The sequence below is a fragment of the Streptomyces sp. NPDC044033 genome (assembly GCF_056434425.1).
The window spans coordinates 290,729-406,071 of the sequence record NZ_JBWKFF010000002.1 but is presented as its reverse complement, the minus strand read 5'-3'; the positions used below and the strand labels follow the sequence as shown (position 1 = coordinate 406,071).

Annotated in this window: 70 protein-coding genes (1 of these 70 cut by a window edge); 44 read left to right on the top strand and 26 right to left on the bottom strand. The window is 72.1% G+C overall.

The features are described from left to right. The 3 genes in view from rfbB to AC07AB_RS05375 are tightly spaced (at most 48 nt apart) and all read right to left on the bottom strand, a layout consistent with a single transcriptional unit that may run on beyond the window. A protein-coding gene (gene rfbB, locus AC07AB_RS05385; protein WP_478560369.1) for a dTDP-glucose 4,6-dehydratase crosses the window boundary here: on the bottom strand, positions 1–622 show its 5' portion. The gene continues 395 nt to the left of window position 1, outside the view; only the first 622 of its 1,017 coding nucleotides appear in the window; the start codon lies at positions 620–622; its stop codon lies beyond the left edge, outside the window. A gap of 48 nt (positions 623–670) precedes the next feature. Beyond that, positions 671–1,738: a glucose-1-phosphate thymidylyltransferase gene (locus tag AC07AB_RS05380; protein ID WP_478560366.1), complete on the bottom strand. Its 1,068-nt coding sequence runs from the start codon at positions 1,736–1,738 to the stop codon at positions 671–673. A 10-nt stretch (positions 1,739–1,748) separates the two neighbouring features. Beyond that, positions 1,749–5,453: an ABC transporter ATP-binding protein gene (locus AC07AB_RS05375; protein ID WP_478560363.1), complete on the bottom strand. Its 3,705-nt coding sequence runs from the start codon at positions 5,451–5,453 to the stop codon at positions 1,749–1,751. Between the two features lie 155 nt (positions 5,454–5,608). Between AC07AB_RS05375 and AC07AB_RS05370 the strand changes: the two genes are divergently transcribed. The 3 genes from AC07AB_RS05370 (at position 5,609) to AC07AB_RS05360 (ending at position 9,466) form a co-directional block, all read left to right on the top strand. Then, positions 5,609–6,766: a nucleotide disphospho-sugar-binding domain-containing protein gene (locus AC07AB_RS05370; protein ID WP_478561560.1), complete on the top strand. Its 1,158-nt coding sequence runs from the start codon at positions 5,609–5,611 to the stop codon at positions 6,764–6,766. 332 nt (positions 6,767–7,098) lie between these two features. Beyond that, complete coding sequence (gene fes, locus AC07AB_RS05365) at positions 7,099–8,331, top strand: enterochelin esterase (protein WP_478560360.1); 1,233 nt, start codon at positions 7,099–7,101, stop codon at positions 8,329–8,331. 163 nt (positions 8,332–8,494) lie between these two features. Then, positions 8,495–9,466 (top strand): ABC transporter substrate-binding protein, encoded by a 972-nt coding sequence (locus AC07AB_RS05360; protein ID WP_478560357.1) that lies wholly within the window; start codon positions 8,495–8,497, stop codon positions 9,464–9,466. Between the two features lie 223 nt (positions 9,467–9,689). Here AC07AB_RS05360 and AC07AB_RS05355 read toward each other — a convergent pair whose 3' ends face one another. Continuing rightward, positions 9,690–10,643: an FAD-dependent oxidoreductase gene (locus AC07AB_RS05355; protein WP_478560354.1), complete on the bottom strand. Its 954-nt coding sequence runs from the start codon at positions 10,641–10,643 to the stop codon at positions 9,690–9,692. 105 nt (positions 10,644–10,748) lie between these two features. On the opposite strand from AC07AB_RS05355, the gene AC07AB_RS05350 reads away from it, so the two are divergent. Continuing rightward, entirely contained in the window at positions 10,749–11,804 is a 1,056-nt protein-coding gene (locus tag AC07AB_RS05350; protein ID WP_478560351.1) for an oxidoreductase, read from the top strand. A gap of 226 nt (positions 11,805–12,030) precedes the next feature. After that, on the top strand, positions 12,031–13,668 hold the full coding sequence (locus AC07AB_RS05345) for an ABC-F family ATP-binding cassette domain-containing protein (protein ID WP_478560348.1): 1,638 nt from the start codon (positions 12,031–12,033) through the stop codon (positions 13,666–13,668). A gap of 284 nt (positions 13,669–13,952) precedes the next feature. On the opposite strand, the gene AC07AB_RS05340 is transcribed toward AC07AB_RS05345, so the two are convergent. From AC07AB_RS05340 to AC07AB_RS05330, 3 genes are all read right to left on the bottom strand, one after another. Further along, positions 13,953–16,409: a Tex family protein gene (locus tag AC07AB_RS05340; RefSeq protein WP_478560345.1), complete on the bottom strand. Its 2,457-nt coding sequence runs from the start codon at positions 16,407–16,409 to the stop codon at positions 13,953–13,955. 77 nt (positions 16,410–16,486) lie between these two features. Then, positions 16,487–17,350, bottom strand: coding sequence for an SCO6745 family protein (locus tag AC07AB_RS05335; protein ID WP_478560342.1), 864 nt, complete (start codon positions 17,348–17,350; stop codon positions 16,487–16,489). 89 nt (positions 17,351–17,439) lie between these two features. Continuing rightward, positions 17,440–18,234, bottom strand: a complete 795-nt coding sequence (locus AC07AB_RS05330; RefSeq protein ID WP_478560339.1) for an SDR family NAD(P)-dependent oxidoreductase — start codon at positions 18,232–18,234, stop codon at positions 17,440–17,442. A 109-nt stretch (positions 18,235–18,343) separates the two neighbouring features. Between AC07AB_RS05330 and AC07AB_RS05325 the strand changes: the two genes are divergently transcribed. Together AC07AB_RS05325 and AC07AB_RS05320 are read left to right on the top strand one after the other, a co-directional pair. Then, complete coding sequence (locus AC07AB_RS05325) at positions 18,344–19,312, top strand: GlxA family transcriptional regulator (RefSeq protein WP_478560336.1); 969 nt, start codon at positions 18,344–18,346, stop codon at positions 19,310–19,312. Positions 19,313–19,351: 39 nt separating this feature from the next. Next, positions 19,352–19,972, top strand: a complete 621-nt coding sequence (locus AC07AB_RS05320) for a DJ-1/PfpI family protein (protein ID WP_478560333.1) — start codon at positions 19,352–19,354, stop codon at positions 19,970–19,972. A gap of 96 nt (positions 19,973–20,068) precedes the next feature. Here the strand turns inward: AC07AB_RS05320 and AC07AB_RS05315 are convergent, their stop codons facing one another. After that, positions 20,069–22,120 carry an ATP-binding protein gene (locus AC07AB_RS05315; protein ID WP_478560330.1) on the bottom strand — a complete coding sequence of 684 codons (2,052 nt, stop codon included), beginning with the start codon at positions 22,118–22,120 and terminating at the stop codon, positions 20,069–20,071. Between the two features lie 191 nt (positions 22,121–22,311). After that, positions 22,312–23,073: an enoyl-CoA hydratase/isomerase family protein gene (locus AC07AB_RS05310; RefSeq protein WP_478560327.1), complete on the bottom strand. Its 762-nt coding sequence runs from the start codon at positions 23,071–23,073 to the stop codon at positions 22,312–22,314. A gap of 65 nt (positions 23,074–23,138) precedes the next feature. Here AC07AB_RS05310 and AC07AB_RS05305 point away from each other — a divergent pair, with 65 nt between their 5' ends. Further along, a complete protein-coding gene (locus AC07AB_RS05305; protein WP_478560324.1) occupies positions 23,139–23,807 on the top strand; it encodes an HdeD family acid-resistance protein in 669 nt (222 codons plus the stop codon). A 130-nt stretch (positions 23,808–23,937) separates the two neighbouring features. After that, the gene (locus AC07AB_RS05300) at positions 23,938–24,441 is read left to right on the top strand and encodes an ATP-binding protein (RefSeq protein ID WP_478560321.1); all 504 of its coding nucleotides are present in this window, start codon (positions 23,938–23,940) and stop codon (positions 24,439–24,441) included. On the opposite strand, the gene idi is transcribed toward AC07AB_RS05300, so the two are convergent. The 3 genes from idi to galE all read right to left on the bottom strand — a co-directional run bounded on the left by idi (position 24,416) and on the right by galE (position 27,145). Beyond that, a complete protein-coding gene (gene idi / locus AC07AB_RS05295; RefSeq protein ID WP_478560318.1) occupies positions 24,416–25,030 on the bottom strand; it encodes an isopentenyl-diphosphate Delta-isomerase in 615 nt (204 codons plus the stop codon). The two genes, AC07AB_RS05300 and idi, sit on opposite strands and share 26 nt — an antisense overlap. A 56-nt stretch (positions 25,031–25,086) precedes the next feature. Next, positions 25,087–26,025, bottom strand: a complete 939-nt coding sequence (locus AC07AB_RS05290) for a cation diffusion facilitator family transporter (protein WP_478560315.1) — start codon at positions 26,023–26,025, stop codon at positions 25,087–25,089. A gap of 136 nt (positions 26,026–26,161) precedes the next feature. Beyond that, positions 26,162–27,145 (bottom strand): UDP-glucose 4-epimerase GalE, encoded by a 984-nt coding sequence (gene galE / locus AC07AB_RS05285; protein ID WP_478560312.1) that lies wholly within the window; start codon positions 27,143–27,145, stop codon positions 26,162–26,164. Positions 27,146–27,435: 290 nt separating this feature from the next. On the opposite strand from galE, the gene AC07AB_RS05280 reads away from it, so the two are divergent. The 17 genes from AC07AB_RS05280 to AC07AB_RS05200 all read left to right on the top strand — a co-directional run bounded on the left by AC07AB_RS05280 (position 27,436) and on the right by AC07AB_RS05200 (position 47,980). Further along, on the top strand, positions 27,436–29,268 hold the full coding sequence (locus tag AC07AB_RS05280; protein ID WP_478561557.1) for a DUF5941 domain-containing protein: 1,833 nt from the start codon (positions 27,436–27,438) through the stop codon (positions 29,266–29,268). Further along, positions 29,265–30,017: a phosphocholine cytidylyltransferase family protein gene (locus tag AC07AB_RS05275; RefSeq protein WP_478560309.1), complete on the top strand. Its 753-nt coding sequence runs from the start codon at positions 29,265–29,267 to the stop codon at positions 30,015–30,017. Before AC07AB_RS05280 ends, AC07AB_RS05275 begins: the two co-directional genes overlap by 4 nt. Then, positions 30,005–31,066: an iron-containing alcohol dehydrogenase family protein gene (locus AC07AB_RS05270; RefSeq protein WP_478560306.1), complete on the top strand. Its 1,062-nt coding sequence runs from the start codon at positions 30,005–30,007 to the stop codon at positions 31,064–31,066. The genes AC07AB_RS05275 and AC07AB_RS05270 overlap by 13 nt, the downstream gene beginning before the upstream one ends. Then, a complete protein-coding gene (locus tag AC07AB_RS05265) occupies positions 31,044–31,823 on the top strand; it encodes a CDP-alcohol phosphatidyltransferase family protein (protein WP_478560303.1) in 780 nt (259 codons plus the stop codon). The genes AC07AB_RS05270 and AC07AB_RS05265 overlap by 23 nt, the downstream gene beginning before the upstream one ends. A 38-nt stretch (positions 31,824–31,861) precedes the next feature. Next, complete coding sequence (locus AC07AB_RS05260; protein ID WP_478561554.1) at positions 31,862–32,716, top strand: glycosyltransferase family 2 protein; 855 nt, start codon at positions 31,862–31,864, stop codon at positions 32,714–32,716. A 78-nt stretch (positions 32,717–32,794) separates the two neighbouring features. Continuing rightward, the gene (locus AC07AB_RS05255) at positions 32,795–33,733 is read left to right on the top strand and encodes an ABC transporter permease (RefSeq protein WP_478560300.1); all 939 of its coding nucleotides are present in this window, start codon (positions 32,795–32,797) and stop codon (positions 33,731–33,733) included. Positions 33,734–33,821: 88 nt separating this feature from the next. Then, positions 33,822–34,601: an ABC transporter ATP-binding protein gene (locus AC07AB_RS05250; RefSeq protein ID WP_478561552.1), complete on the top strand. Its 780-nt coding sequence runs from the start codon at positions 33,822–33,824 to the stop codon at positions 34,599–34,601. A 446-nt stretch (positions 34,602–35,047) separates the two neighbouring features. After that, complete coding sequence (gene hpnC / locus AC07AB_RS05245) at positions 35,048–35,914, top strand: squalene synthase HpnC (protein WP_478561549.1); 867 nt, start codon at positions 35,048–35,050, stop codon at positions 35,912–35,914. After that, positions 35,911–36,858, top strand: coding sequence for a presqualene diphosphate synthase HpnD (hpnD, locus tag AC07AB_RS05240; RefSeq protein WP_478560297.1), 948 nt, complete (start codon positions 35,911–35,913; stop codon positions 36,856–36,858). The genes hpnC and hpnD overlap by 4 nt, the downstream gene beginning before the upstream one ends. A 97-nt stretch (positions 36,859–36,955) precedes the next feature. After that, positions 36,956–38,536: a hydroxysqualene dehydroxylase HpnE gene (gene hpnE, locus AC07AB_RS05235; protein WP_478560295.1), complete on the top strand. Its 1,581-nt coding sequence runs from the start codon at positions 36,956–36,958 to the stop codon at positions 38,534–38,536. Then, complete coding sequence (locus AC07AB_RS05230) at positions 38,533–39,630, top strand: polyprenyl synthetase family protein (RefSeq protein WP_478560292.1); 1,098 nt, start codon at positions 38,533–38,535, stop codon at positions 39,628–39,630. The genes hpnE and AC07AB_RS05230 overlap by 4 nt, the downstream gene beginning before the upstream one ends. Positions 39,631–39,741: 111 nt before the next feature. Continuing rightward, positions 39,742–41,733 carry a squalene--hopene cyclase gene (gene shc, locus AC07AB_RS05225; RefSeq protein ID WP_478560289.1) on the top strand — a complete coding sequence of 664 codons (1,992 nt, stop codon included), beginning with the start codon at positions 39,742–39,744 and terminating at the stop codon, positions 41,731–41,733. Continuing rightward, the gene (locus tag AC07AB_RS05220) at positions 41,733–42,383 is read left to right on the top strand and encodes a phosphorylase family protein (RefSeq protein WP_478560286.1); all 651 of its coding nucleotides are present in this window, start codon (positions 41,733–41,735) and stop codon (positions 42,381–42,383) included. The genes shc and AC07AB_RS05220 overlap by 1 nt, the downstream gene beginning before the upstream one ends. Positions 42,384–42,388: 5 nt before the next feature. After that, positions 42,389–43,411 carry an adenosyl-hopene transferase HpnH gene (gene hpnH, locus AC07AB_RS05215; protein WP_478560283.1) on the top strand — a complete coding sequence of 341 codons (1,023 nt, stop codon included), beginning with the start codon at positions 42,389–42,391 and terminating at the stop codon, positions 43,409–43,411. A 4-nt stretch (positions 43,412–43,415) separates the two neighbouring features. Continuing rightward, entirely contained in the window at positions 43,416–44,582 is a 1,167-nt protein-coding gene (ispG, locus tag AC07AB_RS05210; protein ID WP_478560280.1) for a flavodoxin-dependent (E)-4-hydroxy-3-methylbut-2-enyl-diphosphate synthase, read from the top strand. A gap of 24 nt (positions 44,583–44,606) precedes the next feature. Next, the gene (dxs, locus tag AC07AB_RS05205) at positions 44,607–46,577 is read left to right on the top strand and encodes a 1-deoxy-D-xylulose-5-phosphate synthase (protein WP_478561546.1); all 1,971 of its coding nucleotides are present in this window, start codon (positions 44,607–44,609) and stop codon (positions 46,575–46,577) included. Then, on the top strand, positions 46,574–47,980 hold the full coding sequence (locus tag AC07AB_RS05200) for an aspartate aminotransferase family protein (RefSeq protein ID WP_478560277.1): 1,407 nt from the start codon (positions 46,574–46,576) through the stop codon (positions 47,978–47,980). Before dxs ends, AC07AB_RS05200 begins: the two co-directional genes overlap by 4 nt. A 40-nt stretch (positions 47,981–48,020) precedes the next feature. Here the strand turns inward: AC07AB_RS05200 and AC07AB_RS05195 are convergent, their stop codons facing one another. Continuing rightward, positions 48,021–49,466, bottom strand: coding sequence for an amidase (locus AC07AB_RS05195; protein WP_478560274.1), 1,446 nt, complete (start codon positions 49,464–49,466; stop codon positions 48,021–48,023). Between the two features lie 608 nt (positions 49,467–50,074). Between AC07AB_RS05195 and AC07AB_RS05190 the strand changes: the two genes are divergently transcribed. The 10 genes from AC07AB_RS05190 to AC07AB_RS05145 all read left to right on the top strand — a co-directional run bounded on the left by AC07AB_RS05190 (position 50,075) and on the right by AC07AB_RS05145 (position 91,425). Continuing rightward, the gene (locus tag AC07AB_RS05190; RefSeq protein ID WP_478560271.1) at positions 50,075–67,489 is read left to right on the top strand and encodes an amino acid adenylation domain-containing protein; all 17,415 of its coding nucleotides are present in this window, start codon (positions 50,075–50,077) and stop codon (positions 67,487–67,489) included. A gap of 12 nt (positions 67,490–67,501) precedes the next feature. After that, a complete protein-coding gene (locus AC07AB_RS05185; RefSeq protein ID WP_478560268.1) occupies positions 67,502–80,407 on the top strand; it encodes an amino acid adenylation domain-containing protein in 12,906 nt (4,301 codons plus the stop codon). A 178-nt stretch (positions 80,408–80,585) separates the two neighbouring features. Then, the gene (locus AC07AB_RS05180; RefSeq protein WP_478560265.1) at positions 80,586–81,809 is read left to right on the top strand and encodes a cytochrome P450; all 1,224 of its coding nucleotides are present in this window, start codon (positions 80,586–80,588) and stop codon (positions 81,807–81,809) included. Positions 81,810–81,985: 176 nt separating this feature from the next. Next, positions 81,986–83,149: a cytochrome P450 gene (locus AC07AB_RS05175; protein ID WP_478560262.1), complete on the top strand. Its 1,164-nt coding sequence runs from the start codon at positions 81,986–81,988 to the stop codon at positions 83,147–83,149. A 418-nt stretch (positions 83,150–83,567) separates the two neighbouring features. Continuing rightward, positions 83,568–84,941, top strand: coding sequence for an aminotransferase-like domain-containing protein (locus AC07AB_RS05170; protein WP_478560259.1), 1,374 nt, complete (start codon positions 83,568–83,570; stop codon positions 84,939–84,941). A gap of 149 nt (positions 84,942–85,090) precedes the next feature. Then, on the top strand, positions 85,091–86,311 hold the full coding sequence (dpgA, locus tag AC07AB_RS05165) for a 3,5-dihydroxyphenylacetyl-CoA synthase DpgA (RefSeq protein WP_478560256.1): 1,221 nt from the start codon (positions 85,091–85,093) through the stop codon (positions 86,309–86,311). 14 nt (positions 86,312–86,325) lie between these two features. After that, positions 86,326–86,985 carry an enoyl-CoA-hydratase DpgB gene (dpgB, locus tag AC07AB_RS05160; RefSeq protein WP_478560253.1) on the top strand — a complete coding sequence of 220 codons (660 nt, stop codon included), beginning with the start codon at positions 86,326–86,328 and terminating at the stop codon, positions 86,983–86,985. Next, a complete protein-coding gene (gene dpgC / locus AC07AB_RS05155; RefSeq protein WP_478560250.1) occupies positions 86,982–88,286 on the top strand; it encodes a (3,5-dihydroxyphenyl)acetyl-CoA 1,2-dioxygenase DpgC in 1,305 nt (434 codons plus the stop codon). Before dpgB ends, dpgC begins: the two co-directional genes overlap by 4 nt. A gap of 234 nt (positions 88,287–88,520) precedes the next feature. After that, the gene (locus AC07AB_RS05150; protein ID WP_478560247.1) at positions 88,521–89,330 is read left to right on the top strand and encodes an alpha/beta fold hydrolase; all 810 of its coding nucleotides are present in this window, start codon (positions 88,521–88,523) and stop codon (positions 89,328–89,330) included. Positions 89,331–89,472: 142 nt separating this feature from the next. Then, positions 89,473–91,425: an ABC transporter ATP-binding protein gene (locus tag AC07AB_RS05145; protein ID WP_478561543.1), complete on the top strand. Its 1,953-nt coding sequence runs from the start codon at positions 89,473–89,475 to the stop codon at positions 91,423–91,425. Between the two features lie 125 nt (positions 91,426–91,550). Here the strand turns inward: AC07AB_RS05145 and AC07AB_RS05140 are convergent, their stop codons facing one another. Continuing rightward, entirely contained in the window at positions 91,551–92,360 is an 810-nt protein-coding gene (locus AC07AB_RS05140) for a tyrosine-protein phosphatase (protein WP_478560244.1), read from the bottom strand. Positions 92,361–92,529: 169 nt separating this feature from the next. On the opposite strand from AC07AB_RS05140, the gene AC07AB_RS05135 reads away from it, so the two are divergent. Together AC07AB_RS05135 and AC07AB_RS05130 are read left to right on the top strand one after the other, a co-directional pair. Continuing rightward, a complete protein-coding gene (locus AC07AB_RS05135) occupies positions 92,530–94,635 on the top strand; it encodes an alpha-galactosidase (protein WP_478560241.1) in 2,106 nt (701 codons plus the stop codon). A gap of 76 nt (positions 94,636–94,711) precedes the next feature. Further along, on the top strand, positions 94,712–95,533 hold the full coding sequence (locus AC07AB_RS05130; RefSeq protein WP_478560238.1) for an SGNH/GDSL hydrolase family protein: 822 nt from the start codon (positions 94,712–94,714) through the stop codon (positions 95,531–95,533). A gap of 354 nt (positions 95,534–95,887) precedes the next feature. Here the strand turns inward: AC07AB_RS05130 and AC07AB_RS05125 are convergent, their stop codons facing one another. Then, positions 95,888–96,268, bottom strand: a complete 381-nt coding sequence (locus tag AC07AB_RS05125; RefSeq protein ID WP_478561541.1) for an ATP-binding protein — start codon at positions 96,266–96,268, stop codon at positions 95,888–95,890. A gap of 215 nt (positions 96,269–96,483) precedes the next feature. Between AC07AB_RS05125 and AC07AB_RS05120 the strand changes: the two genes are divergently transcribed. Genes AC07AB_RS05120 through AC07AB_RS05110 form a run of 3 tightly spaced genes read left to right on the top strand, consistent with a single transcriptional unit; the run spans position 96,484 to position 98,429 of the window. Beyond that, the gene (locus AC07AB_RS05120) at positions 96,484–97,350 is read left to right on the top strand and encodes a helix-turn-helix domain-containing protein (RefSeq protein ID WP_478560234.1); all 867 of its coding nucleotides are present in this window, start codon (positions 96,484–96,486) and stop codon (positions 97,348–97,350) included. A gap of 3 nt (positions 97,351–97,353) precedes the next feature. Then, the gene (locus AC07AB_RS05115) at positions 97,354–97,611 is read left to right on the top strand and encodes a DUF397 domain-containing protein (RefSeq protein WP_478560231.1); all 258 of its coding nucleotides are present in this window, start codon (positions 97,354–97,356) and stop codon (positions 97,609–97,611) included. An 11-nt stretch (positions 97,612–97,622) separates the two neighbouring features. After that, positions 97,623–98,429, top strand: a complete 807-nt coding sequence (locus AC07AB_RS05110) for an SAM-dependent methyltransferase (protein WP_478560228.1) — start codon at positions 97,623–97,625, stop codon at positions 98,427–98,429. Here the strand turns inward: AC07AB_RS05110 and AC07AB_RS05105 are convergent. The 8 genes from AC07AB_RS05105 to AC07AB_RS05070 all read right to left on the bottom strand — a co-directional run bounded on the left by AC07AB_RS05105 (position 98,402) and on the right by AC07AB_RS05070 (position 105,566). Beyond that, positions 98,402–99,295 (bottom strand): STM4011 family radical SAM protein, encoded by an 894-nt coding sequence (locus AC07AB_RS05105; RefSeq protein WP_478560225.1) that lies wholly within the window; start codon positions 99,293–99,295, stop codon positions 98,402–98,404. The two genes, AC07AB_RS05110 and AC07AB_RS05105, sit on opposite strands and share 28 nt — an antisense overlap. Positions 99,296–99,306: 11 nt before the next feature. Then, the gene (locus AC07AB_RS05100) at positions 99,307–100,884 is read right to left on the bottom strand and encodes an STM4012 family radical SAM protein (protein WP_478560222.1); all 1,578 of its coding nucleotides are present in this window, start codon (positions 100,882–100,884) and stop codon (positions 99,307–99,309) included. Between the two features lie 68 nt (positions 100,885–100,952). Then, on the bottom strand, positions 100,953–101,774 hold the full coding sequence (locus tag AC07AB_RS05095; RefSeq protein ID WP_478560219.1) for an STM4013/SEN3800 family hydrolase: 822 nt from the start codon (positions 101,772–101,774) through the stop codon (positions 100,953–100,955). A gap of 100 nt (positions 101,775–101,874) precedes the next feature. Next, positions 101,875–103,128, bottom strand: coding sequence for an STM4014 family protein (locus AC07AB_RS05090; RefSeq protein WP_478560216.1), 1,254 nt, complete (start codon positions 103,126–103,128; stop codon positions 101,875–101,877). Next, the gene (locus AC07AB_RS05085) at positions 103,125–104,084 is read right to left on the bottom strand and encodes an STM4015 family protein (RefSeq protein ID WP_478560213.1); all 960 of its coding nucleotides are present in this window, start codon (positions 104,082–104,084) and stop codon (positions 103,125–103,127) included. Before AC07AB_RS05085 ends, AC07AB_RS05090 begins: the two co-directional genes overlap by 4 nt. Before the next feature lie 105 nt (positions 104,085–104,189). Continuing rightward, entirely contained in the window at positions 104,190–104,333 is a 144-nt protein-coding gene (locus tag AC07AB_RS05080) for a hypothetical protein (protein WP_478560210.1), read from the bottom strand. A gap of 119 nt (positions 104,334–104,452) precedes the next feature. After that, positions 104,453–105,088, bottom strand: coding sequence for a hypothetical protein (locus tag AC07AB_RS05075; RefSeq protein WP_478560207.1), 636 nt, complete (start codon positions 105,086–105,088; stop codon positions 104,453–104,455). 223 nt (positions 105,089–105,311) lie between these two features. Further along, a complete protein-coding gene (locus tag AC07AB_RS05070) occupies positions 105,312–105,566 on the bottom strand; it encodes a hypothetical protein (protein ID WP_478560204.1) in 255 nt (84 codons plus the stop codon). 63 nt (positions 105,567–105,629) lie between these two features. Here AC07AB_RS05070 and AC07AB_RS05065 point away from each other — a divergent pair, with 63 nt between their 5' ends. Together AC07AB_RS05065 and AC07AB_RS05060 are read left to right on the top strand one after the other, a co-directional pair. Continuing rightward, complete coding sequence (locus tag AC07AB_RS05065; protein ID WP_478560201.1) at positions 105,630–106,277, top strand: alpha-ketoglutarate-dependent dioxygenase AlkB family protein; 648 nt, start codon at positions 105,630–105,632, stop codon at positions 106,275–106,277. Between the two features lie 264 nt (positions 106,278–106,541). Next, positions 106,542–107,777, top strand: a complete 1,236-nt coding sequence (locus AC07AB_RS05060) for an MBL fold metallo-hydrolase (RefSeq protein WP_478560198.1) — start codon at positions 106,542–106,544, stop codon at positions 107,775–107,777. Positions 107,778–107,950: 173 nt separating this feature from the next. On the opposite strand, the gene AC07AB_RS05055 is transcribed toward AC07AB_RS05060, so the two are convergent. Further along, on the bottom strand, positions 107,951–108,625 hold the full coding sequence (locus tag AC07AB_RS05055; RefSeq protein WP_478560195.1) for a transglycosylase SLT domain-containing protein: 675 nt from the start codon (positions 108,623–108,625) through the stop codon (positions 107,951–107,953). Positions 108,626–109,152: 527 nt separating this feature from the next. On the opposite strand from AC07AB_RS05055, the gene AC07AB_RS05050 reads away from it, so the two are divergent. Beyond that, positions 109,153–110,025, top strand: coding sequence for a chitosanase (locus tag AC07AB_RS05050; protein ID WP_478560192.1), 873 nt, complete (start codon positions 109,153–109,155; stop codon positions 110,023–110,025). Here the strand turns inward: AC07AB_RS05050 and AC07AB_RS05045 are convergent. Together AC07AB_RS05045 and AC07AB_RS05040 are read right to left on the bottom strand one after the other, a co-directional pair. Then, positions 110,015–113,047: a glycoside hydrolase family 2 TIM barrel-domain containing protein gene (locus AC07AB_RS05045; protein ID WP_478560189.1), complete on the bottom strand. Its 3,033-nt coding sequence runs from the start codon at positions 113,045–113,047 to the stop codon at positions 110,015–110,017. The two genes, AC07AB_RS05050 and AC07AB_RS05045, sit on opposite strands and share 11 nt — an antisense overlap. Positions 113,048–113,132: 85 nt before the next feature. After that, positions 113,133–115,133, bottom strand: coding sequence for a DUF2264 domain-containing protein (locus tag AC07AB_RS05040; RefSeq protein WP_478561538.1), 2,001 nt, complete (start codon positions 115,131–115,133; stop codon positions 113,133–113,135). Positions 115,134–115,343: the final 210 nt, after the last annotated feature.

Sequence of the window (115,343 nt, the reverse complement as noted above, 5' to 3'; positions counted from 1 at the left end):
CGTAGAGCGGGACGGTGCCGCCGTCCAGGAGCCGGGTCGTGAACAGCGGGATGACCTTCTCGGTGTACTGGTACGGGCCGTAGTTGTTGGAGCAGCGGGTCACGGACACATCGAGTCCGTGGGTGCGGTGGTGGGCGAGCGCGAGCAGATCGGAGCCCGCCTTCGACGCGGAATAGGGGGAGTTGGGTTCGAGCGGCTGGTCCTCGGCCCAGGACCCGGCGGAGATCGAGCCGTACACCTCGTCGGTGGAGACGTGCACGAAGCGCGCGATGCGGTGCCGCACCGCCGACTCCAGCAGCACCTGGGTGCCCAGCACATTGGTCGACGCGAACTCCAGCCCTCCCTCGATGGACCGGTCCACATGCGACTCGGCGGCGAAGTGCACGACCATGTCGTGGCGGGCGAGGAGGGAGTCGACGAGCTGCCCGTCGCGGATGTCGCCGTGGGTGAAGGTGAAGCGCGAATCACCTTCCACCGTACGGAGGTTGGCGCGGTTTCCGGCGTAGGTCAGGGAGTCCAGGGCGGTGACGGCGAGCGCTCCGCCGGGCCCCTCGGGGCCGAGCAGGGTGCGGACGAAGTGGGAGCCGATGAAGCCGGCCCCGCCGGTGACGAGGATTCTCATGGGTGTCCAGGAGGTGATGAGCGGTCAGGCGGTCGGGTCTGCGCGGCGTCAGGGGGTGATCTGGACCTGGCTGTGGTCGCCGAGGACGAGGCGGTGCGCGCGGGGCGCGCGGGCGGCGCCGGTCACCCGGACCGTACGGCCGATGAGGGAGCCCTCGATCCGGCCGACGCCCTCGATGTGGGAGCCGTCGAGCACGATGGAGAACTCCACCTCGCTGTCGCTGATCAGGCAGTCGTCGGCGACCGAGGTGGAGGGGCCGATATAGGAGTCGCGCACGACGCTGCCCGCGCCGATGACCGCGGGGCCCACGATCCGGGAGCGCACGACGCTGGCGCCGGCCTCGATCCGTACCCGGCCGACGAGTTCGCTGGCGCCGTCGACCGTGCCGAGCACGGCGGGCGGCATGGCTTCGAGAACGGTGCGATTGACCTCCAGCATATCGGTCACGTTGCCGGTGTCCTTCCAGTAGCCGCTGATGACGGTGGAGCGGACCGTGCGGCCGTCGTCGACGAGCCACTGGATGGCGTCGGTGATCTCCAGCTCGCCGCGCGGGGACGGGGTGATGGACCGTACGGCCTCGTGCACGGCCGGGGTGAAGAGGTAGACGCCGACCAGCGCGAGGTCGCTGCGCGGCGCGCTGGGCTTCTCCTCCAGCCGCACCACCGCGCCGTCGGGGTCGAGTTCGGCGACCCCGAAGGCACTGGGGTTGTCGACCTTGGTCAGCAGGATGCGGGCGTCGGGGCGTTCGGTGCGGAACTCCTCGACCAGCTCGGTGATGCCGCCCACGACGAAGTTGTCGCCGAGGTACATCACGAAGTCGTCGTCGCCGAGCCAGTCGCGGGCGATGAGCACGGCGTGCGCCAGACCCAGCGGGTGCGCCTGCGGCAGATAGCTGACGCGGGCCCCGAAGCGGGAGCCGCCGCCGACCGCTGCCCGGATCTCCGCCTCCGTGTCGCCCACGACGATGCCGATGTCGGTGATACCGGCGGCGACCAGCGATTCGATGCCGTAGAAGAGCACGGGTTTGTTGGCGACGGGGACGAGCTGCTTGGCCGCGGTGTGGGTGATGGGGCGCAGCCTGCTGCCGGTGCCTCCGGAGAGGACAAGTGCCTTCATGAGGGGGTCATCATCCTTGGGTGACGGGGGCGGACGCGGTGTCGGTCGCGGTGTTCGCGGTGTCTTCGGCGCCGGCCGCACCAACGCCGCCGGTGGTCGCCGTGTGGTGCTGCCACAGCCGGGCGTACGCGCCGCCCGCTGCCACCAGCGCGTCGTGCGTGCCCTGTTCGGCGACCCGGCCGTCGTCGAGGACGACGATCCGGTCCGCGCGGGCGGCCGTGGCGAGCCGGTGCGCGACCACGATGGTCGTACGGCCGGTGGCCAGGCGGTCCCCGGCGTCGAGCACGCTCTGCTCGGTGGCCGGGTCGAGCGCGGCCGTCGCCTCGTCGAGGAGGAGCAGCCCGGGGGCGACCAACTCGGCGCGGGCCAGCGCGATCAGCTGCCGCTGCCCGGCGGACAGGCTCGCGCCGCGCTCGCCGACCGGCTGCCGGAAGCCGTACGGCTGGGCGGCCACGGCGGGCAGCGCGCCCACCGCCCGCACCGCGGCCTCGACCTCGCCATCATCGGCGTCCGGACGCCCGTACCGCACGTTGGCGGCGATGTCGCCGGTGAAGAGGTGGGCCTCCTGCGGCACGACGCCCAGCAGCCGGCGGTACGCGGACGGCTCGTACTCCCTGATGTCCGCGCCGTCGACCAGGACCCGGCCCTCGCTCGCGTCGTAGAAGCGGGCGAGGAGCTTGACGACGGTGGACTTTCCCGCGCCCGTCGCGCCGACCAGCGCGACCGTCTCGCCGGACCGTACGCGCAGGCTGACGCCGTCGAGCGACGGCCGCTCCGCGCCCGGGTAGCGGTGGGTGACGTCGCACAGCTCGACCTCGCCGCGCAGCCGGTCCGGTACGGGAGCGGGGTCCTCGGCGGTCGGTACGGAGGCCGGTACGCGCAGCAGCTCCACGGTGCGGCGCAGCCCGACGGACGCCTGCTGGTAGCTGTCGAAGGCGAGGGACAGCTGCTGGACGGGGGCGAAGAACATGCCCAGGTAGAGCATGAAGGCCACGAGCACACCGGGGCTCAGCGAGCCGTCCGCGACCCAGCCCGCGCCCACCAGCAGCACCAGGGCCTTGGAGAGTTCGGCGGTGAGATTGATGCACGGGAAGTAGACGGCGGCGTAGCGCTGGGCCTTGAGCCGGGCGGTGCGGTAGCTCTCGGAGAGCTTCCCGAACGCCTCGGCGGTGTGCCCCTCGCGGTTCTGCGCCTGGGCGACGCGCAGCCCGGTGACGTTCTCCTGGAGGCTGGAGTTGACTTCGCCGATGCGCTGCCGGGCGTCGGTGTAGGCGGCCGAGGAGAGCCGCCAGAAGACGGCCGTGGCGATGGCGACCAGCGGCAGCAGGGCGAGCGCGGTGAGCGCGAGCGACACGTCGACGGCGAGCATCGCGAGGACGGCGGCGCACAGCGTGGCGAGCGACGCGACGGCGGTGAGCAGGTTGGTCTGGAGGAACGCGGAGAGCGCGTCGATGTCGTTGACCATCCACGTCATGATCTGGCCGCCGCGCTCGCGCTCGTAGAAGTCGAGCCCCAGCCGCTGGAGTTGGGCGAAGGTGCGGATCCGCAGCCCGTACAGGACCCGCTCCCCGGCCCGCCGGGTGACGCGCGCCTGGAGGCTGAGCGCCGCCCAGCCGCCCGCGACGACGAGGAGGGCGAACAGGGCGGTGGTGGCCAGCACCCGGCCGCTGCCCGCGCCGACGCCGGCGTCCAGGCCGTGCCGTACGAGCAGGGGCAGCGCGATGGTCGCCAGGGAGTCGGCGGCGACCAGGGCGAGGCCGAGGAGCAGGGCCGCGCGCACCGGTCGCAGCAGGCTGCGGAGTCTGAACTCCGGGTCAGGCGCGCGCAGTTCGCGCTCGTCGAGGAGGGGGTCGTCGGTGGGCTCGTCCGCCGGCCGCGGGGTGTCGTCGGCGGCGGGCTCCGGCCACAGCTCCGGGGTGATGCCGGAGGCAGCCGGGCGCTCGGTGGGGATGACGGGCGTGTCGATCGTGTCGCCGGGGCCCGCCAGCAGTTCGCGGAAGAGCGTGCAGCGCTCCATCAGTTCGGCCTGGGTGCCGGTGTCCACGACGCGCCCGCCGTCCAGGACGGCGATGCGGTCGGCGAGGGCGAGCGTGGAGCGGCGGTGGGCGATCAGCAGGGTCGTACGGTCGGTGGTGACGGCGCGCAGCGTCGCCTGGATGGCGGCTTCGGTGACGGCGTCGACCGCGGAGGTGGCGTCGTCGAGCACGAGGACCCGCGGGTCGGCGAGGAGCGCGCGGGCCAGGACGACGCGCTGGCGCTGGCCGCCGGAGAGGGTCAGCCCGCGCTCGCCGACCTCGGTGGCGTAGCCGTCGGGCAGCCGGGAGACGAAGCCGTGCGCCTCGGCGGCCTCGGCGGCGGCCCGTACCTGCTCGTCGGTGGCGTCCGGGCGGCCGTAGGCGATGTTGTCCCGGATCGAGCAGGAGAAGAGGAACGGCTCCTCGAAGACCACGCCGATCGTGGAGCGCAGGGAGGCGAGGGTGAGTTCGCGGGCGTCGGTGTTCGCACCGGGCGGGCCGACGCGGACGGAGCCGTGCTGGGGGTCGTAGAAGCGGGCCAGGAGCAGGGAGACGGTGGACTTGCCGGAGCCGGACGGTCCGACGAGCGCGAGCGTCTCGCCGGGCCGCACCGCGAGTGATGTCCCGTCCAGGACCGGGTCGCTGGGCGCGTACCCGAACCGTACGTCCCGCAGCTCGATCCCCACGGGGCCGGCCGGGACCTCGCGGGCGTCGGGCGCCTCGGTGATCTCGGGCTGGGCGTCGACGAGTTCGTAGACGCGCTCGGCGGCGGCGCGGGCCTGCTGCGCGGTGACGAGGAAGCTCGCGAAGAGGCGGGCGGGCCCGGCGAGCAGCGCGAGGTAGGCGGCGAAGGCGAGGAAGGTGCCGAGGTCGACGCTGCCGCGCAGGGCCAGCCAGCCGCCGAGCGCGAGCACCCCGACCTGGCCGAGCGCGGGGAGCGCGGACATGGTGGCGGTCGCGGTGGCCTGGATGCGGGAGACGCGCACCCGGCGGCCGAACAGGGCGCGGGCCGCCCGCGCGAGCCGGTCGGTCTCGCGCTCCTCCTGTCCGAACCCCTTGACGACCCGGACGCCGGTGACGGTCTCCTCGACGTGTTCGGCGATCTCGGCCGCGCCCGCCTGCGCGGCGCGCGTCGCCGGGACGAGCCGGGCGCGGCTGCGGGCGGCGACCCAGGCGGTGGCGGGCACGACGGTCAGCGCGACGAGCGTCAGCAGCGGGGAGAGCCAGAGCATCGCGCCGACGGCGACGAGGAAGAGCGCGCTGGTGCCCAGCGGGATGGGCAGCATGCCGAGCATCATCTGCACTTGCTGGAGGTCGCTGTTGGCACGTGAGACGACCTGGCCGGTGCGCAGGGCGTCCTGTTTGACCCCGTCGAGCCGCTGCACGGAGGAGAAGACCTCCGTGCGCAGCTGGTGCTGGACGCCCAGGGCGAGCTTGCCGGCGGCGTACCGGCGGGTGAACTCCGCGCCGAACTGGACCAGCGCGAGCGCGGCGAGCGCGACCGCCAGCCAGCCGATGCGGCCGGTGTTCCCGGCGACGGCGTCATTGACGCCGAGCCGGGCGAGGAGCGGGCCGATGGCCTCAAGTCCCGTTCCCAGAACGGAACTCAGTGCTACTGCGAGAAGAAGTCGAGGGTGGAGGCGGCACGCGGCGCCGAGCCTGCGTATCCAGCCGGGGGATGTTGTTGAGCTGCTGGGCACGTGATTAGCTTAGGCTTACCTAAGTAAAGGTCGCCACGTTCTCCGTGTGACCTCGGCCACACTCGCCCTGTGTGCACCGCTCTACGCCTCCGGACGTCATCACCCCTTCCCGGCAGGTCATATGACGGTGCGTCGGGGAGGAAAGCAGGTTGTCGATGCGTGTCCTGTTCGCCGGACCGCCCTTCTTCGGGCTCCTCTATCCGATGGTTCCGCTCGCCCAGGCGTTCCGCGCCGCGGGCCACGACGTCCTCGTGGGCACCTGCGGAGCGGCCGCCGGGCACGCCGCGCACGCCGGCCTCCCGGTCGTCGACTGCGCGCCGGGCATCGACCCCGACGCCCTGTACGCGGACATGGAGAAGCGTCGCGACCGCAAACCGCCGTCCCCGGGCGAGCACGGCGTGCCGCCCAAGGGGAAGGGGTTCTCCTTCTTCAGCGACGAAATGGCCGACACCATGGTCGACGTCGGCCGCCAGTGGCGCCCCGACCTCGTCGTGCACACCCCGAACGGCGTCGTCGGACAGCTGGTCGCAGCCCGGCTCGGCGTGCCGTCCGTCCTGCACGCCGTCGGCTTCGGCCACACCGGCCGGCACGTCGGCATGATGAACAACGCGCTCGCCGACGGCTACGCCCGCCACGGCCTCGACGGCCCCGCCCCGATCGCCGCCTGGCTGGACGTCACCCCGCCCAGCATGAGCGTCGCCGCCGAACCGCGGATGCGACCGATGCGCTACGTCCCCTACAACGGCGGCAGTTCCCTCCCGCACTGGCTCTTCGAGGACCGCAAACGCCCCCGGATCGCCGTCACCCTCGGCACGGTGCGCCCCGTCGTCGACGGCGTCTCGCCCCTCCAGTGGGTGATCGACGCGGCCCGCGCCACCGACGCCGAGTTCGTGCTCGCCCTCGGCGGCGCCGACCTCACCGCGCTCGGCCCGCTCCCCGAGAACGTACGCGCCGTGGACTGGATACCGCTCGGCGCGCTGCTCGCCGCCAGCGACGCCGTCGTCCACCACGGCGGCGCGGGCACCACCCTCACCGCCCTCGACTCGGGCCTCCCGCAGATCGTCCTCGGCGAGGGCGCCGACCGTCCGGCCAACGCGGCGGCCGTACGCACCCGGGGCTGCGGCCTGGTCCCCGGCTCCGACGGCCCCGACGGCCCCGGCCCGGACCGGGAGCTGATCCAGCGGCTCCTGGAGGACGACGCCCTGCGGGACGCCGCGCGCGAGACGGCGGAGGAGATGGCCGCCATGCCGAGCCCGTCCGAGACGGCCGCCCGGCTCGTGGAGCCGGCGCTGACGCAGGGCAGGCATCGATGACGGGCGGGTACGGCTGGACGTTCGGGGTGGGAGGCTCCGGCCCGGCGGGCCCGGGCCTGATGGGGCCGGACTCGGCCGGTCCCGGCGCGGCGGCGGCCGGTTCGTCCGGCCCCCTACCGGCCGGCGGATACGGGGCCGTCGCGTCTGCGGGCGCGTCGCCCGGCCCGGTCGAAGGCCGTGGTACGGGCGCGGGGCGCGGTGCGGGCGCGGGCCGCGGTGCGGGCGCGGGGGCGCCCCTCCCGGGTTCCTCGGCGGCGGCCGGGACCGGTGTCGCGGTCATGGCCGGACGGCCCGTCGCGGGCGCCGGCAAGCCGCCCCTCTCACCTCGGCCCGTGCCCGTGGAAACCGTCGAGAGCCCCCGGCTCGGGCGGCTCGCGCGGGAGATGGCGGCGGCCCGGTCCTGGAACGAGCGGGGCGCCGTGCTCGGCGGGTTCTGGGCCGAGGCGCAAGCGGCCGGCACGCCGATGACCGAGGCGATCGAAGGCGACCCCGAGCACCGGGCCGTCACCTTCCTGTGGCGCGGGGACACCGAGACCCGGCAGGTGCTGCTCCTCGTCAACCGGCTCCTGGACCGCTGCGACCTCGCGGCCAGCCTCATGCGCTGGCTGCCCGGCACCGACGTCTGGCACCTCACCTACCGGCTCCGCGCCGACCACCGCGGCTCGTACCGCATCGCCCCCGACACCACCGGGTTCGCACGGTCCGAACTGGACCGCCTCGCCGACACCGCCGTGCGCGACCCCCACAACCCCCGCACGGTGCCCACCCGTTGGCACGGTCGGCCCAGCTCCGCCTTCGAACTGCCCGCCGCCCCGGCCCGGCGGTGGGAGGCCCGGCGCGACCAGGTCGCCCGCGGGACCGTGCGCCGGCGCCGTGTCGCGAGCGCGGTACTGGGTTCGGAGCGCGAGGTGTGGGTGTACGCGCCGCCCGTACCCGGCGACGTCACGGACACGCTCGTCCTGCTCGACGGGGACATGTGGTTCGGTCAGATGGGCATCGAGGCCACCTTGGACAACCTCATCGCCGACGGCGCCATCCCGCCGTTGACCGTGCTCGCCCCGCACGCCGTCGACAACCCCACCCGCACAAGGGAGTTCGGCGGAAACCGGGCGTACGTCGACTTCCTCGCCGCCGAACTGCTGCCCTGGGCGGCGGACCGGCTGCCCGTGACGGACGACCCGGACCGTACCGTCATCGCGGGCCAGAGCCTCGGCGGGCTCACCGCGCTGTACACCGGGTACTCCGCGCCGTACCGCTTCGGGAAGGTGCTCGCCCAGTCCTCCTCGCTGTGGTGGCACCCGGCCGACGAACACGCCGGGCCCACGACGTGGATGACGCGCCGCTTCACCGAAGGCGCCCCGCGCGAGCTGCGGTTGCACCTCGATGTCGGGCTCCACGAGTGGGGAATGCTGGAACAGACCCGCGAGTTGCGCGCCGCCCTGCGCACCCGGGGCTACCACGTCAGCGGCTCGGACTTCAACGGCGGCCACGACTACGTCTGCTGGTCCGTGGCGCTCGCCGAGGGCCTCGTCAACCTGCTCGGCCGCCCCAAGGGCCGTCCCTGATCCCGGGCCTCCAGGACTTCCCGGTCCGCCTGGGCCCATCGACCGGCCGTGGACGGCCGGTACCCCAAGCCCCCCATATGCAAGCCCCCATATGCAGCCCCCGCATGCAGCCCCCCACGTGCAGCCCTCTACAGACGCCACGTACAGCCAAGGAGCAACACCCATGCAGTTCCGCAGAACCGCCGCCCTGCTCGTCGCCGCCATAGCGGGCAGCCTCGCCCTCACCGGCTGCGGCAGCGACTCGAAGGACGGGGCGCGGGCCAAGGCCGGCGGCTCCGACAAGCGCACCGTCACCGACGCCAACGGCAAGAAGGTCGAGGTGCCCGCCGCACCCAAGAAGGTGGTGACGCTCAGCGAGCCGACCCTAGACGCCGCGCTCGCCCTCGGGGTGCAGCCGATCGGCGCGACCAGCGGCCGCGGCCAGTCCGGCGTCGCCAGTTACCTCGCCGAGAAGGCCAAGTCCGCCAAGATCGTCGCCAATGTCGCCGAGCCGGACCTCGACAAGCTCTCCGCCATGCGGCCCGACCTCATCCTGCTCGACGAGACCGTCGGCGCCAAGCGCGTCCAGGACAAGCTCAAGGGCATCGCGCCCACCGTGCTCACCGCCAAGCTCAACGCCCCCTGGAAGGACGCCTTCACCGCCACCGCGGACGCCCTCGGAAGGAAGGCCGACGGCGAGAAGCTGCTGTCCGGGTTCGACACGCAGGTCAAGGACGTGAAGGCGAAGCTGGGCGGCAACGCCGGAACCGTCACCAGCGTCATCCGCTGGCAGAACGGCGCGCCCTCCGTCGTCGGCAAGGGCAAGGGCCACGTCGGCGACACCCTCGCGGCCCTCGGCCTGAACCGCCCCAAGGGACAGCAGGGCGAGAGCTCCGGCCACAGCGAGCCCGTGAGCCTGGAGCGGCTCGACTCCATCGACGGCGACTGGCTGTTCTTCGGGGCCCTCGGCGACAAGGCCACGGGAGAGAAGGGGCTCAAGGAGGCGGGCGGGGTGCCCAACTTCGACAAGCTGAAGGCTGTCGCGAAGCACCACGTCGTGGTGATCGACGGCTCGGCCTGGAACAGCTCCGGCGGCCCGCTCGCCGCACAGGCCGTGCTCGACGACGTGAAATCGGCCATGGCGAAGAAGGACTGACCCCGCGAAGGGCCCCCACGGGCGAAGCCGCGCCCGGCCGACCCGGCGACGTCATACGGGCGCCCGCGCCACGTCCCCTTCCGACTTCCGAGCGGAGGGGGTGGCCGGGCGTCCGGCGTCCGGCGTGCCGAGGGCCGTGGCGGGCGGCGCGAACCGGTCAGCGCGTGAAAGCCGTATGAGGCCGTTGTGCCACCGCGGCCCGCCGCCGCGGCCCGGCCGGGAGTCAGCCGCCCGCCAGCAGGGCGGCCTCCCGGGCGCAGCCCCAGGACACGGTGATGCCCGCGCCGCCGTGTCCGTAGTTGTGCACCAGCCGGGAACCGCCCGGCAACTCCTCTGCCTCCAGACGCACTTGGGCACGGGCGGGCCGTAGCCCCACCCGGTGCTCCACGACGCGCGCGTCCGCCAGCCCCGGATGGACGCGCGCGCAACGGGCCACTATCGCCGCGGCGGTCGCCGGGTCCGGCTCGCGGTCCCACACGTCCTCGCGGGCCGTGCCGCCGAGCACGACCCCGTACGGCTGCGGCAGCACGTACATCGTGTCCGCCGCCGAGTGGTCCGCGGCCACGAACCACTCGGCGATGCCCGGATTCTCGACGACCACGATCTGCCCCTGCACGGGGTGCACCCCGGGGTCCGGCACCAGGTCGCGCGCGCCCAGGCCCGTGCAGTTCACCACGGTCGGGGCGGACCGGCCGGCGTCCGCGAGCGAGGAGACCGCGCGGGCCGCGACCGTACCCCCCGACGCCTCCAACCGCCGCCGCAGATAGGCCAGATGGCTGCGCATGTCGATGATCGGAACCCGCGCCCGCAGCCCTCTCGCGTAGCCGTGCGGCAACTCCTCGGCCCGCGAGGGCCGCAGCCCCCGCACCTCGCGCGCCCAGGGCCCCAGCTCCGCGATGTCCAGCCCGCCCTGCACCCCGTCGACCAGTCTCACGCCCGTCTCGTCGGGGTCCGCGGCCAGCTCGCTCTGCACCTCCAGCGACCGCAGCGACCAGACGCCGACGGCCTCTTCGGGTTCGATCCGGTACGGCCACCACAGCCCGCCGGCCACCGCCGACGTGGTGTCCGCCGCCGCGTCCCGGCTCCACACCTCGACCCGGCGTCCGCTCTCCGCCAGCACGATGGCGGTGGTCAGACCGATGACCCCGCCGCCGATCACGATCGCATCGATAGTCATACCCGGACGCTATCCGCTGGGCGCCCGCGGAGCGCCCCACGGGTGCGGGATACGGAATGTGCGCTGCCGGGGGCAGACCGGTGCGTGCGTGGGAATACTCGGGGCATGGCAGCGGAGTACGTCACCTTCGGGCTGGCGCCGGCGACACGCACCGGAGGTGTGCTCGCCAACGGCGCCTACCAGCTCCACCGGGACTTCCTCGACTTCATCGTCGACGGCAGACCGCTGCTCCTGCGCCTCACCGACGTCGACGCGGTCTCGCCGCTCGCGTCCGACCTGGGGCCGTCGATCTTCACCAGCGAGGTGCGACGGCTGCTGCTGGAGGCCGAGGCGCCGCCGGCGGACGGCCGCTTCGTCATCTACGGCTGCCCCGAGTGCGAGGGGCTGGAGTGCGGCGCGGTCACGGCGGTCATCGAGCGCGACGGCCCCGACATCGTCTGGCGGGACTTCGCCTGGCAGACGGATACGACACCGGACCTGGAGCGCAACGGCTACGCGGGCGTCGGCCCGTTCCGCTTCCGCGGCGAGGAGTACCGCGAGGAGCTGGAACGGCTGCTCGCCGACGGCGGGCACGAGGCGCCCACGCGCCGCGTGCTGCTCGTCGGGCAGCGCGTCGCCCTCCTCGCCAAGCTCGCCGCCGCGCTGCGCGGCACCGGCATCGGGGCCGAGATCACCCGCGACGCGGCCGGCGCGCTCCCGGACGAGCTGCGCACGTACGGGGCCGTGGCCTTCGGCCAGGCGGTCGGCGAGGGCGAACGGGCCAACGTGCGCGCGGCCTTCGAGGCCGCCGGGTCCGACGCCGTCTTCGTGGAGGGCCTCGCGCCGATCGTCGGGCTGCTCGTCGCGCAGATCGAGGAGGCGTTGGACCGCGGCCCGCGCGAGCAGCGCCGACTGGTCCGGCTCACCGCGCACCGCAGCGGTCGGGCGGCGGAGGCGGACGTCGAGGTGGCCGCCCCCTGCCGGGTGCGGCTGCTCGGCTACCGCGTCGACCGCCTGCTCCGCCCCAGGGCGTACGACCTCTTCGACGGGCAGCTGGAACCCGGCCGCCACCGGATCGCCCTCGCCGCGGGGGCCGCGCGGCCCGGCTCCTTCGTCGTCGCCCGCACGAGCGGCAACGTCCTCGTGACGGCCGTCGCACCGTCCCCACAGGACGCCGACTGAACGGCGGACGCCCACTGACCTGCGGACACCCGGCGCCCGTCGACGACGGCCGACCGTACCGAGGGACGGGCTCGTACCGAGTAACGGCCCGTACGGGGCCAGGGCCCGCCCCGGCATCGCACACCGTGCGCTCCAGCGCGGTGCGGCACCGGCCACGGCGCCCCGCCCATGCCCGGGCGATATCCGTTTCGGCTGACGGCACGCACCGGATACAGTCATGTGCCTTATGAGTGCCACCCTCGTCGCCAAGGACCTCGCCGCCGGACACGGCGACCGCACCCTCTTCTCCGGGCTGAACCTCGTCGTCGCGCCCGGCGAGGTGATCGGGCTCGTCGGAGCCAACGGAGCGGGGAAGTCGACGCTGCTGCGGCTGTTCGCGGGGCTCGACGTGCCCGAGGAGGGCGAGCTGCGGCTGAGTCCGCCCGGCGCGACCGTAGGACATCTGCCGCAGGAGCCCGAGCGCAGGCCGGGGGAGACCGTACGGGGCTTCCTGGCCCGCCGCACCGGCGTGGCCGAGGCCCAGGCAGCGCTCGACGCCGCGACCGAGGCGCTCGTCGAGGGGGCGCCGGGCGCGGACGACGCCTACGCGACCGGGCTGGAGCGCTGGCTGTCGCTCGGCGCGGCCGACCTCGACGAACGGGCCGAGGAGACCGCCGGCTCCCTCGGGCTGAAGGTCGATCTCGACCGGCCGATGACCAGCCTCTCCGGCGGCCAGGCGGCGCGCGCCGGGCTCGCCTCCCTGCTGCTCAGCCGCTATGACGTCTTCCTGCTCGACGAGCCCACCAACGACCTCGACCTGGACGGCCTCGCCCGGCTCGAAGAGTTCGTCACGGGGCTGCGCGCCGGTACGGTCCTGGTCAGCCACGACCGCGAGTTCCTGACCCGCACTGTGCACAGGATCGTCGAGCTGGACCTCGCCCAGCAGCAGGTCAACGTCTTCGGCGGCGGCTACGCGGCCTATCTGGAGGAGCGCGAGCGCGCCCGGCGCCACGCGCGCGAGGAGTACGAGGAGTACGCCGACACCCGTGCCGGTCTCCAGGCCCGCGCCCGCACCCAGCGCAACTGGATGGAACACGGCGTCCGCAACGCCCGCCGCAAGGCCCCCGACAACGACAAGATCGCCCGTAAGACCCGCGTCGAGTCGACCGAGAAGCAGGCCGCGAAGGCCCGGCAGACCGAACGGCTGCTGGAGCGGCTGGATGTGGTCGAGGAGCCCCGCAAGGAGTGGGAGCTGCACATGGAGATCGCCGCCGCGCCCCGCTCGGGCGCGGTCGTGGCCACCCTGCGCGGCGCGGAAGTGCGCCGGGGGTCCTTCACCCTCGGCCCGCTCGACCTCCAGATCGACTGGGCCGACCGGGTGGCCATCACCGGCGCCAACGGCTCCGGGAAGTCGACGCTGCTGGCGGTGCTGCTCGGCCGGCTGCCGCTGGACGCGGGGGCGGCGGCGTTGGGGCCGGGGGTCGTCGTGGGCGAAGTGGACCAGGCCCGCGCGCTGTTCCACGGCCAGGAAGCCCTGCTGGACGCGTTCGAGGCGGCCGTTCCCGAGCTGGAGCCCGCCGAAGTCCGTACGCTGCTGGCCAAGTTCGGCCTGAAGTCCACGCATGTGCTGCGCTCCGCCGCCACCCTCTCGCCGGGTGAACGGACCCGCTCGGCGCTCGCCCTCCTCCAGGCGCGCGGGGTGAACCTGCTCGTCCTGGACGAGCCCACCAACCACCTGGACCTGCCGGCCATCGAGCAGTTGGAGTCGGCGCTGGCCTCGTACCAGGGCACGCTCCTGCTGGTCACCCACGACCGCCGCATGCTCGACGCGGTCCACACCACCCGCCGCATCGAGGTCGTGGAGGGCCGCGCCACCGAGCGCTGACGGACCGTCAGCACGGGTGCGTCCGGGCGGATTCGGGCTGTCCGGCGGGCACGGCGGTACGGGCGGCCGTACGTGCCCGCCGTCGCGCGGACCGTATGCGCGACATGCGCGACGGCCGGATGCGCCGTCGCCCCCGGAGCGCCGCCGCCACGCGGGCCATCCGCGCCGCCACGCACGTACCGTGACCGCGCGGGCCGTACGCTCCGGTGCCACAGACACCGGAGGGCCGGGCGCACGCGCCCGGCCCTCCACGCAACCCCGGCCCTTCGCGGGCCCGGCGCGGTTCAGCGCCCGCCGTTGTCCTTGCCGAGCAGACCGGCGCGCCGCAGCGCGTCGGCCATGGCGTCGTTGGCCGGCGCCGGGCCACGGCCGCTGCCCGAGCCGCCGCGTCCACCTGAGCCGCCGCGCCCGCCGCCGCTCTGGCGCGGCTGCGAGGACCGGTCGCGCTGACCGCCGACCTTCGGACGGCTGCCGGGGCCGGAGTTGGCGGAGCCCGAGCCGCCGGAGCCCGCACCGCCGCCCGCGCCCGCGCCGGAAGAGCGGCCGCCACCGGACGGCGCCCCCGCCTCGTCGTCGAGCCTGAGCGTCAGCGAGATCCGCTTGCGCGGGATGTCCACGTCCATGACCTTGACGCGCACGATGTCGCCCGGCTTCACCACGTCACGGGGGTCCTTCACAAACGTCTTGGACATCGCCGAGACATGCACCAGACCGTCCTGATGCACGCCGACGTCCACGAACGCCCCGAAGGCCGCCACGTTGGTGACGACGCCCTCCAGCGTCATCCCGGCCGCGAGGTCGCCGATCTTCTCGACGCCCTCCTTGAAGGTCGCCGTCTTGAAGGCGGGACGCGGGTCGCGCCCCGGCTTCTCCAGCTCCTTGAGGATGTCCGTAACCGTGGGCAGACCGAACGAGTCGTCCACGAACTCGGCGGGCCGCAGCGACCGCAGCACCGTCGTGTTGCCGATGAGGGCCGCCACCTCGCTGCCCGCCGACTTCACCATGCGCCGCACCACCGGATACGCCTCCGGGTGCACGCTGGACGCGTCCAGCGGGTCGTCGCCGCGGATGCGCAGGAAGCCCGCGCACTGCTCGTACGCCTTCGGGCCGAGCCGGGAGACGTCCTTGAGGGCGCGGCGGCTGCGGAAGGGGCCGTTGGTGTCGCGGTGGCTGACGATGTTCTCCGCCAGCCCCGCTCCGATCCCCGAGACGCGGGAGAGCAGCGGTGCGGACGCGGTGTTGACGTCCACGCCCACGCCGTTCACACAGTCTTCGACGACCGCGTCGAGGGAGCGCGAGAGCTTCACCTCGGACAGGTCGTGCTGGTACTGGCCGACGCCGATCGACTTGGGGTCGATCTTGACGAGCTCGGCGAGCGGGTCCTGGAGCCGCCGCGCGATCGACACGGCGCCGCGCAGCGACACGTCCATGTCCGGCAGCTCCTGCGAGGCGAAGGCCGAGGCCGAGTACACGGAGGCGCCGGCCTCGGAGACCATCACCTTGGTGAGCTTCAGCTCCGGGTGGGCCGCGATGAGGTCGGCGGCGAGCTTGTCGGTCTCGCGGGACGCGGTGCCGTTCCCGATCGAGACCAGCTCCACGTCGTGCTCGCGCGCGAGCGCGGCCAGCGTCGCCAGGGACGCGTCCCACTTCTGCTGCGGCACATGCGGGTAGATCACCGCGGTGGCGGCGACCTTGCCCGTGGCGTCGACCACGGCGACCTTCACGCCCGTACGGAAGCCGGGGTCCAGGCCCATCGTGGCGCGCGTGCCCGCCGGGGCGGCGAGCAGCAGGTCACGCAGGTTGGAGGCGAAGACCCGCACGGCCTCGTCCTCGGCGGCCTGGCGCAGCCGCAGCCGCAGGTCGATCCCGAGGTGCACCAGGATCCGGGTCCGCCAGGACCAGCGCACCGTGTCGGCGAGCCACTTGTCGGCGGGCCGGCCCCGGTCGGCGATGCCGAAGCGGCGCGCGATCGTCCGCTCGTACGCGCTCGGGACGCCGTCCTGCTGCCCTTCCTGCTCCTCCGGCTCCAGGGAGAGGTCGAGGACCTCCTCCTTCTCGCCCCGGAACATGGCCAGCACCCGGTGCGAGGGCAACTGGGTGAAAGGCTCGGAGAACTCGAAGTAGTCGGCGAACTTCGCGCCCGCCTCCTCCTTGCCCTCCCGCACCTTCGCGGCCACCTGCCCCCGCGACCACATGCGCTCGCGCAACTCGCCGATCAGGTCGGCGTCCTCGCCGAACCGCTCGGTGAGGATGGCGCGCGCGCCGTCCAGCGCCGCCGCCGTGTCCGCGACGCCCGCCTCGGCGTTCACGAACGCGGCCGCGGCGGCGGCCGGCTCCACGCCCGGATCGCCCAGCAGGCCGTCGGCCAGCGGCTCAAGACCCGCCTCCCGGGCGATCTGCGCCTTGGTGCGCCGCTTGGGCTTGAAGGGGAGGTAGACGTCCTCCAGCCGGGCCTTGGAGTCGGCGGCGAGGATCTGTGCTTCGAGCGCCTCGTCCAGCTTGCCCTGCGAGCGGACCGACTCCAGGATCGCGGTCCGCCGCTCCTCCAGCTCCCGCAGATACCGCAGCCGCTCCTCCAGGGAACGCAGCTGCGCGTCGTCGAGCATCTCGGTCGCTTCCTTGCGGTAGCGGGCGATGAACGGCACGGTCGAGCCGCCGTCGAGCAACTCGACCGCCGCCGTCACCTGCCGCTCCCGCACGCCGAGCTCCTCGGCGATCCTGCCTTCGATCGACGTCGTCACGATCACGCTCCGCTTTCTCTCTGAGCTGTGACCTGCATTGTGGCAGGTGCCCCCGACAGCGCGGAGCGGTGCGGTGGTCAGCCCCTGCCGAGCAGGTCCGCCGGGAAGGCGCCGGCGGTGGCGGCGGCCTTCGCGAAGCCGCCCGCCAACTCCGTGAGCCGGGCGACGCCGGCCGCCCCGAGGTGCTCGTAGGGGGCCGCGTCCAGCCGGTCCGTCTCGTCCTCCAGCTCCGCGCGCAGCGCGACGCCCGCCGGGGTCAACTCCCCGTCCGCGTCCAGCAGTCCGCGCTCGCGCAGCCGGTCCTGGCCCGCCGCCCAGTCGGCGTCCGTCCAGCCGCGGGTGGACAGCACCCACTCCGGGTTCATGCCGCGGCCGGACGCGGTGTGGCTGACGAGCGCCTCCAGCGGGTCGAGCCCGGCGCCGACCAGCGTCATCAGATGGCCGTCGCCGCGGTGCTCGCGCAGCAGCGTGGCGGCGTGCCAGTAGGCGAGGTGCGGGGCGTCCGGCACGGGCAGGTCGGCGTGGGCCGCGTACAGCGGGCGGGCGGCGCGGCTGCACGCCTCGGTCGCGCGCCGCGCCAGCTCGGCGGCCTCGGCCATCTCCGCCGAGGCGAGGGCCTCGTCGCCGAGCAGCCGGCGCAGCGTGGAGTCGACGGCGCGCAGCCGGGCGGCGAGCACGTCCTCGGGGGAGGCGGTGTCCCATACGCGCGGCACGTGACGGGCGATGAGTTCGTGGCTGAAGTTGAAGAAGGACGCGGTGATGACGCCCGCGCCGACCCGGCCGAAGGCCGCGCCGCGCCCCGCGAAGTACGCGGCTCGGGAGTCCTCGATGCCGAGCGCGGCGAGCTCCGCGGCGAGGTCCGGCGAGAAATAGATCATGGAGTGGAAGGTGTTGACGGGGCTGTAGCAGCGGCGTCCGGCGCGCTCCGGCAGAGAAGTCATACGGAGCAGGTTACCGACTGGTCGGTACGGGTGGAACGGCCCGGGCCCTCCTCTCCGCGGAGTGTGCCCGACACCGTCGCCGTTCCGCGCTACGGAGTGTTCGTAATGCCGCCGTCGACCCGCAGATTGATGCCGTTGACGTAGTCGGCGACAGGGCCGGCCAAATACGCCACCGCCGCCGCGACATCGTCCGGGCGCCCCAGCCGGCCCACCGGATTCGGCGCGTACCGCGATGTCACCTCCGGCTCCAGCCGGCCCCAGCCGTCGTCCTCGCCGCGGGCCCGGGCGCGCTCCTGGAACATCGACCGCAGCGACGGCGTCATGATCACGCCGGGGCTGACGCAGTTCGCGGTGACCCCGGTCCCGGCGAGGTGCCGCGCCAGGCTCGTCGTCATGTTCACCACCGCGGCCTTCGCGGCGGAGTACTCCACCATGTTGGGCAGCGGCGTCGTCACCGCCCTGCTCCCCACATTGATCACCCGCCCCCAGCCGCACTCGCGCATCGACGGCACCATCTCCCGGGTCATCCGCACCGCCGAGAGCACATTGCCGTCGAACGCCGCCGCCCAGTCGGCGGGCTCCGCGCTGTCCCAGTCGTGCTCGCTGAACGGCCCGGCGTTGTTGACCAGGATCCGCGCCCCGAAGGCGCGCGCCGCGGCCCCGATCCGCTCGGCCGCCCCCTCCTCGGCCAGGTCCCCGAGCACCACCTCGGCCCGCACGCCGCGCCGCGCGACCTCCTCGGCGGCCTTGGCCGCGGCCGCCGCGTCCCGCCCGTGCACCAGGACGTCGCACCCCTCGGCCGCCAGCCGCACCGCGATCGCCGTCCCGATGCCGCCGCTGCTGCCGGTCACCAGCGCCGCACAACCCGTGAGCTCCAAGTCCATGCGCGCAAAGCTAGCCCCACCAGCCCCTTCAGCAACAGGGGACGTCAATGGCAGAAAAGGTGGGGAACCCGTCATTGCGGCCATCGGGCGGCCCGCGCAGCATGGTGCCATGACGTCCCAGCACAGCGTGCTCATCGTCCTTTTCGACGGCGTACAGAGCCTCGACGTGACCGGCCCCTTGGAAGTCTTCGCGGGCGCCCGCGAAGCCGCGGACCGGCCCGCCGCGTACCGCATCCGCACCGCCTCCCTCGACGGCACGCCCGTACGCACCTCCAGCGGCCTCACGCTCACCCCCGACACCTCGCTGGACGGTGTCCGCACCCCGCACACCCTCCTCGTGCCGGGCGGCCAGGGCACCCGCGCCCCGGACCCCCGCCTCGTGGACTGGCTGCGCCGCCGCGCCCCGGCCGCCGACCGCATCGTCTCCGTGTGCACCGGCGCGCTGCTGCTCGCCGAGGCCGGCCTGCTCGACGGCCGCCGGGCCACCACCCACTGGTCGCAGTGCGCCGCGCTCGCCGAACGCTTCCCGGCCGTCCACGTCGACCCCGAACCCATCTTCGTGCGCGACGGCAAGGTCTCCACGTCCGCCGGCATCACCTCGGGCATCGACCTCGCGCTGGCCCTGGTCGAGGAGGACCTTGGCCGGGACGCCGCGCTCGCGATCGCCCGCCACCTCGTCGTCTTCCTGCGCCGCCCCGGCAACCAGACGCAGTTCAGCGCCCAGCTCGCCGCCCAGACCGCCCAGCGCCGCCCGCTGCGGGACGTACAGCAGTGGATCACGGAGCGTCCCGGCGCGGACCTGACCGTCGAGGCCCTCGCCCGGCGCGCGAACCTCTCGCCCCGCCACTTCGCCCGCGCCTTCCAGGCCGAGGTCGGCGTGGCCCCCGGCCGCTACGTCGACCAGGTCCGCCTGGAGGCCGCCCGCCGCCTGCTGGAGGACACCGCCGACGGCATCGAGGAGATCTCCCGCGCCTGCGGTTACGGCACCCCCGAGGCGATGCGCCGCGCCTTCCTGCGGGCCCTGGGCGCGGCGCCCGCCGAGTACCGCCGCCGGTTTAGCGCCCAGCCCGCCGCCTGAACCCCGCCCGAGACAACCACCTCAAGAGGAGAGCCGGACATGCAGACAGCCATCCTTCTTTACGAAGGCGTCACCGCCCTCGACGCCATCGGCCCGTACGAGACGCTCAGCCGCCTGCCGGACGCGCGGACCGTCTTCGTCGCCGAGCGGCCCGGCCTCGTACGCAACGACAGCGGCGGGCTCGGCCTCCTCGCCGAAGCGGCCCTCGACGACGTGCCCGCGCCGGACGTCATCGTCGTGCCCGGCGCCCACGACACGAGCGGCCCCCGCGAGTCCCCGGCCGTCCGCGACTGGCTGCGGACCGCGGACGCCACCAGCACCTGGACGACGTCCGTGTGCACCGGCTCCCTCATCCTCGCCGCGGCCGGGCTGCTCACGGGCCGCCGCGCCACCTCGCACTGGCTCGAACTGGAGCGGCTCGCCTCCTTCGGCGTGCGCGCCACGGGGGAGCGCGTGGTCACCGACGGCAAATACGTCACCGCCGCGGGCGTCTCCTCCGGCATCGACATGGGCCTGACCCTGGCCGGCCGGATCGCGGGCGACCGGGTCGCCCAGTCGATCCAGCTGCGCATCGAGTACGACCCGCAGCCCCCGTACGACGCGGGCTCACCGCAGAAGGCCCCGGCCGACATCGTCGCCGAACTGCGGGCCGCCGGCTGACGGCCGCCGGGGCGGCGGCGCCGCAGCGCGCGCGGGCACCACACGCCCACCCGGTGACGCATGTACGGGACCCCCGCCCGGCCCCCGCCTCCGTCCTCAGCCCTCCGTGGAGTCCAGCTCCTGACGCCACAGCAGGTCCGTCAGCCGCCCCACCCCCGCGGCCAGATGTCTGCGGTACGTCGTCATCGGCAGCCCCAGCAGCCCCGCCGCCCGCGCCTGGGAGCCCGCCGGGCGCAGGTACGTATGGTGCAGCGCCCGGAACGCCCGCCGGTCCGCGGCCGAGCCCTCCAGCACCGCCGCCGCCTCGTTGAACGCCTGCCGCAGCGCCGCCGCCCGCCGCCGGTCGTCCGCCCCCTCGCCGCACCGCGCGGCGACCAGCCGGGTGGCGAGCAGCGGCGAGTCCCGCAGCCCGTCCGGCCGGCCGAGCCCGCGCAGCACGGCCCGCACCGCGTCCGCGAACTCGTCCCGGGCCAGCACCCGCAGCGCCTCCGGGGGCCGGGGCGCCGCGACCGCCATCGGGTCCTTTGCCCGCTCCCGCTCGGTGAGCAGCTCCAGCCACGCGAGCGGCGGCGTGCGGCGCCAGTCGTGCGCGAACATCCCGTACGTCCGCCCGCCGCTGCGGAAGTCCGCCGCGGGCAGCCGGGCGAAGTCGGCGTACGCGCAGCCCGGCTCCCAGAACCCCGGGTCCGCGAAGGGCAGCAGCGTCACCGCGGGCCGGTGATCGGTCAGATAGTGCCGGGTCAGCCGCAGCGTGATCAGCGTCTGCACCGGGGAGACGTCCTGGTAGTCGTCGCGGCTCATCCAGAACCGCACCAGCAGCGCCGTCTCGCCGCCACGCAGCCGTCCGGCCAGCCACAGCCGAGCCGCCGTCACCGCCGGGTCCGAGGGCGCCCCCGGCAGCGGTCCGGCGCCCAGTTCCAGCAGCGTGTAGAAGCCCGCCGCCACCCCGTCGGGCCCGCACACCGTGTACGTCTCGCACACCGGATGCTCCGCCCAGGCCCGTACGAGCCGCGCCGACGGCGCCCCCTCGTGGATCGCGGCGATCGTGCACGCCTGCACCAGCTCGCCCTCCCGCGCGCGGACGACGGTGAGCCGGTCCAGCCGCGCCGGCTCGGCCGCGCCGCCCGTCACGGGGGACAACAGCGGCCCCATTACCGGGCTCTCCCGGTGCAGATACGCGAAGTCGGCCAGCGCGGAGCCCCGCCGTGCCGGGTCCCCGTCCGTGAAGACCCGCTGGTAGTACGCGCCGGCGCGGCGCCGCAGCGCCTGCCGCCGCTCGGGGCGCCGGCGCAGCTCCGCGTCGAGGGCGGCCCGTACGAGCTCGTGCGGGTGGACGCCGTGCGGCCCGTACTCCATGGCCGACAGCGCCCGCAGCCACTCGAAGTAGGGCCGGGCGTCGGACACCTCCAGCACCGCCGCGAGCAGCGGCTCGGTGGTGACCAGCACCTGCGCGGCGACCTCCAGCGCGGCCCGGTGCAGCGCGGTCGGCACCGCGTCCAGCAGGCTGGCCAGGAGCGCCTGGACGACCTCGGGGGACTCGGCGGGGTGCGCTCCGGTTGCGCCCTGCGCGGTGATGTCGGCGATCAGGGCGAGCGCCAGCGGATGGCCGCGGGCGAAGGCGAGGGCCGCGGCCCGGGTGTGCTCCGGCACACCGCGGCGGCGCAGCAGCTCCCCGCTGTCCGCCGCGTCGAGCGGCGTGAGCGGCATGGTGTGCAGCAGCCCCTGCCAGGCGGGGGCGAGCCGCCGGGGGAGCGGCGGGGCGTCGCGCGCGGCGAGGGCGACGAGGGTGCCGGCGGGCAGTTTCGGCAGCAGCCCCCGGTGCAGGGCGGATTCCTCGGCGACGAGTTCCTCGACGCTGTCGAGCAGCAGCAGCGCGCCGCTCTCGCGCGGCAGCGCCGCCGCCAGCTCCTCGCCGTAGGGGCGCAGCTCCCGCGCGTCGAGCTGGAGCACCGGCCGCCCCGCCCGCAGCCCGAGCTGGGCGAAGTGGTGCAGCAGCGCGGTCTTTCCGATGCCGCCGGGGCCGTACACGTAGATCACCGCGCCGTCTCCGGCGGTCAGCAGCGCGCGGAAGGCGGCGGTCTCCTGGCGGCGGCCGACGAAGCCCTGTTCGCGCGCCGTCGCGAGCCGGTCGCCCAACCGGTCGGTCACGGTTTCAGTATCGGGCCATGCCGGTACCGCCGGACCCGGTCCGGCGGCGGAACGACGGGTGAACGGGCCGGTTTCCGGACAACTTTCGGGCTCCGAGGGCCGCCCGCGACGCTCATCGGTTGATCCGGGCGCCTTCGTCCGCCGCCGCATGTTCCGAGGCCGCCGGGGCCGCGGCCCCGCGCGCCGACCGGTCAGGGCGCGGGCGTCCAGCCGAACTGCGGCGTCCGGCGTTCCAGAAAGGCGGCGGCCCCCTCGGCGGCGTCGCCGCTGTCGCGCGCCTGCTGGGCCCAGTGCGCGATCCGCCCGGCGTCGGCGGGACCGGCCGCGAACTCCTTCGCCGCCGACTGCGTCAGCCGCGAACGCGAGACGAGCACCCGCCCGAACTCCGCTACCCGCTTGCCCAGCTCCCCGACCGGCAGGACCTCGTCCACCAGGCCCGTGCGCAGCGCCCGCCCGGAGTCGATCAGCTCGGCGGAGAAGAGCAGGTACTTCGCGGCGGAGGGGCCGACGAGCGAGACCAGCCGTCGGGTCGAGGAGGCGGGGTAGACGATGCCCAGCTTCGCCGGGGTGACCCCGAAGAGCGCCTCCTCGTCCGCGAAGCGCAGGTCGCAGGCGGCGGCGAGCTGGCAGCCGCCGCCGACGCAGTAGCCCCGTACGGCCGCCACCGTCGGCTTCGGGAACGCGGCCAGGGCCTCCTCGGCCGTCACCGCCAGCCCCTTCGGCGCCTCGTCGCCCTCGGTGAGCGCGGTGATGTCCGCGCCCGCGCAGAAGGTGTCCCCGGCGCCGGTCAGCACCAGGGCCCGTACGTCCGTATCGGCGGCGCACCGCCCCAGCAGCGGCGGCAGCGCGCGCCACATCGCGGCGGTCATCGCGTTGCGCTTGGCGGGGTTGCTGATGGTGACGGTGGCTATGCCGTCGGCGACATCGAGACGCAGGTGGGGATCCGGCTCCATGCGCCGGATGCTATCCGGCCGGAGCGACCCTATGATCCGAGACAGGGGGCTACGAGGAGGCGCTGATGGCCGCACCCCGGATTCCCGAGAAGGACCTCGGCCGCAAGGAGAGCCGGAAGCTCAGCCGCAGCTTCGGCCGACTGGCGGTCCTCGGCGCGATCCTGGCCCTGGCGGGGCTGGTGGGCCTGGTCTACGTCGGCTTCGCGACGCTGACCTCGATGCTCCTCTTCGGCTGGCTGCTGCTGATCGGCGGCGTCGTGGGCCTGGCGCACGCCGTGATGTCCCGGGACGGCAACTTCTTCTGGCTCGGCGTGGTGGTCGCGGCGCTGAACATCGCGGCGGGCGTGGTCGTCATCCGGCACCCGGGCGACACGGCCGAGGCGCTGACGATGTTCGCCGCGCTGCTCTTCCTCACCGGCGGTGTCTTCCGCCTGGTGGGCAGCGTGGTGGTGCGCGGCCCGCAGTTCGGCTGGACGCTCGTGCAAGGCGCCTTCGGGCTGCTGCTGGGCATTCTGGTGCTGGCCGACTGGCCGCACAGCAGCCTGTACGTGCTGGGCACCTTCTTCTCCCTCGCGCTGCTCTTCGACGGGCTCGGCCTGATCGCGATCGGCGTGGGCGGGCGGCGCGTCGTGGGGCTGGTGGAGGAGGGGATCCGTGGCGCGGGCCCAGAATCTGATAGTCCGGATCCTTCCTTGAAAGGGAATCAAGGCGATCGGGATCAATCGCGGGGCTGACCAAGACCCGCGTTATCGATCAGAACTCGTCGATAGATGCTGACTTGTGTTCAGCGGGTGGGTATGGACCAACACATTCTCAACACTCGGGGGTGTGTGGTCGAGCCACGGCGATGGGTGGGTATCGGACATGGAAATCCTCGGGAGCGTGCCGCCCGACCCGGGGCAGGCCCCGCCTCGAAGGCCGATCGAGTACGAAGGGTCCTGGCGGTTCACGGCTCCCGCGCTCGACTCCTCGGTGCCCCAGGCCAGACACGCCGTCCGGGACCTGCTCGCCCACCAGCGCGTACCGGCCTCCGACGACCTGGTGCAGAATCTGCTGCTGATCGTCTCCGAGCTGGTCACCAACTCCGTGCGGCACGCCGCGCTGCTCTCGCCGGAGATCGCGGTGGAGGTCTCCATCGGGGCGAAATGGGTGCGCGTCGCCGTCGAGGACGAGCACCCCTACCGGCCCAAGGCGCTCGAAGCGGACGACGAGCGGATCGGCGGCCGCGGCCTGCTGCTGGTCAAGACGGTCACCTATGAGGCGGGCGGCGAGTGCGACGTGGAGCACACCGCGAGCGGCGGCAAGGTGATCTGGGCCGCCCTGCCGCTGCCCACGACGTCGGCTACCAACCTGCCTCCGGCCCGGTGATCTCCCGGATCACCGGGCGCGCGGTGTCCAGTACCGTCATGAACCAGGCCGAGAACGGTCCCCGCTCGCGCAGCGCGTCCAGCTCGGCCGGCGACACGAACGCCGTCTCGCCGATCTCCTCGGGGTCCGGCCGCAGCGGGTCCCGCACCAGCCCCGCGAAGAGGTGGTTGTACTCCTGCTCCACCAGGCCCGACGCGGGGTCCGGGTGGTTGTAGCGGACCGTGCCCGCCTCGCGCATCAGCGCGGGCGCCACACCCAGCTCCTCGCCGGTCCGGCGGGCTGCGGCGACGAAGGGCGGCTCGGCCGGGTAGGGGTGGCCGCAGCAGGTGTTCGACCAGACGCCGGGGGAGTGGTACTTGCCCAGCGCCCGGCGCTGGAGGAGCAGCCGCCCGCTGTCGTCGAAGAGGAAGACCGAGAAGGCGCGGTGCAGCCGGCCGGGGGCGATATGGGCGGAGAGCTTCTCCGCGGTGCCGATGGTCGTGCCGTGCTCGTCGACCAGCTCCAGCATGATCGGTTCGGTGGCACCGTTGGGGGCGGTGGGGACCGCAGCGGTGTCCGTGGCGCGGCCTTCGGCTGGTGTGATCGGCATGGACCATCCTCGTTGTCGGTCTTCGGCCATCAAGTCTGCCGTACGCGGTACCGGCGTCAGTGACAGAGCCTCGCTTCGTGCTCCGCATGTCCGCTCGGCTCCAACTGGAACGTGCAGTGCTCCACGTCGAAGTGGGTGCCCAGACAGCCCTGGAGGTCGTGCAGCATCCTTCCGTGCCCCGTGGCGTCCAGGATTCGCCGGTCCACCACCACATGCGCGGAGAGCACCGGCATCCCGGACGTGATCGTCCAGACATGCAGATCGTGCACGCCCTCCACACCGGGCAAGGCGGCGATGTGCGACCGTACCGCGGCCATGTCGACATTCTTCGGCGCGGCCTCCAGCAGCACGTCGAGCGCCTCGCGGAGCAGTTTGACCGTACGCGGCACGATCATCAGCCCGATCACCAGGGAGGCCACGGGGTCGGCCCGCACCCACCCCGTGGCCATGATCACCAGGGCCGCGACCACCACGGCCAGCGAACCCAGAGCGTCCGAGAGCACCTCCAGGAAGGCCCCGCGGACATTGAGGCTCTCCCGCTGGCCGCGCACCAGCAGCGCCAGCGAGACCAGGTTGGCCACCATGCCGACCAGACCGAAGACGACCGTCGTGCCGCCCGGCACCTCCGCCGGATCCGCCAGCCGCCCGACGGCCTCGAAGAGGATGAACCCGCCGACGCCCAGCAGCAGCAGACAGTTCAGCAGCGCCGCCAGGATCTCGGCGCGCGCGTAGCCGAAGGTCCGCCGGGGGCTCGGCGGGCGGTTCGCGAAATGGATCGCCACCAGCGCCATCGAGACCCCGATGGCATCCGTCGCCATATGGCCCGCGTCCGCCAGCAGCGCCAGCGACCCGGTCAGCGCGCTGCCGACGAGCTCGGCGGCCAGCACCGAGACCGTGATGGCGAGCGCGATCCGCAGCCGCCCCCGGTACGCGGCCGCCGCCGTCCCCGTGCCGCCCGCGGGCGGCGGCCCCCCGTGGTCGTGCCCTGCGCCCATCGACGAGCCTCCCGAGTCCGCCGCCCGACCGGCGGCAGCCGGCCGGGCTCCAGTGAACTACGGGCGGGGGGTACCGGCAACGCGACGCCGAACCCCGCCGATCAAGGCTCTGACCTGGGGAAACGGGGTATCGAGCTCAGTCCTGGAGCGCCTGGGGACGGTGGTGGCACCAGCCCTCCCAGGCCGAGGCGACCATGGAGCGCACATCGTGCCGGGTACTGAACCCCAGCTCCTTCGCGGCCAGTTCGCACGACGCGATGACGCGCGCCGGATCGCCCGGGCGGCGCGGCCCGACCACCGGCTCGGGCCCCCGGTGCCCGGTGATCTCCCCGATCAGATCGGCCATCTCACGTACGGACACCCCCTCGCCCGTGCCCACGTTCACCGTCAGATCGCCCCCGCCGCGCCCGGACAGTGCCCGGGCCGCCGCCAGATGCGCCTCGGCCAGATCCTCGACATGGACGTAGTCGCGGATGCACGTGCCGTCCGGCGTCGCGTAGTCGTCACCGAAGATCCGCGGGGCCTCGCCGCGCGTGATCCGGTCGAACATCATCGGGATGATGTTGTACACCCCGGTGTCGGCCAGCTCCGGGCCGGCGGCGCCCGCCACGTTGAAATACCGCAGGCAGGCCGTCGCCAGGCCGTGGGCCGCGCCCGTGGCCCGTACCAGCCACTCACCGGCCAGCTTCGTCTCGCCGTACGGATTCATCGGCGCACACGGGGTGTCCTCGGTGACCAGATCCACGTCCGGCATGCCGTAGACCGCCGCGGACGAGGAGAACACGAAGCTCTCCACCCGGGCGGCGACGGCCGCCTCCAGCAGCTGCGTCAGCCCGCCCATGTTCTCCCGGTAGTAGTACAGCGGGCGCTCGACCGACTCTCCGACCTGCTTCCTCGCCGCCAGATGCACCACCCCCCGCACCTCATGGTCCGCGAGCGTACGGTCCAGCAGCGCACGGTCGCCGACCGAGCCCCGTACCGCCGGGACCTCCGCCGGCAGGCGCTCCGCGATGCCGCTGGAGAAGTCGTCGAGCACGACCACCCGCTCACCGGCCGCCGCCATCGCCCGCGCCACATGCGCTCCGATATATCCCGCCCCGCCTGTGATCAGCCACGTCATGACGGCACCCTACCCACAGCGCCGCAACACGTTCATTTGTTCAGCGCGGCGGGGATCGACCATGCTGTCGCTTGCACCCGCCCCCGCGCGGCCGGAACTTGTGACGGCCACCGGACGTCCTGTCCGCCGGGGGAAGCCGGGGTGCACGTGCGGTGAACGGCGTCCGCCGGTGATCCGATAGCCTCTGCCGACGTGCCGCCCGCCCGACCAGGGCCGAGGCGCACCACGCCCGCTGCCCGGACACCCCAGGACCCGTGGCCGCCATGCCAGCTTCCGAGGAGTGAGTTCGTCTGTCCACCGCCATTCTCACCGGCCCGCCGGTCGCCGGCTCGTCCCTCGCGGACGACCTGCGGTCGCTGGGCTTCGACGTGCGTATGGCGGCCGACGCCGCCGATGCCGCGACGGCGCTGGCCGCGCTCCCTCCCCAGGGACGCGTGGCGCTGGTCGATGCCCGCTTCGTGGGACACGTACACAGCCTGCGCCTCGCCCTGACCGACCCCCGCTTCCCCGCCGCCGCCGTCACCGGAGCGCTCACGGCGCAGCCCGAGGCGCGCGCCGCCCTGACCCGCGCCGTCTCGGCCGCCGCCGAGAACACCCCCGGTGCCGCGCACACCACGGCGACCGCCGCCGCGACCGTCCTGCCCGACGAGATCGCCGGCGCCCTGGACACCGAGGGCGCCACCGTCCACCGGCCCGACCTCGGCGTCCTGGTCGCCGCCGTCCCGGCGGACGGCGAGGCCCGTGCCGCCGCGCGCGCCGGCGTCGAGAACGTCGACGAGGAAGCCGTACGGCTGCGCACCGCGGTGAAGTCCCGCGACGGGTTCTTCACCACCTACTGCATCAGCCCGTACTCCCGGTACATCGCCCGCTGGTGCGCCCGCCGCGGCCTGACCCCCAACCAGGTCACCACCGCCTCCCTGATCACCGCGCTCATCGCCGCGGCCTGCGCGGCCACCGGCACCCGGCCCGGCTTCGTCGCGGCCGGCGTGCTGCTGCTCGCCTCCTTCGTCCTCGACTGCACCGACGGGCAGCTGGCCCGCTACTCCCTCCAGTACTCCACGCTCGGCGCCTGGCTCGACGCGACGTTCGACCGGGCCAAGGAGTACGCCTACTACGCGGGGCTCGCCATCGGCGCGGCCCACGGCGGCGGCCACGACGACGTATGGGCGCTGGCGCTCGGCGCGATGGTCCTCCAGACCTGCCGCCACGTCGTCGACTTCTCCTTCAACGAGGCCAACCACGACGCCAGCGCCAACACCAGCCCCACGGCCGCCCTCTCCGACCGGCTCGACAGCGTCGGCTGGACCGTCTGGCTGCGCCGGATGATCGTGCTGCCCATCGGCGAGCGCTGGGCCATGATCGCCGTGCTGACCGCGCTCACCACCCCGCGCATCGTCTTCTACGTCCTGCTCGTCGGCTGCGCGCTGGCCGCCTGCTACACCACCGCGGGCCGCGTGCTGCGCTCCCTGACCCGCAAGGCCCGCCGCACCGACCGCGCCGCCCAGGCGCTCGCGGACCTCGCCGACTCGGGCCCGCTCGCGGAAGGCGTCGTACGGACCCTCGGACGCACCCTGCCCACCGGCACGTACAACGCCCCCTATTGGGCCCTGCTGGCCGCCGTCTGCCTGTTCGTCGGCCCGGTCCTCACCGGCAGCGTCGGCACCTGGCGGGCCTTCCCGCAGGCCGTCGTGTACGCGGTGTTCGCCGGCTGCGCCGTCGCCCGGCCGCTGAAGGGCCCGCTGGACTGGCTGATCCCCCCGTTCTTCCGCGCCGCCGAGTACGGCATCATCCTGCTGCTCGCCGCCCAATCGGGGGTGAACGGGGCCCTGCCCGCCGCTTTCGGACTGGTGGCCGCGGTCGCCTACCATCACTACGACACGGTCTACCGCATCCGCGGCGGCACCGGAGCGCCCCCGCACTGGCTGGTCCGGATGACCGGCGGGCACGAGGGGCGGGTCCTGGTGGTCATGGCCGCCGCCGCCCTGTGGCACGGCCAAGGTTTCACCATCGCGCTGACGGTCCTCGCGACCGCCATCGCGCTCGCGGTGCTCAGCGAGAGCATCCGCTTCTGGGTGTCCTCCAAGGCACCCGCAGTACACGACGAAACAGGAGAACCCGCATGATCGGCCTCGTGCTGGCAGCCGGCGCTGGACGGCGTCTGCGCCCCTACACCGACACCCTGCCCAAGGCCCTGGTGCCGGTGGGACCCGAGGGGGCGGAGGAGTCGATCACGGTCCTCGACCTGACCCTCGGCAACTTCGCGGAGGTCGGCCTGAGCGAGGTCGCCATCGTCGTCGGCTACCGCAAGGAGGCCGTGTACGAGCGCAAGGCGGCGCTGGAGGCGAAGTACGGCCTCAAGCTCACCCTGATCGACAACGACAAGGCCGAGGAGTGGAACAACGCCTACTCCCTGTGGTGCGCTCGTGACGTCATCAAGCAGGGCGTGATCCTCGCCAACGGCGACACCGTGCACCCGGTCTCCGTCGAGCGGACCCTGCTGGACGCCCGCGGCCAGGGCCAGAAGATCATCCTCGCCCTCGACACGGTCAAGAACCTGGCCGACGAGGAGATGAAGGTCGTCGTCGACCCCGACCAGGGCGCCCAGCGGATCACCAAGCTCATGGACCCCGAGTCCGCCACCGGCGAGTACATCGGCGTCACCCTCATCGAGGCCGAGGCCGCCGAGGAGCTCGCCGACGCGCTGAAGGCCACCTTCGAGAAGGACCCCGACCTCTACTACGAGGACGGCTACCAGGAGCTCATCAACCGCGGCTTCAGGATCGACACCGCGCCGATCGGCGACCTCAAGTGGGTCGAGATCGACAACCACGACGACCTCGCGAAGGGCCGTGAGATCGCGTGCCAGTACTGACGAGGCTCATCCCCTCGCCGCTGGTCGTCGACATCCGCGCCGGAGCCCTGAACGACCTGGCCGGCGTCCTCGCCGACCAGCGCATCTCCAGCTCCGGCAAGCTCGCCGTCGCGATCAGCGGCGGCTCGGGCGCGAAGCTGCGCGAGCGGCTCGCGCCCGCGCTGCCGGGCGCCGACTGGTACGAGGTCGGCGGCGGCACCCTGGACGACGCGATCAAGCTCGGCGACGCCATGAAGTCGGGCCGCTACGACGCGGTCGTCGGCCTCGGCGGCGGCAAGATCATCGACTGCGCGAAGTACGCCGCCGCCCGTATCGGGCTGCCCCTGGTCGCCGTCGCGACCAACCTCTCGCACGACGGCCTCTGCTCGCCGGTCGCGACCCTGGACAACGACGCGGGCCGCGGCTCGTACGGCGTCCCGAACCCGATCGCCGTCGTCATCGACCTCGACGTCATCCGTGAGGCCCCGGTCCGCTTCGTGCGCTCCGGCATCGGCGACGCCATCTCCAACATCTCGGCCGTCGCGGACTGGGAGCTCGCCCACCGCGAGCGCGGCGAGGACATCGACGGGCTGGCCGCCGCCATGGCCCGCCAGGCCGGCGAGGCCGTGCTGCGCCACCCCGGCGGCGTCGGCGACGACGGCTTCCTGACCGTGCTCGCCGAGGGCCTGGTGCTCACCGGCATCTCCATGTCGGTGGCCGGCGACAGCCGTCCGGCCTCCGGCGCGTGCCACGAGATCAACCACGCCTTCGACCTGCTCTACCCGAAGCGCGCCGCCAGCCACGGCGAGCAGTGCGGCCTCGGCGCGGCCTTCGCGATGTACCTGCGCGGCGCCCGCGAGGAATCCGCGCTGATGGTCGAGGTGCTGCGGCGCCACGGTCTGCCGGTGCTGCCCGAGGAGATCGGCTTCGGCGTCGAGGAGTTCGTCAAGGTCGTCGAGTACGCACCGCAGACCCGCCCCGGGCGCTTCACCATCCTGGAACACCTGGACCTGTCCACCGATCAGATCAGGGACGCATTCGCCGACTATGCAAAAGCCATCAGTAGCTGAACTCCGCCCGGTCGTTCACCCCGCGGGCGTGAAGGACCGGCGCAGCGGTGAGCACTGGGCCGGGCGCATGTACATGCGAGAGATCTCGCTGCGCTGCGACCGGTACCTGGTGAACACGCGGGTCACGCCCAACCAGCTGACCTACCTGATGACCGTCTTCGGCGTCCTCGCGGCCCCGGCCCTCCTGGTGCCGGGGATACCGGGCGCCGTGCTCGGCGTGCTGATGGTCCAGCTCTACCTCCTGCTCGACTGCGTCGACGGCGAGATCGCCCGCTGGAAGAAGCAGTTCTCGCTCGGCGGGGTGTACCTGGACCGCGTCGGCGCCTATCTGTGCGACGCCGCGGTACTGGTCGGCTTCGGCATGCGCGCCGCCGACCTGTGGGGCCCCGGCCGGATCGACTGGCTGTGGGCCTTCCTCGGCACCCTCGCCGCCCTCGGCGCCATCCTGATCAAGGCCGAGACCGACCTCGTCGGCGTCGCCCGCCACCAGAGCGGCCTGCCGCCGGTCAAGGAGGCGGCGTCCGAGCCGCGCTCGTCCGGCATGGCGCTGGCCCGCCGGGCCGCCGGGGCGCTGAAGTTCCACCGGCTCGTCCTCTGCATCGAGGCGTCCCTGCTGATCCTTCTCCTCGCGATCGTGGACTCCATCAGGGGCGACCTGTTCTTCTCCCGGCTCGGCGTCGCCGTCCTGGCCGGCATCGCGATCCTCCAGACCCTGCTGCACCTGGTGTCCGTCCTCGCCTCCAGCAGGCTCAAGTGAGCGCCGCGAGCGCGAGCGTCGGCGCGGTCGTCCTCACCATGGGCAACCGCCCCGACGAACTGCGCGCGCTGCTCCACTCGGTGGCCGAGCAGGAGGGCGACCCGATCGAGGTCGTCGTCGTCGGCAACGGCTCCCCACTGCCCGAACTGAACGTCGAGGGCCTGGCCGTACGGACCGTCGAGCTGCCCGAGAACGTGGGCATCCCGGCAGGCCGCAACGTCGGCATCGAGGCGTTCGGCCCCGGCGGGCAGGACGTCGACATCCTGCTCTTCCTCGACGACGACGGCCTGCTGCCGGGCCGGGACACGGCCCGGCTGTGCCGCGAGGCGTTCGCCGCCGACCCGGAGCTGGGCATCATCAGCTTCCGGATCGCGGACCCCGAGACCGGCATCACCCAGCGCCGCCACGTGCCGCGGCTGCGCGCCGCCGACCCCATGCGGTCCTCGCGCGTCACCACCTTCCTCGGCGGCGCCAACGCCGCCCGTACGAAGGTCTTCGCCGAGGTCGGCGGGTTGCCGGACGAGTTCTTCTACGCGCACGAGGAGACCGACCTGGCCTGGCGGGCCCTCGACGCGGGCTGGATGATCGACTACCGGTCGGACCTGGTGCTGCACCACCCCACCACGGCCCCCAGCCGGCACGCCGTCTACCACCGCATGGTGGCCCGCAACCGGGTCTGGCTGGCCCGCCGGAACCTGCCCGCCCCGCTCGTCCCGGTCTATCTCGGGGTCTGGCTGCTGCTCACTCTGGCCCGGCGTCCTTCCATGCCCGCGCTGCGCGCCTGGCTCGGCGGTTTCAAGGAGGGCTGGGCCGCATCCTGTGGTCCGCGGCGCCCCATGAAGTGGCGTACCGTTTGGCGCCTGACCCGGCTGGGCCGGCCTCCCGTGATCTGACAGGCTCTTGTCTGAGAGCATCGGGCGCGATCCGGGGCACGGCCCCGGCAGCGCACCTTGAGGACGAAAGTGTCAACTGTGAGCGAGACAACGCACGACAGTGCGGTCGCCATGAGTGCCCCGCCTTCACCCGACGATGGACTCTCCGCCGCCGATCTGGCCAAGAAGTATGGTCTCGCGGTGAGTGGTGCCCGGCCGGGGCTCGGGGAGTATGTGCGGCAGTTGTGGGATCGGCGGCATTTTATTGTGGCCTTTTCCCGGGCGAAGCTGACGGCGCAGTACAGTCAGGCGAAGCTGGGTCAGGTGTGGCAGGTTGCGACGCCGTTGCTGAATGCCATGGTGTATTTCTTTATCTTCGGTGTGTTGATGCAGCGGGGTAAGGCGATGGGTGGGATGGGGATTTATATTCCCTTCCTGGTGACGGGTGTTTTTGTTTTTACGTTCACCCAGAGTTCGGCGATGGCGGGGGTGCGGGCCATCGCGGGGAATTTGGGGCTGGTGCGGGCGCTGCATTTTCCGCGGGCGGCACTGCCGATTTCCTTTGCGTTGCAGCAGTTGCAGCAGTTGCTGTTCTCGATGTGTGTGCTGTTTGTGGTGCTGATCGCGTGCGGGCATTATCCGGATGCGGCGTGGCTGATCATTGTGCCGACGTTGGTGCTGCAGTTCGTGTTCAATACCGGGCTGGCGTTGGCGATGGCGCGGATGGGGAGCAAGACGCCGGACTTGGCGCAGTTGCTGCCGTTCATTCTGCGGACGTGGATGTATGCGTCCGGGGTGATGTACAGCATGACGGATCAGTTGCGGAAGGCGCATGCGCCGCATTGGGTGATCGAGGTGCTGGGGGCGAATCCGGCGTCGGTGTTCATTGATCTGATGCGGTTCGCGATGATCGACAGTTTCGGTGCGGGGAAGCTGCCGCCGCATGTGTGGGCGCTGGCGGTGGGCTGGGCGCTGGTGGTGGGGGCCGGGGGGTTCGTGTATTTCTGGAAGGCTGAGGAGCAGTACGGCCGTGGCTGAGCGGAACGCAGAACAGAACGCAGCGCAGGATGCCGGCCGGAGCGCAGCGCCGCAGGACGCGGGGCGGAGTGCAGTGCAGGGCGCGGGGCTGGGCTCGGGGCGGGGTGTGGGGCGGGTTCCGACGGTGATCGCGGATGAGCTGCATATCGTGTACCGGGTGTATGGGGGGAGTTCGGGGCGGGGGACTGCGACGGCTGCGCTGAACCGGATCGTGCGGCGGAAGCCGGGTGCGGGGGTGCGGAAGGTGCATGCGGTGAAGGGGGTGAGTTTTGCCTCGTACCGGGGGGAGGCGATCGGTTTGATCGGGTCGAACGGGTCGGGGAAGTCGACGTTGCTGCGGGCGATCGCGGGGTTGCTGCCGGCGGAGCGGGGGCGGGTGTATACCGATGGGCAGCCGTCGTTGCTGGGGGTGAACGCGGCGATGATGAATGATCTGACGGGTGAGAAGAATGTGATGCTCGGGGGGTTGGCGATGGGGATGTCGCGGGAGGAGGTCCGGGAGCGGTATCAGGGGATCGTGGACTTCTCGGGGATCAATGAGAAGGGTGATTTCATCTCGTTGCCGATGCGGACGTATTCGTCGGGGATGGCGGCGCGGCTGCGGTTCGCGATCGCGGCGGCGAAGGATCACGATGTGCTGATGATCGATGAGGCGCTGGCGACGGGGGACCGGTCGTTCCAGAAGCGGTCGGAGGCGCGGATCCGGGAGTTGCGCAAGGAGGCGGGGACGGTGTTCCTGGTCAGTCACAACAACAAGTCGATCCGGGACACCTGCGACCGGGTGCTGTGGCTGGAGCGGGGCGAGCTGCTGATGGACGGTCCGACGGACGAGGTCATCAAGGCGTACGAGAAGGAGACCAACCGCTGACACCCCCACCCCCGGGTCACGCGTGCGACAGGGCCCCCGCCGGACCACCGGCGGGGGCCCCGCGTCTGTCTGACGGCGCGTCGCCCTCGCCCGTGCGCCGGTGAATTGGCCAACTGCCCTGGGTGGGGGGAAGTTTCGCGCCTGCCGCGGTGTTCAGCGGATCAAGAATGCACCCCCGCGTACGCCGGGAACTTGTACGGCGTACGCTGTAGCGGTGCTGACTCGCGGCAGGCCGGGTCGAGAGGTGTCGACGCCCGCCGCCGAGGAGCTGTCCGGGGGGCGGACAGGCCTGCGGCGTGTCCGAAATAGGATGTTCTGGGTCGGCAGTGTAGAACGGGAGATGTGACGGCAATGGCTATGGGAACTCTCCGGATAAAAGGCGCACCAGCCGCCCCCGGTCCGGGCAGTCCTCGGTGACCGCCGGGACGGACGCGCATGAGCGCGCCGTGCTCGGCAAGGCGGCCGCCGAGAACTTCCCCGTGGCGCCCTTCTTCCTGCCGCGCGCCTGGCGCACCGACCTCATGGCGGTCTACGGCTACGCCCGCCTCGTCGACGACATCGGCGACGGCGACCTCGCCCCCGGCGGCCGGGACGCCGAACTGCTCGGCCTCGGCCGCGACCGCGCCGACGACCGGGTCGCCATGCTCGACGCCTTCGAGGCCGACCTCGCCCGCGTCTTCGACCGCCACGGCCCCGCCCCGCGCCACCCCCTGCTGCGCGCCCTCGGGCCCACCGTCCACCGGTGCGGGCTGTCCCCCGACCCCTTCCGCGGCCTGATCGAGGCCAACCGCCAGGACCAGCGCGTGCGCCGCTACGGTACGTACGGCGAACTCCTCGCTTACTGCGAGCTGTCCGCCAACCCCGTCGGCCGCCTCGTGCTCGGTATCACCGGCACCGCAAGCCCCGAGCGGAACCGCCGCTCGGACGCGGTCTGCACCGCCTTGCAGATCGTCGAACACCTGCAGGACGTCGCCGAGGACCTCACGCGCGACCGCATCTATCTCCCGGCCGAGGACATGGCGCGCTTCGGCGTCACCGAGTCCGATCTCGCCGCCCCGAGCGGCGGCGCGGCAGTGCGCGCACTGGTCGCGTACGAGGCGCGACGCGCCGGGGAGCTGCTGAATGAAGGCACCCCCCTGGTGGGTAGCGTCCACGGCAGGCTGAAGCTGTTGCTCGCGGGATTCGTGGCCGGGGGGAGGGCCGCGCTCAAGGCGGTCGCCGCCGCCGGACACGATGTCCTCCCTGGTCCTCCCAAGCCCACCAAGCTCAGCCTGCTGCGCGAGGTGGGGGCGACACTGCGAAGAGAGGGGTGAGCGGGACCGTGAACGGATCGCCGCACGCGTCCGCGCCGGTACTCGCCGCGTACAGCTATTGCGAGGCCGTCACCGGGCAGCAGGCCCGTAACTTCGCCTACGGCATCAGGCTGTTGCCGACCGAGAAGCGGCACGCCATGTCCGCGCTGTACGCGTTCTCCCGGCGTGTGGACGACATCGGCGACGGGACGCTGGAGCCCGCCGCCAAACACGCCCGGCTGGAGGAGACCCGCGCGCTGCTCGACCGCGTCAAGGAGGGCGCGGTCGCCGAGGACGACACCGACCCGGTGGCCGTCGCGCTCGCCGACGCCGCCCGCCGCTTCGACCTCCCGCTCGGTGGGCTCGACGAGCTCATCGACGGGGTGCTGATGGATGTGCACGGGGAGACCTACGAGACCTGGGACGACCTGAAGATCTACTGCCGCTGCGTGGCCGGCGCCATCGGCCGGCTGTCGCTGGGCGTGTTCGGTACGGTGCCCGGCGTGCGTGGCACCGAGCGCGCTCCCGAGTACGCCGATACGCTCGGGCTCGCTCTGCAACTGACCAATATTCTTAGAGATGTGCACGAAGATGCGGGCAATGGGCGCACATATCTGCCCGCCGACGACCTGGCCAAGTTCGGGTGCGCCGCCGGGTTCAACTCCTCGACGCCCCCGGCCGGATCGGACTTCACCGGCCTCGTGCACTTCGAGGTCCGGCGGGCCCGCGCGCTCTTCGCCGAGGGGTTCCAACTGCTGCCCATGCTCGACCGGCGCAGCGGCGCCTGTGTCGCCGCCATGGCCGGTATCTACCGCAGATTGCTCGACCGCATCGCCCGCGACCCCGCGGCCGTCCTGCGCGGCCGCGTCTCTCTGCCCGGACACGAGAAGGCGTACGTCGCCGTCCGCGGACTCTCCGGGCTCGACGCCCGTACGGTCCGGCACACCGCCAGGGGGCGCGCTTGATGGCCCGTACGACCCACGTGGACACGTGGTCCAAGCGGTACGCAACCCTCCGCTGGACTGACGCGTCCCTGACTTCACCAGCCGAGGGGGTGGGCACATGACGCCACGCACGACGGCCCGGCCCGACCGGCACAGTGCGCGAGCGGCGGGCCGCCCCGACGGGGCGGCCCGGCCGGTGGCGACGGCACCGAGCGGACCCGGCCCACAGCAGGGCCCTGAGAGCGGCGCGCCCCGGAGCGCGGCGCGCCCCGGGGACGACCGAGCGCACGGTCCGGCGCGAGGCGAAGGCGCCGCCGTGGTCGTCGGCGGCGGACTCGCCGGAGTGACGGCCGCCCTCGCGCTGGCCGACGAGGGGCTGCGGGTCACGCTGATCGAGGGCCGGCCCCGCCTCGGCGGCCTCGCCTTCTCCTTCACCCGCGGCGAACTGACCGTCGACAACGGCCAGCACGTCTATCTGCGCTGCTGCACCGCCTACCAATGGTTCCTCCAACGCGTCGACGCACTCGCCCTCGCGCCCCTGCAGGACCGTTTGGACGTGCCCGTCCTCGACGTCGCCCACCCCCGCGGCCCCCGGCTCGGACGGCTGCGCCGCACCGCGCTGCCCGTACCGCTGCACCTCGCGGCGAGCCTCGCCACCTACCCGCACCTCTCCCTCGCCGAGCGCGCCAACGTGGGCCGCGCCGCCCTCGCGCTCGGCGGCCTCGACCCCGCCGACCCCGCCCTGGACGGCGAGGACTTCGCCACCTGGCTGCACCGGCACGGCCAGTCCGACCGCGCCATCGAAGCGCTCTGGGACCTCGTCGGCGTCGCCACCCTCAACGCCACCGCCGACCAGTCCTCGCTGGGCCTCGCCGCCATGGTCTTCAAGACCGGGCTGCTCTCCGCCCCCGGCGCCGCCGACATCGGCTGGGCCCACGCACCGCTCGGCGAACTCCACGACACCCGCGCCCGCGCCGCCCTCGACAAGGCCGGCGTACGCACCGAACTGCGCACCCGCGCCACCGCCCTGACCCGCACCGCCGACGGAGCCTGGCAGGTCGACGCGGAGTCCGGCGCGGGCGGCGAGCGGCTCGAAGCGGACACCGTCGTGCTCGCCGTACCGCAGCGCGAGACGCACGGCCTGCTCCCCGACGGAGCCCTCGACGACCCCGACCGACTGCTGGACATCGGCACCGCGCCGATCCTCAACCTGCACGTCATCTACGACCGCAAGGTGCTGCGCCGGCCGTTCTTCAGCGCGCTCGGCAGCCCCGTGCAGTGGGTCTTCGACCGCACCGACGCCTCCGGCCTCGCCGGCACCCCCGACGGGCGGGGCTGCCAGTACCTGGCGGTGTCCCAGTCCGCCGCGCAGGACGACATCGACCGCCCGGTCGCCGAACTGCGCGCCAAGTACCTGCCGGAGCTGGCCCGGCTGCTGCCCGCCGCGCGCGGCGCCGGGGTCCGGGACTTCTTCGTCACCCGGGAGCGGACCGCGACGTTCGCCCCCACCCCCGGCGTCGGACGGCTGCGGCCGCCCGCCCCCACGAACGCGCCCGGCCTGTATCTGGCCGGTGCGTGGACCGCCACCGGCTGGCCCGCGACCATGGAGGGCGCTGTGCGCAGCGGCCTGAGCGCCGCCGCCGCGGCCCTCTCCCACCTGGGCCGCCCGCTCCAGTTCCCGTTGCAGGAGGCGGCATGAGCACCAACACCGTTAACAGAGGAGAGACCGTGACTTCGGCGATCCCAGCTGTCGACACCGCAGGAGTCCTGGCGCTGCTGGAGCGCGGACGGACGCTTGCCACGCCGGTGCTGCGTGCCGCCGTGGACCGGCTCGCACCGCCCATGGACACCGTGGCCGCCTACCACTTCGGCTGGATCGACGCCGAGGGGCACCCCGCGCACGGCGACGGCGGCAAGGCCGTACGCCCCGCCCTCGCCCTGCTCTCCGCGGAGGCCGCGGGCCGGCTCCCCGAAGCGGGCGTCCCCGGCGCCGTGGCCGTGGAACTCGTGCACAACTTCTCACTGCTGCACGACGACCTGATGGACGGCGACGAGCAGCGCCGCCACCGCGACACGGTGTGGAAGGTGCACGGCCCGGCCCAGGCCATCCTCGTGGGCGACGCGCTCTTCGCACTCGCCAACGAGATACTGCTGGAGCTCGGCACGGTCGAGGCCGGCCGCGCCACCCGCCGCCTCACCGCCGCCACCCGCAAGCTCATCGACGGCCAGGCCCAGGACATCTCCTACGAGCACCGCGAGCGGGTCACCGTCGAGGAGTGCCTGGAGATGGAGGGCAACAAGACGGGCGCGCTGCTCGCCTGCGCCGCCTCCATCGGGGCGGTGCTCGGCGGCGCCGACGACCGTACGGCCGACACGCTGGAAGCGTACGGCTACCACCTCGGGCTCGCCTTCCAGGCCGTCGACGACCTGCTCGGCATCTGGGGCGACCCGGAGGCCACCGGCAAACAGACCTGGAGTGACCTGCGGCAGCGCAAGAAGTCACTCCCGGTGGTCGCCGCCCTCGCGGCAGGCGGCCCCGCCTCGGAGCGGCTCGGCGAGATGCTCACCGCCGACGCCAAGAAATCCGAGACCGAGATCGCCGACTTCGACGAGGAAGAGTTCGCGGAGCGCGCGGCGTTGATCGAGGAGGCCGGCGGCCGGGAGTGGACCTCCCAGGAAGCCCGCCGCCAGCACGCCACCGCCATCGCGGCTCTCGACGGAGTCGACATGGAAGCAGAGGTCCGGGCGCAGTTCGTCGCGCTCGCCGACTTCGTGGTCGTACGAAAGAGATGATTCCCATTCACCCGATCTAGAGATCGCAGTCGCCGGTCGGCGCCCAGCCGGGGTGCCGACCGACGGAAGCCCCAGGACGGCAGATGAAGACGTACTGCAGAAGGGGAAGCCATGACAGCGACGACCGACGGAAGTACCGGGGCAGCGGACCCCCGGGCGGCCGCGGCCAGCGAGAGAATCGCTTTGAACCGCGAAACGCCCCCGGTGTTCGCGGCTGCCGAGCGGGCCACGGCCCGCGCCGTTGAACACCTTTTGGCACAACAGGACCCGCAGGGCTGGTGGAAGGGCGACCTGGAGACGAACGTCACCATGGACGCCGAGGATCTCCTCCTCCGTCAGTTCCTGGGTATCCAAGAAGAGAAGACGACGAAAGCGGCCGGTGCGTTCATCCGTTCGCAGCAGCGACCGGACGGCACCTGGGCCACCTTCTTCGAGGGGCCCGGCGAGCTCTCGGCCACCATCGAGGCGTACGTAGCCCTGCGGCTCGCCGGCGACGCGCCGGACGAGACGCACATGACCGCCGCGGCCGCCTGGATCCGCGGCAAGGGCGGCGTCGCCGCAGCCCGCGTGTTCACCCGCATCTGGCTGGCCCTGTTCGGCTGGTGGAAGTGGGACGACCTGCCGGAACTGCCGCCCGAGATCGTCTATCTGCCGAAGCGGTTCCCGCTCAATATCTATGACTTCGGCTGCTGGGCCCGGCAGACCATCGTGCCGCTCACCGTCGTCTCGGCCCTGCGGCCGGTACGGCCCGCGCCGTTCGCGCTCGACGAGCTGCACACGGACCCGCTCCGGCCCAGCCCACCGCGGCCGATGGCGCCGGCAGCCAGCTGGGACGGCGCGTTCCAGCGGCTGGACAAGGCGCTGCACGCCTACCGGAAGTTCCCCGTCCGCCCGCTGCGCCGCGCCGCCCTGAAGTCCGCGGCGCGCTGGATCATCGAGCGGCAGGAGAACGACGGCTGCTGGGGCGGCATCCAGCCGCCCGCCGTCTACTCCGTCATCGCGCTGCACCTCCTCGGCTACGACCTCGACCACCCGGTACTGCGCGCCGGACTCGAATCGCTCGACCGGTTCGCGGTCTGGCGCGAGGACGGCAGCCGGATGATCGAGGCGTGCCAGTCCCCGGTCTGGGACACTTGCCTCGCCACCATCGCGCTCGCCGACGCGGGCGTGCCCGCCGACCATCCGGCGCTGGTGAAAGCCGTCGGCTGGATGGTGGACGAGCAGATCGACAGACCCGGCGACTGGTCGGTCAAACGCCCGGAACTCGCCCCCGGCGGCTGGGCGTTCGAGTTCCACAACGACAACTACCCGGACATCGACGACACCGCCGAGGTCGTGCTCGCCCTCAAACGGGTGCGCCACCCCGACGCCGAGCGCGTCGACGACGCCGTCCGGCGGGCCGTCCGCTGGAACCTCGGGATGCAGTCGAAGAACGGCGCGTGGGCCGCCTTCGATGTCGACAACACCAGCCCGTTCCCCAACCGGCTGCCGTTCTGCGACTTCGGCGAGGTCATCGACCCGCCGTCCTCGGACGTCACCGCCCACGTGGTGGAGATGCTCGCCGCCGTCGGCCTCCAGCACGACCCGCGCACCCGGCGCGGCATCGACTGGCTCCTCGCCGAACAGGAGGAGAACGGCGCCTGGTTCGGCCGCTGGGGCGTCAACTACGTCTACGGCACCGGCTCCGTGCTCCCCGCACTCGCCGCCGTCGGCATTCCGGCCTCGCACCGGGCCGTCCGGCGCGCCGTGGCCTGGCTCGAAGGGGCGCAGAACGACGACGGCGGCTGGGGCGAGGACCTGCGCTCCTACGCCGACCCCGAGTGGATCGGGCGCGGCGTCTCCTCCGCCTCACAGACCGCCTGGGCGCTGATGGCGCTCCTCGCGGCCGGCGAGCGGGACGGCAAGGCCGTCGAACGCGGCGTCGCCTGGCTGGCCGAGACCCAGCTGCCGGACGGGTCCTGGGACGAGCCGTACTTCACGGGCACCGGCTTCCCCTGGGACTTCTCCATCAACTACCACCTGTACCGGCAGGTCTTCCCCGTCACGGCCCTCGGCCGCTATGTGTACGGAGACCTCTTCACCGCCGGCCGTCAGGAGAACTGATGGCACCCGGCACGGGCGACCCCCGACCCGAACCGCTGCTGATCGCCTGCGCGCTCGGCATCGAACGCCTCGCGCTGCGCGGCGACCGCGGTGATGCGGCCGGGCCCGTGACCGTACTGCGCACCGGAATGGGGCCCCTGGCGGCGGAACGTGCCGTCGCACAGGCGCTCGGCGATGAGGCGGCGGCCGGCCGGACCGCCGTCATCGCCACCGGCTTCTGCGCCGGCCTGGTCCCCGGGATGCACCCGGGCGACCTCGTCGTCGCGGGGGAGACCCAGGACCCCACCGGACGCATCGAGTGCGTCGGCACCGAGCGGCTCGCCAAGGAGCTCGCCCGTGCCGCGCCGGGGCGCACCATCCACACGGGCCCTCTCGTGGGCTCGGACCACGTCGTACGGGGCGCCGAACGGGCCGCCCTGCACACGGCGGGCGCCATCGCGGTGGACATGGAATCCGCCGCGACGCTCCGCGCCGCCACCCGCGCCGGACCCCGTCCGGTTGCGGCCGTACGAGTGATCGTGGACGCTCCGGAACATGAACTCGTCCGAATCGGGACCTTGCGCGGTGGAATATCAGCATTCCGCGTACTGCGCACCGTCCTTCCGGCTTTCTATGAATGGCACCGTTCTTTGTTGCTCCCCAGGAGGTGAGCTAGATGGCCATGCCGCTCCGCCAGACCATCCGGGTCGGAACGTATCTCTTTGAACAGAAGTTGCGGAAACGGGACAAGTTCCCACTGATCGTCGAGCTCGAACCGCTCTTCGCCTGCAACCTCTCCTGCGAGGGCTGCGGCAAGATCCAGCACCCGGCCGGGGTGCTGAAGCAGCGCATGCCGGTCGCGCAGGCCGTCGGCGCCGTGCTGGAATCGGGCGCGCCGATGGTCTCCATCGCCGGTGGCGAACCGCTGATGCACCCGCAGATCGACGAGATCGTGCGGCAGCTGGTGGCGAAGAAGAAATACGTCTTCCTCTGCACCAACGCGGTGCTGCTGCGCAAGAAGATCGAGAAGTTCACGCCCTCCCCGTATTTCGCCTTCGCGGTCCACATCGACGGGATGCGCGAGCGCCACGACGAGTCCGTGGCGAAGGAAGGCGTATTCGACGAAGCGGTCGAGGCGATCAAGGAGGCCAAGCGACGCGGCTTCCGGGTCACCACCAACTCGACCTTCTTCAATACCGACACCCCCCAGACGATCATCGAGGTGCTCAACTACCTCAATGACGAGCTGGAGGTGGACGAGATGATGCTCTCGCCCGCCTACGCCTACGAGAAGGCCCCCGACCAGGAACACTTCCTGGGCGTCGAGCAGACCCGGGAGCTGTTCAAGAAGGCGTTCGCCGGCGGCAACCGGCGGCGCTGGAGGCTGAACCACAGCCCCCTCTTCCTGGACTTCCTGGAAGGCAAGGCGGACTTCCCCTGCACCGCCTGGGCGATCCCCAACTACTCGCTCTTCGGCTGGCAGCGGCCCTGCTACCTGATGAGCGACGGGTACGTGCCGACCTACCGGGAGCTGATCGAGGACACCGACTGGAGCAAGTACGGCCGGGGCAAGGACCCGCGCTGCGCCAACTGCATGGCGCACTGCGGTTACGAGCCGACGGCCGTCCTGGCGACCATGGGTTCCCTGAAGGAGTCGCTGCGCGCGGCCCGCGAGACGGTCGCCGGGAACCGGGGCTGACGCCATGACCGCTGTGGGCCCTGTCTCGCTGGGGCTCCCCGACGTACCGGTCCGACCGCTCGCGATGCGCCGCACCTCGCGGCGCATCCAGGTCGGATCGGTCCCCGTCGGCGGGGGCGCCCCCATTTCGGTGCAGTCGATGACGACGACGGTGACGGCGGATGTCGGTGCGACGTTGCAGCAGATCGCCGAGTTGACGGCGTCGGGCTGTCAGATTGTGCGGGTGGCGTGTCCGTCGCAGGATGATGCGGACGCGTTGCCGGTGATCGCGCGGAAGTCGAATATTCCGGTGATCGCGGATATTCACTTCCAGCCGAAGTATGTGTTCGCGGCGATCGACGCGGGCTGTGCGGCGGTGCGGGTGAATCCGGGGAACATCCGGCAGTTCGACGACAAGGTGAAGGAGATCGCGAAGGCGGCTTCTGATGCGGGGACGCCGATTCGGATCGGGGTGAACGCGGGGTCGTTGGACAGGCGGCTGCTGCAGAAGTACGGGCGGGCGACGCCGGAGGCGTTGGTGGAGTCGGCGCTGTGGGAGTGCTCGCTGTTCGAGGAGCATGGTTTCCGGGATATCAAGATCTCGGTGAAGCACAACGATCCGGTGGTGATGGTCAACGCGTACCGGTTGCTGGCGGCGCGGTGTGACTATCCGCTGCATCTGGGTGTGACGGAGGCGGGGCCGGCGTTCCAGGGGACGATCAAGTCGGCGGTGGCGTTCGGTGCGCTGCTGAGTGAGGGGATCGGGGACACGATCCGGGTGTCGTTGTCGGCGCCGCCGGTGGAGGAGATCAAGGTCGGTAATCAGATCCTGGAGTCCTTGGGGCTGCGTGAGCGGGGTCTGGAGATTGTGTCGTGTCCGTCGTGCGGTCGGGCGCAGGTGGATGTCTACAAGCTTGCCGAGGAGGTCACGGCGGGGTTGGAGGGCATGGAGGTGCCGTTGCGGGTGGCGGTGATGGGCTGTGTCGTCAATGGTCCGGGTGAGGCGCGTGAGGCGGATCTCGGGGTGGCCTCCGGCAACGGCAAGGGGCAGATCTTCGTGAAGGGCGAGGTCATCAAGACCGTCCCCGAATCGAAGATCGTCGAGACCCTCATCGAAGAAGCCATGAAGATCGCCGAGCACATGGAGGCAGCGGGGGCCCGCTCCGGGACGCCCCACGTCGCCGTGGGCTGAACACATACGAGGAGGGGGATGTCGGTGTCGCTGTTGGAGAACATCAAAGGCCCGCACGACCTGAAGGCGCTGCCCGCGGAGAACCTCGGCCAACTTGCGGAGGAGATACGTCAGTTCCTCGTGCACGCGGTGGCCGCGACCGGCGGCCACCTCGGTCCGAACCTCGGCGTGGTGGAACTCTCCATCGCGCTCCACCGCGTCTTCGAATCGCCCGCCGACCGCATTCTGTGGGACACCGGGCACCAGAGCTACGTACACAAGCTGCTCACCGGGCGGCAGGACTTCTCCAAGCTGCGCGGCAAGGGCGGCATGTCCGGCTACCCCTCGCGCGCCGAGTCCGAGCACGACGTCATCGAGAACAGCCACGCCTCGACGGTCCTCGGCTGGGCCGACGGCCTCGCCAAGGCCAACGAGGTGCTGGGGCGCACGGACCGCCACGTCGCAGCCGTCATCGGCGACGGGGCGCTCACCGGCGGCATGGCCTGGGAAGCGCTCAACAACATCGCCGCGGCGAGAGACCGCCCGCTGATCATCGTCGTCAACGACAACGAACGCTCCTACGCGCCGACCATAGGCGGGCTGGCCAACCACCTCGCCACGCTCCGTACGACCGACGGCTACGAACGCGTCCTGACCTGGGGCAAACAGGTCCTCCAACGCACGCCCGTCGTCGGGCAGCCGCTGTACGAGTCCCTGCACGGCGCCAAGAAGGGCTTCAAGGACGCCTTCGCCCCGCAGGGCATGTTCGAGGACCTCGGCCTGAAGTACGTCGGCCCGATCGACGGGCACGACATCGCGGCGGTCGAATCGGCGCTGCGCCGCGCCAAGCGGTTCCACGGCCCCGTGCTCGTGCACTGCCTCACCGAGAAGGGCCGCGGCTACCAGCCCGCCCTGGAGGACGAGGCCGACCGCTTTCATACGGTCGGCGCGATGGACCCGCTGACCTGCGAACCGCTCACCCCCTCCAACGGGCCCTCCTGGACCTCGGTGTTCGGGGACGAGATGGCGCGGATCGGGGCCGAGCGGCCCGACGTCGTGGCGATCACGGCCGCGATGCTGCACCCCGTGGGGCTGACGAAGTTCGCCGCGGCCTTCCCCGACCGGGTCTGGGACGTCGGCATCGCGGAGCAGCACGCCGCCGTCTCGGCGGCCGGGCTCGCCACCGGCGGGCTGCACCCGGTCTTCGCGGTGTACGCCACCTTCCTCAACCGCGCCTTCGACCAAGTCCTGATGGACGTGGCGCTGCACAAGTGCGGCGTCACCTTCGTCCTCGACCGGGCCGGCGTCACCGGCACCGACGGCGCGTCCCACAACGGCATGTGGGACATGTCGATCCTCCAGTGCGTCCCCACCCTGCGGATCGCCGCGCCGCGCGACGCCGACCAGCTCCGCGCGCAACTGCGCGAGGCGGTGGACGTCGACGACGCGCCGACCGTCATCCGCTACCCAAAGGAGACCGTCGGCGAGCCGATACCGGCGATCGACCGGATCGGGGGCATGGACGTGCTGGCCCGGCCGGAGCGTACCGGCCGGGAGGCGGGCGACCGCTCGGGCCCAGGCGCGGACGAGCGTACGGACGTACTGCTCGTCACCGTCGGCACGATGGCCCAAGTCGGCCTGCAAATAGCCGAGTTGCTCCACGCGCGCGGCACCGGCTGCACCGTCGTGGACCCGCGCTGGGTCAAACCCGTCGACGAGGCGCTGCCCCCGCTCGCGGCGGCCCACCGGATGGTGGCGGTCGTGGAGGACAACAGCCGTACCGGCGGAGTCGGTTCGTCCGTCGCGCAGGCGCTCGGCGACGCGGGGGTGGACCTGCCGGTGCGCACCTTCGGCATCCCGCCGCAGTTCCTGGCGCACGCCAAGCGCGGCGAGGTACTGGCCGACATCGGCCTCACCCCCGCCGAGATGGCCGGACGCATCAGCGCGGCCCTGGCCCGTACCACAGCCCCCGCAGCGGCGGGGACCTCTGAGATCAGCGAGGAGAACCACCTATGACAGCCGACGGACCGCAGGGCTTCGACCTCGGGAAGCTCCTCGCGGAGCGCGGCGGTGAGCGGTACGAACTGCACACGAAGTACGTGAACCACCAACTGCCGCGCATGCTGCACACCATCGGCTTCGACAAGGTATACGAACGGGCCGAAGGCGCGCACTTCTGGGACGCGGACGGCAACGACTATCTGGACATGCTCGCCGGGTTCGGCGTGATGGGCGTGGGCCGGCACCACCCCGTCGTACGGCAGGCGCTGCACGACGTGCTCGACGCCCAGCTCGCGGACCTCACACGCTTCGACTGCCAGCCGCTGCCCGGCCTGTTCGCGGAGAAGCTGCTGTCGTACGCGCCCCACCTGGACCGCGTCTTCTTCGGGAACAGCGGCACGGAGGCCGTGGAGACCGCGCTGAAGTTCGCACGGTACGCGACCGGCAAGAAGAGGATCCTCTACTGCACGCACGCCTTCCACGGGCTGACGGCCGGTTCGCTCTCGGTCAACGGCGAGGACGGCTTCCGCGACGGCTTCGCGCCGCTGCTGCCCGACACCGCCATCGAGATGGGCGACCTGGCCGCGCTGGAGAGGGAGTTGTCGCGCGGCGACGTGGCCGGGTTCGTCGTGGAGCCGATCCAGGGCAAGGGCGTACACGCGACACCGCCCGGATTCCTGCGCGCCGCACAGGAGTTGCTGCACCGGCACAAGGCGCTGCTGATCGCCGACGAGGTGCAGACCGGCATCGGGCGGACCGGCGACTTCTTCGCCTACCAGCACGAGGAAGGCGTGGAGCCCGACCTCGTGTGCGTCGCGAAGGCGCTGTCGGGCGGCTATGTGCCGGTCGGCGCGACCCTCGGCAAGGACTGGATCTTCAAGAAGGTCTACTCCTCCATGGACCGGGTGCTGGTGCACTCGGCGAGCTTCGGATCCAACGCCCAGGCCATGGCGGCGGGGCTCGCGGTGCTCAGCGTCATGGAGGACGAACAGATCGTCGCGCGGGCCCGGCACACCGGAGACCTGCTGCGCGGCAGGCTCTCGGCGCTGGTGGACAAGTACGAGCTGCTGCACGAGGTACGCGGCCGCGGACTGATGATCGGCATCGAGTTCGGCAAGCCCAAGTCGCTGGGCCTGCGCAGCCGTTGGGCGATGCTCCAGACCGCGCGCAAGGGCCTGTTCGCGCAGATGGTCGTCGTGCCGCTGCTCCAGAAGCACCGCATCCTCACCCAGGTCTCGGGCGACCACCTGGAGGTCATCAAACTGATCCCGCCGTTGGTCATCGACGAAGCGGACGTGGACCGCTTCGTCGACGCCTTCACCGCCGTCATGGACGACGCGCACGGCAACGGAGACAGCGGCCTGATGTGGGACTTCGGCCGCACGCTGGTCAAGCAGGCGCTCTCCGTCCGCTCCTGATCGCACCGGCGGCCCGCGTCACCCGACGGCACTCAGGTGCTCACCACAGTGCGGGGACGCGGGCCGCCCAGGGGCGGGCTTCCTCCAGCTGGGCGGAGAGGGAGATGAGGGTGGCCTCGTCGCCGTAGCGGGCGGCGAGCATCACGCCGATGGGCAGATCGTCGGCGTTCCAGTGCAGTGGCACGCTGACGGCGGGCTGGCCGGTCGCGTTGTAGAGCATGGTGTACGGAGTGAACGCGCTCATCAGCTCGAAGCCGTTCGTCGGGTTCACATCATCGTTTAACGAGCCCACTGGGACCGGGGGTTGGGCCAGGGTCGGGGTGAGGATGATGTCGTAGCCGGTGCCGGGCGGCTGGATGGTGTCGGCGATCATCTGGCCCAACTGGCGGAACTCTTGGAGGCCCTGGGCGTATGTCACCCCGGACACCCCTGGGGCTTCTCCGCGCAGGTAGCGCGTCAGCGGCGTCAGAAACTCCTCGGCACCCGGCGGCACCGGGCTGGTCGCGGCCATCACCTCCCACACCTCCAGGAGGGCGGCGGCGGTCCCGGCGCTCACCGCGGGTGGCGCCATCTCCTCGACGGTGTGGCCGAGTTCGCGCAGCAGATCGGCCGCCTCGCCCACGGCCTTGCGGCAGTCGGGGTGGAGCGACACGCCCGGCACGGTCGGCTCGGGCATGCAGGCGATGCGCAGCGCCCTCGGGCGGCGCAGCGCCTGCTGTACGAAGGTCTCACCGGGCGGCAGCGCGGGCGCGGTGAACGGGTCGCCGGGCATCGGCGCGGCGAGCACGTCGAGGAGCGCCGCCGCGTCCGCGACCGTACGGGCCAGGGGGCCCGAGGTGGTCATGCCGCTGACGTCGCGCAGTGTGGGGCCCTCGCCGACCCGGCCGCGGCTCGGCTTGAGCCCGAAGAGCCCGCAGGCCGAGGAGGGGATGCGGATCGAGCCGCCGCTGTCGGTGCCGTGCGCGACGGGTGCCAGTCCCGAAGCGACGGCCGTCGCCGCGCCGCCGCTCGACCCGCCGGCCGAGCGGTCGAGGCCCCACGGGGTACGGGCGGGCGGTGCCACCCTGTTCTCGGTGTACGGCGGAAGGGCGAACTCCGACGTGTTGGTCTTGCCGAGGAGGATGGTGCCGGCCGCACGGAGCTTGGTGACCACATGGTCGTCGACGGTCGGCACATGGTCCATGAGCGCCGCCGAGCCCATCGTGCAGCGTACGCCCGCGACGGAACTGACGTCCTTCACCGGCACTGGCACGCCGTGCAGCGGCGGCAACTCCCGCCCCTCCCGGCGTGCTTCGTAGGCGGTCCGCTCCGCCTCGGCCGCTTGCTTCCGCGCGATCTCATGGGTCACCGTGATGAACGCGCCGACGGTGGCGTCGAGTCGCCCGATGCGCGCCAGATAATGCTCCGTCAGCTCGACGGGGGACAGGTCCCCCGCCCGTATCGCGTCGCCCTGCTCCAGCGCGGTGAGATCGTGCAGCTGACCCATCTCCGGCCGTCCTCTCGTCGATCGCCGTCACGTGCGGGCCGTCGCCGTGTGCCACGCCTCGCACCAGCGGTCGGTAGCCAGGAGGGCGCCGGTCCGTGGTGTGATCGTAACCTTCCTTAGGGTTGCCTTGCTTGGCATGTGGCATATGGCTGGAGCACGGCACCGCCGGGTGGTGCCGTGGGTGACGTGCACGTGCGGGCCGACGTCTGTGTGACCACGCGGCCGCGTGTCCAACTGTCGTGAATCCTCTGATTGGACAGCGGTAACCCCCACCGGACGGGTGTGCGGCGAAGCCGCGGAGCCGTCCAACCGCGGCGGGAGCATATTCGTTGACATCCCTGGGGCGGGGCTGTCCAATTCCAAGGAGTTGGATACGGGGATGGCGCATCACTTCTTCAGCGGTGCGCGGTAACACAGTGACCACAGACACCTTCCGCCGCTCAGGTACGGAGGCGGATGAGTCTGTCAGACGGGGGCAGGCCACCTCGGTGGCCATCGAGTGGGCGTCGCTGAGGGCGCCGACGAGCTGGAAATTCCATGCGTGCGGGTAAACCTGTGTCGCCTTTCCCCCGGGCGGGGCACGGGCCGGTGGTGATCTCTACCGCCGGATGTGTGGATCTGTGCAGGGTGAACAGTCGGCGGATGACCGGCTGGGCAACGGCAGGTGCTTCGGGCGGGGGCTGCCCGTTGAAGGGGGAAAAATGAACGGCCGGAATGGTGACGCTCTACCCCTGTCCGAATACCGGCAGGGCATTTGGCTGACGCGAGAAACGGGAAATTCGCGGGCACTTGACGTGATCCACCGGTACGTCGACATGACCGGCGCCCTCGACCTCGACACCTTCGAACGCGCGCTGAAACTGGTCACCACCGAGACGGAGATCCTGCGCACGCGCATCGTGACGGACGGCGAAGGAACGGCACGGCTCGTCACCGGGGCCCCGGAACCGGAGGTGCGGTCCGTCGATCTGCGCGGCGAGGGCGACCCCCGGCACGTGGCAGCGGAACTGATGCGGGCGGAAGCGCTCCGTGTGCGGGATGCCGATGCCGATGCCGCGGAGGGCCGGCTGTTCTCCCACGCCGTCTACCGGCTCGCCGCCGACCGCTATCTCTGGTCGCAGTGCTACAGCCCGCTGCTGATGGACGACTTCGCGTGCGCGCTGCTGGAGCGGCGCGTCGCCGCGGTGTATACGGCGCTCTCGCAGGGTGAGCCCGTTCCCGAGCCGCGCCACGCGTCGCTGGATGAAGCCGGGGAACGGGAATCGGCGTACCGGGCGTCGGAGCGGTACGTGAGTGATCGGGCGTACTGGCTTGAGCGCTTCGCCGGCCGCCCGGAGCCGGCCGGCGTTCCGGGCTACCGGGTGGGCGACACCGGCCAGGCCGCGGGCGGGGCCGCGGTGTGGCGGGAGGCGGGGAGTCTGCCGCCGGTCACGGCGGCCCGACTGCGCGCCGCGGCTTCCCGGAGCGGCGTGGGCTGGACGCGATGGGTGGTCGCCGCGGTCGGGGCCTTCGTCAGCCGGATGACCGGTGCGGACGAGGCGGTACTGAGCCTGCCGACGCCGGGCCGGGTGGGGGACGCGGACCGGCGGACGCCGTGCGCGATGGCTGACACGCTGCCGCTGCGGATTCCGGTACGGGCCGGGGCGAGCCTGGCGGAGCTGGCGGGCGAGGCGGACCGCGAAATCGCCGGACTGCTGGAGCACCAGCAATTCCGAGGGGAGCGACTGCGTCGCGAACTGGGGCGGCCGGAAGGCGACCACCGGAACTTCGGCCCGCACGTGCGTATCGCTCCGGCGGATAGGGAACTGCGATTCGGGCCGTGCCGGGGAACCGTCCATGACCTGTCGATCCGATCAGTCGATGAATTCGGCATTCTGGTGCACGAATCGCCGGATGGCGAAGCGATTCAGATCACCTTCGAGGCGAATTCCGCACTGTACGACCACGCCTGGGTCAAAGGCGCACGCCGATCGTTCATGCGGCTTTTGGAAGGGGCGGTGGCAGCCCCTTCCATTCCGGTGGACCGAATCGACATGCTGGACGACTCGGAACGTTCGCTGGTCGTGGGGGAGTGGAACGAAACCGCCCGGCGCCGGACGACGCATTCCGTTCTTGAGCTGTTCACGGAACGAGCCGTCGCCCATCCGGATTCTGTTGCCGTGCGGTGTGGCACGGATGCTTTGACGTACGGGGAGTTGGAGGGCCGGGCGAATCGTCTGGCTCGGTATTTGGCCCGTCTGGGTGTGGGCCGGGAGTCGCGGGTGGGCCTGTGCCTGCCGCGCGGGGTGGACATGGTGGTGGGCTCGCTGGCGGTGTGGAAGGCGGGCGGCGCGTACGTACCGCTCGACCCCGAATACCCGGCGGACCGTCTGGCGTTCATGGTCGTCGACAGCGGCGCGTCCGTGGTGCTGGCGACCGCGGCGACGACGGCGAAGGTGCCGGCCGACGCCGCGCGCGTAGTGGCTCTGGATGACGAGGCGGCAGAGGCCATTGGCGCCGAGTCGGTGGAGCCGTTGGAACTCAGCTCCAGTGCGGACCAGTTGGCGTATGTGATCTATACGTCTGGTTCGACGGGTCGGCCGAAGGGGGTTGCGGTCGCGCATGGTGGTGTGGCGAATCTGGCGGAGGCCATGCGGCCGGTGCTGGGCGTAGCAGAAGGGGTGACGGCGCTTCAGTTCGCGTCGTTCAGCTTTGACGCCGCGGTGCTGGATGTCGCGGTCACTCTCGGGGCCGGCGGCACGTTGGCGATCGCGTCGAGCGAGGAGCGTACGGAGCCGGAGGCGCTGGCTCGGATGATCGAGGCGGCCGGTGTGAGCGTGGCGAGCGTCGTCCCCTCCCTCCTCGGTGTGTTGGACCCGGCTGCCGTGCCTGGTGTGCGGAACTGGGTGCTGGGTGCGGAGCGCCTGACGTCGGATCTGGCCGCGCGGTGGCGGGCCGGGGCGCGGGTGTGGAATACGTACGGTCCGACCGAGGCGACCGTGATCACCACGGCCACGCTGCTGGCGGAGGGTATCGGCCCGCAGGACGCGCCGCCCGCGATCGGACGCCCCATCGGGAACGCCCAGGTCTTCGTCCTGGACGAGTCTCTTCAGCCGGTGTCCGTCGGCATGGTCGGCGAGCTGTACGTGGCCGGGGCCGGGCTCGCGCGTGGCTATGTGGGGCGTGCGGACCTGACGGCGGAGCGGTTCGTGGCCTGCCCCTTCGCCCGTGGCGCGCGGATGTACCGCTCGGGCGACCTGGCGCGGTGGACGGCCGACGGACAGTTGGAGTTCGCGGGCCGTGCGGACGAGCAGGTGAAGATTCGCGGGTTCCGGGTCGAACCCGGAGAGGTCGAGGCGGTCCTGACGAGCCATCCGGATGTGTCCCAGGCCGCGGTGGTGGTGCGGGAGGACCGGCCCGGCGAGAAGCGGCTGGTCGGCTACGTCGTACCCGGGGCACCGGGCGTCGAGCCGCTGTCGCTGAGCCAGTACGCGGCCGGAGCGCTGCCGGAACACATGGTGCCCAGCGCGGTGGTGCTGCTGGACGCCCTGCCGCTCACGGTGAACGGCAAGTTGGACAAGGCGGCCCTGCCCGCCCCCCACACAGAGGACCGCGCCCCGGGGCGAGCCTCGCGGACCCCTCTCGAAGCCGCACTGTGCGACCTGTTCGCCGAGGTGCTGGGCCTGGAACAGGTGAGCGCGGACGACAACTTCTTCGCGCTGGGCGGCGACTCGATCCTCGCCATGCTGCTGGTGTCGGGCGCCCGCCGCGCCGCCCTGTCCCTCACCACCCGTCAGGTCTTCGAGCACCGCACCCCGGCCGGCCTGGCGATCGTGGCCGTCGCGCTGCCCGATGACGGGTCGTCCGATGAGCGAGGCGCCGCAGCCGGTGAGGCAGCTGGCGCAGGCCGTATGACGCAGAACGGGAGCGGTGGGTACACGCCGTCGAACCCTCCTCTTGTGGAGCTTTCGCCGGATCAGATGGAGGAGTTGGAGGCGGCGACTCCTGGTCTGGTGGAGGTGTTGCCGGTCTCTCCCTTGCAGGAGGGGATGCTCTTCCACTCACTCTTCGACGACCAGGACGAGGACATCTACGCGGAGCAACTTGTCGTCGACCTCGATGGTGGTGTTGACGTGGGGGTGTTGCGGGCGTCGTGGGGGGTGTTGTTGGGGCGGCATGCGGCTTTGAGGGTGGGTTTTCGTGTGGTGGCGGGTTTGGGTCGGGTGGTTCAGGTGGTGGTGGGGGGTGTGGTGTTGCCGTGGCGTGAGGAGGATGTGTCGGGGCTTGGTGTGGAGGCTGCGTGGGCGGCGTCGGAGCGGTGGGGTGCGGAGGAGCGGGCGCGGCGTTTTGATCTGGGTGTGCCGCCCCTGTTGAGGGTGTTGTTGGTCAAGGTCGGTTCGGATCGCTATCGCATGTTGGTGACGCTTCATCACTTGGTGCTTGATGGTTGGTCGTTGCCGGTTTTGTTGCGTGAGTTGTGGGCGTGCTATGCGGCGGGTGGTAGTGGGGCCGGGCTGCCTGTGGTGGCGCAGCATCGTGAGCATGTGGTGTGGCTGGGTCGGCAGGATGTGCTGGCTGCGGGTGAGGCGTGGCGGGTGGCGTTGGCGGGGTTGGAGGAGCCGACGCTGGTGGCGTCGGCAGGTGTGGGTGGGTCGGGTGTGGGTGGGTCGGGTGTGCCGGGTCGGGTGGTGGCTCAGTCGGGTCGGGAGTTGGCTGGTGCGTTGGGTGGGCTGTCTCGTGCGTGTGGTGTGACGTTGAATACGGTGGTGCAGGCTGCTTGGGCTGTGGTGGTCGGGCAGTTGGCGGGTCGTAGTGATGTGGTGTTCGGGGCGACGGTGGCGGGGCGTCCGGCGGATCTTCCGGGTATGGCGGAGATGCTGGGGTTGTTCATCAATACGGTTCCGGTGCGGGTGGTGTTGGAGCCCGGTCGGTCTGTGGTGGAGACGCTGGCGGGGCTTCAGGTTGAGCAGTCGGCTCTGTTGGATCATCAGCATCTGGGTCTGAGTGCTGTGCAGCGGATTGCCGGGCCGGGGGCGTCCTTCGACACCTTGCTCGCATTCGAGAACTACCCGAGCGGTCTGACGGCCCTGCCCCCCGTCGACGGACTGACGCTGACCAGCACCGAAGTGCGCGGATCGACCAACTTCGCGGTGGCGCTCGGCGTCACCCCCGGCGACGTCCTCCGCCTCCACCTGGACTACCAGCCGGAAAGGGTCGACCGGAGCCAAGCCGTCGAGATGGGCAGCCGGTTGATACGGGTGCTCGAACAGATCGCGGCGGACCCGGAGATGCGGATCGGTGACATCGACGTGCTCGGCGATGTCGAGCGTACGCAGGTGGTCGAGCGGTGGAACGACACCGGTCTGCCGGTATCGGCGGGCACGGTCGTCGACCTCTTCGCGCAGTGGCCGACGCGGTCGCCGGACGCGGTGGCGGTGCGGTGCGGCTCCGACGCTTTGACGTATGGGGAGTTGGAGGCCCGGACGAATCGCCTGGCCCGGTACCTGGTGCGGTTGGGGGCGCGTCGGGAGTCGCGGGTGGGGTTGTGCCTGCCGCGCGGGGTGGACATGGTCGTCGGGCTGCTGGCCGTGTGGAAGGCGGGCGGCGCGTACGTACCGCTCGATCCGGAGTACCCGGCGGACCGGCTCGCCTACATGATCGCGGACAGCGGGGCGTCGGTCGTCCTGGCGACCGCCGAGACAGCAGCCGAGGTCTCGGACGGTGCCGCGCGCGTGGTGACGCTGGACGAGACGGCCGCGTCCATCGAGGCCGAGTCCGCCGATCCTCTCGACATCGTGGTCGAGCCGCACCAGTTGGCGTATGTGATCTATACGTCCGGTTCGACGGGTCGGCCGAAGGGTGTCGCGGTCGCGCATGGTGGTGTGGCGAATCTGGCGGAGGCCATGCGGCCGGTGCTGGGTGTGACGGCAGGTGTGACGGCGCTTCAGTTCGCGTCGTTCAGCTTTGACGCCGCCGTGCTGGATGTCGCGGTCACTCTCGGGGCCGGCGGCACGCTGGCGATCGCGTCGAGCGAGGAGCGTACGGAGCCGGAAGCCCTCGCCCGGATGATCCACGCGACGGGTGTGAGCGTGGCGAGCGTGGTCCCCTCCCTCCTCGGAGTGCTGGATCCGGCCGCCGTCTCCAGCGTCGAGAACTGGGTGGTCGGCGCGGAGCGCGTGACCGCGGACCTGGCCGCGCGGTGGCGTGCCGGGTCGCGGGTCTGGGTCGCGTACGGCCCGACCGAGGCGAGTGTCATCACGACGTCCGCGCTGCTGGCGGAGGGCATCGGTGCGCAGGACGCGCCGCCCGCGATCGGCCGTCCCATCGGCAATGTCCAGGTCTTCGTCCTGGACAGCTTCCTGCGGCCGGTGCCCGCCGGTGTGACGGGCGAGCTGTACGTGGCCGGGGCCGGACTGGCGCGTGGCTATGTGGGCCGACCGGGGCTGACGGCGGAGCGGTTCGTGGCCTCGCCCTTCCTGCCGGGTGTGCGCATGTACCGCTCGGGCGACCTGGCGCGGTGGACGGCCGACGGACAGGCGGAGTTCGTCGGACGCTCCGACGAGCAGGTGAAGATTCGCGGGTTCCGGGTCGAACCCGGAGAGGTCGAGGCGGTTCTGACGGGCCATCCGGAGGTGGCTCAGGCCGCGGTGCTGGTGCGGGAGGACCGGCCCGGCGAGAAGCGGCTGGTCGGCTACGTCGTACCCGAGGCGGGGGACATCGACGTGCGGCCATTGCGCGAGTACGCGGCCGGGGCCTTGCCGGAGTACATGGTGCCGAGCGCCCTCATGGTGCTGGACGCCCTGCCGCTCACAGTGAACGGGAAGCTCGACCGGGCCGCCCTGCCTGCTCCTGAGCACACGGCGAGGGACGGCCGCGCACCCGAGACGGCGGTCGAAGGGGTGCTCTGCGGGTTGTTCGGCGAGGTGCTCGGCATGGAGCGGGTGGGGGCCGATGACAGCTTCTTCGGGCTGGGCGGCGACTCGATCATGTCGATGCTGCTGGTGTCGCACGCACGGCGCGCGGGGCTGCTGATCACGAGCCGTCAGGTGTTCGAGCAGCGGACGCCGGCGGGGCTGGCGGCGGTGGCTGTCGCGGCCGATGGCGTGGAGATCCGCGATGAGGTGCCGGGTGTCGGTGAAGTTCCCCTGACCCCGGTGATGCACGAGCTGCTGGACCGGGTCGGCCTGGACAACGTGGGCCGGGTGATCCAGCAGGCAGCGGTGATGGCCCCGGCAGATCTGGACTTCGCCGCTCTGACCGGCGCGGTGCGGGCTGTGATGGCCCGTCACGACGTCCTGCGAGCCCGGTTGGAGGTGGAGCCGTACCGGCGGTTGGTGGTGCCGGAGGCGGTTCCGGCCGATGGGTTCGTGCGTCGGATGGATGCGTCTGCGGGCGCGTGGCCGGAGTTGCTTGCCGGGCAAGTACGTTCGGCGGCAGGTCGGTTGGACCCGCTGGCCGGTGTGATGGTGCAGGTGGTGTGGCTCGATGCCGGGCCGGGGGTGCGGGGGCGGCTGTTGGTGGTCGCGGATCACCTTGTGGTGGACACGGTGTCCTGGCAGGTGCTGCTTCCTGATATCGCTTACGCCTACGGTGAGTTGGCCGATGCCCGTCAGCCGGTGCTCGATGTGGTTCCGGTGTCGTTCAGGCGGTGGGCGCGTGAGGTGTCGGCGGAGGCCGAGAGCGCGGGCCGGACGGCGGAGCTGCCGGAGTGGTGTGAGCTGCTGCGGGGCGCTGACGCGTTGCTGACCGATCAGCCCGTTGACCCGGACCGTGACGTCGAAGCGACGGTGCGACGCGTCTCGGTGACGGTCCCCACCACGGTCACCTCCGCGGTGTTGGCGGGGGTTCCGGCAGCTTTCCATGCGGGCGTCGATGACGTTCTGCTCGCCGGGTTGACGGTGGCGTTGAACGGGTGGAGGGGCCGGGGCGCGGACAGCGGCTTCCTGGTGGATGTGGAGGGGCACGGGCGGGCGTCGATCGTGGGTGAGGTGGACCTGTCGCGGACGGTGGGCTGGTTCACCAATGTCCGCCCGGTACGGCTCGATGCTGGCGCGGTCGATGTAGCAGAGGTGCGAGCGGGCGGCGCGGCTGCCGGCCGGGTGCTGAAGCGCGTAAAGGAGCAGGTGCGGGCCGTGCCCGGGGACGGGCTGGGCTACGGCATGCTGCGCCACCTCAACCCCGAGACCGCGCCCGTACTGGCCGGCCTCCCCTCGGCACAGATCGGCTTCAACTACCTCGGCCGGATCGCCGGCCGCGAGGGCGACTGGCAGCCGCTCCCGGCCACCGAACTCGACGGCAGCGTGTCGGGGGCGTTCCCCGTGATGCACGCCCTGGAGGCGCTGGGAGCAGTACGTGAAGCTGCCGCCGGCCCGGAACTGACGCTGACTCTGGCATGGCCGGAGCGGGTGCTGGACGAGGGCGCGGCGCGGGCGCTGCTGGACGAATGGGCGGCGGCACTCACCGGGTTGGCCGCACATGCCGACCACACCGGAAGCGGTGGATACACGCCTTCCGACTTCCCCCTTGTAGGGCTTTCGCAGGGACAGGTGGAGGAGTTGGAGGAGGGCGTTTCCGGCCTTGTAGAGGTGTTGCCGGTATCGCCACTGCAGGAGGGGCTGCTCTTCCACTCGCTGTTCGACGAGCAGGACGACGACACGTACATGGAACAACTTGTCGTCGACCTCGATGGTGGTGTCGACGTGGAGGTGTTGCGGGCGTCGTGGGGGGTGTTGTTGGGGCGGCATGCGGCTTTGCGGGTGGGTTTTCGTGTGGTGGCGGGTTTGGGCCGGGTGGTTCAGGTGGTGGTGGGGGATGTGGTGCTGCCGTGGCGTGAGGAGGATGTGTCGGGGCTTGGTGTGGAGGCTGCGTGGGCGGCGTCGGAGCGGTGGGGTGCAGAGGAGCGAGCGCGGCGTTTCGATCTGGGTGTGCCGCCCCTGTTGAGGGTGTTGTTGATCAGGGTCGGTTCGGATCGCTATCGCATGTTGGTGACGTTGCATCACTTGGTGCTTGATGGTTGGTCGTTGCCGGTTTTGTTGCGTGAGTTGTGGGCGTGCTACGCGGCGGGTGGTAGTGGGGCCGGGCTGCCTGTGGTGGCGCAGCATCGTGAGCATGTGGTGTGGCTGGGTCGGCAGGATGTGTCGGCTGCGGGTGAGGCGTGGCGGGTGGCGTTGGCGGGGTTGGAGGAGCCGACGCTGGTGGCGTCGGCAGGTGTGGGTGGGGCGGCTCAGTCGGGTCGGGTGGTGGCTCGGACGGGTCGGGAGTTGGCTGGTGCGTTGGGTGGGCTGTCTCGTGCGTGTGGTGTGACGTTGAATACGGTGGTGCAGGCTGCTTGGGCTGTGGTGGTCGGGCAGTTGGCGGGGCGTAGTGATGTGGTGTTCGGGGCGACGGTGGCGGGGCGTCCGGCGGATCTTCCGGGTATGGCGGAGATGCTGGGGTTGTTCATCAATACGGTTCCGGTGCGGGTGGTGTTGGAGCCCGGTCGGTCTGTGGTGGAGACGCTGGCGGGGCTTCAGGTTGAGCAGTCGGCTCTGTTGGATCATCAGCATCTGGGTCTGAGTGCTGTGCAGCGGATTGCCGGGCCCGGGGCGTCCTTCGACACCTTGCTCGCATTCGAGAACTACCCGGGCGACCCCGCGGTGCAGCCGTCCGTCGAGGGGCTGACGCTCACGGACACCGAGATACGCGAGTCGACCAACTTCGCATTGACCCTGAGCGTGAACCCTGCCGAGGACCTCGGGCTCTGGCTGGACTACAGGGCCGACCTGTTGGACGAGGAGAACGTACGGGCTGTGGCCGCACGGCTGGTGCGGGTGCTGGAACAGATGGCCGCAGACCCCGAGGTTCGGCTGAGTGACATCGACGTCCTCGGCCCGGAGGAGCGCTCCCGAGTGGTGGGGGAGTGGAACGACACCGCTCGGCCGGTGTCGGCGGGGACGGTGCTGGATCTGTTCGCCGCTTGGGTCCGTTCGACGCCGGGCGCGGTGGCGGTGCGCTGCGGTTCCGACGCTTTGTCGTATGGGGAGTTGGAGGGCCGGGCGAACCGTCTGGCCCGGTATCTGGTGCGTCTGGGTGTGGGGCGGGAGTCGCGGGTGGGGTTGTGCCTGCCGCGTGGGGTGGACATGGTCGTCGCTCTGCTGGCGGTGTGGAAGGCCGGTGGCGCGTACGTGCCGCTCGACCCCGAATACCCGCCGGACCGGCTCGCCTACATGGCCGCGGACAGCGGGGTGACCGTGGTGCTGGCGACCGCACGGACAGCGGCCGAGGCGCCTGCCGGGGCGAGGACGCTGGTGCTGGACGAAGCGGCGGAAGCAGTGGACGCCGAGTCGGCTGAGTCTCTCCAACGAACGGTCAATCCGGACCAGTTGGCGTATGTGATCTATACGTCCGGTTCGACGGGTCGGCCGAAGGGGGTGGCTGTCGCGCATGGTGGTGTGGCGAATCTGGCGGAGGCCATGCGGCCGGTGCTGGGTGTGACGGCGGGTGTGACGGCGCTTCAGTTCGCGTCCTTCAGCTTTGACGCTGCGGTGCTGGACGTCGCGGTCACCCTGGGCGGGGGCGGGACGCTGGCGATCGCGTCGAGCGAGGAGCGTACGGAGCCGGAAGCGTTGGCCAGGATGATCGACGCGGCGGGCGTGAGCGTGGCGAGCGTCGTGCCTTCTCTCCTGGGTGTGCTGGATCCGGCGGCCGTGCCTGGTGTGCGGAACTGGGTGCTGGGTGCGGAGCGCCTGACCTCGGATCTGGCCGCACGGTGGCGTGCCGGGGCGCGGGTGTGGAATACGTACGGTCCGACCGAGGCGACCGTGATCACCACGGCCACGCTGCTGGCGGAGGGTATCGGCGCGCAGGACGCGCCGCCCGCGATCGGACGCCCCATCGGGAACGCCCAGGTCTACGTCCTGGACGCGTTCTTGCGGCCGGTGCCCGCCGGTGTGACGGGCGAGTTGTACGTGGCCGGGGCTGGTCTCGCGCGTGGCTATGTGGGGCGTGCGGATCTGACGGCGGAGCGGTTCGTGGCCTGCCCCTTCGCTCATGGCGGGCGGATGTACCGCTCGGGAGACTTGGCGCGGTGGACGGCCGACGGACAGTTGGAGTTCGCGGGGCGCGCGGACGAGCAGGTGAAGATTCGTGGGTTCCGGGTCGAGCCCGGCGAGGTCGAGTCCGTCCTGGCCTCCCATCCGCATGTGGCCCAGGCCGCCGTGATGCTCCGTGAGGACCGGCCGGGAGAGAGGCAGCTGATCGCGTACGTCGTGTCGGCCGTTTCCGCCGCTCCAGCCGGCCCCGCCCCGCCCGGCCCTGCCCCGACCGACTCCGACCCGACCGGCCCCACTGTGTCCGCTCCGGCCGGCGCCGTGGCATCTACTCCGGCCGACGCCGTCGCATCCGAGCGCGAGCCCGGCGGTGTGCTCGATGGCGCGCTCAACGGCGCGCTCGACGGCGAAGAACTGCGGGAGTACGCCGGTGACCGCCTGCCGGACTACATGGTCCCGGCCGCGGTCGTCACCCTGGAGGCGCTGCCGCTGACCGCCAACGGCAAGCTCGACCGCGCCGCGCTCCCCGCACCGGACTTCGCCGAGCGGGTGTCGAGCCGCGCGCCGGTCGGCGCGACTGAAGAGCTCCTGTGCACGCTGTTCGGCGAGGTACTGGGCGTGGAGCGGGTGGGGGCCGATGACAGCTTCTTCGGGCTGGGCGGCGACTCGATCATGTCGATGCTGCTGGTGTCGCACGCACGGCGCGCGGGGCTGCTGATCACGAGCCGTCAGGTGTTCGAGCAGCGGACGCCGGCGGGGCTGGCGGCGGTGGCTGTCGCGGCCGATGGTGTGGAGATCCGCGATGAGGTGCCGGGTGTCGGTGAAGTTCCCCTGACTCCGGTGATGCACGAGCTGCTGGACCGGGTCGGCCTGGACAACGTGGGCTGGGTGATCCAGCAGGCAGTGGTGATGACCCCGGCAGATCTGGACTTCGCCGCTCTGACCGGCGCGGTGCGGGCTGTGATGGCCCGTCACGACGTCCTGCGAGCCCGGTTGGAGGTGGAGCCGTACCGGCGGTTGGTGGTGCCGGAGGCGGTTCCGGCCGATGGGTTCGTGCGTCGGGTGGATGCGTCTGCGGGCGCGTGGCCGGAGTTGCTTGTCGAGCAAGTACGTTCGGCGGCAGGTCGGTTGGACCCGCTGGCCGGTGTGATGGTGCAGGTGGTGTGGCTCGATGCCGGGCCGGGGGTGCGGGGGCGGCTGTTGGTGGTCGCGGATCACCTTGTGGTGGACACGGTGTCCTGGCAGGTGCTGCTTCCTGATATCGCTTACGCCTACGGTGAGTTGGCCGATGCCCGTCAGCCGGTGCTCGATGTGGTTCCGGTGTCGTTCAGGCGGTGGGCGCGTGAGGTGTCGGCGGAGGCCGAGAGCGCGGGCCGGACGGCGGAGCTGCCGGAGTGGTGTGAGCTGCTGCGGGGCGCTGACGCGTTGCTGACCGATCAGCCCGTGGACCGGGACCGTGACGTCGAGGCGACGGTGCGACGCGTCTCGGTGATGGTCCCCACCACGGTCACCTCGGCCTTGCTCACCAGCGTTCCCGCCGCGTTCCACGCCGGGATCGATGACGTTCTCCTGACCGCTCTGGCGGCGGCGATGGGGGAGTGGAAGGGCCTCGGCGGCTTCCTGGTGGATGTGGAGGGGCACGGGCGGGCGTCGATCGTGGGTGAGGTGGACCTGTCGCGGACGGTGGGCTGGTTCACCAATGTCCGCCCGGTGCGGCTCGATGCTGGCGCGGTCGATGTAGCAGAGGTGCGAGCGGGTGGCGCGGCTGCCGGCCGGGTGCTGAAGCGCGTAAAGGAGCAGGTGCGGGCCGTGCCCGGGGACGGGCTGGGCTACGGCATGCTGCGCCACCTCAACCCCGGGACCGCGCCCGTACTGGCCGGCCTCCCCTCGGCACAGATCGGCTTCAACTACGTGGGCCGGGTCCCCGCCGCAGAGGCGGTTTCCCCGGGCGAGGCGGCCGACTGGAGCACGACCGGCGAGACCGACCCAGGCAGCTACGAACCCGGCGAGGCCGGAAGCGGTCAGGACCCGGCCGGAGGGCTCCCCGTCATGCACGCCCTGGAGATCCTGGGCATGGTGCGGGACCTGACCGGCGGCCCGGAACTGACGCTCACCCTCTCCTGGCCCGAGCGGCTGCTGGACGAGGGCGCGGCGCGGACGCTGCTGGACGGCTGGGCGGCGATGCTGAACGGCCTCGCCGCGCACATGGCCGACCCCGCAGCTCCCGCCACCGGCGGTCACTCGCCCTCCGACTTCCCCCTTCTCGAACTGTCGCAGGAGGGCGTGGAGGAGCTGGAGGAAGCGGTGCCGGGGCTGGTGGACGTCTGGCCGTTGTCGCCGTTGCAAGAAGGACTGCTGTTCCACTCCGCCTTTGACGGCGCCGGGACGGATGTCTACGGAGGCCAACGGGCCCTGGCCCTGGAAGGGCCGCTGGACGTCGGGCGGTTGCGGGCGTCCTGGGATGTGGTGCTGACGCGGCATCCGGGTCTGCGCGCGAGTTTCCACCAGCTGGCGTCGGGCGAGGCGGTGCAGGTCATCGCGCGGGATGTGGCGGTGTCGTGGCACGAGGCCGACCTGTCGGGGCTGCCGGATCCGGAGGCGTCGGCGGCGATGGCGCGGCTGACGGAGGGTGAGCTGGCGGAGCGCTTCGATGTGACGGTGGCTCCGTTGTTGCGGCTGCTGCTCGTCCGGGTCGGGGAGGACCGCCACCTCCTCGTGATGACGACGCATCACATCATCCTGGACGGCTGGTCGTTGTCGACGATGCTCAATGACTTGTCGGTGGCCTACGCGGCGGGCGGCGACGGCCGCGCGTTGCCTCCGGCGCTGTCCTACCGGGAGTACCTGGCATGGCTGGGCCGCCAGGACGTGGTGGCGACGCGGGACGCGTGGCGTGCGGAGCTGGCGGGGGCGGACGAGCCGACGCGTGTGGTGCCCGCGGACTCGGTACGGGTGCAGATGCAGCCCGAGCCGGTGTTCCGGCAGTGCGGCGAAGGGCTGACGCAGTCCCTGACGGGTCTGGCCCGTGAGCGCGGGCTCACGGTGGCGACCGTGTTGCGCGGCGCGTGGGCGCTGGTGCTGGCTCGGCTGGCGGGCCGTTCCGATGTGGTGTTCGGCAGCACGGTCGCGGGGCGGCCGGCGGACCTGCCGGGTGTGCAGTCGGCGATCGGCCTGTTCATCAACACGCTTCCGGTGCGCGTGAGCCTGACGGCGGGGCAGCCGGTGGTCGAGATGCTCGCCGACTTGCAGGAACGCCAAGTGCGGCTGATGGGACATCAGTACATGGGGCTGGCGGAGATCAACCGTATCGCCGGTCCCGGTGCGGAGTTCGACACGCTGGTGGTGTACGAGAACTACCCCCGCCCGGCCGAACAGCCGAGTGGGCCCGGCACTCTGACCATGCGCCCCACCGGTCGGCCGCAGGACGCCAGCCACTACCCACTGGCCCTGATCGCGAGCCCCGGGGACCGGCTGGAGGTCCAACTGGACTACCGGCCGGACGTATACGACCGGGCCGCCGCCGAGGCGATCGCCGATCAGCTGATGCGCGTACTGGAGCAACTGGTGGCCGACCCGTCGACTCCAGTGGGCCGTATCGATCTGCTGGCACGCGCGGAACGCGAGTTGATGGCGGGTTGGAACGCCACTGAGGCCGCCCCGACGTCGCGCAAGCCGGTTCCGGTGATGATCGCCGACCAGGCGGAGCGCACGTCGGGCGCGGTGGCGGTGCGGTGTGGTGCTGACGTGTTGTCGTATGGGGAGTTGGAGGGTCGGGCGAATCGTCTGGCGCGGTATTTGGCCCGTCTGGGTGTGGGGCGGGAGTCGCGGGTGGGGTTGTGCCTGCCGCGTGGGGTGGACATGGTCGTCGCTCTGCTGGCGGTGTGGAAGGCCGGTGGCGCGTACGTGCCGTTCGACCCCGAATATCCGTCGGACCGGCTCGCCTACATGATCGCCGACAGCGGCGCGACGGTCGTCCTGGCGACCGCCGAGACGGTGGCCGAAGTGTCGGCCGGTACGGCACGCGTAGTAACGCTCGACGAGATGACGAAGGCCATTGGCGAAGAGTCCTACGCGCCCTTCCAACAGCCGCTTGATCCAAAACAGTTGGCATATGTGATCTACACCTCCGGTTCCACGGGCCGACCGAAGGGCGTCGCGGTCGCACACGGAGGCGTGGCGAACCTGTCGGAGACTATGCGGCCGGTGCTGGGTGTGACGGCGGGTGTGACGGCGCTTCAGTTCGCTTCGTTCAGCTTCGATGCCGCGGTGCTGGACGTCGCGGTCACCCTGGGCGGGGGCGGCACGCTGGCGATCGCGTCCAGCGAGGAGCGTACGGAGCCGGAAGCCCTCGCCCGGATGATCGATGCAACGGGCGTGAGCGTGGCGAGCGTCGTGCCCTCCCTCCTGGGTGTGCTGGATCCGGCCGCCGTGCCTGGTGTGCGGAACTGGGTGCTGGGCGCGGAGCGCCTGACCTCGGATCTGGCCGCACGGTGGCGGGCCGGGGCGCGGGTGTGGAATACGTACGGTCCGACCGAGGCGACCGTGATCACCACGGCCACGCCGCTGGCGGAGGGCATCGGCCCGCAGGACGCACCGCCGCCCGTAGGCCGACCCCTCGGTAACGTTCAGGTTTTCGTCCTCGATGATTTCCTGCGGCCGGTGCCGCCGGGTGTGACGGGCGAGCTGTACGTGGCCGGGGCGGGTCTCGCGCGTGGCTATGTGGGGCGTGCGGATCTGACGGCGGAGCGGTTCGTGGCCTGCCCCTTCGCCCATGGCGGGCGGATGTACCGCTCGGGCGACCTGGCGCGGTGGACGGCTGACGGGCAGTTGGAGTTCGCGGGGCGCGCGGACGAGCAGGTCAAGATCCGAGGCTTCCGCGTCGAACCAGGGGAGATCGAATCGGTCCTGGCCTCTCACCCGGACGTGGCCCAGGCCGCCGTCGTCGCACGCGAGGACCGGCCGGGCGACAAACGGCTGATCGGTTACGTGGTCGCCCATCCCCCCGGTGACGAGCGCGCCTCCGAAGCGCTGCCCCCACCGGCATCCCCACCAGCATCCACACCGGCGTCCCTGCTGGTGCCCCCACCAGCATCCCTGCCGGTTTCCCTGCGGGAGCACGTAGCCAGGTCGCTGCCCGAGTACATGGTCCCGGCGGCCGTGATGGTCCTGGATGCTCTACCGCTCACGGTGAACGGAAAGCTGGACAAGGCCGCGCTTCCCGCGCCGGACTTCGCCGAACGGGCGGCGGGGCGTGCCCCCGTCGGCGCGGCCGAAGAGCTGCTGTGCGCGCTGTTCGCCGAGGTGCTGGGCGTGGATCGGGTGAGCGCCGAGGACAGCTTCTTCGAGCTGGGCGGCGACTCGATCATGTCGATGCAACTGGCGTCGCGCGCACGGCGTTCCGACTGGGCCGTGACCCCCCGTCAGGTCTTCGAGGAGAAGACCGTCGAGCGGCTGGCACTGGTCGCCGAGCCGGTCGGGGCAGCCGCTGCCACGGAAGAACCGCCCGACGCCGGCGTGGGCGAAGTGCCCTGGACCCCGGCGATGCGGGCGCTGGGCGAGGCGGCCGCCGGGCCGCGGTTCGCACAGTGGTCCGTGGTGGTCGCTCCGGCGGGGCTGGGCCTGAAGGTGCTGGTGGCGGGTGTCGGCGCGGTGGTGGACGCGCACGACATGCTGCGGGCGCGTGCGGTGCTCGACGGCACCGAACCCGTCCTCGTGGTGGCCGAGCCCGGGGCGATGGACGCGGCGGCACTGGTCGTACGGGTCGACGCGGCGGGCGTCGGGGACGAGGGCCTGGACGCCCTCGCGGATGACGCGGCCCAACGAGCGGTCGAGCGGCTGGACCCCGCCGCGGGTGTGATGACGCAGGCGGTGTGGCTGGACGCGGGCGCCCAGCGCGCCGGCCGCGTGGTGCTGGTGGTGCACCACCTGGCGGTGGACGGCGTCTCCTGGCGGATTCTGCTGCCGGACCTCCAGGCGGCGTGCGAGGCGGCCGCGGCAGGTCGGGAGCCGGCGCCGGACCCGGTGGGCACGACCTTCCGCCGGTGGGCGCAGCGGTTGGCGGAACTGGCCCGTGGCGAGGCGCGGCAAGCCGAGCTGGACGGCTGGGTGGCGCTGGCGGGTGAGCCCGAGCCGCTCTTGGGGCGGCGCGCGCCGGACCCGGTGCGCGACACCGCCGCGACCTGGCGGGACCGTTCATGGGCGGTCCCCTCGCGGGAAGCCGCCATCCTGGCGGGCCGCACCCTGACCGTCTTCCACTGCGGCGTCCACGAGGTGCTGCTGGCCACGTTGGCCGGGGCGGTGGCGCAGTGGCGGCCCGGCAACGCCGCCGCCGGAGTGCTGCTGGACATCGAAGGGCACGGCCGGGAGCCCCTGGCGGGCACCGACCTCTCCCGCACGGTGGGCTGGTTCACCGCCGTGCATCCGGCCCGGCTGAAGACGACGGGCGTCGACCTGCCCCGGGCCCGGGCCGGCGGCCCGGCCGCCGGTGAACTGCTGAAAGCGGTCAAGGAACAGCTGCAAGAGATACCCGGCGACGGGCTGGGCCACGGCATGCTGCGCCACCTCGACCCGGACGCCGGTCCGGTCCTGGCCGGGTTGCCGTCGCCGCAGATCGGGTTCAACTACCTGGGCCGGTTCGCCGCCCGTACGCGCACCGGCCCGGCCGGCGTGTGGCAGCCGGCCGGCGCGTCGGCCGTCGGCGGCTCCGCCGAGCCGGACATGCCGGTCACGCACGCGCTGGAGACGGGCGCGGTGATCCGGGACACGCCGGAGGGGCCGGAGCTGGCCCTCACCTTGGGCTGGGCCGGTGGACTGCTGGACGAGGCCGCCGTGGAGCGCCTCGGGCAGCACTGGCTGGCGATGCTGTCCGGGCTGGCCGCGCACACCGCCGCCCCCGGCGCGGGCGGCCACACCCCCTCCGACTTCCTCCTCCTGGACCTCGCACAGGACGAAGTCGACGCATTCGAGGACGAGTTCGCCGATGGGCCCGCACACCCCCCTGCACACCATTCGTTGTAAGGAGTACGAGCGATGACCCAGTCCCGTGTCGAAGATGTGTGGCCGCTCTCGCCGTTGCAGGAGGGCATGCTGTTCCACGCCACCTTCGATGGCGCGACCCCGGACGTCTACCAGGCACAACGAGCGATGGAGCTGACCGGGCCGCTGGACGCGGACCGCTTGCGGACGACCTGGGAGGGGCTGCTGGCCCGGCACGCCGCGCTGCGGGCGGGTTTCCGCCAGCGCAAGTCGGGCGAGTCGGTGCAGATCGTCGCGCGGGCGGTGACCCTGCCATGGCAGGAGGCGGACCTCTCCGGCATGGCGGAGGCCGACGCGCTCGCCGAACTGGACCGGCTCTCCGCCCGCGAGCGGGCGGCACGGTTCGACATGGGCGTCCCCCCGCTGCTGCGCCTGCTGCTCGTACGGTTCGGCGCGGAGCGGCACCGTCTGGTGATCACGCACCACCACATCCTCATGGACGGCTGGTCGCTACCGGTCCTGATCAATGAGATGACCACGGTCTACGCGGCGGGCGGCGGCACCGCCGGACTTCCGCGGACGACGTCCTACCGGGAGTACCTGGCGTGGCTGAACCGGCAGGACAAGGAAGGGGCCCGGAACGCGTGGCGCTCGGCGCTGGCGGGGGCCGACGGGACCACCCTCGTGTCGCCCGCCGCCCCGGCGAGGACGACCGAGGCGTTCGCGAACCTGGGCACCCACCTGTCCGCCGACCTTTCCCAGGGCCTGGCGCGGTTGGCGCAGAGCCACGACCTGACGGTGAACACCGTGGTGCAGGGCGCGTGGGCGCTGGTGCTGGCCCGGCTGACCGGCCGCGACGATGTCGTCTTCGGCGCCACGTCGGCGGGGCGGCCCGCGGAGCTCCCGGGGGTCGAGTCGATGGTGGGCCTCATCATCGACACGCTCCCGGTACGGGTGCGCCTCGACGGTGGGCAGCCGGTGCTGGACATGCTGACGCGGTTGCAGGAGCGCCAGTCGGCGCTGATGGCGCATCAGCACCTCGGGCTGCCGGAGGTCCAGCGGACCGCCGGTCCCGGCGCGGTCTTCGACACCCTGGTGGTGTACGAGAACTACCCCCGCCCCCCGGCCGAGGCGCCGGACCCGGACACCTTCGCCATCAGGCTCATCAGCGGGCAGGAGGCCGCGCACTATCCGCTCACGCTGCTCCTGACCCCCGGCGACCGCATGACCTGCGAGATCGACTACCGGCCCGACCTGTTCGAGCGCGATGCCGTCCAGTCGATCGTCGGCCGCCTGGTGCGCGTCCTGGAACAGGTGACCGCCGATCCGGCGACGCGGGTCGGCGACATCGACGTACTGCACGAGGGCGAGCGCTCCCGCGTGGTGGAGGAGTGGAACGACACCGCCCGTCCGGTGTCGCGGGGCACCGTGGTGGACCTGTTCGAAGAGTGGGCGGAGCGTACGCCGGGCGCGGTGGCGGTGCGGTGTGGTGCTGATGTGTTGTCGTATGGGGAGTTGGAGGGTCGGGCGAATCGTCTGGCGCGGTATCTGGTGCGTCTGGGTGTGGGTCGGGAGTCGCGGGTGGGGTTGTGCCTGCCGCGTGGGGTGGACATGGTCGTCGCTCTGCTGGCGGTGTGGAAGGCCGGTGGCGCGTACGTGCCGCTCGACCCCGAATATCCGTCGGACCGGCTCGTCTACATGATCGCCGACAGCGGCGCGACGGTCGTCCTGGCGACCGCCGAGACGGTGGCCGAAGTGTCGGCCGGAACGGCGGACCTGGTGCTCCTGGACGCGTCCGCGACCGAGAGCGCGCTCACCGCCGAGGACACGTCCCCGCTGAAGAAGCCGACGAGCCCCGGCCAATCGTCCAACGTGATCTACACATCCGGCTCGACGGGGCGGCCGAAGGGCGTGGCGATGACGCACGGCGGCGTGCTCAACATGGCGGAGGCCGCGCGGCCGGTGCTGGGTATGGCGGAGGGCGTGACGGCGCTTCAGTTCGTGTCGTTCAGCTTCGACGCCGCCGTGCTGGATGTCGCGGTCACCCTGGGCGGGGGCGGCACGCTGGCGATCGCGTCGAGCGAGGAGCGTACGGACCCCGACGCGCTGGCTGCGATGATCCGCCGCTCGGGCGTGAAGGTCGCGAACGGCGTGCCCTCGCTGCTGAGCCTGCTCGACCCGGAAGCCGTGCCCGACGTGGAGAACTGGCTGGTGGGCGGGGAGCGGCTAAGTCCCGACCTGGCGAGCCGGTGGCGGGCCGGAGCGCGGCTGTGGAACGCGTACGGTCCGACCGAGGCAACCGTGATCTCGACGGCCGGACTGCTGGCGGAGGGCATCGGCCCGCAGGACGCGCCGCCCGCGATCGGGCATCCGCTCGGCAACGTCCGGGTCTTCGTCCTGGACTCCCTCCTGCGCCCGCTGCCGCCCGGCATGACCGGCGAGCTGTACGTGGCCGGGGCGGGTCTGGCGCGTGGCTATGTGGGGCGTCCGGGGCTGACGGCGGAGCGGTTCGTGGCCTGCCCCTTCGCCTCGGGGGCTCGGATGTACCGCTCGGGTGACCTGGCGCGGTGGACGGCTGACGGACAGTTGGAGTTCGTGGGGCGCGCGGACGAGCAGGTCAAGATCCGAGGCTTCCGCGTCGAACCCGGAGAGATCGCGGCCGTGCTCGCCACCCACGACACCGTCGACCAGGCGGCGGTCGTGGTGCGCGAGGACCGGCCGGGTGTCAGGCAGCTCGTCGCGTACGCGGTCCCCGTCGCCGATCGTCGGCTCGACAGCGTGGAGCTGCGCGACTACGCCGGCAGGCACCTTCCGGAGCACATGGTCCCCGCCGCGGTGGTGCCGCTGGACGCGTTGCCGCTCACGGCCAACGGCAAGCTGGACAAGGCCGCCCTGCCGGCCCCCGACCTCGCGGCCAGGAGCGGGCGCGCACCCGCGACGCCCACGGAGGAGGTCCTGTGCGGCCTGTTCGGCGAGGTGCTGGAGCTGGAACAGGTGGGGGCCGAGGACAACTTCCTCGAACTGGGCGGTGATTCACTCCTCGCCATGCGGTTGATCGCGCGGGTGCGATCGGTGCTGGACACGACGGTGAGCATCAAGGAGCTGTTCGCCGTGCCGACCGTGGCCGGCGTCGCACGGCTGATCGACGGCACGCAGAACGCGGAATCGGCAGTGCTGGAGCGTCAGATACAGCCTGACGTCCTGCCGTTGTCGTTCGCGCAGCAGCGGATGTGGTTCCTCAACCGGATGGATGACGGCCCCGCCACGGCTGCCGCGTACAACATGCGCCTGGCGCTGCGGATTTCGGGTGAGCTGGACGTGGCGGCGCTGGAGGCCGCGCTCGGGGATGTGGCCGATCGGCATGAGACTCTGCGGACGGTCTTTCCCGATGTCGACGGCGTGCCGCATCAGCAGGTGCTGGAAGGAGAGGCGGGACGCCCGCGACTCGTCACAGTGGAGACCAGCGAGGAGCAGCTTGAACAGGCCCTCACCGCACACACCCGGCACGCCTTCGACATCAGTGCGGAACTGCCGTGGCGGATAGGTCTGTTCGTGGTGGCGCCCTCCGATTCGGTGCTGCTGATCGTGGCCCATCACATCGCGTCCGACGGCTGGTCGATGGGTGTGCTCGGACGGGACCTGCAAATGGCCTACGCGGCTCGGCACGCGGGGCGGGGACCGGATTGGGAGCCGTTGCCGGTGCAGTACGCGGATTACGCGCTGTGGCAGCGCGCCGCGCTGGGCGAACTGGGCGACCCGGAGAGTGTGGTGAGCGGTCAGTTGGAGTACTGGCGCGGGGTGTTGTCCGGCGCGCCGCAGGAGTTGGCCTTGCCGTTGGACCGTTCTCGGCCGGCTGTTCCGTCGTTCCGGAGCGGCAGTGTGCCGGTGAGTGTGGACGCGGTGACGCATGGGCGGTTGGTGGAGCTCGCGGGGCGCGGCCGCGTGACGATGTTCATGGTGATGCATGCGGCGGTGTCGGTGCTGTTGTCGCGGATGGGCGCCGGGGACGACATTCCTCTGGGTACGCCCGTTGCGGGTCGTGGTGATGCGCAGACGGAGGCTCTGGTGGGGCTCTTCGTCAATACGCTGGTGCTGCGCGTCGATGTGAGCGGTGACCCTTCGTTCGGTGAGCTGCTGGGCCGGTTGCGGGAGCGGGATCTGGGGGCGTACGCGCATCAGGACATCCCCTTCGAGCGGTTGGTGGAGGAGCTGAACCCCACGCGTTCGATGGCCCGCAACCCGCTGTTCCAGGTGATGCTGACCGCCGGGAACGTGCCGGAGACGCGGTGGGAGCTGCCGGGCCTCCGGGTGCGGCCGATGCCGTCGATGACGGCGCCGCCCGCGCTCTTCGACCTGTCGGTGACCTTGGGCGAGCGGCGTGCCGCGGACGGTTCTCCGGCCGGTTTGGAGGGCGGCATCCTGTATGCCGCCGACCTGTTCGACGAGGAGACCGCCCAGGCCCTCGCCGCCCGGCTGGCACGGGTACTGGAACAGGTCGCGGACAACGCCCGCATTCGCGTCAGTGAGATCGACGTCCTCAGCGCGGAGGAGCGGTCCTCCGTGGTCGAGAAGTGGAACGACACCGCTCGGCCGCCGGTGGCGGGGACAGTGCTGGACCTCTTCGCCGCTTGGGCCGACTCGACTCCGGACTCTGTCGCCGTGCGGTGTGGCGCGGATGCGCTGACGTATGGGGAGTTGGAGGGCCGGGCGAATCGTCTGGCGCGGTACCTGACCCGTCTCGGTGTGGGTCGGGAGTCGCGGGTGGGGCTGTGCCTGCCGCGCGGAGTGGACGCGGTCGTCGGCCTGCTGGCGGTGTGGAAGGCGGGCGGCGCGTACGTACCGCTCGACCCGGAGTACCCCGTTGACCGGCTCGCCTTCATGATCGCCGATAGCGGTGCGTCGGTGGTGGTGGGTATGACGGGGACGCTGTCCGGCGTGCACGTGGGCTCGGCGGCTGTGGTGGAGCTGGATCAGGCGGCGAAGGCCATCGATGCGGAACCGTCCAGCGCACCCCAACTCGCGCTCAGCCGGGACACGTTGGCGTATGTGATCTATACCTCCGGTTCGGCGGGCCGACCCAAGGGCGTGGCGGTCGCACACGGAGGCGTGGCGAACTTGGCGGAGGTCATGCGGCCGGTGCTGGGTGTGACGGCGGGTGTGACGGCGCTTCAGTTCGCGTCGTTCAGCTTCGATGCCGCGGTGCTGGATGTCGCGGTCACTCTCGGGGCCGGCGGCACGCTGGCGATCGCGTCGAGCGAGGAGCGTACGGAGCCGGAAGCTCTCGCCCGGATGATCCACGCGGCGGGTGTGAAGGTCGCGAGCGTGGTCCCTTCCCTCCTGGGTGTGCTGGATCCGGCCGCCGTCTCCGGTGTCGAGAACTGGGTGGTCGGCGCGGAGCGCGTGACCGCGGAGCTGGCCGCGCGGTGGCGTGCCGGGTCGCGCGTGTGGGTCGCGTACGGCCCGACCGAGGCGAGTGTCATCACGACGTCCGCGCTGCTGGCGGAGGGCATCGGCCCGCAGGACGCGCCGCCCGCGATCGGCCGCCCCCTCGGCAATGTGCGGGTCTTCGTCCTCGACGACTTCCTGAAGCCGGCTCCGGTCGGCGCGGTCGGCGAGCTGTACGTGGCCGGGGCCGGACTGGCGCGTGGCTATGTGGGCCGGCCGGGGCTGACGGCGGAGCGGTTCATAGCCTGCCCCTTCGTCCCGGGGGCTCGGATGTACCGCTCGGGCGACCTGGCGCGGTGGGCGGCTGACGGACAGTTGGAGTTCGCGGGCCGTGCGGACGAGCAGGTCAAGATCCGAGGCTTCCGCGTCGAACCAGGGGAGATCGAATCCGTCCTGGCCCAGCACGCGTCCGTGAGCCGAACAGCGGTCGTGGTGCGCGAGGACCGGCCGGGCGAGCAGCGCCTGGTGGCGTACGTCGTCCCCGCCGACCCTGCCGAGTTCGACGGCGCGGTGCTGGAGGAGTTCGCCCGTACCCTTCTGCCGGACTACATGATCCCGGCAGCGGTCGTCGTCCTGGAGACGCTGCCGCTGACCGCCAACGGCAAGCTCGACCGGTCCGCGCTACCCGCGCCGGAGACGGCCGGCCGCGCCGGACGAGCCCCCGACACCCCAGCCGAAATACTGGTCGGCGGCCTGTTCGCGGAGGTGCTGGGGCTGGAGCGGGTGAGCGCTGAGGACAGCTTCTTCGAACGTGGCGGTGATTCGCTGCTGGCGATGCGGTTGATCGCGCGGGTGCGGTCGGCGCTGGACGTGGCGGTGAGCATCAGGGAGCTGTTCGGTTCGCCGACGGTGGCAGGTGTCGCGCGGTCGATCGAGCGCGCGCAGAGCCCGGACGGCTCCGTGCTGGAGCGTCAGATACGGCCTGATGTCCTGCCGTTGTCGTTCGCGCAGCAGCGGATGTGGTTCCTCAACCGGGTGGGCGACGATCCGGCCGCGGCCGCCGCCTACAACTTGCCGCTGGCGCTGCGGATTTCGGGTGAGCTGGACGTGGCGGCGTTGGAGGCCGCGCTCGCGGACGTGGCCGATCGGCATGAGAGTCTGCGGACGGTCTTTCCCGATGTCGACGGCGTGCCGTGCCAGCAGGTATTGGAGGGCGACGCGGGACGCCCGCCGCTCGTCGTCACGGAAGCCGGCGAAGAGGAATGGGAAGCGGTTCTCGCCGCCCACGCGGGCCATGGCTTCGACATGAGTGTGGACCTGCCCTGGCGGGTGACCCTGCTCCGGTCCACACCGTCGGAGTCCGTGCTGCTCATCGTGGCGCACCACATCGCGTCCGACGGCTGGTCGATGGGCGTCCTGGCGCGCGACTTGGAGAGGGCCTTCGCCGCGCGCAGCGCGGGCCGGGCGCCGGGCTGGGAGCCGCTGCCGGTGCAGTACGCGGATTACGCGCTGTGGCAGCGCGCCGCGCTGGGCGACCCGGATGACCCGGCGAGTGTGGTGAGCGGACAGCTCGACTACTGGCGTGAGGTGCTGTCCGGCGCGCCGCCCGAGCTGTCCCTGCCGTTGGACCGTTCGCGGCCGGCTGTTCCGTCGTTCCGGAGCGGCAGTGTGCCGGTGAGTGTGGACGCCGTGACGCATGCGCGGTTGGTGGAGCTCGCGAGGCGCGGCCGGGCGACGATGTTCATGGTGATGCATGCGGCGGTGTCGGTCCTGTTGTCGCGGATGGGCGCCGGCGATGACATCCCGTTGGGTACGCCGGTCGCGGGTCGTGGTGATGCGCAGACGGAGGCTCTGGTGGGGCTCTTCGTCAATACGCTGGTGCTGCGCGCCGATGTGAGCGGTGACCCTTCGTTCGGTGAGCTGCTGGGCCGGTTGCGGGAGCGGGATCTGGGGGCGTACGCGCATCAGGACATTCCCTTCGAGCGGTTGGTGGAGGAGCTGAACCCCACGCGTTCGATAGCCCGCAACCCGCTGTTCCAGGTGATGCTCTCCGCCGGGAACGTGCCGGAGGCCCAGTGGGAGCTGCCGGGCCTCCAGGTGAGTCCATTGCCGCCCTTCTCCGCGCCGCCGACCCGCTTCGATCTGGCGCTGGCGTTCACCGAGCGGCGTACTGCGGACGGGGCTCCGGACGGGCTCGACGGCGGCATCCTGTACGCCGCCGACCTGTTCGACGAGGAGACCGCTCAGGCCCTCGCCGCCCGGCTGGCACGGGTACTGGCTCAGGTCGCGGCCGACCCTGACACGCGCCTCAGTGACATCGACGTGCTCGACGGGGCCGAGCGCTCCCGAGTGGTGGGGGAGTGGAACGACACCGCTCGGCCGGTGTCGGCGGGGACGGTGCTGGATCTGTTCGCCGCTTGGGTCCGTTCGACGCCGGGTGCGGTGGCGGTGCGCTGCGGTTCCGACGCTTTGTCGTACGGGGAGTTGGAGGGTCGGGCGAACCGTCTGGCTCGGTACTTGGCCCGTCTGGGTGTGGGCCCGGAGTCGCGGGTGGGGTTGTGCCTGCCGCGGGGGGTGGACATGGTCGTCGGGCTGCTGGCGGTGTGGAAGGCCGGTGGCGCGTACGTGCCGCTCGACCCGGAGTACCCGGCGGACCGGCTCGTCTACATGATCGCGGACAGCGGTGCGTCGGTCGTCCTGGCAACGGCCGAAACGTCGGCCGAGGTATCGGAAGGCGCTGCGCGTGTAGTGGTGCTGGACGAGGCGGCGGAAGCCATCGAGGCATCAGATGCTCTCCAACTCACCCCGAAACCGGAACAGTTGGCCTATGTGATCTACACCTCCGGTTCGACGGGTCGGCCGAAGGGTGTCGCGGTCGCGCATGGTGGTGTGGCGAATCTGGCGGAGGCCATGCGGCCGGTGCTGGGCGTGGCCGAAGGGGTGACGGCGCTTCAGTTCGCGTCCTTCAGCTTTGACGCCGCGGTGCTGGACGTCGCGGTCACCCTGGGCGGGGGCGGGACGCTGGCGATCGCGTCGAGCGAGGAGCGTACGGAGCCGGAAGCGTTGGCCAGGATGATCGACGCGGCGGGCGTGAGCGTGGCGAGCGTCGTGCCTTCTCTCCTCGGCGTGCTGGACCCGGCCGCTGTGCCCGGTGTGCGGAACTGGGTGTTGGGTGCGGAGCGGTTGAGTGCGGATCTGGCCGCGCGGTGGCGGGCCGGGGCGCAGGTCTGGAACACGTACGGTCCGACCGAGGCGACCGTGATCACCACGGCCACGCCGCTGGCGGAGGGCATCGGCCCGCAGGACGCACCGCCGCCCGTAGGCCGCCCCCTCGGCAACGTTCAGGTCTTCGTCCTCGATGATTTCCTGCGGCCGGCGCCTCCGGGTGTGACGGGTGAGCTGTACGTGGCCGGGGCCGGCCTCGCGCGCGGTTATACGGGTCGGCCGGGCGCGACCGCGGAGCGGTTCGTGGCCTGCCCCTTCACCCATGGCGCGCGGATGTACCGCTCGGGTGACCTGGCGCGGTGGACGGCTGACGGCCAGTTGGAGTTCGCGGGCCGTGCGGACGAGCAGGTCAAGATCCGAGGCTTCCGCGTCGAGCCCGGCGAGGTCGAATCGGTCCTGGCCTCTCACCCGGACGTGGCCCAGGCCGCCGTCGTCGCACGCGAGGACCGGCCGGGCGACAAACGGCTGATCGCCTACATCGTCCCCGCGGTGCCGGAGATCGACCAGCTTCTGCTGCACGAGCACATGAGCAAGGCGCTGCCGGACTACATGATCCCGGCGGCGGTCATCGCGCTGGAGACGCTGCCGCTGACCGCCAACGGCAAGCTCGACCGGGCCGCACTGCCGGTGCCCGACTTCGGCGAGCGGGCCTCGGGCCGGGCGCCGGAGAGCGAGATGGAGAAGGCCGTCTGCGCCCTCTTCGCCGAGGTGCTCGACGTCGAACGGGTGGGCGTCGACGACAGCTTCTTCGACGCGGGCGGCAACTCGACACTGGCGATGCGGCTCGCCGCGCGGATCAGGACCGAGTTCGGCGCCGAGTTGAATATGCGTCAGTTCTTCGGCGCGTCGACACCGCTCGGTGTGGCCCGGATGCTCCAGTCGAAGGCGCGCCCGGTGCTGCGGCCGGTCGACCGCCCCGACGGCATCCCCCTCTCGGCGAACCAGTCGCACACATGGCAGGCGGACCAGGTGCGCGACGAGGCGGATCTGCGGCTGCCACTCGTGCTGCGCCTGGTCGGTGAGCTGGACCGGGCGGGGCTGGAGGCGGCGCTCGCGGACATCGCGGCGCGCCAGGACCTCCTGCGGACGACCTTCTCCCGTACGAGCGAGGGAGAACTCGTCCAGCACGTCCTGGACGCGGCCGACACCGCCGCCCACCCCCGGCTCACCGTGGTGTCGGCGACGGAGGAGGAGTTGCCGGACCTGCTGGCCGTACACGGCGGCCACAGGTTCGACCTCACGCGGGAGACGCCCTGGGCGCAGTACCTGTTCGCCCTCTCGGACACCGAGCACGTACTGCTCCTCGTCGTGCACCGGATCGCCGCTGACGACGCGTCACTGGATGTTCTCGTCCGCGACCTGGTGGCGGCCTACGGCGCCCGGCGCGAGGGACGGGTCTCCGAACGGGCGCCGCTGCCGCTCCAGTTCGCCGACTACGCGCTGTGGGAGCGGGAGCTGCTCCAGGGCGAACAGCAGGCGGAGAGCCTGGTCGGCGATCAGCTCGCCTTCTGGAAGAACGCCTTGGCCGACGTGGCGGCGACGCTGCCGCTGCCGACCGACCGCCCGCGCCCGCCGAGGGCGTCGCACCGGGTGGAGTCCGTCGCGCTGAGCCTCGACGCCGAGGCGCACGACAGGTTGGCGGAGGCGGCCGAAGAGCGCGGGGCGTCGTCGTTCATGGCGGTGCACGCCGCACTCGCGCTGCTGCTCACCCGGCTCGGCGCGGGCACCGACATCACGCTCGGTACGGTGCTCCCGCGCCAGGACGAGGAGGAGAGCCTGAACGGTGTGATGGGCCCCTTCGCGGACCTGGTGGCGCTGCGTACGGACACCTCCGGCGACCCCACGTTCGTCGAGCTGCTCGACCGGATCAGGGAGGCCGCCCTCCCCGCCGACGCCCATCGGGACGTTCCGTTCGAACGGGTCGTGGCCGCGCTGTCGCTGCCGCCCTCGGCGGCGGCTCACCCCGTGTTCCAGGTCCTGCTCGACGTGCGGGACGACGTCGCGGAGAAGTGGGACACGGCGGAGCTGGCGGGCCTGGACACCACGCGCCTTCCCGCGGGCGGCGGGACGTCCGAGCTGGACCTGTCGTTCTCCCTCGTGGAGCGGCTGGAGGACGACCGGACTCCGGCCGGACTCGACGGTGTGCTGCGCTACGCCACGGATCTCTTCGACCCGTCCACGGCCAGGGCGCTCGCGGACCGGCTCATCCGCGTCCTGGAACAGGTGGCGGCCGATCCCGAGGTGCGTCTCAGCGAGGTGGACATCCTGCTGGGCCGGACCGAGCACCGCCGGATGGTGGTGGCCGGGAACGGCACGGAGGCCCGGGCGCCGGGCGGCACGGTGGTCGAACTGCTCGCCGGGCAGACGGCCCGTACCCCCGACGCCCTCGCCGTCACGGACTCGGGCGGCACGCTCACCTACCGCGAGCTGGACGCCGCGTCCGGCTCGCTCGCCCGGCGGCTGGTCGAGCGGGGGACAGGGCCGGAGGACGTCGTCGTCGTGGCGCTGGAACCCGGGGCCGCACTCGTGGTGGCGCTGCTCGGCGTGTTCAAGGCGGGCGCCGCCTGCCTGTTCGCCGACCCGGCCCGGCCGCTCGGCGGGACCGTCCGAGGGCTGCGCCGGACCCGTACCGCCGCGCTGATCTGCACCGAGGCCGCGGCCGGTCTGCTGCCGGCGGGCAACACCGTCCCGGTGGTATCAACTGTCCTGGCCGATGCCCCGGCGAACGGCGCGGGGCGTACGAGGCCGGGCCACGCGCATGCGCCCGGCCACGCGCCCTCGCCCGGTCACGCCGCGCTCGTGCTCGACGCCGCCGAGGCGGCGGGCGCTCACACCGCGGGTACGGTCGTGGAACACCGCGCCCTGGTCAACCAGGTAGCGCACCGGATGGAATCCTCCCCGGTGGACCACGGCGCCGCACTGGACGTACGGGCTCCCGCCCCGGCACTGGTCACGCCATTGCTCGCGGCGCTCTGCGCCGGTGGTGGCGTGCGGCTGGGCGTCCCCGGGCAGGACATCCCGCCGGCCGCAGGGCCGGACGGCGTACGGCTGCTGGCCACCACCCGTGAGGGGCTGACGGCCCTCGCGGAGCCCGCTGCCGGGCGACCGGCGTTCGCGGAGGTCATGGTGGTGGACGGCGGCCACGTCACCGTCGACGACATGGCGGAGTGGCGGGAGCGCCACCCCGGCGTGGCGCTGGTGAGCGGCCACGGCACGGCGGAGACGGCCGGCTCGTGGCTCGGCCACCGGAGCGGGCCGGACGAGCCGCTCCCGGAACAGGCGGACGCCGGGCGGCCGATGGCCAACACCCGCGCGTTCGTGCTGGACGGCCTGTTGCGCCCGGTGCCGACAGGCGTCGTGGGGGACCTGTACATCGCGGGGGCCTCGCTGGCGCGCGGCTACGCGGAGGCTCCGGGGCTGACCGGCGACCGGTTCGTGGCCTGCCCGTTCGGCCCCGGCGGCGAGCGGATGTTCCGTACGGGCCGGCGGGCGAAGCGGACCCCCACCGGGCTGCTGACCGTGTCGGACGAGCACCGGGACGGCGACCGGCCCGGTACGGCGCTGCGCACGGTCGGGAACCGCGACGACCTGGGCGTACTGCTGCCACTGCGGCCGGAGGGCGACCGCCCGCCGCTGTTCTGCGTGCATCACAACACCGGCCTCGGCTGGGGGTACGCGGCGATCCTCCCGCACCTGCCGGCGGACCAGCCCGTCTACGGTGTGCAGGCGCGCGGGCTCGCCGGGCCGGAGTCCCTGCCGCAGAGTGTCGAGGAGATGGTGGCCGACTACGCCGACCGGATCCGGGCCCTCCAGCCGTACGGCCCGTACCACCTCCTCGGGTGGTCCGCCGGCGGGCTGTTCGCTCAGGCGCTCGCGGCCCGGCTGGCCGAGCTGGGCGAGAAGGTCGGTCTCCTCGCGCTGCTGGACAGCTACCCCAACTCCATGGGCGACGTCTCCGTGGTCGACCTGGAGAACCCGGCCGAAGAGGACGGCTACGTCGGACAAGAGGGAGGCGAGGGTGGTGTCTTCGGAGCGGGCGGCGTCTACCCGGCGGGTGTGAGCGGCCCGCTCGTGACGAACATGCGGGAGATCATGCGGCACACGTACCAGCTGGGGAAGAACCACACACCGCGCTTCTTCCCGGGCGACCTCGTGGTGTTCGTCGCGACCGGGGGCCGGCCGGCGGACCCGCGGGTGCCGGACGCGGTCGCGAGCTGGCGGCCGTACACGGGTGGCGAGATCGTGACGCACGATGTCGACGCCGGCCATCACGACATGCTCCAGACGGCCAGTCTGTCGCGCATCGGACGCATCGTCGCGGACGGGCTTCGCGCGGCGAACGGCACGTAGCCGACAGGCGGTTGGCAGGCGGTCGGCACACGATCGGCAAGTGAACAGCGCGTTGGAGAAAGCGAGTTACCGGGCGCGGCGGACGGCACGACTGTCGTCGTCGGCCGTCGCGCCCGCCGACGCCGACCGCCCCGCGGGGCGGCACGGGCGAGAGGCACGACCGGGAGGGTGACCGCGTATGACGAAGCCGCAGGAGTCTTCGCCGCGACGGCAGCGGGGTGAGCCGAAGCAGGCGGACATCCCCGTGCACATGCGGAGAATCGGGCTCGAACCGCTGCCCGAGCTGAGCCGGATGAGCGCGGAGACGCCGTTCGCCAAGGGGGTGAGCCCCGTCGGCGACAGCTGGGTCGCCACCGGCCTCGACGAGGTCCGGGCGATCCTCGGCGACACGGAACGGTTCAGTACGAACCCGGTCGCGGACACCGCGGCGGAGTCCCGGGGGCTGGCCCAGGACGGCAACCCGCTGCAGAACGACCCGCCGGAGCACACCCGGATCCGGAAGATGCTGACGCCGGAGCTCACGGTGCGGCGGATGCGCAGGATGGAGCCCGTCATCGAGGAGATCGTGGCGGACCGGTTGAAGGTGCTGGAGCGGGCCGGGCCGCCGGCCGACCTGATGCGCCATTTCGCCTGGCCCGTGCCCGGCCTCGTCGCCTCCGCACTGTTCGGCATCCCCCGTGACGACCAGCCCCAGCTGACCCGCAACATGCTGCTCGGCCAGCGCCGCGACGGCCCGCGGAAACTGGTGATGGCCGCGGAGCACGCCTTCACGGACTACCTGGACCGGTTCGTCGCGCGCAAGCGCCGTGACCCGGTCGGCGACGACATGATCAGCATGCTGCTCCGGGACCATGGGGACGGCATCACCGACGCGGACCTGGTGGGGCTCATCGACGCGACGCTGGGCGCCGGCCTGGAGAACATGGCCGGAATGCTGGGGCTGGGCCTGCTGGCGCTGCTCGACCACCCCGACCAGCTGGCGCTCCTCCGGGAGCGGCCGGAGCTGATGGGCCGGGCGGTGGAGGAACTGCTGCGCTACGTGGCGGTCGTGCCGCTCGCCAACTTCCGTACCGCGCTGGTGGATGTGGAGTTCGCGGGCCACGTCGTGAAGGCGGGCGAGGTCGTGGCCTGTTCGCTGTTCGCGGCGAACCGGACCCAGTACCCCGACACGCCGCGGGACGACTTCGACATCACCCGCGGCAGCACCACCCATGTGGCCTTCGGACACGGCATCCACTTCTGCGTCGGCGCTCCGCTGGCCCGGATGGAACTGCGGATCGCCTTCGCCCGGCTGCTGGACCGCTTTCCCGGTCTGCGGCTGGCAGTTCCCCGCGAAGAACTGCGGTTCCGATCGCAGTCGCGGCCGATATACGGAATCGAGAAGCTGCCGATCGCCTGGTAGCGGAGGCCGGCCTGATCCATCGCGTACCCGGCCGCCACCCCTGGGGAACGGAACGCGAGAAACGGAACACGAGAAACGAAGCACAAGGAACGAAGCACCAGGAACGAAACACGAGGAACAAAGCACAAGGAACGAAACACAAGGAATGACACGCGAGGAATGAGAGGAGTCCAGGGATGCCCAAGGAATCGAATGTTCCCGTGTACCAGCGTCGCAACGGGATCGACCCCTTGCCCGAGCTGGTCCGGATGAGCGAGGAGACGCCATTCGCCGAAGTCTCCGGGTCCACGGTGCTCGACTGGATCGCCACCGGGCGCGATGAGGTCAAGGCGGTTCTCGGCGACGCGGAGCGGTTCACCGGCAAGCCGCGCCCGGCGCAGACGATGGACGGGCAGCCGTTCGACACCGGGAATCTGCTGCACTACGACCGGCCGGACCACGCCAGGCTCCGGAAGATGCTGACACCTGAGTTCACCGTGCGCCGCATGCGCCGGATGGTGCCCATCATCGAGGAGATCGTCGAGGACCGGCTGAACATCCTGGAACGGGCCGGGCAGCCAGCCGACCTGGTGCGCCACTTCGCCTGGCCCATGCCCGGGCAGGTCGTCTGCGGGCTGCTCGGCATCCCCCGCGACGACGTGGCCGACCTGGCGCGCATGCTCGACATCCGCTCCACCAGCCGGGCGAGGAAGCAGGCGACGGCGGTGCAGGCGCTCGACAGGTACCTGGTCGGGATCATGGTGCAGAAGCGCGGCGACCCGGGCGACGACCTCCTCGGCATGCTCATCCGCGAGCACGGCGAGGAGCTGACCGACCACGAGCTGGCGGGGATCGCCACGTTCCTCGTCTCGGCGGCGGTGGAGAGCACCGCCCAGATGCTGGGGCTGGGCCTGCTCGCGCTGCTGCTCCACCCGGACCAGCTCGCGCTGCTCCGGGAGCGGCCGGAGCTGATGGACGGGGCGGTGGAGGAGCTGCTGCGGTACGTGTCGGTCGTCTCGACGGCGTCGCCCCGCACCGCACTGGTCGATGTGCCGATGGCGGGAAAGGTCATCAAGGCCGGTCAGGCCGTGGGCTGTTCGCTGATCGCGGCCAACCGCGCGGAGACGCCCGGCGAGCCGGACCGCCTCGACATCACCCGCGGGGCCGCCTCCCACGTGGCGTTCGGCCACGGAATCCACTTCTGCCTCGGCGCCTCGCTGGCGCGGATGCAACTGCGGGTCGCCCTCGCGCGGTTGCTGGAACGCTTTCCCGACCTGCGGCTGGGTGTGCCGCCCGAGGAGCTGCGATTCCGGCCGTTCGCCCCGCAGTACGGGGTGGAAACGCTGCCGGTCACCTGGTAGGACGTGTGCGTTCCGGTCGGTTTCGCAGGCACCGGGCGTCGGGAAATGTTCTCAATTCTCGCTGCCCTGCCCAAGTGGCGGACTTGGATGGTTAGACAGCGCCCTCCTGGAATCCCCATCTGCTTCTATGCTGTTCGGAGACTCTTTCGTACGAGGCGCTTCAACGCTGCCTGAGGTTCCGGGCTCGCGATCCCCTTGTAACCGAGGGGACGGGGAACGAGTCGGTGCGGCCGCCGTGCGGCCAGACGAATCTCACGGACCGATTGGCGGTGCGGCGGGTCGGGGCCAGGTTTCGAGCACGTCCGAGCGCTTGATCCGAGCTTCCGAGAAATAGTGAGGGAAAGGCTTCCGGGAAGATATTCCGGAAGCGGGTGCCGGAAACGATTCTTTCGATCACCGGTGTCGCGGGGGGAATTCCATGGACGGACAGAGCGACGACGACCGCGCTCGGCCGGGCCGCGAGCGTACGGAGCCCGTTCCCGGGCCCGTGTCCGCGGCGCGGCTGCACAAGAGCGAACTGCACTCCAGCGTCCGCGACCCGGTCCTGGACACGATGACCTTCCTCAACGAGGTCACGCTCCGCTACCCGGACGCGATCTCCTTCGCGCCCGGCCGGCCGTACGACGGCTTCTTCGACACCGAGCAGATCTTCGGCTACCTCCGCGGCTACCTCGACCACGAGGCGGAGCAGGGGAGTTCGCCGGAGCGCATCCGCACCCTCATGTACCAGTACGGGCCCGTCGCCGGGCAGATCCGCGAGATCGCCGCCGACTGGCTGCGCGTGGACGAGCACATCCACGTCCCCGCCGAGTCCATCGTGGTGACCGTCGGCGCCCAGGAAGCCATGCTGCTGGTGCTGCGGGCGCTCGTCGGCGGGCCCGAGGACGCCATCCTGGTCGCCAGCCCCTGCTTCATGGGCATCACCGGAGCGGCCCGGCTGCTCGACATCCCGGTGACACCGGTGCCGGAGGGCGCGGACGGCTTCCGCCTCGACGCGCTGGAGGCGGCGATCGAGCAGGAGCGGGCGCGGGGGCGGCGGCCGCGCGCCTTCTACGTCATCCCGGACCACTCCAACCCCTCCGGTACCACGATGGGGCTGCGGGACCGTACCGAACTGCTGGCACTCGCGGCGCGCCATGACCTCCTCATCGTGGAGGACAGCCCGTACCGCCTGGTCAGCCCGGGCCCCCCGCTGCCGACGCTGAAGTCCTTGGACCGGGCGCGCAGGGTCGTGCACATCGGCTCGTTCGCCAAGACGGTCTTTCCCGGCGCCCGCCTGGGCTTCGTCGTCGCCGACCAGCCGGTCGTGGACGGCGCGGGCCGCGGGACCCTGCTCGCGGACGAACTCGCCAAGATCAAGAGCATGGTGACGGTCAACACGCCGTCGCTGAGCCAGGCCGTGGTGGCGGGTGCTTTGCTGGCCGCGCGCGGACGCCTCTCGGAGCTGAACGCGAAGGCGGCCATCCACTACGACGACGCCCTGCGGCACACGCTCCGGGAGCTGGAGGCCCGCCTTCCGGCGGATCGCCGAGCGGCTCTCGGCGTGCGGTGGAACGAGCCCTCGGGCGGCTTCTTCCTGGGCGTGCGGGTGCCGTTCCGCGCGGACAACGCCGCGCTCACCCGGTCCGCGGAGGAGTTCGGCGTCATCTGGACGCCGATGAGCTACTTCTACCCGGGTGGCGGCGGATACCACGAACTCCGGCTCTCCATCAGCTATGTGACGCCCAGTGAGATCACCGAGGGCACAGCGCGGCTCGCGCGCTTCATCGAGGCCGCGAGTGAACCGTCCTGAACAGCCGTCAACCGCGCTCGGCGCGCACGGGATTCGAACGGCTCGCATCCGCACCGGCGGGTGCTCACGAGAAAGGCGACCGAAGTGATCAGTGTCTGTGGCACTCGGCGGCCGCGCACCAAACGACGTATGTGGGGGTGGACCTTCCGATGACCGTCAGTGTGGACAGTGTAGACAGTATGGACAGTGCGGAATCCATGGTGCTGCTGGATCTGGCACCGCTCGACACCGCGGCCCCGGCGACCGGGCCGCGCGAACCGATGGCGGTGCTCGCCCGGCCCCGGATCGTCGGGGTGGGCACGGCGACCAGCCCCACCTCCTACTCCCAGGAAGAGGTGCTCGATGCCTTCGGGATCACCGATCCCCGCATCCGCTCCGTCTTCCTCAACAGCGCGATCGAACGGCGCAACCTCAACCTCCCCGACCCGGGCAGCGACGGCGTACGGCCCGTGGAACCGCAGGGCGACCTGCTCGACAAGCACAAGCGCATGGCGCTCGACATGGGCGCCGAGGCGCTGCTGGACTGCCTGCGGCGGGCCGGCGCCGAACTCTCGGACCTGCGCCACCTGTGCTGCGTGACCTCCACCGGCTTCCTCACCCCCGGCATCAGCGCGCTCCTCATCCGTGAACTGGGCATCGACCGGCACTGCAGCCGCTCCGACATCGTCGGCATGGGCTGCAACGCCGGCCTCAACGCCCTCAATGTGGTGGCCGGCTGGTCCGCCGCGAACCCGGGCGACCTCGCCGTCGTCCTGTGCGTGGAGGCGTGCTCCGCGGCGTACGCGATGGACGCCACGATGCGGACCGCCGTCGTCAACAGCCTGTTCGGGGACGGCGCCGGCGCCATCGCGCTGCTGACCAACCCGGCCGAGGTTCCGCTGGCGATGGCCGGACCGCCGCTCGGCGCGCCCGAGACGGCGGCCACCGAAGGCCCCGGCATCCTCAAGTTCGCGAGCTGCATCATCCCCGAGGCCGTCGACGCCATGCGCTACGACTGGGACCGCGACCAGGGACGGTTCAGCTTCTACCTCGATCCGCTGATCCCCTATGTGGTCGGCGCGCACGCCGAACTCGTCGTCGACCGGCTGCTCTCGGGAACGGGACTGCGCCGGAGCGACATCGGCCACTGGCTCGTCCACTCGGGCGGCAAGAAGGTCATCGACGCCGTCGTCGTCAACCTCGGGCTGACGCGCCATGACGTCCGGCACACCACCGGCGTGCTGCGCGACCACGGCAATGTCTCCAGCGGCTCGTTCCTCTTCTCCTACGAACGGCTCCTCGACGAAGGCGTCGCGGCGGTCGGCGACTACGGAGTACTCATGACCATGGGGCCCGGCTCCACGATCGAAACGGCGCTGATCCGATGGTGAACCCGGAGGGTGCGATGGACCACACGCTCATGGTGGAGATCGACGGCGCCGAGCCGCTGTCGGCCACGACGGTCAAGACCCTCGCCGGCCTCTGCGACCGGGCCGAGGACCGCGGCGGCTCCGGCGTCGTCATCGTGCACGCCACCGGCGCCCCGGCCGGAGACTGGGCCGGCGGCCTCGACGTCATGCTGGTCAGCAAGTGGGAGCGCGCCGTGCGCCGACTGGAACGGCTCCCCATGGCCACGCTCGCGCTGGCCCACGGGGAGTGCGGCGGCGCGGCGCTCGACGTGTTCCTGGCAGCCGACATCCGGGTGGCCGCCCTCGACACCCGGCTGCTGGTGCACGGCGACGGCTCGGCCACCTGGCCCGGCATGGCCGGCTACCGGCTCGTACAGCTGGCCGGTGCCGCCCGGACCCGCAGGGCCGTGCTGTTCGGCCTGCCGATCGACGCGCCCGAGGCCCGTACGCTCGGCATCGTCGACGGGCTCGTCGACGACCCCGAACAGGCGGTCGCCGCCGCCGCGGGGCTGGTCAGCGGCCTGTCCGGGAAGGATCTCGCGATCCGCCGACAGCTCCTGCTCGACGCCAGGACGATGAGTTTCGAGGACGCGCTCGGCCCGCACCTGGCCGCCTGCGACCGGGTGCTGCGGGGCGCCGCACAGGAGGTCTCATGACCACCGTTCAGCCGTCCCCGGCGCCCGTCGAGGGCGTCTGGCCGAGCCTGTACGAGGCGGCGGCCCGCGTCGAGGAACTGGTGGCGACGCTGCCGGAGCCCGGTTCCCGCTCGCCGGAGCAGCGGGCCGAGGCCGCCGCGGCGAAGGACGCGGCCCGCGCACAGCGGGTCCGCTTCCTCGGGGCGCGCGCCGACCTCGTGTACGACCGGCTCACCGAGGGCCGCACCGTCGGACTGCGCCTCGCCGAACTGGTCGCGGCCGCCGCCGACGAGTTCCCCTCCCTTGTCCCCTCGGCCCGGCAGCTCGCCGACGACCGGAAACGGCGCCAGGCGGACAAGGAGGGGTACGAGATCGATCAGGGCATCTTCCTCCGGGCGGTCCTCGGGTCCCCGACCGCCGGCCCGCACCTGCTCGACACCATGCTGCTGCCGACGCCGCGGGCCCTGGAACTGCTGCCCGCCTTCCGCCGGACCGGCGAGGTCCGTACCCGGTCGGTCCTGCTCGAACGGCGTGACGGAGCAGCGTATGTGACGATGTGTCGGGACGACTGCCTGAACGCCGAGGACGTCGAGCAGGTCGACGACATGGAGACCGCCGTCGATCTCGCGCTGCTCGACCCCGATGTACGTGTGGGGGTGGTGCGCGGCGGCGAGATGACCCACCCCCGCTACCGCGGCAAACGGGTCTTCAGCGCGGGCATCAACCTCAAGAGCCTGCACGAAGGCGACATTTCACTGGTCGGCTTCCTGCTCCGCCGTGAACTGGGCTACCTCCACAAGCTCGTGCGGGGAGTGCGGTCCGACGGCCAAGGAGCGTGGCACGCGCGTACGGTCGAGAAGCCCTGGATCGGCGCCGTCGACACCTTCGCCATCGGCGGCGGCATGCAACTGCTCCTCGTCCTCGACCATGTAGTGGCCGCCGCTGACGCCTACTTCACCCTGCCTGCCGCCCGTGAGGGCATCGTGCCCGGGGCCGGCAACTTCCGGCTCGGTCGGCACACGGGGCCGCGCGTCTCCCGGCAGGTCATCCTCCAGGGGCGGCGTATCTGGGCGAGCGAACCCGACGCCCGGCTGGTGGCCGACGAGATCGTGGAGCCGCAGGAGATGGACGCGGCCGTCGCCCGGAGCGTCGAGCGGCTGAGCGCCCCGGCGGTCGTAGCCAACCGCAGGATGCTGAACCTCGCGGAGGAGCCGCCGGAGGAATTCCGGCGGTACATGGCCGAGTTCGCGCTCCAGCAGGCGCTGCGCCTCTACGACGAGGACGTCATCGCCAAGGTCGGCCGGTTCGCGGGGCGCCCATGACGACCGGGGCCGCCGGCGGGGCACGCCGCACGTACGGAGGCGCCGCGGGTACGGACTCACCGCGTGTACGCGTCCCCCTCACGTACGGAGGCGCCGCGTGTACGGGCGTCCGCCGACCGGCGCACCCTCGTACGGGCCGGCCGCCGTAAGACGCCGGACGGTCCTGCGCAGTCCTGAACGGTCCTGAACCGAACGGTCCTGAACGGAACACGAGACAGGTGAAGGGAGGCCCCCGTGCCGGTGGCGAGGATCAACGGAATCACCCTCGGCTATGACGTGTACGGCGCCGGGAAGCCGGTCGTGCTGGTCACCGGGACCGCGGCGCCCGGCCGCGTGTGGCGTTCGCACCAGGTGCCCGCGCTGAGAGCGGCCGGGTACCGGGCGATCACGCTCGACAACCGGGGCATTCCGCCGAGCGACCCGTGCGAGGAAGGCGTCACCCTCGACGACATGGCGGCGGACGTGGCCGGCCTCATCGACCACCTCGGTGTGGGGCCGTGCCGCGTCGTGGGCTTCTCGCTGGGCGCGATCATCGTGCAGGAACTGCTCGTGGCCCGTCCCGGGCTCATCAGCCAGGCCGTGCTGATGGCGACCTGCGGCAGAGCCGACGCGCTGGTCTCCGCCATGGCCGCGGGCGACATGGACCTCTGCGACAGCGGCACCAAGATCCCGCCCCGCTACGCGGCCTATGTGCAGGCGATCCAGAACCTCTCGCCAATGACGCTCAACGACGAGCGGCAGCTCCAAGGCTGGCTCGACATCTTCGAGATGTCGGCGGTTGACCCCTCGGGAGTCCGCAACCAGCTCAGCCTCCAGGCGGTCCCGGACCGGTTGGCGGCGTACCGGCGCGTCCGGTGCCCCTGCCTGGTCATCTCCTTCCGCGACGACCTGGTCGTACGCCCGTACCTCGGGCGCGAGGTCGCCGAGAGCGTTCCCGGCTGCGCGTACACGGAGATAGCCGGGTGCGGGCACTACGGATATCTCGAAAAGCCGGACGCGGTGAACTCCGCGATCGTGGATTTCTTCGCCGGCCGGCGGCCATGACAGCCGGCGGCCCGGGGACGGAACCGGCGCCGGACACCGGGAAGCGGGCCGCGGGCCGAACCGCCGGCCGCGCCGGCCGTACGGTGCCACCGGCCCGTCCGGCCCCGACCCTGACGACGAGACAGAGGTGGTACCAGTGGCCATGATGGGTGGCCCCGGACCGGTAATCATGCGGGGGGACGCGCCGGACCCCTCCATCATCAAACAGCGGATCACACCCGGCACGGCGAAGCGGATCCTCCCGTACCTCGGGGCGCACCGCCGCAGCATCGTCTTTCTCCTGATCATCACGACGTTCAACGCCGCCAGCGTGGTGGCCCCGCCTGTCCTGCTCAAATACCTCATCGACAACGGCATCACCGGCCACCACATGTCGGTCGTGGTGTGGTGCGCCATCGCGGTCGGCGCACTGGCGCTGCTGGCGGGCGGGCTGGGATTCGCCGAGGCGTGGTTCTCGGCCCGGGTCAGCGAGGGGCTCATCTACGATCTGCGCACCAAGGTCTTCGACCATGTGCAGCGCCAGCCCCTGGCGTTCTTCACGAGGGCGCAGACCGGCGCCCTCGTCAGCAGGCTGAACACCGACGTGGTCGGCGCCCAGCAGGCGGTCACCCAACTGCTGTCGACGGTGTTCTCCGCCGGACTCACCCTGGTGTTCGTGCTGATCACGATGTTCTACCTGTCCTGGGTGATCACCCTGGTGTCCCTGGTGCTCATACCGTTCTTCATCCTGCCCGGCCGCCTCATCGGGCGGCGGCTACAGCGGCTCGTACGGCAGCACATGCAGGTCAACGCCGACATGGGCTCCATGATGCAGGAGCGCTTCAACGTGACCGGCGCGCTGCTGGTCAAGCTCTACGGCCACCCGGAGCGGGAGAACGGCCAGTTCTCACGGCTGGCGGGCCGGGGGCGGGACATCGGCGTCCGGCACTCCGTCGCCATGAAGCTGCTCTTCCTCACGACGCTGCTCGTGGGCACCCTGGCCACCGCGGCGGTGTACGGCATCGGCGGCGGCCTCGTCGTCAACGGCGCCTTCGAGCTCGGTTCGCTGGTGGCGCTCGCCACCCTGCTGACCCGGCTGACGGCCCCGGTCGGACAGCTCTCCAACGCCCAGGCCGACGTGCTGACCGCACTCGTCAGCTTCGACCGGCTCTTCGAGGTCCTCGACCTCAAACCGCTGATCTCCGAGAAGCCGGACGCGAGGGCGCTGCCCGCCACGGCCGCGGACGGGGCGGCGCCGGACATCGAGTTCGACGGCGTGTCGTTCCGCTACCCGAAGGCCCACGAGGTCTCGTTGGCCTCACTGGAGTCCGTCGCCCAGCCCATGCAGGAACGCTCCGACGACACGTGGACCCTGCGCGACGTGTCCTTCACCGCCCCGGCCGGGAAACTCACCGCGCTGGTGGGCCCCTCGGGCGCGGGCAAGACGACCAGCACCCACCTGGTGCCGCGGCTCTACGACCCGGTGGAGGGCGTCATCCGCATCGGCGGACACGACCTCCGTGACCTGACCCTGCGGTCGCTGAACGACACGATCGGCATGGTCACCCAGGACGCGCACCTCTTCCACACGACCATCCGCGCGAACCTGACCTACTCCCGGCCGGACGCCACCGAGCAGGAGCTGACCGAGGCATGCAAGGCGGCGCAGATCTGGGATCTGATCCAGTCCCTGCCCAACGGCTTCGACACCATGGTCGGCGACCGCGGATACCGGCTCTCCGGCGGGGAGAAGCAGCGCATCGCCATGGCGCGGCTGCTGCTCAAGGCCCCGCCGATCGTGGTCCTGGACGAGGCCACCGCGCACCTCGACTCGGAGTCGGAGGCAGCACTCCAGCGGGCCCTCAAGAACGCGCTGGCGGGTCGCACCTCACTGGTGATCGCCCACCGGCTGTCCACCATCCGCGACGCCGACCAGATCCTCGTCATCGACAAGGGGCGAGTGCAGGAACGCGGCACCCACGAGGAACTGCTGGAGCTGAACGGGCTCTACGCGGAGCTGTACCGCACGCAGTTCTCCCGGCAGTCGAACCACACCGACGCACCGCCCCGCGAGGCGACTCCGCAGCCGCCCCCCGAGCCGGTCGTCGGCCGGTGATTGGAGGAGGGCCGCGGCGGCTCGTTCCGCACGGCCCCGGCGAAAGGCCCGTCCGCGCCCCGTCGCCGCGGGGGCCGGCCGCGGCGGGGGCGACGGGCCCCCGCCGTGCGGCGCCGGCCGGCCGCTCAGTCCGTCAGCAGCCGCGCGCGCAGCAGCTCGCGGGTCCGCGATGAGAGGCCCAGCCCCTCTTCGAGATAGCGGTCGGTGGAGCCCCAGAGCTCCTCGATCGTCTCGAACGCGGCGGCCAGATACTCGGCGCGCGCGTCGAAGAGCGGCGCGAGCAGCTCCATGACCTCGGGGGACAGCGCGGCGGCCGAGTTGTCGCCGCGCCGGATCTTGTAGCGGCGGTGCGGGGCGCTGGACTCCAGATAGTCGGCGAGGATCGCGTCGCGCCCCACGCCGACGGCCAGCAGGGTGACCGCGATGGACAGCCCGGCGCGGTCCTTCCCCGCGGCGCAGTGCATCAGCGCGGGCACGCTCTCCTCGGCGAGGGCGTGCAGCACCCGGCTGTGCTCGGCGGTGCGCTCCGTGATGATGGAGCGGTACGAGCTGGACATCCGGCCGACCGCCTGGCCCTCGCCGAGCGCGACGCGCAGCTGGTCGAGGTGGCCGTCGCGGACCATCGCCCAGAACTCCTTGCCGTCGGCCGGGTCGCTGAGCGGTATGTTCACGTTCCTGACGCCGGTGAGCGCGACATCGGGGCCTTCGAGCCGGATGTCGGAGGCGTTACGGAAGTCGAAGATCGTGTGCAGGCCGAGCGAGCCGAGGAAACGGGCGTCCTCCTCGGTCGCGTGCGCGAGGTGACCGCTGCGGAACAGGACGCCGTGTCGCACGCGCCGACCGTCGAGGGCGGGGAGCCCGCCCACGTCCCGGAAGTTGCGGACACCGGCCAGTTCCGGCTCGGTCGACGGGATCTGCGGCGACTGTTGGGTCACGGGCGCTCCTCGGTTCCGTCCGTCGACGCGGCTCGTCGACAAGGCAGCTGAATCGACCATACGACATGGGTTCCAGGGGCAATCAGTTCGGCGTCGGCGCCGCACGGGCGTTGCCTCATGACCACCGCCGACCCGATGATGTTCGGACCTGTCGACATTGGGGGGCCTAGTGATCGAGGTCGGCGGAAACGACCGGATATGGCTGCTGTCCGGCGTCCGGAGCGGCTACGCACTGCACCTCACCGAGAACGATGAGCTCCTCCATCTCCACTGGGGGCCGCGGATCACGATCGAGGACGCGCAGGCCCTCGCCGCAGAGAAGATCCCCGCCGCGCGCGGATTCGAATCACCGCTCGACGGGCGCGAGGAGTACCCCGTCGAAGGGGGCCCGCGCTTCGTGCGCCCCGCCCTGTCCGTACGCGCCGACGGCGTGCGCGGTACCGAGTGGTCCTTCACCAAGGGGGAGACCGACCTTGACGAACTGCGGCTCCGCTTCCACGACCGGCTGCACCACCTCGCCCTCACCCTTCACTACCGGGTGCGCGCCGGCTCGGACGTCATAGAGCGCTGGGTCACCCTCACCCACGCCCGCACCCGCGGCGACGACGCCGCCCCCCTGGAGCTGCTGCGCGCCGACTCCGCCGCCTGGTCGCTGCCCGCGCGCGACGCGTGGCGCCTCTCCCACCTGCACGGCCGCTGGGGCGCCGAGAGCCGCCTGGTCCGCGGCGCCCTCACCCCCGGCGAGCAGCTGATCGGCAGCCGCCGCGGCCACACCGGCCACGCCCACCTGCCCTGGATCGCCCTCGACGCGGGCGACGCGGGGGAGGAGAGCGGCGAGGTGTACGGGTGCGCGCTCGGCTGGTCCGGTTCCTGGCGGATCGCCGTGCAGCTGCTGCCCGACGGAGCGGTGCAGACCGTCGGCGGCGCCGGACACGACGACTCCGGCCTGCTGCGGCTGGCTCCCGGCGACTCCTGGACCACCCCCGTCTTCGCCGGACTGTGGACCGACGGCGGCTTCGGGGCCGCGAGCCGCGCCTGGCACGCCTGGCAGCGCGGCCACGTCATCCCGGCCGCCGACCGGCCGCGGCCGGTCCTCTACAACTCATGGGAGGCCACCGGCTTCCGCGTCGGCGAGGACCAGCAGCGCGAACTGGCCCGCCATGCCGCCGAGTTGGGCGTCGAACTGTTCGTCGTGGACGACGGCTGGTTCGGGGCGCGCACCCACGACGCGGCCGGACTCGGCGACTGGACGCCCAACACCGAACGGTTCCCGGACGGGTTGAAGCCGCTCGCGGACGAAGTGCACCGCCTCGGCATGGAGTTCGGCATCTGGGTCGAGCCGGAGATGGTCAACCCCGACAGCGACCTGTACCGCGCGCACCCCGACTGGGTGCAGCACCACGAGGGCCGGCGCCGCACCGAATTCCGCAACCAGCTCGTGCTCAACCTCGCCCGCGACGACGTGCGCGCGTACCTGTGGGAGCGGCTCGACGGCCTGCTGCGCGGAGCGCCCGTCGACTACGTGAAGTGGGACTTCAACCGCTCCTTCACGGATGCCGGCTGGCCCGGCGACCCGTACCCGCGGCGGCTGTGGACCGACCACGTCCAGGGCCTCTACGGACTCTTGGACCGGCTCCGCGCCGCCCACCCGCACGTGGCCTTCGAATCCTGCTCCGGCGGCGGCGGGCGCGTCGACCTGGCCATGGCCGCCCGGACGGACCAGATGTGGACTTCCGACAACACCGACCCACTCGACCGGCTCGCCATCCAGCACGGTTTCAGTCAGCTCCACCCGGCCCGAATGATGGCGGCCTGGGTCACCGACAGCCCCAACGACCAGATGAACGGACGGGTCAGCCCCCTCCCCTTCCGCTTCGTGAGCGCCATGGCGGGCGTGCTGGGGGTGGGCGGCGACCTGGCGCGGTGGAGCGCCGAGGAGCTCGGGGAGGCGCGGGAGTGGATCGAGCTGTACAAGCGGATACGGCCGCTGGTGCAGGGCGGCGATCTGTACCGGCTGCGACCGCCCGGCGAGGGGATCTGCGCGGTCCAGTACGTGCGCGGCGAGGAGAGCGCCGTGCTGGCCTGGCTGCCGGCCCAGCGGTACGGCGAGGAGCAGCCGCCACTGCGGCTGCGCGGGCTCGATCCGGCGGCCCGCTACAGGGACCCGGACCGGGGCGAGACACACCGCGGAGCGGTCCTCACGCACCGCGGACTGCGCACGGGGCTCCGCGGCGACCTGGCCGCCGCCGTATTCCACCTTCGCCGAATTGATTGAGGTGGGATACATCACTGCACGTCAACCCCTGGTTACGATGGCGTAAGTCACTGTCGGGGGTGAAAGATGGGATGTCGTGGCAGACGATTCGAAGACATTCAACAGTGACGCGATCGGGTCGTACGCGGCTGTAGGGGACAGTTTCACCGAAGGCGTCGGCGATCCCGGGCCCGACGACACCTTCGTCGGCTGGGCGGACCGGCTCGCCGTGCTCCTCTCCGACCAGCGCGCCGACTCGGACGCCCGGGAGGGCGCCGAAGCCCCCGGAGGGTTCCGCTACGCGAACCTCGCCGTCCGCGGCCGGCTCCTCGACCAGATCGTGGCCGAGCAGGTGCCGCGCGCCAAGGAGCTCGGCCCCGACCTGGTGACCTTCTGCGCCGGCGGCAACGACATCCTGCGCCCCGGCAGCGACCCCGACGACGTCGCCGAGCGTTACGAGGCGGCCGTCGCCGACCTCGCGTCCTCCGTCGGCACCGTGCTGCTGTGCACGGGCTTCGACACCCGGGGCATCCCCGTGCTGCGCCATCTGCGCGGCAAGATCGCGACTTACACCGCGCACGTACGGGCCATCGCCGACCGTCACGACTGCCCGGTGCTCGACCTGTGGTCGCTGCGCTCCGTGCAGGACCGCCGCGCCTGGAGCGACGACCGGCTGCATCTCTCCCCCGACGGGCACACCCGGGTCGCGCTGCGTGCCGCGCAGGTGCTCGGGCTGGACGTACCCGCCGACCCCGACCAGGCATGGCCGTCGGAGGGGCAGCGCTCGCCCGCCGAGGTGCGCCGCGACAACATCCACTGGGCGCGCGAGTACCTGGTGCCCTGGATCGGCCGCCGGCTGCGCGGCGAGTCCTCGGGCGACCACGTCGAGCCCAAGCGCCCCGACCTGCTGCCGCTCTGAGCCCGCAGGCTGATACGAGGGCCTGTCCGGCGGATCGGGTCGCGCGGACCCGAGCGCCCGGATGGGCCCTGAACGCTCCGTAGCGACACGCGGCCGACCGGCCACGGGGGCGGCCCAGGACCGCTCGCGCTGTTCGCCGCGCCTCTTGAGGGGACGCCGCGCCGGGGCGCCGTATCCGGAGCGTGCCGTAGGGGGTGCCGATTACGAAGAGTGCCGTACGGGGGCCCGTTTGCGGAGCGCGCCGCGAGGCGGGCGTGCACGGAGAGTGCCGTACGGGACCTCTGCGTGCGGAGGATGTCGCGCCGTACGTCCGTACGCCCGTAAGTCCGTCCCGCGCCGTGGCCGGAACCCCACTCAGTGCCCAGGCCGCGCGCCCGCCAGTACCGCCCACACGACGCGCCCCCGGCCGATCTCACCAGGGCGTACGCCCCAGGCGTCCGACACCGCGCCGACCAGCAGCAGGCCGCGCCCGCTCTCCTCGTCCGCGCCGCTGAGCCTGGCTCGCGGCTGATCCGGACCGTATCCCTGGTCGGCCACCTCGACGTGCAGCCGGTCGCCGCTGACGTGCAGCCGGCAGCTGACCTTGTCGCTTTCGGTGTGCCGCACGGCATTGGTGAAGAGTTCGGATACCACCAATTCGGCGTCCTCGCACACCACTTGCACCACGCCCCACTCACCGAGCCGCGCGAGAACTCGTCTTCGCGCTTCGGCCACCGAGGTGTTCCGGGCCGGCAGGTGGAACGCGTCCTGTAGGTGCTGGACGGACGAACCGCCTCGGCGCCTTAACGAGACTGCGTCATAGGAGTAGGCCACTTGGCAACTATGTGCGATGTGAGTCGCGTGTGGCAAGGTTCAATCTGTAAATTGCAGAATCGCAAGCACAGTCTGTTAGCTCAACCAGCTGCGTGACACACTGCTAGGCATATGACATCAGTTGGAGGGGATCGACAGTGGCGGACGCACGGCCGGTAGGCGCTCCGACCGTCCTTCGCGTAGTGCTCGGCAAGCGATTGCAGGACCTGCGCGAGAAGGCCGGGCTCAGTTACGAACAGGCGGGCCGGGCCCTCGACGTCACGCACGCCACCGTCCGCCGGATGGAGAAGGCCGAGGTCGGGCTCAAGATCCCGTACATCGAGAAGCTCCTCGGCATCTACGGGATAGACGACTCCGACGAGATCGAGAACTTCGTCGCACTGGCCCGCGAGGCCAACCAGCCCGGCTGGTGGCACCGGTTCCGCGACGTGCTCCCCGACTGGTTCAGCGCCTTCGTGAGCCTGGAGGGTGAGGCCAACCTCATCCGCGCCTACGAACCGCACTACATCCCCGGACTGCTGCAGACCGAGGGGTACGCCCGCGCGGTGCTGCGCGCCGGAATGCCGCACGCCGAAGAGGCCGACATCGACCGCGGGGTCGCCGTCCGCATGGAGCGCCAGTCGCTCCTCACCCGCGAGGGCGCGCCCCTGCTCTGGGTCGTGATGGACGAGACCGTCCTGCGCCGGCGCATCGGCGGCCCCGAGGTCATGCGCGAGCAGGTCGACCGGCTGATCGAGGCCACCGCCATGCCCAACGTGCGACTCCAGGTCATCCCGTTCGAGGCCGGACCGCACCCGGCGATGTACGGGCCGTTCCACATCTTCCGGTTCCCGATCCAGGAGCTGCCGGACATCGCCTACGCCGAGAACCTCGTCGGGGCCGTCTATTTCGACCAGCGCGACGACGTCTCCACCTTGCTGGAGGCGCTCGACCGCATGTGCGCGCAGGCCGCGCCGGCACACACCACCGAGGCCTACCTGGGTGGCATTCGTAAGGAGATCTGAACCATGGGTCGCATATACAACGGCATGCCCGCCAAGGACCTCGGGAGCGAGGGCTGGCACAAGCCGTGGAGCGGCGGCAACGGCGGCAGCTGTGTCGAGGCCATGCGGCTGCGCGACGGCAGGGTGGCCCTGCGTCAGTCCACGGACCCCGACGGGCCCGCGCTGATCTACACCCACCACGAGATCCAGACATTCATCCAGGGCGCGAAGGCGGGCGAGGCCGATTTCCTGCTCGCGGTGCCGAGCATGAGCGGCGAGTGAGGGAGCAGCACGTGAGCGAGCGCGGATTCTCGGCCGAGGAGCTGGACACCAGCAGACCCCACCCGGCCCGGATGTACGACTACTACCTCGGCGGCTGGGACAACTACCAGGTCGACCGCGAGGCGGCCGAGCAGGTCATCAAGATCATCCCGGATGCCCGGCCCAGCGCCCGCGCCAACCGGGCCTTCCTGCGCCGCGCCGTGCGGGAAGTCGTGCGCGGCGGCATCCGGCAGATCATCGACATCGGCACCGGCATCCCGACCTCGCCCAACACCCACGAGGTGGCCCGCGAGGAGTCGCCCGACGTACGGGTCGCCTACGTGGACAACGATCCGATCGTCTCCGTCCACGCGGGCGCGAAGCTCACCAACGCGGGCGACGCCGGATTCGTGCTCGCCGACGTCCGCGAGCCGGAGGCGATCCTGGCCCACCCCGTCATCAGCCGGCTCATCGACTTCGACGAGCCGGTGGCCCTGATGCTGGTCGCCGTCCTGCACTTCATCACGGACGCGGAGGACCCCGCCGGCATCGTCGCCACCCTCGGCGAGGCGCTGCCCGACGGCAGTTACCTCATCCTCACCCACGGGACCGGCGACTTCCACCCCCACGTGGAGGGCGACGCCGCCGACGCGTACAAGAACGCCACCGCCTCGCTGACCGTGCGCGGCTTCGAGGAGATCGTGCCCTTCTTCGACGGGTTCGACCTCCTCGACCCCGGCCTCGTACAGGCCCCGCTGTGGCGGCCGGACGGCGCGCCGCCCGCCGTCGACGAACTCTCCCGCGTCGCCTTCTACGGCGGGGTGGGCCGCAAGGGCTGAGCCGGTACGCGCTCCAGCACCCCGCCCGCGAACACGTCGTACAGCGGCAGCGACTCCAAGTGCACATAGCCGATATGGCAGTCGCAGACGGCGAGCGGGCAGGCGCGCGGGCGCAGCGCCGCGCGGTACGTGCCGTCGTAGAGGTTGCCCAGCTCGGCACGGACGAAATGACAGCGGCGCACCGTGCCGTCGCCGTCCACCGAGACGACCGACTCGCCCGTACGGCACGGCAGTCCGCGGCTGGCGTGCGGGTCGCGGCTGTACGGGAAGAGCGGGTCGAGGGCCGTCCACAGTGCGGCCTCCGCGTCGGTGTACGTGCGGCCCTCGGCGGCGTTGACCCACAGGTAGACGTGGCCGGGCAGGTCGGCGCGCAGCCTGCGGGCGTCGTCGAGGTGCTCGGGGAGGCCGACCACCCCGACGCTGAAGCGCACGCCGAGCGCCGCCAACTCCCGTGTCCGGTCCAGGAACCGGCCGTACGGAGTCTGGCCCGGGTGGTACGTGCACCACAGCGCGACGGTGTCCGCGTCGGCGTCGGCGAGCCACTCGGTACGACAGCTGAGGTTGGTCTGGATCGCCACCCTGCGCAGCTGCGGCAGCTGGCTCAGCTCGATGAGCGCCCGGCGGTACCAGGAGCGGACCAGGCCCTCGCCCCAGGGCGTGAAGAGGACCGACAGCCGGTCGCCGCTCTGCTCACCGGCCCAGCGTGTGAAGCGTTCCAGCGCGGCGCGGTCGGCCCTGAGCGCCGCCGGGCTGTCGCGGCGCTTGGCGAAGGGGCAGTACGGGCAGTCGTAGTCGCACGAGGCGAGCGGGCCCCGGTACAGGAGCGTCAAGTCCCGTCCGCCGCCCGCCGTCTGAGCACTGGTCACGTGGCGCCCGCTCACTTGAGGTCGTAGTCGGCCATCGCGGCGCGCACCGCGGGCGAGAACAGCTCGGGGCCCAGCGCGTCCGAGTGCGCCAGTCCCTCGGGCGAGAGCCGCAGCCGGTCCGGGGCGGCCGACTCGTCGAGCCAGCCGCGCGCGGCGCACCGCGCCAGCTCGGCGGGGAAGTCCGCGCCCGCCTCGGTGCCGAAGCGGTCGCGGTACTCGGCGAGGGACGCGCCCTCGGCCTGGAGCAGCGACTGCAGGAGATGGCGCCGGCGCGGCTCGTCGCCGGACATCCGGTGGCCGACCTCGGCGCGGCCGAACTCCTCGGCGGGCCGCGCGACATAGTCGTCGACGATGGCGCGGATCTGCCGCATGTCCACGGCGTAGTCGAAGGAGTAGTGGACGGACGAGGTGTAGGAGCGGGCCCCGCAGCCGAGACCGACCATTCCGTCCGTCTGGCAGGCGTGGTCGCCTTGGCGGGCAGCCTCGTCCCGGCGGGCAGCCTCGTCCCGGCGGGCAGCCTCGTCCCGGCGGGCGGCCTCGTCTTGGAGGGGGGTCTCGTCTCGGCGGGTGGGTGCGTCTTGGAGCGCGGGGGCGTCCTGGCGTGTGGAGGTGTCTTGGCGTGAGGGGGTGTCTTCGCGTGCGCAGGTGTCTTGGCGCGCGGGGGCGCCGCCGCTGCTCGGTGTGTCCGCGCGCCGGAACATCCGCATCGAGACCTGCTCGTAGCCCTGGCCGAGCAGATGGTCACGGCCCTGCCGGTACAGCCGTAGCCGCTGCTCGTCCCATCGCGCGTCCGCCGCGGCCCCGGCCCCCTCCTGGCGGCCCAGCCCGGTCAGCGGGCGCACGTACAACGGGTACAGATACAGCTCCTCGGGGCGCCAGACGAGGGCGGCGTCCAGCGACTGCCGCCAACTGCGCGCGGTCTGCCCGTCGATGCCGTAGATGAGGTCGATGTTCAGGACGGGGATACCGGCCGCCCGGATGCGGCCGAGCGCCGCTTCCACGTCGGCGCGGCGCTGCGGGCGCACCGCCGCCCGCGCCTCGGAGTCCACGAAGCTCTGCACCCCGAGGCTCAGCCGGGTGGTGCCGCGCTCGGCGAGCACCGCGAGCCGGTCGGCGGTCGCGGTCGCCGGGGACGCCTCCACCGACAGCGGCACCGACCGCAGGTCCGCGCCCATGCGCAGCTCCGCTATGTCGCACAGCCGCGTCAACTCGGCGGCGGTGAGAAAGGTGGGGGTGCCGCCGCCGAACGCCGCGGCGGCGAACCGCGCCCCGCCGTCCAGCGCCGCGCGCACCGCGCCCGCCTGCCGCTCCAGGGCGTCGAGGTAGGCGGTGGTCAGACCGTCCGGGGCGCCGATGCGCGTGAAGAGATTGCAGAAGCCGCAGCGCACCTCGCAGAACGGTATGTGCAGATACAGCGAGAGGGCCCGCTGGTCCTCGCTCGCCCACAGTTCGCCGAGCGAGGGCCGGGGGCGCAGCGGCCGGTAGGCGGTCTTGTGCGGGTAGGCGTAGACGTAGCTCTGGTACGGGCGTACTGGCGCGGCCTCGTCAACGGCGGCGTCAGCGGCGGCCGTACGGGTCGCGGTGCTCATCGGGCTCATGTGGCTCGTAGGACTCGTCGGATTCATCGGGCTCGTCGGATTCATCGGGCTCACCGTGCTCATCGGGCCTCTTCCGGAAAAGGGGGATCGAGGAAGAACTGGGCGTAGGGGACGGTCCAGACGGCCTCGTGGCCGAGCCGGTGACCCGTGTATCCGTCGTCCCCGTACGCGGTGCCGTGGTCGGAGCAGACGATCGCGAAACACCGCCGGCGGCGGCTCGCGGCGGCGAAGAGACGACCGATGTGCCGGTCGACGTACTCCAGGGCGGCGGCGTGCGTGACGCGCGAGTCGCCCGCCTCCCGGGTCGCGCCGGGCAGGTGGAACCAGTTGGGCTGGTGCAGCGCCGACACGTTCACGAAGAGGAACAGCCGCTGTTCGGCGGGGAGCGCGGCCACGACCCCCTCGGCGCACTCGACCTGCGCCTCGAACGAACGGGGGGAGGGGACCCCGAACCCCGGCTCCCAGTGGCTCTCCTGGAACAGACCGGGCAGCACCCCGCCGAGCGCCCCTTGTTTGTTGAAGAAGCCGACCCCGCCCACGCACACCGTGCGGTACCCGGCCGCGGCCAGGCCGGAGACCAGGTCCGGGGTGTCGAAGACGTACGTGGCCGGGGCCGTGGACTCGCTGCCCGCGAACCGGGCGGCGAACAGCCGCTCATGCGGCCCGGGGGCGGCCGGGGTCGGCAGGAAACCCGCGAACATCGCCTGGTGCGAGGCGTAGGTGAAGTTCCCCGGGGCGTGCCGTTCCTCCCAGCGTCCGCCCGGCAGATGGCGGGCGAGGTGCGGTATCCGCCCGGCGGTCGCCAGCTCGGAGGCCACGTCGTAGCGCAGCGTGTCGAGTGTGACGAGCAGCAGGTCGTGGCTGCCCACGACCTCGTTCATGTCGGGATTCGTGCCGAGGGGCATGGTGGGGGTCGGATCGGGCGTCCCGCCGGGATGCGTGGCGGGCGTCGGAGCGGGGTCCGCTCCGAGCGCGCCGGCTTCAGGGGCGGGCGCCCGGTGCGGCGGGGGTTCGGACGGCGGCGTGGGCATGGTGCTCCTGGTACGGGGTGTGCTGGGCGTGCTGAGTGCGCTCGGCGTGCGAGGCGGACGCGGTGGGCGCGGTGGGCGCGGGGCCGCGGGCGGAGGGGCCGCGGCCGTGCAGTACGGCAGCGACCTGCGCGCCGTACGTGTCCAGGGATTCGGCGCCGCTCCCCGCGAGGCCGGTCAGCCCCGGCAGCAGATCGCCGAAGGCGTTGACCTCGCCGACCGCGAACCGCCGCCAGCCGCTGCCGGGCAGCAGGTCCACGCCGACGCACAGCGTGTCGGGAAAACAGGCCGCGGCCTCCTCGCAGATGCCGAGCACCCCGGACCAGGCGGTCCCCGCCGCCTCGGCGGCGGCGCGGGCGGCGGCCAGATCCCCGCGCGTCCCGCCGAGGTGAAGGTTGGTCATGGGCGACCGGCTGGTCCGCACCACCGCGTGGGTGGCGCGCCCCCCGACCACGACGACCCGCAGATCCGCGGCGCGACCGCGCTGGGACGCCTTCGGCAGCCAGCGCTCGATGTGCAGGCCGTCCGGCGCCAGGGCGTCGACGATCGCGGCGACCTCGGCCTCGGTGCCGTAGCGGCGCACCCGCAGGGAGTTGAACAGCCGGCCGTCGGCGGTGCGCTCCACCGAGGTGGTGGCGCACACCCGGCCGGGGCCCGCCACCTCGACGGCCAGCACCCCGGACGCCGACGAACCGTGCGCCGGCTTCACGAAGGCGCGCCGCAGCCCGGCGGACGCGAGCCGGGCCCGTACGTCCGCCCAGTCCCGCACCGGTTCGGCGGCGCCGCCGGACGTCGGCGACACCGGCACGGGCATCCCCGCCGCATGCAGCACGCCGTGGCACAGCCGCTTGTCGAAGAGCACGGCGATGTCCCCGGGAGCGCTGAGCACCGTCGCCCCGGCCGTGCGCGCGGCCGCCACGACCTCCCGGACGGCGCCGGTGAAGCGCGCGTACCAGCGGGCGGACCCCTCGGCGCGGGCCGGGTCCGGCGCCCCGCGCAACAGCCGCTCCACCTCCTCGTCCTCGCCGGGCGAGTCGATCCGCACCGTCTCGCCCGGCGCGAACCGCGCCCCCTCGCGCAGCACCTCGCGCCACGGCAGGACACGGGGCTCTGGCAGCCCCGCGGCCCGTACGGCCGCCGCGAAGAGTGTGACCCGACGGTTGTCCGGGTTGCCGACGACGGCGAAGCGGGGGAGCGGCCCGCTCATTCGGCGACGGCGGTGTAGCGGATGACCTCGCCGTCCTCCCACTCGTCGGCGTCGGCGTCGTCGTCCGAGAGGTCGAGCTCCACGCCGGACGGCTCAAGAGCTTCGCGCAGCCGCCGCCCCATCTCCTCCCCGATGTAGTTGTGGTGCAGATCGAGCCACTTGAGGTGGGTGAGCGACTGGCCTTCGAGCAGCGCCAGCGCGCCCTCGTCCGTGAGCACCCCCATCGACAGGTCCACCGACTCCAGCCGGGCGACGACGGGCGCGGCGGCGACGGCGGCGGCGATCGCGTCCTGTTCCTCGCTGTTCTGGAGTCCGAGGTGGCGCAGGCTCGGCAGGCGGTCCCCGGCGAGGACGGGCGCGAGGTCCTCGACCGTCGAGTCGCCCCCGTACTCCTCGACGCCGAGCCATATCTCCAGATACTCCAGCGCGGGCAGATCGCTGGCGGCGACGCCGCGGACCACGTCGGCGGGGAGCCCGCCCGCCTCGAAGCTGAGCGTCCGCAGCCGCTCGTGGCGCACGGCCGGGAAGCACAGGCCGGTGCCGCCGCGCACCCCGAACTCGCGCAGCGCGGGGTAGGCCGCGAGCACCGGCGTCACATCGGACTGCTCGATCCAGGAGATCTCCGCCTCCTCCATCACCAGATCGCCGATGAAGACGGCCTCCAGAGCGGTCAGCCGGTCGCGCGCGGACACCAGGAGCTCGACGACCGCGCCGGAGTCGTTGTCGTACGGCTCGCCCCACGGGCCGACGATCAGCGCCCGTACGGCCGAGCAGTCCACCGCCGTCAGAAACCGGCCGAAGAGGTCTTCGAAGGACTCCGCGCCGTCCGTCCACGTATCGGCGGCGAGCCGCCACGCCACGCTCGCGGCGGCGGGCAGCTCGCCCCGGTGATCGGGCCCCGGGAAGTCGAAGGCGGGCAGGCCGTGCAGCTCTTGGAGGTGTTCGACATCGGACATGGCAGAGCTCTCCTGACGCGTGCGGACAGTGCGAACCCGCGGGAACGGGAAACCGCGGGAACGGCGTGCGAAGAGTTGTACCAAGAGCCACTGACAACGGCCCTGTCAGACCCCCGCCCCGCCGGTCGCGTCCGCCGGGTCCGCGCCCGGAATGCCGCACCTGTCCTCGCGGCCCTGGCTGGTGATGCCGCACGCCGCATTCATGCGGGCCCGCGGATTCTCCACCCCGATGACCGCGGCCGACTCCACGGGCCGGGGCTGTCGTCCTTGCCCGTACGGTGGACCGGCCGCCGTACGATGCGACATCGCGGCCGCAGAGGTCGCGGAGGTCATAGAGGTCACAGAGGCCACGTGGGGGAGGCCCGCCGCTACTGCGCGGCGTTCGGCGACGGCGCGGCGGGTGCGGACGCCGACTCTTTGGCCGAGGGCCCCCAGCGCGGGCAACCGGGACCCGTCGCCTCGGAGGCCGCCCCGGTCCCTGCCGTGGCGGTGGCCGAGGGCGGCTCGGCCGCGGCATGGCGGGGCGGCCTCCGAGGCGACGGGTCCGCCCGGAACGCGACCAGGAGGCCCGAGCCCGCGGCGTCCCGCACCTGGAGGTCGCGGATCTCGACCCCGGCGGCGGCGCGCGTCAGATCACGCAGCAGCGCGGAGACGACGCCCCGCTCGGCGGCGCGCGCGCCCGCGCCCGCGCCCTGCGGCGAGGGCGCGGGGTCGTCGTAGTCGGCGCAGGTCACGGTGCACTGCTTGCCGGTGACCCCGATGGACAGGCGGTAGTGCCGTTCCGAGCTGTGCTGCTCGACGAACCGGCAGGCACCGCCGGCGGCCCGGGCGAGAGCGGTGGCGAGGCGGCGGTCGGCGCCGAGGGCGGACAGGGCGCCGTGCAGCAGGCCCGCGGCGATGTCGGCGCTGCCCGCCGTCCGTTGCACGGAGACGGCCCAGGACATCGGTCCGGTGTGGAGGCGAGGGTGTGCCAGGAACGCCGACGCTGTCGGCTGCTGATCCAATGACTTCACCTCGGCCGTGGGCGGCGGCGTCCGTAGACAGATCGATGGCGCGCGATGCCGGGGACCGGGGCATGTCGACTTTAGGACGGGCAGGACCCGCCGTACAGGCGACTGTCGGACAGATGCGGGCGGGGCGGGGCGGTGGACCCGTGAACCGCGGGCCGCCCGGTGCCGCGGGGCACCGTCACAACCGGCCATTCCTTCCCAGGCGTCCCACGACCGTTCACTCCCCGACGTCCCGCCGGTTCGACAGTGCCGCCTGGGCCAAGGGGGTGAGCGCACGGACCGTCACCGCCCCGTCCTCGGCCGCCCGCTCCAGGGACAGCCAGCCCTTGTCCGCCAATGAGCGCAACTGGCCGCGCGCCTCGTCCCCCAACTCCTCGGCCAACTCGTCCTCCGACGGGCCGTCGCCGGCCGTCAGCCGCTCGTTGACCCGCAGGAGAAGCGCCTCCTCCTCCCCGGTGATGTTGAAGTCCATGGGGCGACCGTAAGCGCCCGCCGCGCCCCGCGCGTGCCGGGGAACGTCGAGGACCATGGAGGCATGACAGCCGACGGTGAACTCTTCCCCCGACCGGTCACGGAGCCGGCCCCCGGCGCTGTCCATGTGCCGGGCTGGCTGGATCCCGCCGGGCAGGCGCGGTTGCTGCACGCGTGCCGCGAGTGGGCCAGGCCGCCCGCCGGGCTGCGGACGGTGTCGATGCCGAACGGCGGCGAGATGTCGGTGCGGACCGTTGGGCTCGGCTGGCACTGGTTCCCCTACGGCTACGCCCGTACCGTCGTCGACGGCGACGGCGCGCCCGTCAAACCCTTCCCCGACTGGCTGCGGGAACTGGCGCAGCGCGCGGCCGAGGACGCGCTCGGGGCCGGCCCCGAGCCGTACGACATCGCGCTGATCAACTTCTACGGTCCCCACGCCCGGATGGGCATGCACCGCGACAGCGACGAGAAGTCGGACGCGGCCGTCGTCTCACTGAGCCTGGGCGACGCGTGCGTCTTCCGGTTCGGCAATACGAGCGACAGGGGGCGGCCCTGGACGGACGTCGAACTGCGCAGCGGCGACCTCTTCGTCTTCGGCGGCCCTTCCCGACTGGCCTACCACGGAGTGCCGCGCACCCTCCCCGCGACCGCTCCGCCCGCGCTCGGACTGACCGGACGGCTCAATATCACGCTGCGAGTCAGCGGCATGTGACCGACTCGCGGACGCGGTGTTCGCTCTCGGCTTGAACGCGTCCCCCGAAGACGGGGTGCGCGCGGAACATCCGCGCGGGTCTTGCCGGTTGAAGGTGCTGAGGCCGTCCGGGCCCGCGCCACGGGGGTGGGCCCGGACGGTGTGGGCGGGCGCCGCGGGGCGGTCCGCCGGCCCGGCCCGGCCACCGACCTGCCGAAGATCACCTCGTGCGGGTGCGCACCGCACAGATAATGGGGTGACCTGCCCCCTCACTCTGGAGGCGCCGTGACCGGCCCCCGCCCGAAATCCTCCCCGCTCGACGCGCTGCGACCCGCCGCATTCGGGGCCGACCCGTCCGGAGAGCGGATGGCACGCATCCGGCGGTCGCCGAACTTCGCCGACGGGGTGTTCACCAACCCGGTCGCGGCCTCGGTCGCCCCCTCCGGCTCGATGCTGAAGTTCCTGCCCACGTACTTCCGGAAGGAGGAGCGCGCGAGCCGGGCCCCGGCCGGCACCGTGCCGGTGCACCCGACGACCCTCGCCGACCTGGCCGAGCCGCCCGCCTCCGGGCTGCGGCTGACCTGGATGGGCCATTCCAGCGTGCTGGCGGAGATCGACGGGCGGCGGGTGCTCTTCGACCCGGTGTGGGGGCAGCGCTGCTCGCCGTTCGCCTTCGTGGGCCCCCGGCGGCTGCACCCGGCGCCGGTGCCGCTGCGCGAGCTGGGCCGGGTGGACGTGGTCGTCATCTCGCACGACCACTACGACCACCTGGACATGCCGTCCGTACGGGCGCTGGCCCGGACCGGCACGACCTTCGTCGTGCCCCTGGGCATCGGCGCGCACCTGGAGCACTGGGGCGTACCGGCCGAGCGTACGACCGAGCTGGACTGGCAGGAATCGGCCAAGGTCGCCGGCCTCACCCTCACCGCGACCCCGGCCCGGCACTTCTGCGGCCGCGGGCTGCGCAACACCCAGCACACCCTGTGGGCCTCCTGGGTGGTGGCCGGACCCGAGCACCGGATCTTCCACAGCGGTGACACGGGGTACTTCCCGGGGTTCGCGGAGATCGGCGCGCAGTACGGCCCGTTCGACGCGACGATGATTCAGATCGGCGCCTACAGCGAGATGTGGCCGGACATCCACATGACCCCCGAGGAGGGCATGCGGGCCCACCGCGACCTCCAGGGGAGCTCGTCCGGGACGTCCGGCGAGGCGCTGGAGGTCGGCGGGGCGCCCGGCGGTGTCATGCTCCCGATCCACTGGGGCACCTTCAACCTCGCCCCGCACCCGTGGCACGAACCCGCCGAGGGCACCGTCGCCGCCGCCGAACGGGCCGGGGCCACGGTCGCCACCCCGCGCCCGGGCCAGCCCTTCGAACCCGCTGCGCCGCTGCCGGTCGACCCGTGGTGGCGGGCGCTGGCCGCGGCCCCGGCGGGCGGCTGGCCCGCGCTCGCGGGGGTGGTCCGGGTGGATCGGGTGGAACGGTCGGGGCCGGCGGAGGAGGCCGTACTCCAGGCTTAACGCCCGGGTACGGACCTGCGGGGCGCGCGCCGGTACGTCCATCCGGCGCGTACGCCCCCCGTAAGCGCCCGGCACGCACCTCCGTACGCGCGCCCCGCAGGCTCCCGACGCGCGCGCCGGATTCGCACGTCCCGGACGCGCTCCGTACGCGCGCCCCGCCGGGCCGCGCGGTGTCAGCCGGGGTGCTTCACAGCCTCTCCCGCCTTGTCCCAGTTCTGGTGCAGGCGGTCCAGGTAGGACTGGGCCGCCGCGCCCGGCTTCGCGCCATGGGCGAACGCGGCCATGTTCCCCGCGCCGGCGTTGTAGCCCAGCGCCAGCAGCTCGTCCTTGGTGTGCGCACCGGAGCGCTGGGCGGGCAGCTGCGCGGCGAGGTCGTGCAGGTGCCAGGCCGCGGCCTCGATGGCCAGGCGGGAATTGCCGGGCAGGTCGTGCCAGCTGCGGTCGGCGAAGTCGCGGCCCCGCTTGGCCTCGTCGAAGGCGGCCTTGTGCATGTTCGCGATGCCGAACGCGGAGTCCTTCTTGATGCGCTGCCAGGCCCGCTCCAGCTCGGGGTCGTGCGGCTTGTACGACTCGGCGTACAGGATCGCCATGAGGAGCCGCGGGTTGACGCCTGCCTTCTTGGCATAGGTGACGACCTGCGAGGCGTACCGCGTCGGGTCCTGGGTGTCTTTCGGAGTCGGCGCGGCTTCGCCGCTCGCGTCGGGCGTCGGTGACGTGGACGTCTTGGACGCGGAGGGGTGCGGCCCGGACGTGTCGTCGGAGCCGTGGCCGCAGCGCGCGACCCCTACGGCGGCCAGGACGACCACTACGACGATCGGCCACTTCCGGCGCCTGTGAGGAGTGCTCATGGCCTGCCTCCCATCATGAGGTCATGAGGACGTGTACGAGAAGGCATGATCCCTGGTCCGTCGGCGCAATGGCAGCCCGGCTGGTGAGAGGGCGAGAACGCGGCCCGTCCACCGCCGTGACCGGCACCCGGAATCAGGGTGCGGGCGCCCGGTCCGGCGGCCGGCATCCCGTCCCGTCCCGTCCCGTCCCGGGCCGGGCCGGGCCGGGACGGGACGGGAGAATTCTGAGCGGCCGTACCGGCGAGCTGGTCCCCTTCGACGCGGAGCCGCCCGGTCCCTGACCGCCCCCGTGCAGGTCAGGGACCGGACGGCGGTTGTTCCCGTGGTGGGGCCGGTGCTGCCGTCCTGGGGGCAAGAGGTCATCTCCTGGGACCAGCGGGGCAGTTGCGGGGCGGTCGGGACATGTCGGGGTGTGGTGGGCGGCTGCGGCGGGGAGTTCATGTTCTACCTCTTGTGGCCGGTGTGGACTGCCCGCTATCAATGGTTAGGAAAGCTTCCTAACAGCCAAACGGGAACGGAGTCACCGCATGTCCGTGCGCACCCCGAAGTCGAAGACCGCCCGCACCGCCCTGATAGGTCTGGCCATCGCGATCCCCGCCTCGCTCGCCCTGGCCGGGGTCGGCCAGGCGACCGAGGCCACGCACGCGACGACGGCCCGTACGAGCGCCGCCGCTCCCGCTGCCAAGGCGACCGGGCTCGACGACCCGAAGAAGAAGGAAATCGCGATGCAGCTGGTCGCCAGCGCCGAGAACTCCGGCCTCGACTGGCGCCGCTACTTCGCGTACCTGGAGGACATCAAGGACGGCCGCGGCTACACCGGCGGCATCATCGGCTTCACTTCGGGCACCGGCGACATGCTCGAACTCGTCGAGCTGTACACCAAGAACAAGCCCGGCAACCCGCTCGCCAAGTTCCTGCCCGCCCTGCGCAAGGTGAACGGCAGCGACTCGCACGCCGGCCTGGGCACGCCGTTCGAGAAGGCGTGGGATAAGGCCGCCCTGGACAAGGCGTTCCAGGACGCGCAGGAGTCCGAGCGCGACCGCGTCTACTTCGACCCGGCCGTCAAGCAGGGCAAGGCCGACGGTGTGGGCACGCTGGGCCAGTTCGCCTACTACGACGCGATCGTCATGCACGGCCCCGGCACCGACAAGTACAGCTTCGGCGGCATCCGCAAGACCGCCATGTCCAAGGCCAAGACCCCGGCGCAGGGCGGCGACGAGAAGGCGTACATCAGCGCCTTCCTCGACGCCCGCAAGAAGGCCATGCAGAGCGAGGAGGCGCACAGCGACACCAGCCGCGTCGACACCGAGCAGCGCGTCTTCCTCAAGGCGGGCAACCTCGGCCTGGAGCCGCCGCTGAAGTGGAAGGTCTACGGGCAGTCCTTCGAGATCAAGGAGTAGCGGCGGGCGCCGACGGGGTGGGGCCGGTCGTCGAGAAGGCGAACGAGAACGACGCCGGCCCCGCCCGCAGCCAGTGTTCCGGCAGCACCCCCGGCCCGCACGACTGGCTGCCGATCCCGTGCTGGCCGTGGTCGAGATGGATCCGGACCGTCTCGCCCGGCACCAGGTCAGGGGTGTGCGCCGCCGCGTCGAGCGCCTCGCTCGTCCAGCGCCGGGCGGTGAACCAGAAGGCGGGAGCGCCGTCGATCCGCACGCCCGCGCCGTCCCGGCGGCCGAGCCGGGCCCACCGCACGTCCGCCCGCGCGCCGTTCTCCTGCGGCCGTACGTACGGGGTCTGCATCGCGTCCACCGGCATGGCGTGCCTGCCGACGCGCGACGCGGCCCGGGTGTCCGGATACGCCTCGCCCGGCCCGCCGCCGAACCACTCCGCCTCGCCGAGCTCCCCGGGGACGTCCAGGCGCACCCCGAGCCGGGGCAGGGGGCACGGCCAGTCGCCCTCCGGCGTCACGGACACCGCCAGGGACAGCCGCTCGCCGTCCGACGTCCAGCGGTACTCCGCGCGCAGCCCGAGCCCGCTCGCGGCCGGGGCGAGCCGCGCCCGTACGACCAGGGCGTCGCTCTGGGCCCGCACCTCGTCCACCCGGTGGCGCATCCGGTGCAGCCCGATCCGCCGCCACAGCGGCCCGTGGCGTACCTCGCTCTGCCAGGGCGCGCCCTCGTCGTTGTCGGTCGGCGCGCGCCACACGTCGAGACGGGGGCCCTCGACGCGGAAACCGCCCAGTGAGCGGAGCGCGCCGGTGGCGGCGTCGAAGACGCCGGGGCCCAGCACGAGGGTCGCTCCCTCGCCCGGCTCGCCCGGCGCACCCGGCCGGGGCACGGTGACGCCGGGGCTCCTCTCGTGGCTCGCCGCGGGCGTGTCGCCATCCAGCGTCCGTGACGCGTCCGGCAGTTGACCCCAGGCCACCTCGTGCCCGGCGTCCGCCCACACCGCGGGTTCGGCCAGTACCGCCCGTACGGTCCACCACGCCTCGCCCGCGAGCGCCCCGGGCGGCGGGTCGGGCAGTTTCAGCTCCGTGCTCTCGCCGGGCGCCAGTGACGGCACGTCAAGCCGCCCGTCGGCGACGGCGACGCCTTCGACCCCGTACGACCAGGAGAACGCCAGATGCGCCAGGTCGGCGAAGTCGTGCCTGTTGGTGACCCGCACGGCGCCCGCGCCCGGGCCGGCCTCGATCCGCACCGGTTCGATGACCTTCTTGAACTCCACGAGCCCCGGCGACGGGGTGCGGTCCGGGAACAGCAGCCCGTCGCAGCAGAAGTTGCCGTCGTGCAGCTCCTCGCCGAAGTCGCCCCCGTACGCGAAGTACCGCTGCCCGTCCGGCGCGTACCGCGCGATGCCGTGGTCGATCCACTCCCACACGAACCCGCCCTGGCACCGCTCATGCGTCTCGAACAGGCGCTGATACTCCGACAGGCCGCCCGGCCCGTTGCCCATCGCGTGCGCGTACTCGCACAGGATGAACGGCAGACCCCGACGCCGTTCGTCCAACTCCGCGTCCTCATAGGGCTCTTCGGTGCGCCGGCCGATCCGGTCGACCTCGGCGTGGTCGGCGTACATCCGCGAATAGACATCCGTGTCGCGGCAGGACGGATCGCCCTCGTAGTGCAGCGGGCGCGACGGGTCGCGCTCGCTGATCCACCGCGCCATCGCCGACAGGCCGGACCCCGAACCGCTCTCGTTGCCCAGCGACCACATCACCACCGACGGATGGTTCTTGTCCCGCTCCACCATCCGCGCGGCGCGGTCCAGCAGCGCCGGGGTCCACCGCTCGTCGTCCGCCGGGTTGCCGCGCCACTCCAGGGCGTGGAAGCCGTGCGTCTCCAGATCGCACTCGTCCACGACCCACAGCCCCAGCTCGTCGCAGAGCCCGAGGAAGGCCGGGTGCGGCGGGTAGTGGCTGGTGCGGACGGCGTTGATGTTGTGACGCTTCATCAGCAGCAGGTCGTGACGCATCGTCTCCAGGTCCACGGTTCGGCCCGACTCCGGGTGGAACTCGTGCCGGTTGACGCCCCGGAACAGCACGCGGCGCCCGTTGACCCTGAGCACGCCGTCCGCCACCACGACCGTGCGGAACCCGACACGCAGCGGAATTCGCTCGCCGCCCGTCACCAACTCCCCTGCGTACAGCCGCGGCGTCTCGGCGGTCCACGGCTCCACGGCCAGGCTCGTCCACTCTCCCGTGGCCATGTCGATGCCCAACTCCGGTACAAAGACCCTGCCTTGGGGCTCGCACTCCACCCGCAGCGTCCCCGTGCCGCTCGTGTGGTCGTACGAGGCGTGCACGAAGAAGTCCCGGACCGCGCCCTCGGGCCGCCTCTCCAGCGTCACCTCACGGAAGATGCCGGGCAGCCACCACTGGTCCTGGTCCTCCAGATAGCTCCCCGACGACCATTGGTGCACCCGCACCGCCAGCACATTGCCGCGCGCCCGCAGCGGCCCGCCGACGGCGAACTCGTGCGGCAGCCGGCTGCCCTTGAAGTGGCCGAGCTCCTGCCCGTTCAGCCACACCCGCGCACACGACTCCACACCCTCGAAGCGCAGCACGGCGTCCTCGCCGACGGGCCACTCCTCGGGCAGGTCGAAGACGCGCCGGTAATCCCCGGTCGGATTCTCGTCCGGCAGCCGGGGCGGGTCGACGGGGAAGGGGTAACCGGTGTTCGTATAGGCGGGCGCGCCGTAGCCGTGCAGCGGCCAGTGCGCGGGCACGGGCAGCTCGTCCCAGCGCGCGGAGTCGAAGCCGGGCCGCGCGAAGTCGTCGTCGGCCGCCGTGGCGGACGGCGACAGCCGGAACCGCCACTTCCCGCCGAGCCGCAGCCGCGCCGCGTCCGTGGCCGCCACCCACGCGCGGGGCGGCAGGGTCCCGGCGCCCGGCGAGACGTCCTCGTAGTAAGGGGCGTCCTCACCGGATCCGTTGTAAGGGTCGTCCTCGCCGAAAGGGACCGGCGTGCGCGGTGCCTGGCTCATCCTGCTCCTCACCCAGCGGCTCTTCGCGTCCCGTGCCACCCGTCGGCCACACGGTGCACTTGCCAACGCTGCGGTATCGCGGCGGTCACGACAAGAGGACAGGGCCGCCGGACGAGGACGAACCGGGAAATACAGACGTGCCGCCGGGGATCGGCGGCGTGTCGGGCAGCTCGACGGTCACCTGATCGCCCGTCACCGTGACCGAGACGGCGCCCCGCAGGGCCTGCGGGTCCACGCTGCCCCGCGTGAGCACGACGAGCGTGACATGGACCGTACGGCCGCCCGGGTGGCCGGGAAGAGTGAGGTACGGCGTGGCGGAGTGCGGCCCGAAGGCATTGGCCCCGGTCTCGCGGCGGACGTCGGAACTCGACCAGCCGTGCAGCGCCACCACGGCGCTCGCCAGCCCGTCGGCCGTACGGGCCAGTGCCCAGCCCGCCCCCGACTCGGCCTCCGGCAACTCGGCGGCGGCCACCGCGTACCCGCCCTCGCGGACGCCGACGCCGGGCGGGGCGTCGACGCGGTGCACCCGGATCTCCCAGGGCCCGTGCGACAGCGTCGTCGTCTCGATGCGGTGGGCGCGGGCGTCGCCGGGCAGCTCGGCCCGATGCCAGGAGGAGGCGGTACGGCCCGCGCAGGCCAAGGGGTGGATACGGCGCCGCCGGGACGGGACGCCGGCCGGGGTGACGAGCGCGATGTGGCTGTCGACGGTGTGCGCCCAGGCGTGCGGCGCGGACTCGGGCGCGGTGGCCGAGGAGTAGGCGAACTTGGCGTAGTGCGGATCGTCGCCGTCCTCCCTGTCGCTCCCGTCGCCGGGCGGCTGGTGGTCGCTGCCGTGGTTGACGAGCCGGACGATGCCGTCGCTCCGCGTGCCGTGCAGCAGCCAGCCCGGCGCGGGCAGCGCCGTGCACTGGTCGGACTCCTCCACGGGCAGGGGTAGTTCGCGGTCCGTCCAGGCCGGGTGGCCGGGCGCGAGCAGCAGGCCGAGGAACCCCTTCGCCGCCCAGTAGGGCGACGCCGGGCCGGAGTACGCCTGAGTGGTCGGCAGATGAGGCGCGTACCAGCCCAGGGTGAGCAGCCCGCGGCCGTCCGGCGCACCGCGCTCGGCGAAGTGCCGCACCGCGCCCGAGGCCAGACGGCGCGTCAGCCCCGGTGCGAGCGGCGTGCAGTCGGCCAGCGCGCCCATCCATACCGGGGCCACCGCGGCGAACCGGTAGGTGAGGGACCGGCCCTGGTGGACGGGGGCGCCGTCGCCGCCGAAGAAGTGCGGGTAGGTGGCGAGGAACCGGGCCAGCCGCTCCTTGTAGACCGCGGTCCGCCCGCCGTCGTCGGCGCCCGCCATCCGCGACCACAGCAGCGGGTAGAAGTGCAGCGCCCAGCCGACGTAGAAGTCGAAGTTCCTGCCGTCGCCGTCGCTGTACCAGCCGTCGCCGACGTACCAGTCCTCGATGCGGTCCAGGCCGCGCTCGATGTCGGCCCGCGAGTGCGGCGCCCCGACCGAGGCCAGGAACTGCGCCGCGACCACCTTGAAGAGCCGCCAGTTGTTGTCGTGGGTCCGGAGTCCGGAGAAGCCCGCGAGCCAGTCGGCGACCCGCTCCTGAACCCCGCCGTCCAGCCGGTCCCAGATCCACCGGCGCGACTCGGACAGCCCGACGGCGATCGAGGCGGCCTCCACCATCTGCTGCGAACGGTCGGTGAGCGCGGGCCACGCCTCGCCGCTCGTACGGTCCGTACCGGAGTCCAGCCCGGCCGCGTACCGCTCGGCCAGCTGCTCAAACCGCTCGGCCGACCGCCCGTGCTGTTCAGCCGGACCCCTGGACCGCCCGGACAGGCTCCCGGGGGCACCGGCGCCGGCCAGTCGGAATGACGCGAGAAGGAAGGACCGGGCGAACCCCTCCAGACCATCCGATACCGCACCGGAACAGCTCGTCCGGCCCGGCAGCCGGTACTGCGCGCGGCCCGGTGAGGCGTACGGCACGAGAGCGTCGAGGAGGTGGTCCGCCATCGCCTCCCAGTGCGCCCGGGTCCAGCCCGTACGCGGGGAGAGGACATGATCGGCGGGCGGGAGGAGCAGCGGGGCGGCGTGCACGCGTCCCAGAATGTCGCCGCGCGTCACGGCTGACAACATGCCACGGCCGCCAAGAAGACGGAAACCGGCCCCCTCGTGGGCTTCCCCGGGTGGGGGGGGGCGGAGGGGGGGGGGGGGGGGGGGGGGGAGGGGTCGGGTGGGGAAGAGAGGGGGGGGGGAGGTGGGGGGGAGACGAGAGGAAACCCCCATCCGTGGTGGGGTGTGTCGCCC

What these genes read in the sequence shown, in the direction of transcription:
- AC07AB_RS05170 (WP_478560259.1), top strand. Translation starts at nt 83,568, where the DNA reads ATGGACGGACAGAGCGACGACGACCGCGCTCGGCCGGGCCGCGAGCGT.
- ispG (WP_478560280.1), top strand. Translation starts at nt 43,416, where the DNA reads ATGACCGCTGTGGGCCCTGTCTCGCTGGGGCTCCCCGACGTACCGGTC.
- idi (WP_478560318.1), bottom strand. Translation starts at nt 25,030, where the DNA reads ATGCCGATCACACCAGCCGAAGGCCGCGCCACGGACACCGCTGCGGTC.
- dpgC (WP_478560250.1), top strand. Translation starts at nt 86,982, where the DNA reads ATGACCACCGTTCAGCCGTCCCCGGCGCCCGTCGAGGGCGTCTGGCCG.
- AC07AB_RS05230 (WP_478560292.1), top strand. Translation starts at nt 38,533, where the DNA reads ATGAGCACCAACACCGTTAACAGAGGAGAGACCGTGACTTCGGCGATC.
- AC07AB_RS05070 (WP_478560204.1), bottom strand. Translation starts at nt 105,566, where the DNA reads ATGGACTTCAACATCACCGGGGAGGAGGAGGCGCTTCTCCTGCGGGTC.
- AC07AB_RS05195 (WP_478560274.1), bottom strand. Translation starts at nt 49,466, where the DNA reads ATGGGTCAGCTGCACGATCTCACCGCGCTGGAGCAGGGCGACGCGATA.
- AC07AB_RS05300 (WP_478560321.1), top strand. Translation starts at nt 23,938, where the DNA reads ATGGAAATCCTCGGGAGCGTGCCGCCCGACCCGGGGCAGGCCCCGCCT.
- hpnH (WP_478560283.1), top strand. Translation starts at nt 42,389, where the DNA reads ATGGCCATGCCGCTCCGCCAGACCATCCGGGTCGGAACGTATCTCTTT.
- AC07AB_RS05175 (WP_478560262.1), top strand. Translation starts at nt 81,986, where the DNA reads ATGCCCAAGGAATCGAATGTTCCCGTGTACCAGCGTCGCAACGGGATC.
- AC07AB_RS05115 (WP_478560231.1), top strand. Translation starts at nt 97,354, where the DNA reads ATGGGTCGCATATACAACGGCATGCCCGCCAAGGACCTCGGGAGCGAG.
- AC07AB_RS05380 (WP_478560366.1), bottom strand. Translation starts at nt 1,738, where the DNA reads ATGAAGGCACTTGTCCTCTCCGGAGGCACCGGCAGCAGGCTGCGCCCC.
- AC07AB_RS05050 (WP_478560192.1), top strand. Translation starts at nt 109,153, where the DNA reads ATGTCCGTGCGCACCCCGAAGTCGAAGACCGCCCGCACCGCCCTGATA.
- AC07AB_RS05100 (WP_478560222.1), bottom strand. Translation starts at nt 100,884, where the DNA reads ATGAGCACCGCGACCCGTACGGCCGCCGCTGACGCCGCCGTTGACGAG.
- AC07AB_RS05370 (WP_478561560.1), top strand. Translation starts at nt 5,609, where the DNA reads ATGCGTGTCCTGTTCGCCGGACCGCCCTTCTTCGGGCTCCTCTATCCG.
- AC07AB_RS05045 (WP_478560189.1), bottom strand. Translation starts at nt 113,047, where the DNA reads ATGAGCCAGGCACCGCGCACGCCGGTCCCTTTCGGCGAGGACGACCCT.
- AC07AB_RS05145 (WP_478561543.1), top strand. Translation starts at nt 89,473, where the DNA reads ATGATGGGTGGCCCCGGACCGGTAATCATGCGGGGGGACGCGCCGGAC.
- AC07AB_RS05090 (WP_478560216.1), bottom strand. Translation starts at nt 103,128, where the DNA reads ATGAGCGGGCCGCTCCCCCGCTTCGCCGTCGTCGGCAACCCGGACAAC.
- shc (WP_478560289.1), top strand. Translation starts at nt 39,742, where the DNA reads ATGACAGCGACGACCGACGGAAGTACCGGGGCAGCGGACCCCCGGGCG.
- AC07AB_RS05355 (WP_478560354.1), bottom strand. Translation starts at nt 10,643, where the DNA reads ATGACTATCGATGCGATCGTGATCGGCGGCGGGGTCATCGGTCTGACC.
- AC07AB_RS05065 (WP_478560201.1), top strand. Translation starts at nt 105,630, where the DNA reads ATGACAGCCGACGGTGAACTCTTCCCCCGACCGGTCACGGAGCCGGCC.
- AC07AB_RS05220 (WP_478560286.1), top strand. Translation starts at nt 41,733, where the DNA reads ATGGCACCCGGCACGGGCGACCCCCGACCCGAACCGCTGCTGATCGCC.
- hpnE (WP_478560295.1), top strand. Translation starts at nt 36,956, where the DNA reads ATGACGCCACGCACGACGGCCCGGCCCGACCGGCACAGTGCGCGAGCG.
- AC07AB_RS05055 (WP_478560195.1), bottom strand. Translation starts at nt 108,625, where the DNA reads ATGAGCACTCCTCACAGGCGCCGGAAGTGGCCGATCGTCGTAGTGGTC.
- AC07AB_RS05260 (WP_478561554.1), top strand. Translation starts at nt 31,862, where the DNA reads ATGGGCAACCGCCCCGACGAACTGCGCGCGCTGCTCCACTCGGTGGCC.
- AC07AB_RS05290 (WP_478560315.1), bottom strand. Translation starts at nt 26,025, where the DNA reads ATGGGCGCAGGGCACGACCACGGGGGGCCGCCGCCCGCGGGCGGCACG.
- AC07AB_RS05325 (WP_478560336.1), top strand. Translation starts at nt 18,344, where the DNA reads ATGACGTCCCAGCACAGCGTGCTCATCGTCCTTTTCGACGGCGTACAG.
- AC07AB_RS05330 (WP_478560339.1), bottom strand. Translation starts at nt 18,234, where the DNA reads ATGGACTTGGAGCTCACGGGTTGTGCGGCGCTGGTGACCGGCAGCAGC.
- AC07AB_RS05320 (WP_478560333.1), top strand. Translation starts at nt 19,352, where the DNA reads ATGCAGACAGCCATCCTTCTTTACGAAGGCGTCACCGCCCTCGACGCC.
- AC07AB_RS05180 (WP_478560265.1), top strand. Translation starts at nt 80,586, where the DNA reads ATGACGAAGCCGCAGGAGTCTTCGCCGCGACGGCAGCGGGGTGAGCCG.
- dpgB (WP_478560253.1), top strand. Translation starts at nt 86,326, where the DNA reads ATGGACCACACGCTCATGGTGGAGATCGACGGCGCCGAGCCGCTGTCG.
- AC07AB_RS05305 (WP_478560324.1), top strand. Translation starts at nt 23,139, where the DNA reads ATGGCCGCACCCCGGATTCCCGAGAAGGACCTCGGCCGCAAGGAGAGC.
- AC07AB_RS05275 (WP_478560309.1), top strand. Translation starts at nt 29,265, where the DNA reads ATGATCGGCCTCGTGCTGGCAGCCGGCGCTGGACGGCGTCTGCGCCCC.
- AC07AB_RS05345 (WP_478560348.1), top strand. Translation starts at nt 12,031, where the DNA reads ATGAGTGCCACCCTCGTCGCCAAGGACCTCGCCGCCGGACACGGCGAC.
- dpgA (WP_478560256.1), top strand. Translation starts at nt 85,091, where the DNA reads ATGACCGTCAGTGTGGACAGTGTAGACAGTATGGACAGTGCGGAATCC.
- AC07AB_RS05265 (WP_478560303.1), top strand. Translation starts at nt 31,044, where the DNA reads ATGCAAAAGCCATCAGTAGCTGAACTCCGCCCGGTCGTTCACCCCGCG.
- AC07AB_RS05310 (WP_478560327.1), bottom strand. Translation starts at nt 23,073, where the DNA reads ATGGAGCCGGATCCCCACCTGCGTCTCGATGTCGCCGACGGCATAGCC.
- AC07AB_RS05190 (WP_478560271.1), top strand. Translation starts at nt 50,075, where the DNA reads ATGTGTGGATCTGTGCAGGGTGAACAGTCGGCGGATGACCGGCTGGGC.
- AC07AB_RS05200 (WP_478560277.1), top strand. Translation starts at nt 46,574, where the DNA reads ATGACAGCCGACGGACCGCAGGGCTTCGACCTCGGGAAGCTCCTCGCG.
- galE (WP_478560312.1), bottom strand. Translation starts at nt 27,145, where the DNA reads ATGACGTGGCTGATCACAGGCGGGGCGGGATATATCGGAGCGCATGTG.
- AC07AB_RS05335 (WP_478560342.1), bottom strand. Translation starts at nt 17,350, where the DNA reads ATGACTTCTCTGCCGGAGCGCGCCGGACGCCGCTGCTACAGCCCCGTC.
- AC07AB_RS05350 (WP_478560351.1), top strand. Translation starts at nt 10,749, where the DNA reads ATGGCAGCGGAGTACGTCACCTTCGGGCTGGCGCCGGCGACACGCACC.
- AC07AB_RS05095 (WP_478560219.1), bottom strand. Translation starts at nt 101,774, where the DNA reads ATGAACGAGGTCGTGGGCAGCCACGACCTGCTGCTCGTCACACTCGAC.
- AC07AB_RS05185 (WP_478560268.1), top strand. Translation starts at nt 67,502, where the DNA reads ATGACCCAGTCCCGTGTCGAAGATGTGTGGCCGCTCTCGCCGTTGCAG.
- AC07AB_RS05360 (WP_478560357.1), top strand. Translation starts at nt 8,495, where the DNA reads ATGCAGTTCCGCAGAACCGCCGCCCTGCTCGTCGCCGCCATAGCGGGC.
- AC07AB_RS05085 (WP_478560213.1), bottom strand. Translation starts at nt 104,084, where the DNA reads ATGTCCGATGTCGAACACCTCCAAGAGCTGCACGGCCTGCCCGCCTTC.